A 100,193-nucleotide genomic window follows, 5' to 3' on the forward strand; every position below is an offset into this window, starting at 1 on the left:
ATCGGGCGCGGCGGCCAGTCCGGTGGTCAGCGCGTGCCACCATTGCGGGGTGCGCAGGGATTGGGGCGTGGCGTTCACCGCCAGTCGCAGGGTCGGGCGGCGACCCAGTTCCGCAAGGCCCAGTTGCAGGGCGCGCACATCCAGTTGGCGGCCCAGAGGGCGGTCTTCCACCGCCGGCATGAAAGCGCCCGCAGCCACAAGCCCGCCGTGCGGACGGCGCAGGCGCAGCAGGCCTTCGTGAAAGGCGACCCTTGCCGTGTCGGCCCCCTGGACCACTGGCTGAAACGCCAGCGTAATCCGGTTGTCTTCAAGGGCCGCGGAAACCTCGGCTTCGATCAGCGACGGGTGCGGACGGGGCGGCGGAGCGGATTGGGTTTGAAACATGGCAGCGTTTTCCTTAGCAGGCCCCCAAGGTCTTGCAGGGATTCGCTTAAATGTTCCTAAAATGTTCCGCATCTTGCCCGGCAAGCAGGCAAATCGCGACCATCTGTGCCGGGATTACACCGGTCCGGAGCCGAACAGGCGGGGGATCTCGATCATCGGGCAGCGATTCTGAACCACGTGAATCCCCTGCGCGCGCGCCTTGGCCGCTGCTGCATCATCCTGCACGCCCAGTTGGGTCCAGATAGTGTGCAGGGCCGGAAGATGGGCCAGCGCCGCCTCGACAACCCCGGCCACATGGGCCGAGTTTCGGAACACGTCGATCATGTCGACCTCTGCGGGCAGATCGGCAATCGTCGCGACCACGGTTTCGCCGAACAACTGCGCGCCAGCCTGGCCCGGATTGACCGGGATCACGCGATATCCGCGTTCGCGCAGGAACTGCGAGACATAGTGACTGGGCCGCGCCGGATTGGGCGAGGCGCCGATGCAGGCAATCACCTTGGTGTCGGTCCAGATCTGGCGCAGCTTGTCGTCGGTAAGGGTCATGGCAGATTCCCGCAGAAAAAAGCGCCCGGGACAAACCGGGCGCTGAAGTCGTGGAACGAGGGACAGTTTGAAAGGGCAAGAGTTCCAGCTTGCCGACGCAATATATGTAGGGTGCAAATCGCGATTTGGAAGAGTTGTTGCGCTCCCGGTGACAAACTTGTGAAGCGGTCAGTCGAAGATGTCGTCCAGAAGATCGAAGGCTTCGCCCATCAGCTTGCGCGACAGCGACTTCTTGCGCTTCTTCTTTTTCGGCTTCGAAGGCTTCATCCGCGTTTTCCCCGCTTTGGCCGGTGCCGGTTGCGTCTTCAGCGCCTTGAGATCGTGCAGCGGCGCCCCGCAAGAGGCGCAGGCCAGCTCATGGCCATCGCGCCCGGTCAGCACCAGCGCGGCGCGGGTGCCGCAATAGCAGCAGGTGGCAATCTTGGTTCCGTGCGGCAAGGGTCAGCTCCGGTGGACGTGCCTTGCAGCATATAGGGCAACGGCGGCCGCGTTGGAGACGTTGAGCGAGCCAAATTCACCCAATGCCGGGATATTGACCAGACTGTCGCAGGTGTCGCGGGTCTTTTCGCGCAGGCCGGGGCCCTCGGCGCCCAGCACCAGCGCTACCGGGCCGGGGGGCAGCGGTTGCAGGGTGTCCTCGATGCTGTGCTCGGCCTCGCCGGCCAGTCCCAGCAGCAGGTAGCCCATGTTGCGCAGCTCCTCCATCGTGGTGGCCAGGTTGCGCACCCGCAGATAGGGCTGCCGTTCCAGCGCCCCCGAAGCGGTCTTGGCCAGCGCGCCGGTTTCCGGCGCCGAATGACGTTGCGGGCCGATGACCGCCCGGGCGCCGAACACCTCGGCCGAGCGCAGGATGGCGCCCACGTTGTGCGGGTCGGTCACCCGGTCCAGCAGAACCACCAGCGCATTGGTGTCCTTGCGCGGTGCACAGCAGTCTGACAACCCGCCCCAGTCCAGCGGCTTGACCTCAAGGGCCGCCCCCTGATGCACCGAGCCGGGATCCAGCGGCACCGGAAAGCGGCGCGGATCGGCGATTTCCGGTTCCATCCCGGACAGGGCGATGGCCTCGGCCAGCTTGTCGGCGGCGTTCTTGGTGACCACCAGCCGCAGCCGGTCGCGGGCCGGGTTCTGCAGGGCATCGCGCACCGCATGCAGCCCGAACAGCCACACGGTTTCCTGCGCCGAGGCCCGGCGAGACTGTTCCTTTTCGATCACCCACTTCGGTTTTTTCACGGGTCCGCTTCCTCGCTGTGGCAAGGGCGGCACCATGCGCGAAACTTGTTCTTCGGGCAAGGCGCGGCGGTGTTATTTTCCGGTTGACGGCTTCTTGGCGGGCGGCTATCCAGCGGCCCACGTCAGACGGTGCAGCGCATCGCAGACGGGCGACGGGCTGCAAGGTGCGGCAGCGGACTGTAACTCCGCCGGGGAGACCCACGCCTGGTTCGATTCCAGGGTCGCCCACCACTTTCCCCCAAGTTTTCGACATTGGTTCCAAGGCGCTCTGGCATTGCGCGTCGAAACGTCGTTGGCCGTGGCCAAGGGGCGACAGGCAGGATGTCCCGCCTGTCGCGATCGGATTGATCAGCGGTAGGGGTAGCCCGCTTTTTCCATGGTTGCGGCGTAGGTCTTGAACGCTTCCACCACGCGCTGCGGACGGCCGCCCTTGTCGGCGACGCTGTCCCAGAACGTTTCGGAATCCGCCACGACCTGGGCCCATTCTTCCGGCGGAAGCGAGGTCAGTTCCATCTTCTCGCCTTCCACGCGCAGCTTGGCCTCGCCGCCCCAGTACCAGGTCGCGCGATAATAGTGCGACTGGTCGATGGTGATCCTGAACAGCTCCTGCAGGTGCGGCGGCACCTTGTCCCAGCTGGCGGTGTTGGCGAAATACGAGCCGAACCACGCGCCGGTGACCGAGTTGGTCAGGGCGTAGTTGCAGATGTCGGCCCAGCCAACCTCATAGGCTTCGGTGAAGCCGCACCAGGCCACGCCGTCCAGCTCGCCGGTTTGCAGGGCGACTTCCACATCGTCCCACGGCACCGTCACCGGGATCAGGCCGTATTGCGACAGGAAACGGCCCGCGGTCGGCACGCCGAAGACGCGCTTGCCGCGCATGTCGGCGAGCGAGCGGATCGGTTCCTTGGTGAAGATGTGCAGCGGATCCCAGGCCCCGGCCGACAGCCAGGTCACATTGTCGACCTCGTCATAGGCCTCTTTCCAGATCTCGTTCAGCCCATAGTAGTTGAACAGCGCCGGCACATCGAGCGAGTAGCGCGTGGCAAAGGGGAAATAGCCGCCGAAGACCGAGATATCGACGGGCGAGGCCATGGTGGCTTCGTCCGACTGCACCGCGTCCAGCGTGCCGTTCTGCAGGGCGCGGAACAGCTCGCCCGTGGGGACCAGCTGGTCGGCGTAGTACAGTTCGATCTCCATCTCGCCGTTGGCGGCGGTGTTGAAGGCCTCGATCTGCGGCTTGATCACATGCGCCCCCAGCGGTGCACCGGAGTAGGTTTGCAGCCGCCACTTGATCGGGCCCTGCTGGGCGATCACCGCCGGGGCGGCCAGGGTCGAGGCCGCGCCGATGGCCGAGCCTGCCAGGAACTTGCGACGGGTGGACAGGATCTTGCTGGACGGGGCCGGTTTGTTGTCTTTTGTCATGGTGACCTCTCTCTCTGTTGGTTCTGGTTTTTTCTTCAGGTGATCAGTTCCGCACAGCTTCGGGCAGCCAAAGCGCGATCTGCGGGAACAGCATTACCAGCACGATGGTGAACGTCATCATCAGGACGAACGGCCAGATCGACCGGTAAATGTCGGGCAGGGTGATGTCCTTTGGCGCCATGGAGCGCATCAGGAACAGGTTATAGCCGAAGGGTGGCGTGATATAGGCGATCTGGCAGGTCATCGTATACAGCACGCCGAACCAGATCAGCTGGTTGTCAAAGCCCAGGTCCAGGGTCTTGACCAGCGGCACGTACAGCGGCGCCACGATGACCAGCATCGCGGTGTCGTCCAGGAACATACCCATCACGATGAACGACAACTGCATCATGATGATGACCTGCCAGGGCGTCAGTTCCCACCGGGTGATGAACAGGCTTTCGATGGCCCGGACCGCGCCGATACCGTCGAACACCGCGCCGAAAGCCAGGGCAGCAAGGATCAGCCACAGGAACATGCAGGACACGCCCAGCGTCTTGCGCGCCGTGTCATGGATCATCCGCAACGAGAACCGCCCCTTGGCAATGGCCGCCAGCGTCGCCGCCGTGGCCCCCACCGCCGAACTTTCCACCAGCGAAGTGATGCCCATGATGAACAGGCCGGTCATGGCAAAGAAGATCAGGAAGGGGATGATGCCGGCGCGCAGCAGTTTCAGCTTTTCGCGCAGGGGCATGTTCAATTCCTCGTCCGATACCACGGGGGCGAGGTCAGGATTGATCCTGGTGCGGATTATCACGTAGATCACGAAGAAGGTGGCCATCAGCAGGCCGGGAAACACGCCTGCCAGCCAAAGCTGCGACACCGGCTGGCGCGCGATCATGCCGAACAGCACCATCACCACCGACGGCGGCACCAGGATGCCCAGCGACGAGCCGCCCTGAACCACGCCGGTGATCAGCACCTTGTCATAGCCGCGTCGCAGCATCTCGGGCAGGGCGATGGTGGCGCCGATGGCCATGCCTGCCACCGACAGCCCGTTCATGGCCGAGATGATGACCATCAGGAAGATCGTGCCGATGGCCAGCCCGCCGCCGACCCGCCCGAACCAGACGTGCAGCATCTTGTACAGGTCTTCGGCGATGCCGGCTTCGGACAGCACATAGCCCATGTAGATGAACAGGGGCAGCGTCAGCATCGGGAACCAGTTGAACAGCTTGAAGGCCGCCGAGAAGGGGATCTCGACCCCGCCGGTGCCGTACAGCATCAACACCATGCCCGCGCCAACGCAGCCGATGGCGCCGAACACCCGCTGGCCGGTCAGAAGCAGCACCATGGTGGTGCCGAACATCGTCAACGCGATGAGTTCAGGACTCATGAAAGAACCTCCCCGCGCAGGGCGGCGATGTGTTTGAAGAACTCGGAAACGGTTTGCAGGATCATCAGGGCAATACAGCCCACCATCAGCGTCTTGATCGGGATCATCGACGGGTTCCACATGGAGAACCGGCGTTCGTCGGTCTGGATGGCGTATTCCAGCGAGGAGATCGACCCGATGAACAGCACCACCAGATAGAACAGCAAGCAGGCAGCGGTGATCGCATCCAGCCGATGCTTGCCGCGCTCGGACAGGCGATCGTACAGCAGGTCCATGCGCACATGGTCGCCTTCCTTCATGGTCTTGGCCCCGCCCATGAAGTAATAGGCCGCCAGCGTGAACTGCGCCGCCTCGATGCCCCAGTGCACCGGTATTTCCAGAACATTGCGGGTGATCGCATCCATCAGCAGGATGCCGATCATGGCGAAGATCAGGTACATCGCCACAATGCCGACATAGTCGGAAATCCGATCAATGATCCTGACGTATAATTGCAGTGCTTTGGGCATGCTGTCCTTCGTTTCTTCCTGTCGTCTGCCTCAGGGGAGCGCCACGCCGGCGGTGCCCAGGGCCTTGAGATGCGTGTCGTCGGGTGGTCCCGCCGCAAGAACGGTCTGAATTTGGGTCAGCCCACAAACGTGAAAGGCGGCCTTGCGGCCAAATTTTGACGGAACGGTCAAGAATGTGACGCTTTGGGCGGAATTGATCATTGCTCGGGCAATTTCGGCCTCGTCCGCATTGGCGTCCGTGACACCGGCCTCGGCATCCACCCCGGTCGGGGTCAGCACCGCGTGATCGGCGCGGAACCGGCCGATCTGCTCCAGCACCATCGCGCCGACGGTCTGGCTGTTGCCTCGGGCATAGGCGCCGCCCAGCAGATAGACCTGGCCCTGGCCGCCCAGGGTCAGCTTGTCGGCGGCGGCCACGGAATTGGTGATGACGGTCAGCCCGCGCAGTTCGGCCAGCACCGAACAGGCCACCAGTGTGGTCGAGCCTGTGTCCAGAAACAGCGTGTCGCCGGGATGCACGATCTGGGTCAGCTTGGCGGCGATGGCCTGTTTGGCCGCGCGTTCTTCGTTCATGCGGGCCTCGAACGAGGCCTCCACGTGCAGCCTTTGCTGGGCTGGCACCGGGCGGGCGCCACCGTGAAACTTGCGCAGACGACCCTGATCCTCCAGCTTGGCCAGATCGCGGCGCACGGTTTCCACCGATACGTCAAAGCGCGCGGCAAGGGCGTCAACCGTGACCTCGCCCTCGCTGGCCACGAAGGCCGCCATCCGATCCTGGCGCTGTGTGCTCTTCATCGCCGACATTCGCGCATCAAACCCCCGTGCCGCCCATTTGCACAAGGCTTGAGCGCCGCTGTCAAATGATTTGTGACCGAACAGTCAAATTTTCTGCCTCGGATTGACTGGTCGGTCATCTGTGGTCAGAAAGGTGGCAGCGTGCGTTCAGGAATCGGAAACCCCTGCCCATGACCCAGCCGGTCCAGACCTATGACATCGCGGTGATCGGTGCCGGGGTCATCGGCTGCGCCATTGCCCGCCGTCTGACGCTGGACGGGGCGCGGGTGGTGGTACTGGAAAAGGCCGCCGACATTCTTGACGGCGCATCAAAGGCCAACAGCGCGATCCTGCACACCGGCTTCGATGCCCCCGAGGGCTCGCTGGAGCTGGCCTGCGTGCAAGAAGGCTACCGCGAGTACGAGGCGCTGCACGCGCAATTCAACCTGCCGCTGGATCGCTGCGGCGCGCTTGTGCTGGCCTGGAGCGCCGAGCAGGAGGCGCGCCTGCCGGCCCTGATGGAGCAGGCCCGCGCCAACGCGGTGAGCGACGTCGTGCCCCTGACCCGAACCGAAACCCTTGCGCTGGAGCCGAACCTGAACCCGGACGTGCGCGCCGCGTTCCGAGTGCCGCGCGAAAGCCTGATCGATCCGTGGTCGGCGCCCCATGCCTATCTGCTGCAAGCCTTGCTGAACGGCGGGACCCTGAAGCGGAATTGCGCCGTCTCTGGCGGTTCTTTTGACGGCGCGATCTGGACGCTGGACACCACGAAGGGGCCGCTGCGGGCACGCCATGTGGTCAATGCCGCGGGCCTTTACGGCGACCGGATCGACGCGGCCCTTCTGGGGCAGACGCAGTTCACCATCCGCCCGCGCAAGGGACAATTCGTGGTCTTCGACAAGATGGCCGCCGGGCTGGCGCGGCACATCCTGCTGCCGGTGCCCACCGCCACCACCAAGGGCATCGTTGTCTGCCGCACGGTCTGGGGCAACCTGCTGGTCGGTCCCACCGCCGAGGAACAGGATGATCGCGAAACCGCCGGTCTTGAGGCCGAGACCCTGCGAATGCTGCACGCCAAGGGGGCCGAGATTTTGCCCGCACTGGCGCAGGAGGAAGTGACCAGCATCTACGCCGGCCTGCGCCCTGCGTGCGAACACAAGGACTACCAGATCCGCGCCCATGCCGGACGCAACATGGTCACGGTCGGGGCGATCCGCTCGACCGGGTTGAGCTCGGCCCTGGGCACGGCGGCGCATGTGGCGCGGCTGTTACAGGGGCAGGGGCATGCGCCCGCACCGCTGTCTGCCCCGCAGGTGCCCCGCATGGCGATGCTGGCCGAAGAGGGTGCGCGTGACTGGCAGGCATCCGGCAACGACGGCATGTTGTGTCATTGCGAGCGGGTAACATGGCGCGAGGTGCGCGCCGCCTTGGATGATCCTTTGGCACCCAAAACGCTGGCCGGTCTGAAGCGTCGCACTCGCGCCACCATGGGCCGTTGTCAGGGCTTTTATTGCGGGCAGGCGGTGCAGGATCTTCTGGCCGAAAGTACCGACGCATGACCGCGCATCCAGAAACCGTTGATGCCCTGATCATCGGGGCCGGTCCGGCAGGCCTGTCGGCGGCGACCGAGTTGCGCCGTCAGGGGGGCGGCCAGGTTGTCGTGCTGGAGCGCGAAGCCACAGCCGGCGGCATCCCCCGCCACTGCCTGCATTCGCCCTATGGTCTGCGCGAGTGGAAACGGCTCATGTTCGGTCCTGCCTATGCCAAGCGGCTGGTGCAGGAGGCAAAAGGCGCGGGTGTCGAGATCCGATGTCAGACCACCGTCACCGCGCTGCATCCCGGTGGCGAGGTCGACGTCAGCGCCCCCGATGGCCCGCGCCGGATCCGGGGGCGAGTGGTTCTGCTGGCCCTTGGTGCCCGCGAAACCCCGCGCGCCGCGCGCCTGATCGGCGGCACCAAGCCCGGCGGTGTGATGAACACCGCCACCCTGCAAAGCTTCGCGGCCTTCTCGAAGCATCGCCCGTTCCACAGGCCTGTCATCCTCGGCACCGAACTGGTCGCTTTCTCGGCGCTGCTGACCTGCCGAACGCTGGGCGCGCGCCCGGTGGCGATGCTGGAGCCTGGTCCGGAAATCACCGCGCGCGGAGTGTTCGCCGCCGCCCCGCGTGCGCTGGGCGTACCGCTGTACCGCAATACCCGGATCACGGCGATCCACGGGCGCGCGCAAGTGGACGGCATCACCGTGGAGAGCAATGGTGTGCAGCGCGACATCGCTTGTGACGGGGTGGTGGTGACCGGCGGGTTCCGACCGGAAAACGCGCTGCTGCGGGCCGCCGGTCTGGCGCTGGACCCCGGCAGCCTCGGGCCGCGCATAGATCAATACGGACGCCTGACAGATCCCGCTTATTTCTCGGCAGGCAATGTGCTGCACCCCATAGAAACCGCTGGTTGGTGCTGGGAGGAGGGCCGCAGGGTGGCGCGTTGCATGGCGGCCGCACTGAACGGCGCGCTTCCGCCCCGAGATACCGCTGAGCCGCTGGCTGTCGATGGGGTGACGCAAGGCGACGCGCTTGCCTACGCCCTGCCGCAGGAGCTTTGTGCCCCGGCACCACAGGTTCCGCCCGCCTTCGACCGCGTGCAGATGCGGCTGCGTCAACCTTTTTCGGGACAGGTGCGGGTCGCGGGCCAGAGCCACTGGATCGCCTCGCGCCCCGAACGCCGCATCACCCTGCCACTGCACCCGACCCCGGAGGCAGAATGACCGTTCTTGCCATCGACCAGAGCACGACCTCGACCTCGGCCTTCCTGTACCGCCCCGATGGCACGTCCGAAAGGGTCTTTGCCCGCGACCACCGGCAACTCTATCCGCAACCGGGATGGGTGGAACATGATGCCGGCGAGATCGTCGGCAACATCCGCGCCGCCCTGCGCGCGGGCAAGGCCGCCGGGGCCACGATCTTTGGGCTGGGCAACCAGGGCGAAAGCTGTCTGGCGTGGGACGCGGACACCAGGGTACCGCTGGGCCCGATCATCGTCTGGCAGGACACCCGCACCACCGACACCTGTGCGGCGCTGAAAGCGGCGGGGCACGCGGCCTTGGTGCGCGATCGCGCCGGGCTGCAGCTGTCGCCCTATTTCTCTGCCGCCAAGCTGGCATGGTGCCTTGCCCATCTGCCCGATGCCCGCGCGCTGCTGGAGGCAGGGCGTCTGCGGCTGGGCACCAGCGACGCCTATTTCCGCGACGTTCTGACCGGACGGTTCGAAACCGATGTGGCCACGGCTTCGCGCACCTCGCTGATGAACCTGCACAGCGGAACGTGGGACGCGGACCTTTGTGCGCTGTTCGGGGTGCCGGAAAGCTGCCTGCCCGCGATCACCGATTGCAACGGCGATCTGGGGCAGGCCGAGGGGCTGGCCTGCCAAAGCGCCATCGTCGATCAGCAGGCGGCCCTGTTCGGCCATGGTGTCGAAAAGGCCGGGGATACCAAGGTCACCTTCGGCACCGGCGCCTTCGCGCTGACCCTTCTGGGTTCAACCCCGCCCGCCGGCAATACCGCTGCCCTGCCGACCGTGGCCTGGCGGGAGGCCGGGCAGATGCTGCACTACGCGCTGGACGGGGGGATTTTCACCGCCTCAAGCGCGCTGAACTGGGCGCGCGACCTGGGTCTGTTTCGCAATTTTTCGGATCTGGCCGCACCCGAAGGCCTGCCGATTCTGGCGCGTGGTCTGGCCTTCGTGCCATCGCTGTCCGGGCTGGGCTGCCCGCATTGGGACGAGGCGGCCAAGGGTGGCTGGCTGGGGCTGACGCTGGACACCCGCCCGCAGGACATGGTGCAGGCGGTGTTCGAAGGGGTTGCCCTGCGCATGGCCGAGATATTGCAGGAGTTCGAACGTCACGGTCCCATCGCCAGCCCCATCGGTGTCGATGGCGGCATGGCCCGCAATAGCGGCTTTTGCCAGTTTCTGGCCGACGTAACGGGGAAGTCCCTGCGTCTGTCGGAATATCCCGAACGCACGGCGCTTGGCGTGGCGCGGCTGGCGGCGCGGGCGTCCGGGGGGGATGTGGCCGTGACCGCGCCTGAGACCATCCTGACGCCGCAGGCCGATCACAGCAGGCTGCTGGCGCAATTCACCACGGCGCGGAAACTGGTGCAAAGCTGGGGGTCCGGGCGCGTCTGACGGGCGCCCGGCGGGATCGGGACCGGATCAGTGGGTCCAGGCGCCGCGACGGTCCGGCACGAAGTTTTCACCATAGCCGCGCGGGCGGATGTTGGGCTTGCGGGTCTTGGGTTCGCTGATCTCGGCGTCGATGCCGCGATCCTGAGCGTACTTCTTGGCGGCTTCCTTGGTGGCAAACCGCAGCCGCACCTGGCTTTGGGTGTCGCTGGAACTGGTCCAGCCCATCAGCGGATCGACCTCGCGCTGCGACGCCGCCGCGAATTCAAGCACCCAGTCGTGGGTCTTGGCGGTTCCCGATGACATTGCCGTCTTGGCAGGACGATAGATGCGTGCGCGCATGTCAGCCTCCGTGTTTTACGGTGCGATACCACGACCGGGGCGTGGGCGGGAAGCGGCAAAGCGGCGCTGTTGACGGGAAAGGGAAGAAAGCCGGTCGCCGCACGCGTAGGTGTCGGAGTAACAGAGAGGCGGCGACCAGCATTCGTCTTCAATCATGGGACACTATCGTGTTCAATTGATTCTCTCAAGAATCAAGCGTGCCTGATGGGAAATATCCTTGTCTGACGGGAAACAGGGGCGTGACCTCCTGACACCCTCCTGTCAGGAAGGGCCGACACGGGCACTGGCACAACCCGGTGCGGGGCCCTAAGTTTCCAAGGTTGCAGCCGTCAGCGAGTCTCGCCATGCCCTATGCCCATTCCGACAAGACGCCCACGGTGGACCGCACCGGCGGCCGCGAAAAGCTGGAAGGCGGGCGGCAGTTCATCCTGCATACCGACTTCTCGCCGGCCGGCGATCAGCCCACGGCCATCGCGGAACTGACCCAAGGCGTGCGCGAGGGGGAGCAGAACCAGGTGCTTCTGGGGGCCACCGGCACCGGCAAGACCTTCACAATGGCCAAGGTGATCGAGGAAACCCAGCGGCCCGCCATCATCCTGGCCCCCAACAAGACCCTGGCGGCGCAATTGTACGGCGAGTTCAAGGGCTTCTTCCCCGACAACGCGGTGGAATACTTCGTCAGCTACTATGACTACTACCAGCCCGAAGCCTATGTTCCGCGCAGCGATACCTACATCGAGAAGGAATCGCAGATCAACGAACAGATTGACCGGATGCGCCACTCGGCCACCCGGGCGCTGCTGGAACGCGATGACGTGATCATCGTGGCCTCGGTGTCGTGCATCTATGGCATCGGCTCGGTCGAGACCTATTCGGCGATGTCGGTCGATCTGCACACGGGCAATGACTACGACCAGCGCAAGGTGATGGCCGATCTGGTGGCCCAGCAGTACCGCCGCAATGACGCAGGCTTCCAGCGCGGCAGTTTCCGGGTGCGCGGTGATGTGGTGGAAATCTGGCCGGCGCACCTTGAGGACCGGGCCTGGCGGCTGTCCTTCTTCGGCGAGGAACTGGAAGCGATCACCGAGTTCGATCCGCTGACCGGCGAAAAGACCGACACGTTCGACAAGATCCGCATCTACGCCAATTCGCACTACGTCACGCCGAAGCCGACGATGAAACAGGCAATCATCGGCATCAAGGCCGAACTGCGCATCAGGCTGGATCAACTGGTCGCCGAGGGCAAGCTGCTGGAAGCCCAGCGGCTGGAGCAGCGCACCAATTTCGATCTGGAGATGCTGGAGGCCACCGGCGTCTGCAACGGGATCGAGAACTATTCGCGCTATCTGACCGGCCGCGCACCGGGAGAGCCGCCGCCCACGTTGTTCGAGTTCATTCCCGACAACGCCATCGTCTTTGCCGACGAAAGCCATGTGTCGGTGCCGCAGATCGGCGGCATGTACAAGGGCGACTACCGCCGCAAGTTCACATTGGCCGAACACGGATTCCGCCTGCCGTCCTGCATGGACAACCGCCCCCTGAAGTTCGAGGAATGGGATGCCATGCGCCCGCAATCGGTCTTCGTCTCGGCCACTCCGGCGGGCTGGGAGCTGGAGCAATCCGGCGGCGTCTTCACCGAACAGGTGATCCGCCCCACCGGCCTCCTGGACCCGCAGGTCGAGATCCGCCCGGTCAAGACCCAGGTCGATGATCTGCTGGACGAGATCCGGCGCGTGGCCGAGCGTGGCCAGCGGGTGCTGGCCACAGTTCTGACCAAGCGCATGGCCGAGGATCTGACCGAATACCTGCACGAACAGGGCATCCGGGTGCGTTACATGCATTCGGACATCGACACCATCGAACGTATCGAGATCCTGCGCGACCTGCGGTTGGGCGCCTTCGACGTGCTGGTGGGCATCAACCTGTTGCGCGAGGGGTTGGACATTCCCGAATGCGGGCTGGTGGCGATTCTGGACGCCGACAAGGAGGGCTTCCTGCGCTCCGAAACCTCGTTGATCCAGACCATCGGGCGGGCCGCGCGCAACGCCGACGGCAAGGTCATCATGTATGCCGACAGGGTCACCGGCTCGATGGAGCGGGCCATCGGCGAGACCGACCGCCGCCGCGCCAAGCAGATCGCCTATAACGAGGAACACGGGATCACCCCCGAGACGGTGAAGAAGAACGTCGAGGATGTTCTGGCCGGGCTCTACAAGGGCGACACCGACATGGCGCGGGTCACCGCCACGGTGGACAAGCCGCTGGTCGGCGCGAACCTGCAGGCCCATCTGGACGGGCTGCGCGACGAGATGCGCAAGGCCGCCGAGAACCTGGAATTCGAGGAAGCTGCCCGCCTGCGCGACGAGATCAAGCGGCTGGAAGCGGTCGATCTGGCCATCGCCGACGATCCGCTGGCCCGGCAAAGCGCCGTCGAGGCCGCCGCCGAAAGCGCGATGAAGCGCAAGGGCCGGTCCACCGCCGGTCGTCCGGGGCAGCGCGGCGGGGTGGTGAAGCGGCGGGGGCGGTAGGGGTACGGGCCGGACAGGCCCCTTCCTTCTGCCGTCGCCCACAAATCCGTTGACCCGGGCAGGATCGGTTCGCTATCAATCCAGCGGTCGGTTCTTACCCGTTTTCCACCGGCCGGGCATTCCCCTGATGAGACGGTCGCCAAGGAATGTACCCGAATGACCGAGATCCTTCTGAAAAATGCCGATACCGTCCTGACGCTGGACGACGACCGCCGCGAGCTTTCGCAGGCCGATCTGCGCCTGCGCGACGGCGTGATCGTCGAGATCGGCAGTGCGCTGACAACGACTGGCGAAACCCACGACCTGCGCGGCTGCGTGGTGACGCCCGGTCTGGTGAACACCCATCATCACCTCTACCAGTCGCTGACCAAGGCCGTGCCGGGGGGGCAGGATGCCCTGTTGTTCGGCTGGCTTCAGACGCTCTATCCGATCTGGGCGCGCTTCGGGCCGGAAGAGATGTTCGTGTCGGCGCAGGTGGGGCTGGCTGAACTGGCGCTGTCGGGCTGTACGCTGACCTCGGATCACCTGTATCTCTATCCCAACGGCGCGCGGCTGGACGACACCATCGCGGCGGCGGGTGAAGTCGGGCTGCGGTTTCATCCGACGCGCGGCGCGATGAGCATCGGCGAAAGCGACGGTGGCCTGCCCCCCGACAGCCTGGTCGAGCGCGAAGCGGCGATCCTTGAGGACTCCATCCGCGTGATCGACGCGTTCCACGATGCCTCGGAGGGCGCGATGGTGCGGGTTGGGCTGGCGCCCTGTTCGCCGTTCTCGGTCAGCCGAGACCTGATGCGCGACGCGGCGGTGCTGGCACGCGACAAGGGCGTGATGTTGCACACCCATCTGGCCGAGAATGACGAGGACATTGCCTATTCGCTGGAGAAATTCGGCTGCCGCCCGGGCCAATACGCCGAGGATCTGGGCTGGACCGGGTCCGACGTCTGGCACGCCCATTGCGTCAAGTTGGACGGGCAAGAGATCGACCTGTTCGCGCGCAGCCGCACCGGCATCGCCCATTGCCCCTGTTCCAACTGCCGGCTGGGCAGCGGCATCGCACCGGTGCGCAAGATGCGCGACGCCGGGGTGAAGGTCGGGCTGGGGGTCGATGGCTCGGCCAGCAATGACACCGGCAACCTGATCCTCGAGGCGCGCCAGTCCATGCTGTTGCAACGGGTGGCCAATGGCGCCGATGCGATGTCGGCCCGCGAGGCGCTGGAGATCGCGACGCGTGGCGGGGCCGAGGTGCTGAACCGGCCCGATTGCGGCCAGATCGCCGTGGGCAAACGCGCCGATATCGCGGTCTGGGATGTCTCGGGCATCGACAGCGCGGGCAGTTGGGATCCGGCGGCACTGTTGCTGGCCGGTCCGACGCGGGTCAAGCATTCCTTCGTGGATGGCCGCCAGATCGTCCGCGACGGTCAGATGGTCACCATCGACCTGCCGAATGTGATCGAACGGCAGAACCGTCTGGCGAAACGCCTGCACGGCTGATTGCCCCGGTCTTCAGGGTGTTGCAACCGTCAGGCGCGGTGGTCCATGCTGCGGAAACGCCCGTCGTGATTTTGTCACGCAATCTTCGCGGGCTAGTTCGACCAGTGTTCCATCGAAACGACGATTGCAGGATTTGGCCATGACTGCGCTAGAACAGATCACCGCCCTTCAGGACCGCATGGGGCAGTCCATCATCGGCCAGAAGGATGTGATCGAACGGCTGGTGATCGGGCTTCTGGCCAATGGCAACCTGTTGATCGAGGGCCTGCCCGGCCTTGCAAAAACCCGCGCGGTCAAGGCGATGGCCACGAACCTGGAGGCCGATTTCTCGCGCATCCAGTTCACGCCGGACCTGCTGCCGTCGGATGTCACTGGCACCGAGGTGTATCATCAGGGACCCGAAGGCAGCCAGTTCCGGTTCGAACAGGGGCCGATCTTCGCCAACATCGTGCTGGCGGACGAGATCAACCGCGCCCCGGCCAAGGTGCAGGCCGCCCTGCTGGAAGCGATGGAAGAGCGGCAGGTGACCGTTTCCGGCACGACCCACAAGATGCCGCCGCTGTTCATCGTGATGGCGACCCAGAACCCGATCGAACAGGAAGGCACCTATCCGCTGCCCGAGGCGCAGATGGACCGTTTCCTGATGCATGTGCAGGTGCTGTATCCGCCGGTCGAGGACGAGGTGGAGGTCATCCGCCTGGTGCGCGGCGAGGAACAGGCTGCATCTTCCGGAGACGCCACCACCCCGCCGGACGCCATCCCGCAGCAGGCGGTGTTCGACGCGCGGGCCGAGATCGGGCGCATCCATGTGTCCGATGCGATGGATCGCTACATGGCCGACCTGGTGCAGGCCAGCCGCACGCCCGCCGCCCTGTCCGAGGATCTGGCGCGCTGGATCGAGATCGGCGCCAGTCCGCGCGGCAGCCTCGCGCTGGACAAATGCGCCCGCGCCCATGCCTGGCTGAAGCAGCGCGACTATGTCGATCCGGCGGATGTGCGCGCCATCGTGCATGACGTCTTCCGCCACCGGATTGCGCTGTCTTTCGAGGCGCAGGGCGAAGGCAAGACCACCGACGATGTGGTCGATGAAATCGTGTCCCTCGTGGCGCTGCCCTGAGGCCGGATCATGCCCGAGGTGCCGCGCAAGACCGACCCGCGTATCCATACGGACCTGCAGCATTTGCGCCGGCTGGCAGGATCGGCGCGCGCGCTGTCGTTTCTGCCGCGCCAACCGGCCCGATCCGCGTTCAACGGCCGCCATGCCTCGCGCCTGCGGGGCCGGGGGCTGAACTTCGAGGAATTGCGCAACTACCAGGTGGGTGACGACCCGCGCACCATCGACTGGAAAGTCACCGCCCGCACCGGCGAGCCGCATGTGCGGGTCTACACCGAAGAGCGCGACCGCCCGGCGCTGTTGCTGGTCGATCAGCGCATGTCGATGTTCTATGGCACGCAACTCAACATGAAATCGGTGACAGCGGCAGAAGCGGCGGCGCTGGCGGCCTACCGGATCCGCGCGCAGGGCGACCGGGTCGGCGGCGTCATCTTCTCGGATGATGCGGTGGCCGAATTGCGGCCGCGGGCGTCGAACCTTGCGCTCAACCGCTTCATCGCGACCCTGTCCGAGGCGAATTGCCGGTTGCGGGCGGATCTGGATGTGCCGGTGTCGATGCCGCTGAACCGTCCGCTGGAGGCGGCGGCGCGCATTGCCACGACGGGCAACCTGATCCTCGTGTTCTCGGATTTTGGCGAGGTGGATGATCAGACCGAACGGCTTGTGCGGCGGCTGGCCCAGCACAACGACGTGATCCTGTTCCCGGTCACCGATCCCACCGGCACCCGGCTGCCCGACGATTTCCGCATCGTTGCCTCGGATGGCCAGTTGCAGGTGGAGCTGGACAGCGCGGACAGCAACATCAGGCACCGGGTGGAAGAGGCCTTCGGCGCGCGGGTCAACCGCGCGATCGGCTGGACCCGCACCTATGGCATCCCGGTGCTGCCGCTGAGCGCGGGGCGCGAAACCCTGCCGCAACTGCTGGATCTCATGGGGCTGCCGGGAGGGCGACGCTGATGGCAGAAACCCCCGACACCGAGGGCAAGAACCTTGTCGAGATGCTCGACATGCTCAAGCCGATCCCCGAACCCGAACCGATCTCGATGATCCCGGCGACACAGGGCTGGATCTGGCTGTCGCTTGCGGTGCTGGCCGCGCTTGTCTGGCTGAGTTGGCGGGCAGCGCGGCACTGGCAGGCCAATGCCTATCGTCGTGCTGCGCTGAACGAGCTGGAGGCTGCGGGCGATGACCCGGCAAAGGTGGCCGACATCCTGCGTCGCGCCGCGCTGGCCGCCTATCCCCGCCGCAAGGTGGTCGGGTTGCTGGGGCAGGACTGGCTGGCGTTCCTGTCCGAAACCTGTCCGGGGACCAGCTTTTCAGGAGATGCGGGCGCAATCCTGCTGCAGGCACCGTGGCGGGACACGCCGCCCGATCCGCGCGTGACCGGTCTGGCCCGGCACTGGGTGAAGGCGCATCGCCGGGAGGCCTCGGCATGAGCTACTCCTTCGCCTTCCCCTGGGCGGTTCTGTTGCTGCCGCTGCCCTGGCTGGTCTGGCGGTTCGCGCCCCGCTATCGCCACCAGACGACCGCGGTTCGGATCCCGTTCTTCCGGCAGATAACCGAGGCGGCGGGGCTGGATCCCAAGCCCGGTGCGTTGGTGCTGCGGCGCGCCCGGATCCAGATGATCACCGCGATCCTGTGCTGGGGGCTGTTGGTGCTCGGCCTCGCCCGCCCCGAACAGTTGGGCCAGAAGATCACCGTGGAAAAGGCAGCGCGCGACATGGTGCTGGCCGTGGACATTTCCGGGTCGATGGATGCCCGCGACATGGAAGGTCCGGACGGCACGCAGGCGCAGCGCCTGCAGGTGGTCAAGGATGTGGTCGGCGACTTCATCGAAGCCCGCGACGGAGATCGTATCGCGCTGATCGTCTTTGGCAGCCGCGCCTTCGTTCAGACGCCCTTCACCGAGGATCTCGTCTCGGTGCGCGAATTGCTTGACGGTACGACCGTGGGCATGGCCGGGCCGGACACGGCCATCGGCGATGCCATCGGCCTGTCGATCCGCACCTTCGAGACCTCGGAGGTTGAACAGCGCCTGCTTGTGCTGCTGTCCGACGGGGCCGATACCTCCAGCCGCATGTCGCCTGTGAACGCCGCCGAGATCGCGCAGCAGCAGGGGGTGCGGATCTTTACCATCGGCGTTGGCAATCCCGAGGGCGCGGGCGAGGACAAGGTCGATCTTCAGGCCCTGGAAGACATCGCGCAGCGTGCCGACGGGGCCTTCTACTATGCCACCGACGGGGCCGGATTGCAGGAGATCTATGCCGAGATCGACCGTCTGAACCCGCGTGTCACGGAAACCGTCAACTTCCAGCCCAAGCGACCCCTGGCCTGGATCGCCTTTGCCCTGGCGGTGGTCATTGCCACGCTGACCCTGCTTTGGCTGCAACTGTCCACATCGCGGAGGGCGGCGTGATGGCGGCGTTTCTCGATGCGCTTGCGGCGCTGCACCTGTTGCGCCCGCTGTGGCTTCTGGCCCTGCTGCCCATCGCCGCGCTGTGGTGGCGCGCCCGACGCGGGACGGCGACAACCACCACCGCCCCCTCGCGCGGGATTGCCCCGCATCTGGCCGAGGCGCTGACGGTGGGCGATACCGGACGACGGCGGGTGCAGCCCATCGACGGGGTCGCGGCCTGTCTGGTGCTGCTGACGCTGGCGGCCGCCGGCCCGACGTGGAGCCGGGTGCCGAACCCGCTGCTGGCCCAGACGGCGCCGATGGTGGTGGCCTTGGAGGTCAGCCGCTCGATGGAGGCGCCGGATCTGCCGCCCAACCGGCTGGACCGGGCCAAGTTCAAGATCCTCGATCTGGTGGAACGCCGCGCCGGGGCCCGCACCGCGCTGATTGCCTATTCCGGCACCGCCCATCGTGTCGCGCCGCTGACCGAGGACCCGAACATCCTGCGGTCGATGCTGGAGTCGCTCACGCCCGAAGTCATGCCCGAAGAAGGCGACAATGCCACCGCCGCGCTGACGCTGGCGGGGGCTGAACTGGCGAAATCCGAAACCCCCGGCGCCATTCTGTTCGTTCTGGACGAGTTGAGCGAGGCCGATGTGAGCGCCTTCCGCGACGCACAGGCCGAGGAAACGCCGATCCTGTTCCTGGTGGCCGCACCAGACGGCAGCCCGCGCGGCGCACTGGATCAACTGGACGGCGCGACGGTCGTGCAACTGACCGCTGATGACACGGACCTGAAGGCCATCGACAGCGCCGCGGCCTCGGCCTATCGCGCCGCCCTGCTGGGGGACGAGCGGTTGGACTGGGACGATCGCGGCTGGATTCTGGCATGGCTGGCGATGCCGCTTCTGCTGCTGTGGTTCCGGCGGGGCTGGACCATGCGGTGGGCGCTGGTTGTCGGGCTGGCCACTGGTCTGACCGCCCCCGGTCCGGCGCAGGCCGATGTGGTGGACTGGTTCTTCACCCCCGACCAGCAGGGGATGCAGGCCTATCGCGCCACACGGTTTTCCGACGCCGCCGCGCTGTTCCAAAATCCGATGTGGCGCGGCCTGTCACTGTTCCGCGCGGGCCAGTATCCGGAAGCCGCCGATCTCTATTCGCGGCTGGACACGCCCGAGGCGGCCTTTGCCGAGGGCATGGCGCGGACCCGCAACCGCGAATACCGGCCCGCCATCGCGGCCTATGAGAAAGCCTTGCAACTGCGCCCTGATTTTCCTCAGGCCGAATGGAACCTCGCGGTGACACGCGCCATTCTGGAGTTTGTCGAGACCGCCCGCGAGGAAAGCGATACGGGCGAGGACTCCGGCATCGGGGCGGACGACGTGGTCTTCGACAACGAGGCCAACCGGGGTGCCGACACCCAGACCGATTTTTCCGAGGAAGACGCCGCGCCGGAGTTCCAGACCACCGAGCAATGGATGCGGTCGGTCGATACAGACATGGGCGATTTCCTGCGAACCCGATTCCTGCAGGAAAACGCGGCGGGAGCGCGCGAATGATCCTTGTGCCGTCATTCCCCCGCCACCGGTCGCAGGGACGCCTGTTGTCCTTGATCGCCGTGGCGCTGGCTCTCGCGTCTCCAACCGCCCTGGTTGCGCAAGATGACACGGTCACCGCCCCGGCACCCGCCGAGGCCGTGCAACCGCAGGTCACTGCAGAGCTGACCCCGGACACTGCCGTCGTGGGACAGCCTCTGGTGCTGCGGATCAAGGTGCTGGTGCCGACATGGTTGCCCGATCCGCCTGCCTACCCGGCGCTGGATGTGCCCAATGTGATCGTGCGCCTGCCCGAGGGGGCTTCGGGGCCGATCAGCGAATCCGTGGGGGGCGAAACGTGGTCCGGCGTCAGCCGCGCCTATCGGCTCTATCCCATGGTGCCCGGCGAGGTCAGCCTGCCGGCCCAGACCATCACGGTGACCTACGCCGACCCGGACACCTCGGCCCCTGTGACGTTCGAGGCCAGCCTCGATCCGGTCCGTTTCACCGCGACCGTACCCGAGGGGGCCGTCGGGCTTGATCCCCTGATCCTTGCCAGCGGCCTGACGCTGGAACAGAACATCGAAGGCGCGGACGGCCCATTGGGCGAAGGCGATGCGGCCAGCCGCAGCGTGACGGCGAAAATCTCCGGCACCTCGGCGCTGTTCATCCCCTCGCTGATCCCGCCCGTCGAGTCCGAGGCGGTGCGGGCCTATCCCAAGGATCCCAGCATCGCGGAGGCCTCTGACCGGGGCGTGTTGTCGGGCAGCCGGACGGAAACCGTCAGCTATGTCGCGCAATACGGGGGCAGTGTCGAGTTGCCGCCAATCTCGATCGACTGGTTCAACACCGAAACCGGAACGGTGGAAACCGCGCAGCTTGAGGGCGTGACCCTGGAAGTGGACGCGCCGGGAGCGCCGGTGGCCGCGCGATTTTCGCCGCGCCAGATCGCCTTGCTGGTGGGCGGGGCGATCCTGCTGCTGCTGGCGGCGCAGGGGATCCGCCTGTACGCGCTGCCGCCGCTGCGCCGCCTTCGGGACAAGAGAAAGGCCGCGTGGGAAGCCAGCGAAGCCTATGCCGCACGGCAGGTCCGTCAGGCCATCGCGCAGAAGGATCTTGCCGCCACCCATCGTGCGCTTGCCACCTGGGCCGACCGATGTCCGGGACACGCCGCGCAGGATCTTGAGAACGCCTTGGCCGGGATCGGGGCGGGCCGCTATCGTGACGCGCCCGACACCGGCGGGGACTGGTTAGCGGTGTCGTCGGCCTTCCAGGCCGACCGCCAGCGACGCCTTGCCGGTGCCAGCCATCGTGTCGAGGCGCTGCCGCCGCTCAATCCGGGCTAGGGGCGGCAGGCCGCAAGCCGACTGTCCCGGCCCGCGCGCCGTCGATATCCGGGTTCCGGAATGCCCGCCCTGACCCGATGCTCCGGGCATGTTAACCTCTGTCAAAGGGCATCAAGGCGGGAGGGGCACCATGCAGATCGTCATTGGCTACGGCAGCGCGCTGCTTTGTGCGCTTGTGGTGATCTTCGGGGACACGTTGATCAAGCTGACTGCGGATCAGGGACAACCGTTGCACGCGCCGGCCGGACTGGCCGGGCTGTCGCTTTATGTCCTGTCGGGGATATTCTGGTTTCTGGCCGTGCAACAGATATCGCTGGGGCAGGCGGGGGTGGCTTTTGCCATGTTCAGCCTGCTGGCGCTTTGCGTCATCGGCGCAGTGGTCTTTGACGAGCCTGTGGCCTGGCGCGAAGTGGCGGGCATCGGCTGTGCGCTGGCCGCCCTGCTGCTGATGGTGCGCGTTGCCTGATTTCTGACCGCGACAGCCGGGCCGTGTGGCGCTAGACTGAAGGTGAAATTTCCAAGGGAGACGTCACATGGAAGCCATTCTCGGCCTTCTCATCCTCATTGCGGATGTTTACGCGATCGTGAAAATCCTCCAGTCCGGTGCCACCGGCCTGCAAAAGATCATCTGGGTGCTGGTGGTCGCGATCCTGCCTGTCATCGGCCTGATCATCTGGTATTTCGCCGGGCCGAAGTAGGGTCCTCAGACCACCAGATCGGCGGGCAGGCGGGACGCGAGTGTGCGGCGGGCGTTGGGCAGGTCGTTGGCCTCGGCCCGCGCCTCGGCGGCATCGGGGGCCAGACCGTGATCGCGCCAGCGCGTGATCAGCCGGGTGCGCAGGACGGCTTCGTCCGGGGCGGTCCAGACCGAAAAGTCCCACAGGTCCGTCAGCGCCCGCCAGGGGTCGGCGTCGAACAGCAGGTAGTTGCCTTCGACCACGGCAATCCGATGCTGCGGTTCCACCTCGATCGCCCCGGCGACCGACAGGTCACGGGACCGGTCAAAGCTGGGCAGGATGACCGAAGGCTCGGTTTTCAGGCGCCCGATGGCGTGGCAGAACCCCGCCGCGTCAAAGGTCTCGGGCGCGCCCTTGCGGGGCAGCAATCCGCGACGTTCCAGCACTCGGTTGTCCAGATGAAACCCGTCCATCGGCACCAGTATGGCCTCTGGCCCCAGATGGTCCACCAACGCCTCGGAGACCGTGGATTTTCCGGATGCGGGCGGGCCGGCGATGGCCACCAGCAACCGTTGCGCCCGGGCGGGCGTCGGCAGTCGGTTGGCAATGGTCTGGGCTAGGTCCCGGGGGGAGGGCGACATGGCATGCGATCTTTCCTGCGGCGCCTCACACGGTGGGCGTCGTTGTCATCCAGGGCCGCGCGGGCGAAGTCAGTCGGCGTCCGACGCGCAGAACATGTCGTAGAGAAGCCCGATCATCCGCTCGGCCCGTTCGTCGCCCAGCGAATAGTAGATGGTCTTGCCATCCCGGCGCGAGCGCACAAGCCCTTCCATCCGCAGGCGCGCCAATTGCTGGCTGACCGCCGCCTGACGTTGGCCCAGGAGCTTTTCAAGCTCGGTCACCGATCTCTCGCCCGAATTGAGATGGCACAGGATCAGCAGCCGGCCTTCATGGGCCAGCGCCTTGAGGAAAGCCGCAGCATGGGCGGAATGGGTCGCCATTTCCGGCGGCAACGGATCCCCGTTGCCAATATCGATTTCGACTGACGCGAGTTTGTTCATAACGCTCACGTGACCTTTCTGTTCCTGCACATACGCCACCACGCCGCCCGATCTGCCCCGTTTACGGTCTTCGCCAGAACGTCCGATCTGGACAGGCAGCCCTGCCGCAGGCATTCCTGACGGCACATTCTTTCGAAACTATGGGTCGCGGGAAAAACCTATCGGTGCAGCGGTATAAAACGCTCGAAGTGAATATAAACACTTCTTGACCACTTGACAATCACTGCGCCCAACGGGCTGGGCAGCGGCTGATCAGGGGATCGCCGCGACCGCATGGGCCAGGATCTCCGGATCGGCATTGCCGCCCGTGGCCACCGCAATCACCGGATCCGCGCCAAGATCTGCACCGCGATGCAGGGCGGCGGCCAATGCCACCGCGCCGCCGGGCTCCACCACGATCTTCAGGTGCCGCAGGGCGACCGCCATCGCGGTCAGGGCCTCGGCATCGCTGACCGTCAGGCCGGGTCCGCACAGACGTTGCAGGATCGGGAAGGTCAGGTCGCCGGGTTGGGGTGTGACGATGGCATCACAGATGCTGGTGCTGCCGGGGGCATTGCCAAGGATTTCACCAGCGGCCAGCGACCGGGTGACATCGTCGAAAGCCGCGGGTTCGACCGGGCGCACGCGCAGGCTGGGGGCCTGCTGTTCCAGCGCCAGCGCGATGCCCGAGGTCAGCCCGCCGCCGCCGCAACACACCAGAACCTGGCCGGTGGTGACGCCCGCCGCGCGCGCCTGTTCGGCCAGTTCCAGCCCGCAGGTGCCCTGTCCGGCGATTACCTCGGGCTCGTCATAAGGGCGCACCAGCCGCAGGTCGCGGGTTGCGGCCAGATGCGCGCCGATCTCTTCGCGGCTTTCGTTCCAGCGGTCGTAAAGCACGACCTCGGCCCCGTAGGCGCGGGTGCCCTCGACCTTGGCGCGCGGAGCATCCGAAGGCATCACGATCACCGCCGGCAGCCCGGCTTCCTGCGCGGCGCGGGCCACACCCTGGGCATGGTTGCCCGAGGAATAGGCGATAATGCCGGAACAGCCGCCTTCGGCAGCGATGGCAGTCACGGCGGATTTTGCGCCCCGATACTTGAACGAGCCAGTGTGTTGCAGGCATTCGGCCTTCACCAGCACCCGGCGACCGGCCAGGTCGTTGAGCTGCGGCGATTCCAGCAGCGGGGTGCGGCGCAGGAACGGGCGGATGCGGGCCTCGGCGGCGGCAATGGCGTCGGGGGTCATGACAACCTGTCGATGAACTGGGACAGGGCGCGCCGGGCTTCGGGTTCATCCAGAAACGGCACATGGCCGCGCCGGGGCACCTCGGCATGGATCATGTCGGGGCGGCGACGGCGCATTTCGGCGGCGGTTTTGGCGGGCAGAATGTCCGAATGCTCGCCCCGGATCAGGGCCAGCGGCAAATCGGCGAAGGCATCGAAGAACGGCCATAGATCTTGCACATCGCCGGTGGCCGATTGCTCGATCACCGCGTCGCGCAGCTTGGCGTCATAGCGGATGCGCAACCCGTCGTCGGTCTGGGTCCAGATCCGTTCGGCGTGCAGCCGCCAGCGGGCGCGCGGCACGCCGGGAAACCGGGCGGCGGTGGTCTTGACCAGCGCGTCGGCGGCCTCGTCATAGGTCTGGAACGTGGGTTCGATGCCGAGATAGCCGAAGATGAAAGCCAGCCCCTCGGGGTCGATCTCGGGGCCGATGTCGTTCAGGCAGACGCCGGTCAGGCGGTCCTTGTGGGTGACGGCCAGCGTCAGCGCGATCAGCCCCCCGCGCGAGGTGCCCAGGATCGCCGCCTTGTCGAGGCCAAGGTGATCCAGCAGGTCCAGCGCGTCCTGCCCTTCGCGGCCAAGATTGTAGTTCAGATAGGTCGGATCATGATCCGACTGGCCGCGCCCGCGGGTGTCCAGCCGGATGATCCGGGCGCGATCCGCGAAGTCGCGCGCGACAAAGTCAAAATCCGCCATGTTGCGGGTCAGCCCGCACAGGCACAACAGGGCCGGGCCGTCGCCCTCGTCCCGATAGGCCAGTTTCAGCCCGTCCGAGGCGGTGAAATATTGCGGTTCGGGATGCAGGTCGGGGCGGGTGAAGCGGCCCGAGGCCAGCAGGTCGGGAATGCGGCTCAGGTCGGGCTCGATGGCGGCGGGCGGCTCAGGGAGCCGATCCAGCGGCTGGCCCATGCGGTTGACCCAGAGGGTCTGGAACCCATAGGCCGTCGCACTGCACACATCCCAGCCGTTCGACGAGACGAACAGCACCTCGTCGGCGCGTGTGCCCAGTTGATCCCGCACAAGGTCATAGACCGCCGCGTCGGGCTTGAAGACGCCGCAGCTTTCCACCGACAGCACCCCGTCCAGCAAGCCTTCAAGGCTGGCGGAGCTCACCGCCCCCTCCAGCATCTCGGGGGAGCCGTTGGACAGGATCGCCGTGGTCAGCCCTTCGGCCTTGAGCCGTTGCAGCAGGTCCGGCACCTCGGGGTAGGCGTCCAATTCCCAATACAGGGCCAGCAGGCGGGCGCGCAGTTCCTCGCCTTGCAGCCCGTTGGCCTCCATCGCCCAGTCCAACCCGTCCTGCGTGACCTCCCAGAATGGGGTGTGATTGCCGGTGACGGCGCGCAGCCAGGAATACTCCAACTGCTTGGCGCGCCAGTCGCGGGCCAGCGCCTGCCAGACCGGGGCCAGTTGCGGGAACTCGGGCGACTGCGCGGCGGTGCGGGCGGCGGCGGTCACGTCGAACAGCGTGCCATAGGCGTCGAAGACGACAGTGGTGATGGGCATAAGATGTCCTTTCGCGGGCGCGGCGCGCTTTATTGCGGGTCGCGGGCGCGGCGCGCTTTATTGCGGGTCCGTTACGGGGGTGCTGTCGGGTGCGGCGTCGGGGGCAGGGGTGGCCTCAGGCGCAGGCTCCGGCGCGGGAAGGGTCTCGCCCTCGATCATCACGCCGTTGCGCCACAGGCCGGTCAGCACCTCGCCCGAGGCGTAGGTCAGCGTGCCCTGTCCCTCGCGCTTGCCGTCCACCAGTGCGCCCTCATAGACATCGCCCGAGGCATAGGTCACGCGGCCCTCGCCGGTGATCGCGCCATCCTGCCAGACCCCGTCATAGATCACGCCATCGGCGCTTTCCCAGCGGCCCGGACCGTGGAACTGATCGTTGCGGAAGGTGCCGGAATAGCGTGAGCCGTCGGGATACGTGACCTCGCCCGCGCCATCGCGCACGCCGGCGTCCCAGCCGCCGGCATAGCGATAGCCGTCGGGGCCGGTCAGGGTTCCCTGGCCCTGCGGCACACCGGCCTGGAAGCTGCCCTCGTAGACCACGCCGCTGGCATAGCGGCTGGCCCCCTGACCGTTGATCTCGCCTGCCCGCCAGTCGCCCTCGTAGACATCGCCATTGGCATAGGTGACGCGGCCCGCGCCGTGCGGCAGGTTGTTGTCGAACGTCCCTTCATAGACCGAGCCATCGGGATAGGTCAGCCGGCCCTGGCCATGATGGGTGCCCGCCACCCATTCGCCTTCGTAACGATAGCCATCGGTGCCGATGAAGGTGCCGGTGCCGTTGCGCTCGTCCGCGACGAAGGCGCCTTCGTAGATGTCGCTGTTGGCATAGGTCATCTTGCCATTGCCCGACCGCTGGCCCTGCACCAGCACGCCTTCGTAGACGTCGCCGTTGACATCGGTGACGCGGCCAAAGCCGTTCATCTGGTCATCGATCCAGGCGCCGTCATAGGTGAACCCGTCGGGCATGGTCAGCAGCCCGCTGCCATTGCGCTTGTCCGACCGCATCTCGCCCTCATAGCGGGCGCCGTCGGGGAAGGTGATGGTGGCGCTGCCGCTGCGCTTTCCCGCCTCCCAACCGCCGTCGTAGACATAGCCGTCGGGGCGGGTCCAGGTGCCGGTGCCGTGGCGCTGGTTGTTCTCGAAGGTGCCGATATAGACCGACCCGTCGGCGTAGGTGGCCGTGGCCTCGCCGCTGAGCGCGCCCTCGACCCATGTGCCGATAATGACCGATCCGTCCAGCAGCGCCACCTGGCCGGTGCCCTGCGGCAGGCCAGAGACGACCTCGCCCTCGTAGATGCTGCCATCGACGAATTTCGTGGTGCCGGTGCCGGTGCGCTCGCCATCGGCCCAGCTGCCGTCGTACTCATAGCCGTTGGGCAGGGTATAGCGGCCCTGTCCATGGGGCTTGCCGTTTTTCATGGTGCCTTCGTAGACGCCGCCGTTGGTATACTGCTGCGTCACCACCGGACCCAGATCCTGCGCCGCAACCGCGCTTGCGACCAGTGCCGCCAGTGCCGTTGCCGCAAATGCCCGTACCGCGCGTTTCCGCCCCATCATGACCTGCCTGCCTTCCCGGTTCTCGTGCTCAAGTGCTAGATCATCGCGCGGAGTGGAGCAACATGCCCGGATCAGGCGCTTCCCCTTACCGCGCCGGCAATTTAAGGAAGGAGCAAGAGCAGGAGACCGCCCATGCCGCAGACCTTTCGCCTGACCCTGGCCCAGATGAACCCCAGCCTTGGCGCGCTGGACGACAACGCCGCCCTTGCGCGGCAGGCGTGGGAGGCCGGCTGCGAGGCGGGGGCCGACATGGTGGCGCTGCCCGAGATGTTCCTGTCGGGCTATCAGACGCAGGACCTGGTGAAGAAACCGGCCTTCGTGGCCGATTGCATGGCCACGCTTGAAACGCTGGCACGCGATCTGACCGGCGGACCGGCGCTGGCCATCGGGGCACCCTGGATGGCCGAGGGCAAGTTGTATAACGGCTATCACGTTCTGAAGGACGGCCACGTTGTGGCGCGGGTGTTCAAGCACGAACTGCCCAATTCGGCCGTGTTCGACGAAATGCGGCTGTATTCCTCGGGCGCGATTTCCGGCCCCTACCGGATCGGACCGCTGCGCATCGGCTCGCCCATCTGCGAGGACGCCTGGCACCCGGATGTGGCCGAGGCCCAGGCCGAAAGCGGCGCCGAGATCCTGCTGGTGCCCAACGGCTCTCCCTATCATCGCGAAAAATATGACGAACGCCTGAACCACATGGTGGCCCGCACCATCGAGACCGGGCTGCCGATCATCTATCTGAACATGGTCGGCGGGCAGGATGACCAGGTCTTCGACGGCGGCAGCTTCGGGCTGAACCCCGGTGGTGTGCTGGCCTTCCAGATGCCGCTGTTCGACACTTCGATCACCCATGTGGATCTGGAAGAAACCCCCGCCGGCTGGCGCATCCTTGAAGGCGACCGCCCGACGCGGCCCGACAGCCTTGCGCAGGACTACCACGCCATGGTCATCGGCCTGCGGGACTATCTGGCCAAAAGCGGCTTTTCCAAGGTGCTGCTGGGGCTTTCGGGCGGCATCGATTCGGCGCTGGTCGCGGCCATCGCCGCCGATGCGCTTGGCCCCGAAAACGTGCGCTGCGTGATGCTGCCGTCGCGCTATACCTCGCAGACCTCGCTTCAGGATGCAGCGGGCGTGGCAACCCAGCTTGGCTGTCGTCTGGATGATCTGCCGATCTCGGGCCCGGTGGATGCCGCGACCGAAGCACTGGCGCCGCTGTTCGCGGGCACCAAGCCCGACCTGACCGAGGAAAACCTGCAATCGCGGATGCGCGGCCTGCTGCTGATGGCCCTGTCCAACAAGTTCGGCGAAATGCTGCTGACCACCGGCAACAAGTCCGAGGTCGCGGTGGGCTATGCCACGATCTATGGCGACATGGCGGGCGGCTACAACCCGATCAAGGATCTCTACAAGACTCGCGTTTTCGCCATGTGCCGCTGGCGCAACGCCAACCACGCGCCGTGGATGCTGGCCCCGGCGGGCGAGGTCATCCCGCCCCGCGTCATCGACAAGCCGCCCTCGGCCGAATTGCGCGACGACCAGCGCGACGACGACAGCCTGCCCCCCTATGAGGTGCTGGACCGTATCCTGGAAATGCTGGTGGACGAGGACGCCTCGGTCGCCGAGGTGGTGGCGGCAGGCTTTGACCGCGACACCGTCAAGCGGGTCGAGCATCTGCTCTACATCAGCGAATACAAGCGCCACCAGGCCGCCCCCGGCGTGCGCCTGTCAAAACGCGCCTTCTGGCTGGATCGCCGCTATCCCATCGTCAACCGGTGGCGCGACAAGGGCTGACGGGGCGCGCCGTGGCGCAATTGCGCATGAAGTTCACCCTTTGTTCACAGTTTCTCGTTGGAGACTCGCTGCCGATCCCCTAGGTTATGCGGATATCGTCGAGGTGGGTCATGGCCGAGCAGAAGAACATCGAGGTGCGCGGCGCGCGCGAGCACAACCTGAAGGGCATCGACGTGGATATTCCGCGCGATCAGCTGGTGGTCATCACCGGGCTTTCGGGGTCGGGAAAATCCTCGCTGGCTTTCGACACGGTCTATGCCGAGGGGCAGCGTCGCTATGTGGAAAGCCTGTCGGCCTATGCCCGGCAGTTCCTCGACATGATGGAAAAGCCCGACGTGGATCACATCTCGGGCCTCAGCCCGGCGATCTCCATCGAACAGAAGACCACTTCGAAGAACCCGCGCTCGACCGTTGGCACGGTGACCGAGATCTACGACTACATGCGGCTGCTGTTCGCGCGTGCCGGCACGCCCTATTCGCCCGCCACCGGCAAGCCGATCGAGGCGCAGCAGGTGCAGGATATGGTCGACCGGATCATGGAGATGGAAGAGGGCACGCGCGGCTTCCTGCTGGCCCCGATCATCCGCGACCGCAAGGGTGAATACCGCAAGGAAATGCTGGAGCTGCGCAAGCAGGGCTTCCAGCGCGTCAAGGTGGATGGCGAGTTCTACGAGTTGGACATGCCGCCGAAGCTGGACAAGAAGTTCCGCCATGACATCGACGTGGTCGTCGACCGGATCGTCGTGCGCGAAGGGCTGGAAACCCGACTGGCCGACAGCCTGCGCACCGCGCTGGATCTGGCCGATGGCATTGCCATTCTGGAAACCGCCCCGAAAGAAGGGGATCCCGAACGGATCACCTTTTCGGAACGTTTCGCCTGCCCGGTGTCGGGCTTCACCATCCCCGAAATCGAACCGCGCCTGTTTTCCTTCAACGCGCCATTCGGGGCCTGCCCGGATTGCGACGGGCTGGGGATGGAGTTGTTCTTCGACGAACGGCTGGTGGTGCCGGACCAGACCCTGCAATTGTATGACGGGGCCCTGGCGCCCTGGCGCAAGGGCAAGTCGCCCTATTTCCTGCAAACCATCGAGGCCATCGCCCGGCACTATGAATTCGACAAGGCGACGCCGTGGAAGGATCTGCCGGCGCATGTGCAGCAGGTGTTCCTGCACGGCTCGGGCGAGGAAGAGATCGAGTTCCGCTATGACGACGGCGGCCGGGTCTATCAGGTGTCCCGCGTGTTCGAAGGGGTCATCCCCAACATGGAGCGCCGCTATCGCGAAACCGACAGCAACTGGGTGCGCGAGGAATTCGAACGCTACCAGAACAACCGCCCCTGCCACACCTGCGAAGGCTACCGCCTGCGGGCCGAGGCGCTGGCGGTCAAGATCGCGGGCAAGCATGTGGGCGAGGTGGTGCAACTGTCGATCCGGCAGGCGCTGGACTGGGTCGAGGACGCACCGAACCACCTGAGCAAGCAGAAGAACGAGATCGCCCGCGCCATCCTGAAGGAAATCCGTGAACGGCTGGGCTTTCTGAACAACGTCGGCCTTGAATACCTGACACTGTCGCGCAATGCCGGCACCCTGTCGGGCGGCGAAAGCCAGCGGATCCGGCTGGCCAGCCAGATCGGTTCGGGCCTGACCGGGGTGCTCTATGTGCTGGATGAACCCTCCATCGGCCTGCACCAGCGCGACAACGACCGCCTGCTGACCACGCTGAAGAACCTGCGCGATCAGGGCAACACGGTGATCGTGGTGGAACATGACGAGGAAGCCATCCGCGAGGCCGACTATGTCTTCGACATCGGTCCCGGCGCCGGGGTGCATGGCGGCGAGGTGGTGGCCCAGGGCACGCCCGCGCAGATCATGGCGACCGAGACCAGCGTCACCGGCGACTACCTGGCCGGACGGCGCGAGATCGCGGTGCCCGCCGTGCGCCGAAAAGGCAACGGCAAGAAGGTCAAGGTGGTCAAGGCCATCGGCAACAACCTGAAAAACGTCACCGCCGAGTTTCCGCTGGGCCGTTTCGTCTGTGTCAGCGGCGTGTCGGGCGGCGGCAAGTCGACCCTGACCATCGAGACCCTGTTCAAGACCGCGTCGATGCGGCTGAACGGGGCCCGTCAAACGCCCGCCCCCTGCGAGACCATCAAGGGGCTGGAGCATCTGGACAAGGTCATCGACATCGACCAGCGGCCGATCGGGCGCACGCCGCGATCGAACCCGGCCACCTATACCGGGGCCTTCACCCCGATCCGCGACTGGTTCGCCGGGCTGCCCGAGGCCAAGACCCGCGGCTACAAGCCGGGCCGGTTCAGCTTCAACGTCAAGGGCGGTCGCTGTGAAGCGTGCCAGGGCGACGGAGTCATCAAGATCGAGATGCACTTCCTGCCGGACGTCTATGTGACCTGCGAAACCTGCCACGGCGCGCGCTACAACCGCGAAACGCTTGAGGTGCAGTTCAAGGGCAAGTCCATCGCCGACGTGCTGGACATGACCGTCGAGGACGCGCAGGCGTTCTTCAAGGCGGTGCCGTCGATCCGGGACAAGATGGATGCGCTGATGCGCGTCGGGCTGGGCTACATCAAAGTCGGCCAGCAGGCGACAACCCTGTCGGGCGGCGAGGCCCAGCGGGTCAAACTGGCCAAGGAACTGTCCAAACGCTCTACCGGGCGGACACTGTATATCCTTGACGAGCCGACCACCGGCCTGCACTTCGAAGACGTGCGCAAGCTGCTGGAAGTGCTGCACGAACTGGTGGAGCAGGGCAACACCGTGGTGGTGATCGAACACAACCTCGACGTCATCAAGACCGCCGACTGGATCATCGACATTGGCCCCGAAGGTGGCGACGGCGGCGGCGAGATCGTCGCCAAGGGCACGCCCGAGAAGATCGCGCAGGAAGCCCGCAGCCACACCGGGCGCTATCTGAAGGGCATGCTGGATCCCAAGCGCCGGCTGGCGGCGGAATAATCAGTCGCGGGCGCCAGCCCCGGCCAGTTCGGTGACCACCTTGGCGCCGGTTTCCAGCGTGCGGTGCACCGGGCATTTGTCGGCGATCTCCAGCAATTTGGCGCGTTGCGCGTCATCCAGATCGCCCTCCAGCCGGATCAGCCGGTGAAAGGTGTCAATGCGCGGGGTCACCCCGGCATTCGCATCCTGCGCGTGCATCTTGTCGTGCGAGACATCCACCGACACGTGGTCCAGATCCCAGCCCTTGCGCCGCGCGTACATGCGGATGGTCATCGAGGTGCAGGCACCCAGCCCGGCAGCCAGGAACCCGTAGGGCGACATGCCCCGGTCGGTGCCGCCATAGGCCAGCGGTTCATCCGCCAGCGCGTGATGCTTGGGGCCGCTCGACACATCCTGCAAGAAGCCGTCCGGGTCGGCCTCGGCCACCCGGATGATTCCCTCGGGCACGCCGGGCGGGGGCGCGGGCGGGCGCAGGTCCAGATAGCGCCCGGCCCAGGCTGCGATGACCTCGGCCGCGTATTCGGCATCCTGTGGTTGCGAGATCAGGTGATCGGCCTCGTCCAGCGTAACGAAGCTTTTGGGATGTCGTGCGGCCTGGAAGATCTGCGCGGCGTTTTCGATGCCCACAACGGCGTCGCGTGGGGCGTGCAGGATCAAAAGCGCCTTGCGCAGATGGCCGATGGCCTCGGTCAGCGAGGCGTGCGAGATGTCTTCGATAAAGCCCTTGCCGATGCGCACGGGGCGGCCGCCCAGCGAAACCTCGGCCACGCCTTCAGCGGTGATCCGATCCAGCGCGCCGCCGAAATTTTCGGTGACATGGCCGGGATCGAAGGGCGCGCCAAGGGTCACCACGGCCCGTGCTGACGGGATCTGTGCGGCGGCCCGCAACACGGCAGCCCCGCCCAGCGAATGGCCGATCAGCAGGTCCGGGGGCAAGCCGCGCGCGTTCAGCGCCCGCGATGCCGCCACCAGATCGGCAACGTTCGAGGAAAACGTGGTGTTCTCGAATTCCCCTTCGCTGTGGCCCAGCCCGGTGAAGTCGAATCGCAGCACCGCGATGCCCATCGCCGACAGGCGGCCGGCGATGCGGCGCGCTGCGGCGATGTCCTTGCCGCAGGTGAAGCAATGGGCAAACAACGCCGTGGCCAGCACCGGCCCATCCGGCAAATCCAGCCGTGCCGCCAGGTGCAAGCCGTCCTGCCCTTCGAAAGTGAAGCGTTCTGTCGCCATGACGACCCCGTCGTTTCAAGAATGTTTCAAAGATGCGGCAGGCTTGGGCCGTGGACAAGGGCGGTGTCCGTGCTGTCACGCAAGGGTGACAGTTCGCGAGGCCGAACGCAGAAATGTTGACATCTGCCCCCGGATGCCCCATTTGCCCATCAAGGCCACTGCCGCGTGAGCAGTAAGCCGCCCCGTGCATCGGGACGACGGCATAGGCCTGACATCGTTTTCTGGTTCCATTTCACGCAGGGGTCAGGGCCCCATTCGGCGCGAAACGCGTGCCGATCCGGGCGTCCACTGCAACCGCCGCTGCATCTGGCAGACGGCACAAGCAGGCGTTGTTGTGCCTGCCGAAAGGACGATCCTTCATGGATTTTGACATGCTGGGCCTTGCGCCCCGCCTTGTGGCCAAGCTGAAAGACCTTGGCATCACCGACCCGACACCCATTCAAACCCAGGCCATCCCGCACGCCATGAACGGCCGCGACGTGATGGGTCTGGCGCAGACCGGCACCGGCAAGACCGCCGCCTTCGGCCTGCCGCTGCTGCATGTGATCTCGGGCATGGGCTCGAAACCCGCGCCCAAAAGCGTGCGCGGCCTGGTTCTGGCGCCCACGCGGGAACTGGCCAAGCAGATCGCCGACAACCTGATGGCCTATTCCGCCGGCGGCCATGTCCGCATTGGTCTGGTGGTGGGGGGCGTGTCCATCAACGCCCAGATCAAGCGGCTTGAGCGCGGCACCGACATTCTGGTCGCCACGCCGGGGCGGCTTCTGGACCTGCTCGACCGCAAGGCCGTGTTCCTGGATCAGACCCGGTTCCTGGTGCTGGACGAGGCCGACCAGATGCTGGACCTGGGCTTCATCCACGCGCTGCGCAAGATCGCGCCTCTGCTGGCACCCGAACGGCAGACCATGTTGTTCTCGGCCACCATGCCCAAGCAGATGGCCGAACTGTCCAATGCCTATCTGACCGACGCCGTGCGCGTGGCCGTCAGCCCGCCGGGCAAGGCCGCCGACAAGGTGGACCAGTCGATCCATTTCGTCGCCAAGGCGGCCAAGACCGATCTGCTGATCGACCTGATGCGCAAGCACAACGAAGATCGCGCGCTGGTCTTCGTGCGCACCAAGCATGGCGCCGACCGTCTGGCCCGGCATCTGGAAAAAGCCGGGTTTGCGACCTCGGCCATTCATGGCAACCGCAGCCAGGGCCAGCGCGACCGCGCCATCACCGCCTTCAAGGCGGGGCAGATCAAGGTTCTGGTCGCCACCGATGTGGCGGCGCGCGGCATTGATATTCCGGATGTGCGCCACGTCTACAATTATGACCTGCCGAATGTGGCCGACAACTATGTCCACCGCATCGGCCGGACGGCCCGTGCAGGTGCCGACGGCTGGGCCGTGGCCTTCTGCGCGCCCGACGAGATGGGCGAATTGCGCGACATCGAGCGGACCATGAAGACCTCGATCCCGGTGGCCGGTGGCACGCCGTGGGAAGATGTCAGCCCGCCCGCCCGTGGCGGCGGCGGCAAGGGCCGTGGCGGCCCGCGTCCGGGGCGCGGCGGCGGCAAGCCGCAAGGCAGCGGCAAACCTGCCGGGGCACGCAGCCGCTCGCGCCGCAAGGGCCCGCGCAAGGCGGCCTGATCCGGATTGCAGACAAAACAAGGGGCGTCCTTCGGGGCGCCCCTTTGCTTTGTGCGGTTCGGCCGGGTCTTTCCGCCACATGCCCGGCCCGCAACGAAAAAGGGCGCCCCGAAGGACGCCCCCAATCTTGCGCATCGCAGAACTCAGCAGCTGTAGTACAGCTTGAATTCGACCGGGTGCGGGGTGTGCTCGTAGGCGTAGACCTCTTCCCACTTGAGATCCATGTAGCCTTCGATCTGGTCCTTGGTGAACACGTCGCCGGCCAGCAGGAAATCGTGATCGGCAGAAAGGCTGTCCAGGGCTTCGCGCAGCGAGGCACAGACGGTCGGGATCCCGGCCAGTTCTTCCGGCGGCAGATCGTACAGGTCCTTGTCCGAGGCTTCGCCCGGATGGATCTTGTTCTTGATGCCGTCGAGGCCCGCCATAAGCAGCGCCGCGAAGCACAGGTAGGGGTTGGCCGCGGGATCGGGGAAGCGGGCTTCCACGCGCTTGGCTTTCGGCGATTCCGCCCACGGAATACGGACACAGCCCGAACGGTTGCGTGCCGAATAGGCGCGCAAGACCGGCGCTTCAAAGCCCGGGATCAGGCGCTTGTAGCTGTTGGTCGACGGGTTGGTGAAGGCGTTCAGGGCCTTGGCGTGCTTCAGGATGCCGCCGATGTAGTACAACGCCTCTTCCGACAGGTCGGCGTATTGGTCGCCTGCGAACAGCGGTTTGCCGTCCTTGAAGATCGACATGTTGACGTGCATGCCGGTGCCGTTGTCGCCGGCGATGGGCTTGGGCATGAAGGTTGCCGACTTGCCATAGGCCTGCGCCACGTTGTGGATGACGTATTTGTACTTCTGCAGCTCGTCCGCCTGATGAACCAGGCTTCCGAAGATCAGGCCCAGTTCGTGCTGGCACGACGCCACTTCGTGGTGGTGCTTGTCGACCTTCATGCCCATGCGTTTCATCGTCGACAGCATTTCGCTGCGGATGTCCTGGGCATCGTCGATCGGGTTCACTGGGAAGTAACCGCCCTTGACGCCCGGACGGTGGCCCATGTTGCCCATCTCGTACTCGGTGTCGCTGTTCCACGACGCGTCCTGCGCGTCCACCTGGTAGGACACCTTGTTGATGTCGACCTGGAAGCGCACGTCGTCGAACAGGAAGAATTCGGCTTCGGGGCCCCAGTAGGACACGTCACCGATGCCACTGGACTTCAGGTAGGCTTCGGCCTTTTCGGCGGTGCCGCGCGGGTCGCGGGAATAGGGTTCGCCGGTGTCGGGTTCCACGACCGAATGGTGAATACACAGCGTTTTTTCTGCATAGAACGGATCCATGTAGACGCTGTCGGTGTCCGCCATCAGTTTCATGTCGGATTCTTCGATCGACTTCCAGCCGGCGATCGACGAGCCGTCGAACATGAAGCCTTCTTCAAGGAAGTCTTCATCCACCTGGTCGGCCATCACGGTGACGTGCTGCAGCTTGCCACGCGGGTCGGTAAAACGGATGTCGACGTACTCGACGCCTTCATCCTTGATCATCTTGAGAACTGCGTCCTTGCTCATGGACCGGATCTCCCCTCTGCTAGTTGAACGTGTGATCCCGTACGGGGCAGCCGTGCGGGGTGTCTTTGATGGAAAGGCTTACAGCGCCGCGTCCCCGTCTTCGCCGGTACGGATGCGGATCGCCTGTTCGATGGTCGATACGAAGATCTTGCCGTCCCCGATCTTGTCGGTCTTGGCGGCGTTCAGAATGGCCTCGATGGCGCCATCCAGCTGGTCGTCCGACAGGACGACCTCGATCTTCACCTTGGGCAGGAAGTCCACGACATATTCAGCGCCACGGTACAGTTCCGTATGGCCTTTTTGACGGCCGAAGCCCTTGACCTCGATGACCGACAGGCCCTGCACCCCGATCTCCTGCAGCGCTTCTTTCACTTCATCAAGTTTGAATGGCTTGATGATGGCTTCGATTTTTTTCATGCCTGAGTCCCCCGCGCCGGAATGTGTTTCGAGCGTGAGAACACTTTAAACGGGGGGCCACAATTGGCTAGGGTCGCCCTGTTTCCCCGCGTTGCGGGATTCCCCGTCGCGATGTCAAAAAATGAGCGGAATGCACAACAAGTGAGCATAATGAAAACTTCGACCGAAGGCGGAAACGACGAAATCCTGACCGCCGCGCAGATGCTGGCGCTGGAAAAACAGGCAATGGCCTCGGGATTGGTCACAGGGCTCGAACTGATGGAGCGCGCCGGCGAAGGCGTCCTGCAGGCCATCGCGCAACACTGGCCCGACCTGACGGCCGCCCCCGGTCGTGCCTGCATCTTGTGCGGTCCGGGCAACAACGGCGGGGACGGCTATGTCATCGCGCGCCTGTTGCTGGGGCAGGGATGGGCCGTGACCGCGACGGCGCTTGGCGCTACCGACAGGCTCCCCCCCGATGCGCAGGCCAACCATGATCGCTGGACGTCTTGCGGCGAGGTCCTGCCGTGGCAGGCCGCGGCTTCGGCCATGGACGGGGTGGATCTGGTGATCGACGCCTTGTTCGGGATCGGATTGACCCGCCCCCTGTCGCCCGAGGTGGCCCAGGTCATGGACCGGGTGCCGCGCACGGCCCGCCGGGTCTCGGTCGATGTGCCCAGCGGGGTGCTGGCCGATGGCCAGACCCTGACCACAGATGCCGCCTTTCCGGCGGAATTGGCCGTAACCTTCCATTGCCGCAAACCGGTGCATCAGGCGCTTGTCGAATCAGGGATGGCCATTGCCGTCGCGGATATCGGGCTTTGACCCGGATGCCGCGTACCGGATTGTCCCCCGCCCTGATTGCGCGCCTGTCGAAACGGGTCGATCATCACAAGTACGATCACGGCCACGCGTTGATCCTGTCTGGCGGGCCGGGCCGGGGCGGCGCGGCACGACTGGCCGCCCGCGCGGCGTTGCGTGTGGGGGCCGGGCTTGTGACGCTGGCTTGCCCGCCCGAGGCGCTGGCCGAGAATGCCGCCCAGCTGACCGCGATCATGCTGCGTCCGCTGGAGGGTTCGGCCGGGTTGGAAGAGGTGCTGGAAGATCCCCGCCTGAACGCCATCTGCATGGGGCCGGGGCTGGGCATTGCCACGGTCAGCCGCAACCATGTGCGCGTGGCTCTGGCCACCCGCCGCCCGGTGGTTCTGGACGCCGATGCACTGACATCCTTTGCCGATGACCCCCGCGCCTTTATTGCGCTGCTGCATCCGAACGCGGTGCTGACCCCGCACATGGGCGAATTCGCACGGGTTTTCCCGGATCTGGCCAGGGCGTTGGAGGCCGACCCCCGCGAATCCCGTCTGGAAGTGCGCCGCGCGGCGGTCACCCAGGCGGCGGCCCGCTGCGGGGCGACGGTGCTGCTGAAAGGCCAGGTGACGCTGATCGCCGATCCCACGGGCCACCTGGCCGAACTGCATCTGACCGGCAAGGCCGCCGCCCCCTGGCTGGCCACCGCCGGTTCGGGCGATGTTCTGGCCGGGCTGGTCACGGGGCTTCTGGCGCGCGGCTTTTCGCCGTTTCAGGCCGCCGAAACCGCCGCCTGGCTGCATGGCGCGGCGGGCCGTCATCTGGGGGCGGGGCTGATTGCCGAGGACCTGCCCGAAGCGCTGCCGGCGATCTTTGCGCAATTGGGGGTCTGACAAGGCGCCCACGCGCACGATTCCCCCTCGCATCCCTTTTCCGCCTTTGTTAGAAGGCCCGGAACTTGCGGGTCGCGCTCTGCGGCCCGTGCGGATTTTCGCGGGTGTGGCGAAATTGGTAGACGCACCAGATTTAGGTTCTGGCGCCGCAAGGCGTGGGGGTTCAAGTCCCTCCACCCGCACCATGAGACGAATGAAGGACAAAGCATCATGCAGGTCACCGAGACCCTGAAGGACGGCCTCAAGCGCGGCTACGAGATCACGCTGACGGCTGCCGAGCTGGACAGTAAGGTCAACGAGAAACTGGCCGAAGCGCAGCCCGAAATCGAAATGAAGGGCTTCCGCAAAGGCAAGGTGCCCATGGCGCTGCTGAAGAAACAGTTCGGCCCGCGGGTTCTGGGCGAAGCGATGCAGGAAAGCATTGATGGCGCCATGTCCTCGCATTTCGAGGAAACCGGCGATCGCCCGGCGCTGCAGCCCGAGGTCAAGATGACCAACGAGGACTGGAAAGAAGGCGACGACGTGATCGTGGCGCTGAACTACGAAGCGCTGCCCGAGATCCCGGAAGCCGACCTCAAGTCGATCTCGCTGGAAAAGCTGGTGGTCAAGGCCGCCGAAGCCGACGTGGAAGAAGCGCTGGCGAACCTGGCCTCCACCGCGCAGGATTTCGAAGATCGTGAAGAAGGCGCTGCGGCCGAGAAGGACGATCAGGTCGTGATCGACTTCCTTGGCAAGGTCGATGGCGAGGCTTTCGAAGGCGGTGCAGCCGAGGACTACCCGCTGGTTCTGGGGTCGAACTCGTTCATTCCGGGCTTCGAGGAGCAGCTGATCGGCGCCGTAGCCGGCACCGACGTGAATGTCGAGGTGGCCTTCCCCGAGGAGTACCAGGCCGAGCACCTGGCCGGCAAAGCCGCCGTGTTCGAATGCAAGATCAAGGCCGTCAAGGCCCCCAAGGCGGCCGAAATCGACGACGAGCTGGCCAAGAAGTTCGGCGCCGAGGATCTGGCCGCCCTGAAGACCCAGATCGGCGAGCGTCTTGAAGCCGAATACGCCGGCGCGGCCCGTGCCGTGATGAAGCGCGCCCTGCTGGACAAGCTGGACGGCGTGGTCAGCTTCGACCTGCCGCCGAGCCTGGTGGAAGCCGAAGCCAAGCAGATCGCGCACCAGCTGTGGCACGACGAAAACCCGGACGTGCAGGGCCACGACCACCCGGAAGTCGAGCCGACCGAAGAGCACACCAAACTGGGGGAGCGTCGCGTCCGTCTTGGCCTGTACCTGGCCGAGCTTGGCCAGAAGAACGAGGTCGAGGTTTCCGACGCCGAGATGACCCAGGCGATCATGAACCAGGCGCGTCAGTACCCGGGTCAGGAACGTCAGTTCTTCGAATTCGTGCAGCAGAATCAGCAGATGCAGCAGCAACTGCGCGCGCCGCTGTTTGAAGACAAGGTCGTCGACTACATCTTCGAATTGGCCGAGGTGACCGAAAAGGAAGTCTCGAAGGATGACCTGCAGGAAGCCGTGAAAGCGCTTGAAGACGAATAATCGTCATCTCTGCTAGCCTGTTTGGGCCGCCCCTCAAGGGGCGGCCTTTTTCATTTTTGGGGTAGGGGCCGTGTCCAATCGGATAGGTAAAAACCGGGCTGCGTTGCATTGGTATAGGGCGATGCATCTGCATTTGCGTGGAGGGCCGGACGCGGGTTAGGACCCCCGCAAACGAAAGATACATTCTGGATACCCTATGCGACTGTCTGCCCTCCTCATGGCCCTGGTCGCGTCGCTCGCAACGGCGGGGCTGGCGCGTGCCGAAATCACCACCCTCAATGCAACCCTTAGCAATGATTACTCCAACGCCCTGTGGATCGACATGGATCAGAACGGCGAGCAGGATATCAAGCTGGAACTGATCCGCCGGGAAAGCCGCAACATGTTCGGCTATCACGAGGTCGATATCTGGGTTCGTGCGACCAGCGCACTGCATGCCGCGGTTGCCGGTGGCGCGCCGCTGGAAGAGGCCGAACTGGTCTCGAACGTCCTGGAATTCGGCCGCAGCGCCTCGCTGATCCGCTTCAGCCGCCAGCAGAACATGGAACGCAGCGGCGGCGACTGGTTCCAGGGGCCCGAGCCGCGACGGGCCTACATGCCGGTGCGGTTGCGGGTGCCGGACGGCATCCGGTTGGGCTGGATCGAGATCGAGATTGATGGCTACGGCAAGGCAACGGTCCTGCGTTACGCGCTTGCGCCTGAGCCAGGCGCGCTGTGCGCCGCTGGCGGGCTTGCCGCGCCTGCGGGCGGGGACACAATCGCCCGGGACTGTGCCGGCGACTGCGGCGGCCATGCAGAGCGGTCAGAGCCGATGCGGCTGGCCATGAACTGACCCAGCCGCCCGAAGTCGGGTTCGACGCCCAGCCACAATCGCCCATGGCGAAACGAAAAAAGCCGCGCTGGAAAGCGCGGCTTTTCTTGTCTTGTCCGATCTGGTGATCAGGCTTTGTCGTCGTCGCCGGACAGGTCCGGTTGCGGCGTGCTGTCGCCGGATTCGTCGTCGTCCACAGCGGCCGAGCCGATGTCGTCGAACAGTTCGGCGATCTCGAATTCGGCGGCAGCTTCTTCTTCTGCGGCCAGATCCTGGATCGATTTGCCCGAGGCCTGAAGTTCGGCTTCTTCCGGCGAACGGGCCACGTTCAGCTGGATGGTCACGTCGACTTCCGGATGCAGGGTCACATGCACGTCGTGCAGGCCCAGTTCCTTGATCGGCTTGGCCAGAATGACCTGCTTGCGATCCACGGTGAAGCCAGCTTCGGTGGCCGCATCTGCGGCGTCACGCGTGCTGACCGACCCGTACAGAGCGCCGGCGTCGGAAGCAGAGCGAATCACGATGAACTGCTGGCCATCCAGCTTTTCACCCATGGCTTCGGCTTCTGCCTTGGTTTCCAGGTTGTGCGCTTCCAGCTGGGCTTTCTGCTCTTCGAAACGGGCTTTGTTCGCCTCGTTCGCGCGCAGGGCCTTGCCCTGGGGCAGCAGGAAGTTGCGGGCATAGCCTTCCTTGACGGAAACGACTTCACCCATCTGGCCCAGTTTGGCCACGCGTTGGAGAAGGATAACGTCCATTGGTCGGTCTCCTTATTTCACGGCGTAGGGCAGCAGGGCGAGGAAGCGGGCGCGTTTGATGGCACGGGCCAGTTCACGCTGCTTCTTGGCCGAGACGGCAGTAATGCGCGACGGTACGATCTTGCCGCGCTCGGAAATGTAGCGTTGCAGCAGGCGGGTGTCCTTGTAGTCGATCTTCGGCGCGTTATCGCCAGAGAACGGGCACACCTTGCGGCGACGGAAAAACGGTTTTGCAGCCATGACTTAGTGTCCTTTCTTTGAACCGATCAACGACGGCGATCGCCGCGGTCACCGCGTTCGTCGCGCTTCTGCATCTGGATGGACGGGCCTTCGGGATGTTCGTCGACCTTGATGGTCAGAACGCGCATCACGTCGTCATGCAGGCGCATCAGGCGTTCCATTTCCTGAATGGCCGGCGACGGAGCGTCGGTTTTCAGGAAGGCATAGTGCCCCTTGCGGTTCTTGTTGATCTTGTAGGCCATGGTCTTCACGCCCCAGTACTCGCTTTCGACGACCTTGCCGCCGTTGTCCGCGAGGACGGTGGAGAAGTGCTCGACCAGGCTTTCAGCCTGGCTGTTCGACAGATCCTGCCGAGAGATGAAGACATGCTCGTAAAGCGGCATATCAGCTCCTATGTCAGGGCGCATTTCATAGGACAGGCTCGCAAGGTTCCGCCCCTGTCCACGAGAGGCTGCGCCGAATAATGGTTTGCGGAACCGCGCCCTTATACAGTTCTTGACCATGGGGACAAGTCCCCGCGCCCCAAATGTCGCCCGGTCGTGCTAGGATGCACGCGGGGTTCGCATCGAGCCGGAGGGGGAAAGATGATCGAACGGGGCACCATCGCCATAAACAGGCTGACCGGCAGCCGATGGGAGGTTCTCGAAGGGGCGGCGGAAACCGGGTCTTGCGGGTTCAGCATCAAGATTACCTGCCAGCCGCGCGCCGCACCCGACGTGTCCGAACACGTCCATCTGGACTGGGACGAGACGTTCGAAATCCTGTCCGGGCACGCCACCTACAGCCTACAGGGCGAAGCCTATACCGCCGTTGCCGGTGACACGCTGGAAATGCCGCCCCGTCAAAGCCATGTGCATCCGTGGAACGACGGCGACGAACCATTGGTCTATATCCAGCGCGCGCGCTTTCCGGCGCCACAGCCGGGTGCTTTCGAAGAAACCTTCGGGGTGATCCTGACCCTGTTCGGCATGGCGGCCAAGCCGGGCCTTCTGAACCGGCGCGGGATGCCGCGCGACCTGCTGGCCTTTGCGGCGATGGGGCGGGCTTTCGGGCGGTATCGCAATTACGATGCCGCGGTGCCGATCCTGTTGCAACGGGCAGCCTCGGCCACGCTCGGGCGTCTGGCCGAGGCGCGGGGCATTCCAGCCATCAATCCGGCTTACATCGACCTGGCGCGCCCCGGCCCCGGCGAATAGGTCCCGCAGGGTCTGTTCATTCCCGAACGGGGCCTGTGAACTGGCGCGGAATTGCCGAAACCGGCATTCGACCCGATGTGTAGCGGGATGAGCACGTTGCTCGTTCCGAAATCACATCAAGGGATCGACCATGAAAACCACCGCCTTCGCCGCCGCTCTTGGCCTTGCCACTGCAACCCTAGCCGCGCCGGTTCTGGCCGATGCCGAGGCCTATGTTCTGGATGCCAGCCACAGCCAGATCCTGTTCAGCTACAACCACCTTGGCTTTTCGACCACCCATGGCCTGTTCTCGGGCTTTGAAGGCGAGATCCAGTTCGATGCGGAAAACCCGGCGGCGTCCTTCGTGTCGGTGTCGATGCCCGTGACCTCGATGTTCACCGGCTGGGAAGAGCGCGATGCGCACCTGATGTCGGGTGATTTCTTCGGGGCTGATGACGACGATCTGGTGACCTTCGTGTCGACCGGGATCGAGGTCACCGGCGAAGCCACCGCGTTGATCACCGGCGATCTGACCCTGAACGGTGTGACCCAGGCGGTCGTTCTGGACACCACCCTGAACCAGGCAGGCGCGCATCCCATGGCCCAGACGCCCTGGCTGGGGTTCGATGCCACGACGGTTCTGAAGCGGTCGGACTTCGGCGTCGACAAGTTCGCGCCTTTCGTGGGCGACGAGGTGGCCGTGCAGATCTCGATCGAGGCGATGAAAGCCGAATAAGCCTTCCTGACAGACGACTTCGGGCCGCCCTTGGGCGGCCCTTTTCGTTTCAGCATCGGCAAGACCGGGGCGCGGGTGAGGCCGCCTTGATGCCGACGACCAGACCCAGACGCGGACGTCTGGCCAGCGCGCCTTGCTGGGACCGGACCACAATCCGGTACAGACGCACGGCCAGCCTGGTCCCGCACCACGCAAGCCGGGTTCGGGACGGCGGCCTTCGCCGCCGTCCCCATTGCGCCTGGGGGTCAGTTGCGCTGTGCTGTCAGGCTGACCGAGACGGTAACCGGGAAACCCAGCGTGGCCTCATCCTTGTAGGTGGCTGTGCCGATGTCGAAGTCGCGGCGGTCCAGCGTCGTCTGGCCTGTCATTTCAGCAGTATCGCCGGTCAGGGTCAGATCGAAGGGCAGGGTGACCGGCACGTCGGCACCTTTCAGGCTGAGCGTGCCCTCGGCCAGATACCTGCCGTCGTCGCCGGCGCGCAGGGTGGCGGTAAACCGTGCGGTGGGGAATTGCGCGGCATCGAAGAACTCGGGCTTCACGGCTTCGGCCGTGACCGAGCCGAGGGTGACCGAGCCGATGGCGATATCGACCGCGACGGTGCCCAGATCCGGACCCGGCGCCTCGGGATCAAACGCGATGCTGGCCGACCAGTCGGAAAAACTGCCTTCCACATCGGCGCCGAATTGCACCACGCTCAGCCCCAAGGTGCCGCCTTGAACGGTCCAGCCGGTGGCGGCGGGCGCAACCGGTGCCGGGGCCAGTGCGATGGCGGGGGACTCGGTCTGCGCCGCGCGGGGCCAGCCCAGGGCGGTGCCGGCGGTCATGGCCACGGCCCAGATCATCAGTGCCATCCAGAACGGGCTGCGGCTGTGTTCGCCGCTGTCCCGCCCGGCCTCGACCCGCCCCGGCAGCATCCGTGCCAGCGTCAGATCGCGGTCGATGACCTGATGTTTCACCGCGCCGACAATGTGCAGCAGCACGGCGATGCCAAGGACTTTGGTGAAGACCAGATGCCAGCCCTCGAATACATGCGCGACGGCATCATCCTTGGGCACGAAGGGCAGCGACTGGCCGAACGGCCACCAGATCGGCGCGAAGCCGGTGGTTGCGGCATGGTGAATCCAGCCCGACAGCGGCACCAGAATCAGCCCGGCATACAGCAGCCAGTGCACAAGCTCGGCCATAAAATGCTCGATCCGGCGGTCAGGATGCAGCGGGTGCGGCTTGGTCTGGGTCAGCGCCCAGAGGATCCGTGCCAGCGCCACGAAGAAGACGGTCACGCCGACAGTCTTGTGCAGGCTGAACAGCACGCCCTTGACCAGCAGGGCTTGCGAGCTGTCGTAGGGCCAGCTGTTGGCGATCATGCCCAGGGGAAAGGCAGTCAGGATCAACAGCGCGGTGAGCCAGTGAAACATCTTGGTCACATTGCCATAGGCGTAGGCGGAATTGCCAAGGGGGGTGGCGTCGGACATGAACGATCTCCGTCAGGTAGCTTTCCGGGGAAGCTAGAGCATTTGTGTGCAGGCCAAAACCGCGCTGTCCGCACAGGACCCCTGCGGGGATGCGCGCGGGTCTGCCGGATTGCGCGCCCTGCATCGCTGGGCTATCCCGACGGGCAACCAGTGTTCACAGAACCGCGACGGAGGAGCCATGAGCCGCGCATTTGTATTCCCCGGACAGGGGGCCCAGGCGATCGGAATGGGACAGGCCCTGGCAGAGGCCTATCCGGCCGCCAAGGCGGTGTTCGACGAGGTCGACGAGGCTCTGGGCGAAAAGCTCTCCGAGTTGATCTGGACCGGCGATATCGAAACCCTGACCCTGACCCAGAACGCACAGCCGGCGCTGATGGCCTGTTCGCTGGCCGCCGTGCGGGCGCTGGAAGCCGAAGGTGTGGCCATTGCCGACGGGGCTTTCGTGGCCGGGCATTCGCTGGGCGAGTATTCGGCGCTGGCCGCCGCCGGGGCACTGAGCGTCACCGACACCGCGCGCCTGCTGCGCATCCGTGGCAAGGCGATGCAGGCTGCCGTACCGGTGGGCCAGGGCGCCATGGCCGCGATCCTGGGGCTGGACCTGGCCGCCGTCACCGAGGTGGCCGAGGCCGCCGCGCAAGGCGAGGTCTGCCAGGCCGCCAATGACAATGATCCCGCGCAGGTCGTGGTCTCGGGCCACAAGGCGGCCGTCGAGCGGGCCACGGTGCTGGCCAAGGAGAAGGGCGCCAAGCGGGCGTTGCTGCTGCCGGTTTCGGCCCCGTTCCACTGCGCCCTGATGCAGCCCGCCGCCGATGTGATGGCCGGGGCTCTGGCCGATGTGACCATCGCTGCCCCCGTGGCGCCGCTGGTGGCCAATGTGACCGCGCAGGCAACCTCGGACCCCGAAGCGATCCGGGCGCAGCTGATCACCCAGGTGACCGGGGCGGTGCGCTGGCGCGAAAGCGTGCAGTTCATGGCCGCCAATGGCGTGACCGAGGTTTGGGAAGTGGGCGCGGGCAAGGCCCTGTCCGGCATGATCCGCCGCATCGAACGGTCCATCGCCTGCACCGCCATTTCGACCCCCGACGACATCAAGGCCACGCTCGCCTGAGCCGAGCAAAAGAAGGAAGTCACATGTTTGATCTGACCGGAAAAACCGCGCTCGTCACCGGCGCCTCGGGCGGCATCGGGGCCGAGATCGCCCGCACCCTGCACGCCGCCGGCGCCACCGTCGGCCTGTCGGGCACCCGTGTTGAGCCGCTGGAGGCGCTGGCCGCGGACCTGGGCGAACGTGCCCATGTTCTGCCCTGCAACCTGAGCGACGCCGAGGCAGTCAACGCCCTGCCGAAACAGGCGGTCGAGGCCATGGGCGGCGTCGATATCCTTGTGAACAACGCCGGCATAACCCGCGACAACCTGTTCATGCGCATGTCCGAAGAGGAATGGGCATCGGTGCTGGAGGTCAATCTCACCTCGGCCTTCCGTCTGAGCAAGGGCGTGCTGCGCGGCATGATGAAGAAACGCTGGGGCCGCATCGTCAACATCAGCTCGGTGGTGGGTGCCACCGGCAATCCCGGTCAGGGCAACTACGCCGCGTCCAAGGCGGGGCTGGTGGGCATGTCGAAATCGCTGGCCTATGAGGTCGCCAGCCGCGGCATCACCGTCAACGCCGTGGCGCCGGGGTTCATCACCACCGCCATGACCGACAAGCTGAACGACGACCAGAAGGGCGCAATCCTGGGCCAGATCCCGGCCGGACGCATGGGCGAGGCCAGCGAAATCGCGGCAGCGGTTCTGTATCTGGCCAGTGCGGAGTCCGGCTACACCACGGGCGCCGTGCTGCATGTCAACGGTGGCATGGCGATGATCTGAGGATGAACGGGGACGGCGAAAGCGTTTGCCTTCCCCATTCCATATGCTATAGGCCTCGCAACTTGCCCGGGGGCAGGGACCCATTTCTGGGAAAAGTTGAAGGCCCAGTGGCCTGAAGTGGCTCTTTGGAGCTGTTGATCAAGAACGGGCAAGACCCCGAAAGACATAGAGGATATGACATGAGCGACATCGCAGATCGCGTGAAGAAGATCGTTGTCGAGCACCTGGGCGTGGAAGAAGGCAAGATCACCGAAGGTGCCTCTTTCATCGATGACCTGGGCGCCGACAGCCTGGACACCGTGGAACTGGTGATGGCTTTCGAAGAAGAGTTCGGCATCGAGATCCCGGACGACGCAGCCGAAACCATCCAGACCTTCGGCGACGCGGTGAAGTTCATCACCGAAGCCTCCTGAGGCACAAGCGCGATCATCGCGAAACGACGGGCGGTCCCACTGGGGCCGCTTTTTTCGTTTGGGGCGGTACTTTCGTTGGGGGCGCTGCCCCCGCGACCTGACGGTCGCTCCCCCGGAGTATTTAGGCCAAAAAGAAACTGTGGGCGTCTTTCCGGGCCGCCGCCGCCCGAAGCGTTGGAGGGGGCGGGATTAGCGGAAGTGCTTGGAGAGCTTCAGGCCCTGGCCCTGGTAGTTCGATTTGATCTCGGCGCCGTAGAGGCGGGCGGGCTGTTCGCTCATCCGTTCATAGACCAGCCGCCCGACCCTTTGCCCGTGTTCCAGCAGGAAGGGCGATTCGTGGCAGCGCACTTCGAGCACGCCGCGCGAGCCTTTGCCACCGGCGCTGGCATGACCGAAGCCCGGATCGAAGAACCCGGCGTAATGCACGCGGAACTCGCCCATCAGCGCCATGTAGGGGGCCATCTCGGCGGCGTAATCCGGCGGGATCGTGACCGCTTCCTGGCTGACGAGGATGTAGAAAGCGCCGGGATCGAGGATCAGACCGTCGCCGTCGCTGTGCAATTCGTCCCAGAAATCCGCGCGGTCATAGGCGCCGATCCGGTCCAGGTCGATGACCCCGGCATGGGGCTTGGCGCGGTAGCCCACAACGCCGTCTTCGCGCGGCCGCAAATCGACGGAGAACCCGAGACCCTGATCGATATGGGCCGGACCGTCCACCAGCGGTTCGGCGGCGTGCAGGGCGGTGAGGGCGGCGTCGTCCAGTTCGGCCTTGCCGGCGCGAAAGCGGATCTGGTTCAGGCGCATGCCGGCGCGCACCAGCACCGAGAAGCTGCGCGGGCAGATCTCGGCATAGAGCGGGCCGGAATAGCCTTCGGCGATGCGGTCGAACTCGCTGCCCTTGTCGGTGATGACGCGGGTCAGAAGGTCGAGCCGTCCGGTGGAGCTTTTGGCATTGGCGACGGCGGTGATGCCAACGGGCAGGGCCAGGGATTCCATCAGTGGCACCAGATAGACGCAGCCCTTTTCCAGCACCGCGCCGGCCTCCAGGTCCATGCGGTGCATTTCGAAGCGGCCCAGCCGGTCGGCAACGCAAGCCTGGCTGCCGGGCAGGAAGGAGGCGCGTACCCGGTAGGCGACACGGCCCAGCCGCAGGTCCAGCGAGGCCGGTTGGTACTGGTCTTCGAGAATCGCGGGATCGCCGGTGATCTCGCCCCGGTCCACCATGGTGCGGAGGGTCTGGATCGGCAGGACGCCCTGGCGGGCGGGGCTCGGGTCGGTCATGGGCGCGGCAGATCTCCTTCAGGCAAAAGGCCCGCACCCGGAACCGGGTACGGGCCTTTTTGATGGTCGGGCCAGCGAGATTCGAACTCACGACCTTCCGTCCCCCAGACGGACGCGCTAACCAGGCTGCGCCATGGCCCGACGTTCGCGCTGTTTATCATTTCTGGGCGGCAGGGCAAGGCGGAAGATCGCAAAAAATGCAGCCCCGAACCCGGCTCACCAAGGCCGGCTTTGCAGGGCCTGCAGGCGCGTGGCGGCGTCGCGCAGTACGGCGCGATGGGCGGCGGGCAGTTGGGCGGGCACAAGGGCGCGCAGGGCGTGGCTGGTGCCCGGCAGATAGGGGACCGGGGACAGGGGCGGAACCTCGAACGGCCGTGCGGTCTGGGGGGGCGTGGCCTCGGGATCGGCCGGGGCGTCTGCAGGCGCCTCGGCCGGGGATGCCGGGCTGCTGGCGAAGGTGCCACTTTGATCCTCGGCCGGGTCGGCGTCTTCGCTGTCGTCGAAGAAGAACCCGATGGGCGGGATATCGTCGTCCTGCGCCCCAGGGCGTGCGTCGGTCGGCGCGGGCTTTTTTGGAAGAAGTTCGGAGGGGGGCGGCGGCGTCCCGGCATCCGGGGCCTCTGCCGTGGGCGGCGGGGCCGCGCTTTCCGGCGTCGCGGCGGTGGGGGTCGCGGCGGTGGTGCCGCTGCCGGCCTTCAGATCCAGCGCCGGGCTGAAGGCCGCGATGGCAACCGTGCCTTCGGTTTGCAGGCGTTCCTGCACCGACTTGATGGTGTGGCCTTCGGTGTGCAGCAGATGCTTGATGCCGCCCAGAAGCCGCATGTCATCGGGGCGATAGTAACGCCGCCCGCCGGCCCGCTTGACCGGTGCAATCTCGGGGAAACGGCTTTCCCAGAACCGCAGGACATGGGCGGGGGTGTCCAGCCACTTGGCCACCTCGCTGATGGTGCGGAAGGCTTCGGCGGATTTGCGCATCGGTGTCGCGGATCAGCGCTTGTTGCCCTGGGCCACGCGTTCCTTCATCAGGTGCGAGGGCCGGAAGGTCAGAACGCGGCGCGGGTGGATCGGCACTTCTTCCCCGGTCTTGGGATTGCGGCCCACGCGGGCGGCCTTGTCGCGCACGTTGAAGGTGCCGAAAGACGATATCTTCACCGACTCGCCATCAACCAGCGCATCGCTGAGATGGTCGAGAACCGATTCCACAAGCTGTGCGGATTCGTTTCGGGACAGGCCGACCTCGCGAAAAACGGCTTCGCTCAGGTCCATGCGGGTCAGGGTCTTGCCAGTCATCACTCGTCTCCAGGTCCGAGAGCAGGATAGAGAGAGGCCCGAAAGCCTGTCAATGCCTTTGGTGTCAATGGCTTGAGTCGCGCGGCTTTTACCAGCGAAAGACCACCGAACCCCATGCCAGGCCGCCGCCGATGGCTTCGACGACCACAAGGTCGCCGGGTTTGATCTGGCCGCGGGCCTTGCCCACGGACAGGGCGAGGGGAATCGACGCCGCCGAAGTGTTGCCGTGGTCCTGCACCGTCACGACCACGCGCTCCATCGGAACCCCCATCTTCTGGGCGGTGGCCTTGATGATGCGCAGGTTGGCCTGATGCGGCACGATCCAGTCCACGTCAGCGCCGGTCATTCCCAGCTTTTCCAGCGCAGTATGGGCAGTGCTGGCCAGTTTCTCGACGGCATGGCGGAACACTTCCTTGCCCTGCATGCGCAGGTGGCCGGTGGTATGGGTCGAGACGCCGCCGTCGACGTAAAGGATATCGCGGTAGCGGCCGTCGGAATTCAGGTCGCTGGCAAGGATGCCGCGGTCGGCATTGCTTCCGTCACCTTCGACGCGTTCCAGAACCAGGGCCCCGGCGCCGTCGCCGAACAGCACGCAGGTGCCGCGGTCGGTCCAGTCCATGATCCGGCTGAAGGTTTCGGCGCCGATCACCAGAACGCGTTCGGCCTGTCCCGACAGGATCAGACCGTTGGCATTGGTCAGGGCGAAGACGAAACCGGCGCAGACTGCCTGTACGTCATAGGCGAACCCGCCGGTCATGCCGATCTTGTCCTGCACCATTGTGGCAGCGGAGGGAAAGGTCAGATCCGCGGTGGAGGTCGCCAGTACGATCGCGTCGATATCATCGGGCCCAAGCCCGGCATCCGCAAGGGCGGCTTCGGCGGCCTTGGCCGCCATGTCCGAAGTGGTTTCGCCTTCGGCTGCGAAATGCCGCCGCTCGATCCCGGATCGCGACCGGATCCATTCATCGGAGGAGTCCAGAGTTGCCGCGAACTCGCTGTTTTCGAATACTTTTTCGGGGAGGTAGTGGCCAACTCCCCGAATTGCGGCGCGTGTTGTCATTTCTGGGTTCCGTATACCTGTCCGGACGTCCCGCCACCTTGGCCCGTGTCGGACAGGGATGCAACCCGTGCCGCGATGCGCTCCGGGAAATCGGCCTGCCCCAGTTCGGCGGCCAGCTTGATCGCAGCGGCGATCCCGGTCGCATCGGCGGACCCGTGGGATTTCACCACAGTGCCGTTCAGGCCCAGGAACACCCCGCCGTTGACCTGGCGCGGATCGATCCGCTTGGCCAGACGCCGCAACGAGGTGATTGCCAGTAGCGCTGCAAACCGCGACAGGATGGTGTGGTTGAAAGCTTCGCGCAGAAGTTCGCGGATCAGCTTGGCGGTGCCCTCGCCGGTTTTCAGGGCGACGTTGCCGGTGAAGCCGTCGGTCACGATGACATCGACGCGATCGGACGGAATGTCGCCGCCTTCGACGTACCCCACGAAATCGAACTGCGCGGTTTCCGAAGCGGCGGCAATCATGTCATGGGCCAGCTTCAGCTCGGCCCGGCCCTTGTGCTCTTCGGTGCCGACGTTCAGCAGGCCGATACGCGGGCGCGGCAGGCCCAGTCCGACGCGGGCATAGGAGGTGCCCATCAGCGCATATTGCAGAAGGTCTTCGGCGTCGGCGCGAATGTCGGCGCCCACGTCCAGCATCACGTTGAACCCGCCGGGATTGCGCGACGGCCAGAGGCAGGCAATGGCGGGACGGTTGATGCCGGGGATCTTGCGCAGGCGCACCATGGACATGGCCATCAGCGCGCCGGTGTTGCCGCAAGATACGCAGACCTGCGCCTCGCCATCCCGCACGGTTTCGATGGCCGACCACATGGAGGTGCCCTTGCCGTTGCGCATGGCATGGCTGGGCTTGGCGTCCATGGTCACGACACCTTCGGCATCACGCACCTTGCAGCGGCCCGACAGGTCACGCCTTTTGGCGACCAGCGGTTCCAGCTTGGATGCGGCCCCATGGACCAGAAAATGGATATCGGGATTGTCGCGGGCCGCACGGCCCATACCGGCAATGATTGCGCCGGGGCCTCGGTCGCCGCCCATGGCGTCGACCGATATCGTAATCGGACCTGATTCGGCACGGACCGAGCCTTGCCGTGTCATCCGTGCCATCATGGTATCCCGGGTAAGGGGCGGCTTATGCCGCGTCGTCGTCCAGCTCGATTTCTTCCACCAGAGCAACGACTTCACGGTCGTTGTAGTGGCCGCAGGACGGGCACACGTGGTGCGGGCGCTTCAACTCGCCACAGTTGGTGCATTCGTTCGGGTTCCCGGCGACAAGGGCGTCGTGAGCGCGACGGTTGTTCCGGCGGGACCGCGTGACTTTGTTCTGCTGGACAGCCATGTCTCAACCTTCGGATAGGGGCGTGGCGGAACTGACCGGTGTCAGTGGCACGCATGGAAATGAAGTCGGTCTTCTAGCGGTTTTCCGGTGCCGCGCAAGCAGTTTTTTCGGAATCCCGTCAACCGCGTGTCAGTTTTCGTCGCCCTTCAGCTTGTCGCGCAGCCCGGCCAGACCGGCAAAGGGCTTGGTATCCTCGTCGGTCAGTGGCTTCACGCCGGGTTCGGCGAAACTCTGCTCGACGATCTCGGCCCCTTCGGCGCGCGGATAGGGCGGCAGGGCCAGCGACAGCGATTCCTCGAACAGCGACAGGAAGTCCAGCGCGGCGGGCAGGGGCTCCAGCGTGTCATCCTCGGGCATCTCGATCTCGGAGTCTTCCTCGATGTCAGGCTCGACGTAGTCTTCCCGGAAGCGGCGTGTCAGCGGCTCATCGATGCGGGTGCGGACCGGGGCCAGCGTGACCACGCAGGCCTGTGTGACCGTTGCGCCGATCTGGCCGTCCAGATCCCAGTCGTGCTGGCCGCTGGGCCGCAGGGTGCAGGTCAGCCGCGCCTTGTCGAGCGCGACCAGTCCCAGACGCCCGGCGGCGGTCTCCATTTCGTCGCGGGTCAGGATCACCGTGAAGTCATGCGCCCGGCGCTGACGCAGCGAATCGAGGCGAATCCGGCGATCTGACGCGGGCTGATCGTTCGAGGTTTCCTGTGTCATGCGGCATCCATTCTTGAACACTGGGGGAGGCTTCGCTAATCCGGGTGCCAGATGACGACTTCTCAGGCAAGGCGCAAGATGATGAACCGGCTTTTCCCACAGATCCGCCGCACCGGCCGATTGGCTGCCGTTGCGGGCGTGCTGCTGGCGGCGGCTTGCCAACCCATCGTGCGCAACCACGGCTATGTTCCTCCCGAGGATCAGCTCTCGGAAGTTTCGGTCGGCCGGGACACCCGCGACAGCGTGGCCGAGAAGATCGGCCTGCCGCTGAACAAGGGCATCGATGGCGACCGGGCGTGGTATTACGTGGCCAGCACCCGCGAGACCTTTGGCGCCCGCGCCCCCAAGGTGGTCGAGCGTGAGGTCGTGGCCATCCTGTTCAACGACAACGGCACCGTGCGCAACATCGTCCGCCTGGACGAGCAGGACGGCCAGGTCGTCACCCTTACCGCGCGCGTCACCAACCCGTCGGTTGCCGATCGCGGCCTGCTGCGCCAGATCTTCGGCAATGTCGGTACGCCCACCGCTGGCGACTTCCTAGAATAGGGTCAGTCGTCCTCGGGCGCAAAGGTCAGGGCCACCCCGTTGATGCAATAGCGCAGGCCGGTGGGCGCCGGCCCGTCCGGGAACACATGCCCCAGATGCGCCTCGCAGCGATTGCAGTGCACTTCGGTGCGGCGCATGAACAAGCGTCGATCCTCCCGCTCGCCGACAATCTCGGGATCGAGCGGTGCGTAGAAGCTGGGCCAGCCGGTGCCGCTGTCGAACTTGGTACTCTGGTCGAACAGGGGGGCGCCACAGCACAGGCAGCGAAATGTGCCGGGATCCTTGGGAAAGTCGTCGTGCGTGTGCGCGCGCTCGGTGCCATGCTTGCGAGTGACCTTGTAGGCCAGTGGCGACAGTTCGGCCTGCCATTCCGCCTCGGTCTTGGTGATCTTGTCCATTGCGGGCCTCCTGTTCGGGGTGTGGGTCCGGGGGCGGCATGGTCATAGGCCGCCGGTGTCTCTTGAAACCTAGGGCAGCAGGTGGACATCGCCAAGACGCAGGCGGGCAACCGGGGCGCCAACCACGCGGTTGTGACCGGGCACGCCGTCTGGCCCTTGATCTTGCGGCACCGCTCCTCTAGCCCGGCGCCATGGCAAACCCTCCCGCGCTCCAGCTCTCCGGCATCTCGCTGACTTTCGGCGGCGATCCGGTCTTCTCCGACCTCGGTCTGGTGGTTCAACCCGGCGACCGAGTGGCCCTTGTGGGCCGCAACGGGTCCGGCAAATCGACCCTGATGAAGGTCATGGCCGGCCTGGTCGAGCCTGACCAGGGCGAGCGCGTGGTCACGCCGGGCATCTCGGTCGGCTACATGGAGCAGGATCCCGACCTGTCGGGCTTCGCCACCCTGGGCGACTACGCCGCCAGCGCGCTGGACCCCGCCGAGGCCTACAAGATCGACATGGTGTCCGAAGGGCTGAAGTTCAGTCCGGAAACCGCCATCGAGGCCGCTTCGGGCGGCGAACGTCGCCGCGCCGCGCTGGCCAAGTTGCTGGCCGAAGATCCCGACCTGATGCTGCTGGACGAACCCACCAACCATCTGGATATCGAGGCCATCGGCTGGCTGGAACAGCGCCTGAAGGACACCCGCGCCGCCTTTGTCCTGATCTCGCACGACCGCGCCTTCCTGACCGCCCTGACGCGGGCCACGCTGTGGATCGACCGGGGCGCGGTGCGGCGGCGCGAGCAGGGGTTTGCCGCGTTCGAGGTCTGGCGCGACAAGACCTGGGAAGAAGAGGACGAGGCGCGCCACAAGCTGGATCGCAAGATCAAGGCCGAAGCCCGCTGGGCGGTCGAGGGTATCTCGGCCCGGCGCAAGCGCAACATGGGCCGGGTGCGGGCGCTGAAGGATCTGCGCGCTGACCGCGCCGCGCAAATCCGCCGCCAGGGGGCCGCCGACCTGCAACTGGCCGCGGGCCAGAAATCGGGCCGCAAGGTGATCGAGGCCAAGGGCATCTCCAAAGGCTTCGGCGACCGCACTATCCTGCGTCCCTTCGATCTGCGCGTGCTGCGCGGTGACCGGGTGGCCTTTGTCGGGCCGAACGGCGTCGGCAAGACCACCCTGCTGAAGATGCTGACCGGAGAGGTCGCGCCCGACAGCGGAACCGTCAGCCTTGGATCAAACCTTGAAATGGCGGTCTTTGATCAGAATCGCGCCCAACTGGATCCTGACCTGAGCCTGTGGGAAACTCTGGCCGGGGATCCGACCATGCGGGTTTCAGGGCGCGCCGATCAGATCATGGTGCGCGGTACCCCGCGCCATGTGGTCGGCTACCTGAAGGATTTCCTGTTTGACGAGCGTCAGGCCCGCGCGCCCGTGCGTTCGCTGTCGGGGGGCGAAAAGGCGCGTCTGCTGCTGTCCAAGATCATGGCGCGCGACAGCAACTTGCTGGTGCTGGACGAACCGACCAACGATCTGGATGTCGAAACGCTGGACCTGCTACAGGATGTGCTGGGCGACTACGACGGCACCGTTCTGCTGGTGTCCCACGACCGGGATTTTCTTGACCGGGTGGCCTCGACCACCATCGCCATGGAGGGCGATGGCCGGGCCGTGGTCTATGCCGGCGGCTGGAGCGACTACCGGGCGCAGCGCGCGGAGAACCCACCGATCGAAGCGCCCAGCCCCAAGGTACCCCCGCGAAAGCCCGCACCGGAGGCCCCGGCCCCCCAGAAGGTTGCGGACAAGGGTCTGAGCTATACCGAGCGGCATCGGCTGGACAAGTTGCCCGCCATAATCGAACGGCTGGAAGCCGAGATCGCCAAGCTGGAAGAGTTCCTGGCGGATCCGAACCTGTTCACCCAGGCGCCGGTGAAGTTCCAGAAAGCGACCGAGGCCCTGGTGGAACGCCAGACCGCCCTGGCCGCCGCCGAAGACGAATGGTTGACGCTGGAGGAAAAAGCCGCCGACGCCTGATCTGACCCGTTGGCGGTTTCAGGGTGTTGCCCCGCGCAGCGTGACGATCAAGCAGCGGGCGTCTCGATGTCGCGCGGGCCGGCATAGGCACGCTCCACCCGCGCCACATGTAACGAATAGGTGGCATACCAGTCGGTGTTTCCCAGCCGCTGCGCCGCCAGATGGCGGGTGTCGGCCTTCCACGCCGCGATGGCGGCTTCATCGGTCCAATAGCTGACGGTGATGCCCAGACCATCGGTGCCGCGCGCGCTGTCCATCCCCAGAAAACCGGGGGCGTTCCGGGCAAGCTCGACCATCCGTTGCGCCATGACTTCATAGGCGGGATCGGGGGTGCGCAGCAGCGAGGTAAACACCACGACATGGTAGGGCAGGGTCTGCGGAGGAACCGGGGCAATCATGGCGACAGGCCTTTGGCATCTTGGTGGATATCGCACATCATCCCGCGCACCTGTCGTCAGGGCAACAGGATCTGCGCAAGGCCGCATCCGGAACGCTGAAACTGGCCAGGGATCTGGCCGCCCGCTCAGTCCGCGGCGCTGCGGCGGGCGATGGGCATTTCGGGCTGATGGGTAATCCTGCGGGTGCCGGACATCAGGTGCTTGCGGGTCAGCCACAGCGAAATCAGGCTGGCGCGGTGATGCAGCACCTCATCGGTCAACGGCAGGGTCGAGCGGCAGTCGGCCCGGAAGCCTTCGACCAGCTGGTTCAACTCGGCCTGATCCTGCAACGTCGACAACCGCAGATGCAGCACCTCCTGCGGTACCGGAAGATCCTTTCGCCCGCCCATGAACAGGGCAGTGCCCTGCGTGCGCCCCAGGGCCTGGCAGGCATGCGAGGTGTTGGCGGGCAGGAAGATCGCGTTGTGCGCGGTATAGCCCCGCACCTCGCCCCCGATGGACAAGCGGCCCTGGCCGCAGGTGAACCACAGCAGCACCGGCACAAGATAGCTGCGCGGCGTGTCGATTTCCCATCGGCCCTGGCGGGCCAGTTGCGAGATCGGAACGGCCTTCAGGGGCCGTTGTGTTGAATCTGAGGACTGGCTGTCGAACATGGACTCTCCCTGTCTGGCGTCAGATTACTTACGGGGGAAAGATTCGTCCAAGCCGGGTTTAGAAATAGTATCCAGAACTTTCGACGAATCAGCGGTGTGTTGCCGCAATCACGCGTCGATTGCACAGGCATCCAGCAATCGCCAGCCCTTCATCCGTCGCCGGAACCATGTGCGCTGCCGCTTTGCGTATTGATGCGAGGAAATCTTGGCGCGGGCCACGGCGTCCGATTCGCTGATCTCGCCGCGCAGGTGGGCGACCAGTTCGGGTGCGCCGATGGCCTTGGCCGAGGGCCGCGCGGGATCCCAGACCGGCAGGATCGCGCGCACCTCGTCCAGCGCCCCCTGCGCCATCATCGCGTCGAACCGCCGGTCGATCCGGGCGTTCAGCCAGTCGGGATCGGCGGCAATCTGCCAGCAGGCGGCGCCATCGGCGGGCAACCGCGGAGGCGGCGTGTCCGCCTGCCAGTCTGCCAGTCCGCGCCCGGTTTGCTGCTGAACCTCCCAGGCGCGTTGCACCCGCATGGGGTTGTTGAGGTCGATTCGCGACCGAGTGTCGGGATCCAGCTCATTCGCCATCGCCGCCAGTCCGGCCTGCGCACGATGCGCCGAAGCGGCCTCGCGAACCTCGGGGCGGGTCGCCGGAATATCCGCCAGCCCTTCGGTCAACGCCATGAAATACAGGCCGGTCCCGCCGATGATGATCGGCGCCGGGTCGCGATCCAGGCAGGGGGCGACCTCGCGCAGCCAGTGCCCGGTGGAATAGGCCGCGTCATAGGCGACATGGCCGTACAGCGCATGTTCGGCGCGGGCCAGTTCGTCGGGCGAGGGCCGCGCGCTCAGCACCTGCCAGCAGTCATAGACCTGCAACGCATCGGCATTGACCACCACCCGGCCCTGGGCTTCGGCCACGGCCAGTGCCAGCGCCGACTTGCCAGAGGCCGTCGGACCGGCCAGAAGGACGGGGCGCGTGGGCGGCAGGGTATCGAGAAGGTCCTGGATCATGTAATCTGTCGCATGGCAAAGCACGGCCCCGGATGCAATCCCCGCTGCTGCTGCCGTTGTGCGAACGCATCAGATGCCGCGACGCAGCGAATGTGTGGACGAACGCAATTGAAAGCGCGGGCAACCTGCTTCATTGTGCGGGCGACGTGGAAGAAGGCAGGGCAGAATTCATGAGTGGCGACGTTTCCGACAGCGGCATCAAGTTCAAGCGGGTGCTCCTCAAGATCTCGGGCGAGGCCCTTATGGGGACACAGGGCTACGGCCTGCATCCGCCGACCGTGGAACGCATCGCGTCCGAAGTGAAGTCGGTCCACGAATTGGGTGTCGAAATCTGCATGGTCATCGGCGGCGGCAACATCTTTCGCGGGCTGTCCGGCTCGGCGCAGGGGATGGAGCGGACCACGGCCGACTACATGGGCATGCTGGCCACCGTGATGAACGCACTGGCCATGCAGGGCGCGCTGGAAAGCATGGGGGTCTATACCCGCGTGGTCAGCGCCATCCCGATGGATCAGGTCTGCGAGCCCTACATCCGCCGCCGCGCCGTGCGCCATCTTGAAAAGAAACGCGTCTGCATCTTCGCCGCCGGCACCGGCAACCCCTATTTCACCACTGACACCGCCGCGACGCTGCGCGCCAATGAAATGGCCTGCGAGGCGATCTTCAAGGGCACCAAGGTGGACGGTGTCTATGACAAGGATCCGGTCAAGCACGCCGACGCGAAACGCTATGACACGGTGACCTACGACGAGGTTCTGCAAAAGCACCTGGGCGTCATGGATGCCTCGGCGATCGCGCTGGCGCGGGACAACAACAAGCCGATCATCGTGTTCTCGCTCGATGAGCAGGGGGGCTTCCGCGGGATTCTCAGCGGTCAAGGCACCTATACAACCGTGCACGGTTAACCTTATAGGCATTTAAACCCGTCAATGGTCCCTGTAGAGTCCGGGTTTTGAAGGCGGTCGGAAGCGCACCGATTGAAAGGAAGAACAAATGGCCGAAGACGAGATTGAAATCGAAATCGATGATCTGACCCGCCGGATGGACGGGGCGATGGCTTCGCTGAAGCAGGAATTCCTGTCGCTGCGCACCGGGCGTGCTTCGGCCAGCATGCTCGATCCGATCATGGTGGAATCCTATGGCGCCATGTCGCCGCTCAACCAGATCGGCACCGTGAACGTTCCCGAGCCGCGGATGATCACCGTCAACATCTGGGACAAGTCGATGGTCCAGAAGGCCGAGAAAGCCATCCGCGACAGCGGTCTGGGCATCAACCCGGTGGTCGATGGCACCATCATCCGCCTGCCGATCCCCGAGCTGAACGAAGAACGTCGCCGTGAGTTGACCCGCGTCGCCGCGCAATATGCCGAACATGCCCGTGTCGCCGTGCGCAACGTGCGCCGCGACGGGATGGATCAGCTGAAGCGCGCCAAGGCCGCCGGGATGAGTGAAGACGACAACAAGGTCTGGTCCGACGAGATCCAGGAACTGACCGACAAATATGTTGCAATGGTGGATTCTGCGCTTGAGGCCAAACAGGCCGAAATCATGCAGGTTTAAGCAGGGCATATCAGGACAGGAGCCCCGCTTGATGCGTCCAGGGCAGACAAACTGATGGCGGCAAAGGACAACCGCCAGATCACACCGGAACACGTGGCCATCATCATGGATGGCAACGGCCGTTGGGCGACTCGTCGTGGCTTGCCGCGTCTGAAGGGGCATCATGCCGGCGCGACCCGCGTCCGCGAAATCGTGCGCGCCTGCCCAGACAACGGCGTGCGCTACCTGACCTTGTTTGCCTTCTCGACCGAAAACTGGCGCCGCTCCACGGCCGAGGTGTCGGGCCTGATGGCGCTGTTCCGCCGCTATCTGGTCAGCGAAGCGCAGGAGCTGATGGAATCCGGCGTCTGCGTGCGGTTCATCGGCGATCGCACACCGTTGAACGGCAAGCTGGTCCAGTTGATGGAACAGGTGGAACGGCAGACGGCGGACAACACCCGGCTGAACCTGACCGTGGCCCTGAATTATGGCGCACGGGACGAGATCACCATGGCGGCCACCCGTCTGGCCCGTGCCGTTGCCGCGGGTGAGGTCTGCGTCGACAGCATCACGCCAGAGCTTTTCGATACCTATCTCTACACCGCTGCGATCCCCGATCCCGACCTGGTGATCCGCACCTCGGGCGAAAGCCGGGTGTCGAATTTCCTGCTGTGGCAGTCGGCCTATGCCGAGTATGAATTCACCCCCACGCTGTGGCCGGATTTCTCGCCCCAGCATTTCGCGGACATCCTGCTGACCTTCGGCGGACGCGAGCGGCGTTTCGGAGCCGTTTTGCCGGGATGACCGGCAACCAACAGCCATCGGCCAAAACCGGCAAGGGACGTTGGGCAGATCTGGGGCCGCGGATCGCATCGTCGGTTGTGCTGGTGTCAGTGGCCATCGCAGCGATCTATCTGGGCGGCATCTGGTTCGTTGGCTTCGTGGCCGTGGCGGTCGCCCTGATCACTTGGGAACTGGCCACCATGACCGGGGTGTCGCGCAGCCTGCTGGTGGCGGTGGCGGCCGGCGTGGCCAGCCTTGTTTTGTCGCTGGTTCCGGATGGCTACGGCGTGCCGCTGCTGATGCTGCCCGCGCTGCTGGGTGTGGGGCAAGCCAGGCGTCAGCCGCTGGCCTTCGCGCTGTTCTCGGTGATGGTCCTGCTGGCGGGCTACGGTCTTGTGGACCTGCGCGAGAACATCTCGTGGAAATGGCTGGTCTGGCTGCTGGGAATCGTGATTGCCACCGATGTGGCGGGCTATTTCGCCGGCAAGACCTTCGGCGGGCCGAAATTCTGGCCGCGCGTCAGCCCCAAGAAAACCTGGTCCGGCACGGTGGCGGGCTGGGTGGCGGCAGGGCTGGTCGGCTTCGTCGCCTTCAAGACCTCGATGGCCGGTTCACAGGTCATCGGAATATCCATCGCGCTGTCGATGGCGTCGCAAATGGGCGACATCGCCGAAAGCGCGCTGAAACGGCAGGTCGGCGTCAAGGACAGTTCGAACCTGTTGCCCGGCCACGGCGGCTTTTTCGACCGGTTCGACGGGGTTCTGGGCGCAGCGGTGCTGTTCCTTCTGGTGGAACAGGTGGTCCCGTTTCCGCCGGGGGGCGGATGAGCCATGCGCCGGATCTCTATTTTCGGGGCGACCGGATCCATCGGATGTAGCACGCTTGACCTGATCCGCCGCCGGCGTTGCGAGTTTCAGGTCGTGGCCCTGACCGGGGGCCAGAACATCGACAAGCTGGCCGCGCAGGCGCGCGAGTTTCAGGTCGAACTGGCGGTGACCGCCGATCCTGCCCGCCACAATGATCTGAAGGCTGCCCTGTCCGGCAGCGGCATCGCCACGGCTGCGGGCCCCGAGGCGCTGATCGAGGCGGCGGACCGTCCGGCGGACTGGATCATGTCGGCCATCGTCGGCGCGGCGGGGCTGGCGCCCGGCCTGCGCGCCCTGCGCCACGGCACCACGCTGGCGCTGGCCAACAAGGAAAGCCTGGTCTGCGCCGGGCCGCTGCTTATGGCCGAGGCCCGCGCCCATGGCGCCCGTATCCTGCCGGTGGACAGTGAGCATTCAGCGGTGTTCCAGGCGCTGGTGGGCGAGGAAATGGAGGCGGTGGAGCGCATCGTCATCACCGCGTCCGGCGGCGCGTTCCGCGACTGGCCGTTGGAGCGGCTGGCGAAGGCCACGGTGGCCGAAGCCTCGAACCATCCCAACTGGGACATGGGCCAGCGCATCACCATCGACAGCGCGTCGATGTTCAACAAGGCGCTGGAGCTGATCGAAACCCATGAATTCTTCGACATCGCGCCCGAGAAGATCGAAACCGTGGTCCATCCCGAAAGCCTGATCCATGCGCTGGTTGGCTTTCGCGACGGCGCGCTGATGGCCCATGTGGGCGCGCCGGACATGCGCCACGCCATCGGCTATGCGCTGAACTGGCCCGAGCGGCGCGATCTGCCAGTGGCGCGGCTGGATCTGGCGCAGGTGGGCGCGTTGACGTTTCGCGCCCCCGACCCGGCCCGCTACCCCGCGCTGCGGCTGGCCCACGCTGTGATGGCGGCGGGCGGTCTGACCGGGGCGGCCTTCAACGGTGCCAAGGAGAGGGCGCTGGACCTGTTCATCGCCGGACGCATCGGATTTCTGGACATGGCGGCAGCGGTTGACGGGGTTTTGACCCGACTTGCGGGCGATCCGGCCCTGTCTGCGGCCCCGACCCTTGATAATGTCCTGCATGTGGACCAAATCGCCAGAGATGAGGTCGCACGCGTGACCGCGGCCTGACCGCTCAAGGCCGCACGTCGGCACACATTTGCAAGAAGGACGATTCCAGCCCTTGGAACTCATCGGATTGATCCCCAGCTTCGGCAGCCTGGCCTATACGATCGCAGCTTTCGTGGTGGCCCTGTCGGTCATCGTGGCGGTGCATGAATACGGCCATTACATCGTCGGACGCTGGAGCGGGATCCATGCCGAGGTGTTCTCGCTGGGCTTCGGCCCCGTCCTGGCCCGCTGGACGGACCGGCGCGGTACCGTCTGGCAGATCGCGGCGCTGCCTCTGGGCGGCTACGTCAAGTTCCTGGGCGACAGCGATGCGGCCTCGGGCAAGGATGCGCGGGCGCTGGAGCAAATGCACCCGGCGGAGCGTCGCCGCACCATGCATGACGCGCCCTTGTGGGCGCGCTCGGCCACGGTGGCGGCAGGGCCGGTGTTCAATTTCGTCCTGTCGATCATCGTCTTTGCCCTGATCGCGATGTTCCAGGGGCAGGCCAAGGCGCCGCTGACCATCGCGGAACTGCGGCCCATGCCCTTTGGCGCCCAGGCCTTGATGCCCGGCGACCAGATCGTCGAGATCCACGGCCGCGACGTGCCCGACTTCAGCGGCTTCGGCACTTTTGTGAACAACCTGCCGGTGGCACCCGAACTGGACTACACGGTGGAACGCGACGGGCGCGAACTGACCTTCCCCGGCCCCTATCCGTATCCGCCGCTGGTCACCTCGGTCACGCCGCAATCGGCGGCGATGGACGCCGGGCTGGAGACCGGCGACGTGATCCTGTCGGTGGGGGATACCCGGATATCCTCGTTCGAGGATCTGCGCAGCGCGGTCCTGATCTCGAACGGCGCTCCGCTGGACCTTGAGGTCTGGCGCGACGGCGACGCCTTCCCGATGACCCTGACCCCGCGCGAAGTGGATGTGCCCAGCGAGGATGGCGGCTTTGAGCAGCGCTATCTGATCGGCGTCACCGGCGGGCTGTTCTTCGTGCCCGAGACCGAGACGCTGGGGCCGATCACGGCGCTTGGCTTCGGTTTCAGCCAAGTTGGCAACATCGTCCAGCAGAGCCTGTCAGGCCTTTACCACATGATCACCGGCGCGATTTCCTCGTGCAACCTGAGCGGCCCCATCGGCATTGCCGAAACCTCGGGTGCGGCGGCCAGCCAGGGCGCGGTAAGCTTCATCTGGTTCATCGCGGTGCTGTCCACGGCGGTAGGGTTGATCAACCTGTTTCCGGTGCCGGTTCTTGATGGCGGGCATCTGGTGTTCCATGCATGGGAGGCGGTTACCGGCTCGGCACCCAGCGACCGCGCCTTGCGGGTGCTGATGGCCGGCGGATTGGCGCTGATCCTGTCGCTGATGATCTTTGCCGTCACAAACGATATTTTCTGCCCCTGAATACCGCGAAACTGTGGCGTGGCTGCGCGATATCCGCGCCATCGGTGCAGTGTGGTTTTGACATCTTGGCGGTCCCGCACTAACCCCTGATGCAAAGAAGCAGAAGGGCGAGGGCAGGCATATGGCAACGGGCGCGCTGCGTAGACAAGTGGTGTGGGTCGCCGTAATGGCGATCACGATGCTCTGCCTGATCGGCAACGGGGCGGTGCTGGCGCAATCTTCGTATGGCGCGATCCGGGTCGAAGGCAATCAGCGGATCGATGATTCGACAGTTCTGACCTATGCCGGGATCGAACAGGGCCAGCGGGTCACCACGGGCCAGATCAACGATGCGAAGCAGCGGATTCTCGGCTCGGGCCTGTTCGAGGCCGTCGAGATCGAGGCCGGGCGCAATACCCTGACCTTCATCGTCACCGAGTTCCCGACCATCAACCAGATCAGCATCGAGGGCAATCGCCGGCTGAACGACGACATCCTGCAGGCCCTGCTGTCGTCGCAACCACGCCGGGTCTACAGCCCGACGATCGCCGCTGCCGATGCCCGGGCCATCACCGACGCCTATTTCCAGGCCGGCCGTTTTGCCGCCACGGTGACCCCCAAGATCATCCCGCGCAGCCAGAACCGCGTCGATCTGGTCTTCGAAGTGACCGAGGGCGCCGTGGTCGAGGTCGAGCGCATCAGCTTTGTCGGCAACCGCAGCTATTCGGACCGCCGTTTGCGTCAGGCGCTGAGCACCAAGCAGGCCGGGCTGTTTCGCCAGCTTGTGCGCCGCGACACCTATATCGACGACCGCATCCAGTTCGACCGCCAGGTGCTGACCGATTTCTACCGGTCGCGCGGCTTCGTCGATTTCCGGGTGCTGTCCGTCACCCCCGAATTCTCGCGCGAGCGGGATGCGTTCTTCCTGACCTTTAACGTCGAGGAAGGCCAGAAGTTCAAGATCGGTACCGTGGATCTGTCTACCGACGTGCCGGGCCTGGATCTGGCGCTGTTCGACCGCGCGATCAAGATCCGCAAGGGCCAGACCTATTCGCCGGCGCGGCTGGACGACACCATCGCCCGGCTGGAGCGTCGCGCGATCGAGGAGGGCATCGATTTCATCCGTGCCGATCCGGTGATCGACCGCGATGATGCCAACCTGACCCTGAACCTGACCTTCAACCTGACCCGCGGCCCGCGCATCTTCGTGGAGCGCATCGACATCGAAGGCAACTCCACCACGCTGGACCGGGTGATCCGCAGCCAGTTCCGCATCGTCGAGGGCGACCCGTTCAACCCGCGCGAGATCCGCGAAAGCGCCGAGCGTATCCGGGCTCTGGGGTTCTTCACCTTGGCGGATGTCAACGCCCGCGAAGGCACCGCGCCGGACCGGGTGATCGTCGATGTGAACGTCGAGGAACAGCCGACCGGGTCGTTGCAACTGGGCGCAAATTTCTCGCTGGAGGACGGCGTCGGGCTGGTATTCGGCCTGAGCGAACGCAACTTCCTGGGGCGCGGCCAGCAGCTTGATTTCAGCATCGCGGGTGGGGTCGACAACGTGGATTCGCAACTGCGCTTTATCGAACCGGCCCTGCTGGGACGCAATGTCACCGGTGTCTTCGACATCTACTATCAGGCGACAGAGCAATACAGCGCCTTCTTCAACACCACCAGTCTTGGGTTCGAGCCGTCGATCAGCTTCCCGATCAGCGACAACGGTCGTCTTGAGCTGAACTATCGCCTGTCCGACGATGATGTTTCGCAGGTCAGCGACGAAAGTTCGATAATCATCCAGAACGAGGCGGGTGCCCTGACCACCAGTGCCCTTGGCTACGCGTATAACTTCAACTCGCGCCGGACCAGCCTGGACCCGAACACCCGCTACGGGTTCGAGTTCCGGCAGAATTTCGCCGGGCTGGGCGGGCAGACCAATTTCGTCGAAACCATCGTTACCGCCGACTATGGCACCAAGGTGTTCAACGAGGATATCGGACTGACCGCCAACTTCATCGGACAGGCGCTGAACTTCTTCGACGGCTCCAGTCGGGTTATTGATCGCTATCGTGGCGGCGGCACGGTGCGGGGCTTCAAGCGGAACGGTCTTGGTCCGCGTGACACCACGGCCATCAACGAGGATGCCCTGGGCGGCAACCTTGCCTTCGGGGTCAGCCTGGAAGCCGACTTCCCGCTGGGCCTGCCCGAAGAATACGGCATCCGCGGCGGCTTCTTCTACGACTTTGGCTCGATCTGGGGGCTGGACATCACCCAGGGAACAAACGGCACGGTGGACGATGCCTTCCATCTGCGCCAGGTGATCGGCGCGACAGTGTTCTGGGAAACGCCGATCGGCCCGCTGCGGTTCGACTTTACCCGCGCGATCGAGAAGGAAGACTATGACGAAGTGCGGAACTTCAACTTCACGGTCTCGACCCGTTTCTGATCTGTGGCGAGGACCTGCGGCCCTTCTGGCCCTGGCGCTGACGGCGGCTTGGCCGGCGGTGGCCCAGCAGGCCGTGGTGACGAATGCTCCGATCGCCAGCCTGCCGGTGGCAACGCTGGATCAGGATGCGATCTTCCTGCGCTCGCTTTTCGGGATTCGGGTGCAGCAGGAGTTGGGGGCCGAGCGCACCACGCTGGAGGCCGAGAATCGCCGGATCGAAGCCGAACTGATCGCCGAAGAACTGGCCCTGACCGAAGAGCGCAGCCTGCTGGATGCCGCGACCTTCGCGCAAAAGGCCGATGCCTTCGATGCGCGGGTTCAGAAGATCCGGCAGGAACAGGATCGCAAGGCGCTGGCGCTGCAGCGGAAGTTCGAACAGGAACGCCAGCGCTTCCTGTCGCTGATCGGCCCGGCCCTGATCGAGGTTCTGCGCGCCGCCGGGGCGTCGGTCCTGCTGGATCGCGATGCGGTGATCTTCGCCGTGGAGGGCGTGGACATTACCGAACGGGCCATCGCCACCATCGACGAACTGGTCGGGTCCGGGTCCGTGGCCGCGGCCGATCCCGAGGCGGACAACGATCCGGCCCCCGACGACCCCGCGACGGCCCCGGATGCTACCCCGACCACGGACCCGGACGCACAATAGCGCCCTGCGCTTGTTTCCGGCCCCGTCAGTTGCTACCCAAACGCAGGCAATGACTGCAAATCGGATGCGAGCATGAGCGACACGATCCCTACCACGGCTGATATCGACCTCATTCAACGGGCGATCCCGCATCGCTACCCCTTCGTTTTCCTGGACAAGGTCAAGGATATCGTCCCGTCGAAAAGCGCCGTGGGCGTCAAATGCGTGTCGATGAACGAACCGCAGTTCCAGGGCCATTTCCCGGGCCTTCCGGTGTTTCCCGGCGTGCTGATCATCGAGGCGCTGGCCCAGACCTCGGCGGTGATGGTCTCGCTCTCGCTGGAACTGGTGGACAGCGGCGCGGTCGTCTACTTCATGGGTGTCGACAAGTGCAAGTTCCGCCGCAAGGTGGTCCCGGGCGACATCCTTGAGCTGCGCGTCGATGCCCTGCGCGGCGGCGGCAAGGTGTGGAAATTCGCCGGGAAGGCGACGGTGGATGGCGAGGTTGCCGCGGAATGCGAATTCACCGCCATGATCGACCGGCGCGGAGCCTGAGCCGGTGAGCATCGCGCCCACGGCCAGTATTCACTCCTCCTCGGTGATCGAACCCGGTGCCATGATTGGCGACCGGGTCGAGATCGGCCCGTTCTGCGTGGTCGGCGCCGAGGTGTCGCTGGCAGCGGACGTGGTTCTGAAAAGCCATGTGGTGGTGACCGGGCGCACCGAGGTCGGCGAGGCCACGATCCTGTTTCCCGGCGCGGTGATCGGCGAGATCCCCCAGGATCTGAAGTTCAAGGGGGAAAGAACCCGGTTGGTGGTGGGCAAGCGCAACCGCATCCGCGAAGGCGCCACCATGAACACCGGCACCGAGGGCGGCGGCGGCATCACCAGCGTCGGCGACGACTGCCTGTTCATGACCGGTGCCCATGTGGGCCACGACGTGCAGGTGGGCAACCGGGTGATCCTGGCCAACCAGGCAGCCCTGGCCGGCCATTGCGTCATTGCCGACGATGTCATCATCGGCGGCCTGTCCGGCATCCATCAGTTCGTCCGCATCGGTCGGGGCGCCATCATCGGCGCGGTGACCATGGTGACCAACGACGTGATGCCCTACGGACTTGTGCAAGGCCCGCGTGGCGAGTTGGACGGGCTGAACCTCGTCGGCCTCAAGCGCAAGGGCGTGAACCGCTCGGACATCACCGCCCTGCGCGCCGCGTTCCAGATGCTGGCGCAGGGTGAGGGCGCTTTCATGGAGCGCGTGACGCGGCTGGGACAGGAAACCACCAGCCCCTATGTGCAGGAAATCGTGGCCTTCTTGCAGTCGGACTCCGACCGCCACTTCCTGACTCCGAAATAACCGATGGCCGGTCCCGTTGGAATGATCGCAGGACGCGGAGTGTTGCCGGTCCACCTGGCCCGCACCCTGCGCGCGCGCGGGCGCGAGGTGATTCTTGCCGAGATGGAAGGATTTCCCGCCGACAATCCCGACGGGCTGGACCTGATCCCGTTCCGGGTGGAAAAGCTGGGCGCGCTGTTCAAGGCGCTGCGCAAGGCCGGGGTGCAGGACCTGGTCTTCGCAGGCGTCGTGGGGCGTCCGCGGATCGATGCGCGCAAGTTCGACCTGAAAACCATGGCTCTGGCCCCGAAATTCGTTTCGGCCATCAAGGGCGGCGATGACGGGTTGCTGCGCACGGTGCTGGGTATCTTCGAAGGCGAGGGGTTCACGATTCGCGCGGCGCATGACCTCGCCCCGGACCTGCTGCCCGAACCCGGCGTCCTGACGGCGGCCCAACCGTCGGACCGCGACCGCAAGGATGCCGCCCGCGCGGCCCGTATCGTGTCGGTGATGGCGGCGGTGGACGTGGGGCAGGGGGCCGTGGTGGCCCAGGGTCAGGCCCTGGCGATCGAAGCCGCGCCCGGAACCGACCGGATGCTGGCCCATGTGGCCCAGATCGCCGACGCCTGCCGCCCCAGCCCCGACGGCGCGCGTGGCGTGTTGTTCAAGGGGCCGAAGCCGGGGCAGGATCGCCGCATCGATCTGCCGGTGATCGGCGTCGATACCGTCGCCCGCGTGGCCGAGGCGGGCCTGGCCGGGATCGTGGTCGAAGCCGAGGGCGTCATGGTTCTGGACCGCGACGAGGTGGTCCGCCGCGCCGATGCCGCGGGCCTGTTCCTGTGGGTGCGCCCGGCCGGAGACAGCAGGTGACGCGACTGTTCGTGATCGCGGGCGAAGCCTCTGGCGACAATCTCGGCGCATCCCTGCTGGCAGGTCTGAAGGAACTGGAGCCCGACATCTCGTTCCAGGGCATTGCTGGCCCGGCCATGCAGGCGCAAGGCATGGACAGCCTGTTTCCGATGCAGGAACTGTCGGTCATGGGGCTGGCCGAGATCCTGCCGAAGTACCGGCATCTGAAACGCCGCATCGCCCAGACCGCCGAAGCCGTGTTGGCGGCCAGACCCGATGCGCTGGTCACCATCGACAGTCCGGACTTCTGTCTGCGGGTGGCCAGGATCGTGCGCGCTGCTGACCCGGGTATCCGCATCGTCCATTATGTTGCACCCTCGGTCTGGGCCTGGCGGCCCAGGCGCGCGCAAAAAATGGCCGCCCATGTGGATCAGGTGCTGGCCCTTCTGCCCTTCGAGCCGCCCTATATGGAGGCCGTGGGCCTGCGTTGCGACTTCGTCGGGCACCCGGTTGTCACCCAGCCACAGGCCGGCCCGGCCGAGGTTGCAGCCCTGCGCCAACGCCTTGGCATTGCTGAATCCGCGCCGCTGGTACTGGCCCTGCCGGGGTCACGAAAGGGCGAGGTCACGCGCCTGATCCCGCGCTTCGGCGCCGCCCTGACATTGCTGAAGGACCGCCATCCCAACCTGCAGGTTCTGCTGCCCGCAGCCCCGCATGTGGCTGATCTGGTTCGGCAATTGACGGCCAACTGGCCACAGCCCCTGCATCTGCTGGACGGCGGGGACGGGCCGGAAAAGCGCGCCGCTTTCGCGGCCGCCGATGTCGCGCTGGCCGCCTCGGGCACGGTCTCTTTGGAATTGGCCGCCGCCGACACGCCCATGGTGATCGGCTACGACATGGCGTGGTTGACCATGAAGATCATGCAGCGCATGGCCCTGATCGACACGGTCACGCTGGTCAACATCATCACCGACAGCCGGGTGGTGCCCGAATTTCTGGGCGAAAACTGCCGGCCCGAACCGATGGCCCGTGCATTGGCCGACGTTATGGCCGATCCGACGGCCCAGCATCAGGCGGCCCGCCAGACCATGCAGGCCCTGGGCCGGGGCGGCGAGGCCCCCGGCCTGCGCGCCGCCCGCGCGGTTCTGGACGGCCTTGGCGCCGCGCGCTAGGGGCGTTGCCGCCCTGGAAGGATCCCGCGCTGCGTGAAAAACCGCCACGGCCTCCCCTGAAACGCAGGCCCGGACCGCTTGCGCAGCGCGCTCTTTCTTCTTGGAAAAATACTCCCGCCGGAGGCGTCCACCGCCCTCCAGACGAGGACCGTCCGATCACGCGCCGCGCCAGATCCAGCCGCCGCCCAGCACTCGTGTGGAGCCGCTGTCATAGAACACGCAAGCCTGTCCCGGACTGACCCCTTCTTCGGGCGTCAGCAGTTCCACCTCGGCGGTGGTGTCCCCGGTGGGCCGCAGGATCGCCTCGCGCGGCGGGCGGGTCGAGCGGATCTTGGTTGAGACATGCCATTCCGCCCGGCTGGTGAAGGGAGCGTCGCCCAGCCAGTTGATCTCGCGCACCGGCACGATGCGGGTGCTCAGCGCCTCTTTCGGGCCGACCACGACGCGGCGGCTGTCGGGATCCAGCCGCACGACATACAGCGGTTCGCTCAGACCGCCGATTCCCAGACCCCGGCGTTGACCGATGGTGTAGTGAATCACCCCCCGGTGCTGGGCCAGCACATTGCCGTCCATGTCGACGATTTCACCGGGATCGGCGGCCCCGGGCCGCAGTTTCTCGATCACGCTGGCGTAGTTGCCATCCGGCACGAAACAGATGTCCTGGCTGTCGGGCTTGTCCGCCACCGCCAGCCCGTATTTCGCCGCCAGCGCCCGTGTCGCATCCTTGGTTGGCAGGTGACCCAGCGGGAACCGCAGGTAGCTGAGCTGTTCCGGCGTGGTCGAGAACAGGAAATAGCTCTGATCCCGCGCCGCATCGACGGCCGCATGCAACTCGGGCCCATGTGGGCCAACCTTGCGCTGGATGTAATGGCCAGTGGCCATGCAATCGGCGTCCAGATCCTTGGCGGTTTCCAGAAGATCCTTGAACTTGACCCGCTCGTTGCAGCGGATGCAAGGCACCGGGGTCGCACCGCCCAGGTAGGCATCGGCGAATTCATCGATCACCGCTTCCTGGAAAATGTTCTCGTAATCAAGAACATAGTGCGGAAACCCCATTTCCTCGGCGACGCGGCGCGCATCGTGGATATCGCGCCCGGCGCAACAGGCACCCTTCTTGGCCAGGGCCGCGCCGTGATCGTAAAGCTGCAGCGTGACGCCCACCACGTCATACCCGTCCTCAGCCAGTTGCGCGGCCACGACAGAGCTGTCCACGCCGCCCGACATGGCCACGACCACGCGGGTCTCGGCCTCGGGTTTGGCAAAGCCAAGGGAATTCAGGGTCTGGGTCATATGTCCGACATCTCGATTTCACGGGAACAGGCGCCAAAATATAGGAAAAGTGTAAGGACAAACAAGAGGGCGATTTCAGAGCCCATTAATATGCCCCGCGCACCATCTCTCACGTGGTTAGTGAGGGAAAAAGTTATGTATCTCAAGAAAGTAGACGGTCCCCGTCTGGTCAAGCTGCCGGACGGATCTACCCTGTCGCGCGCCGATCTGCCGTCGGCCAGAACCCAGCGTTGGGTGGCGAGTCGCAAGGCAACGGTTGTCAAGGCGGTCAAATTCGGCCTTCTTACTCGGGACGAGGCCAAGTCTCGATACCATCTGTCCGACGACGAACTTGAAAGTTGGGCGATGGCCGTGGACCGGTTCGGCGAAGATGCTCTGAAGACCACAAGCTTGCAGAAATACAGACAAGTTTAGGGGTATCCGTCGGCAGGTCGGCGAAAGTAACGCGCAGTTAACGATACTTGGTCACGTTAACCGTATTACGGTAGCTGTTGCGGAGGGCTCAAAATGCGTGTGCTGCTGGTCGAGGATGACCCGACGATCTCGAAAAGCATCGAACTGATGCTGACCCATGCCAATCTGAACGTGTATTCCACGGATTTGGGGGAGGAAGGGGTCGATCTCGCGAAGCTGTACGATTACGACCTGATCCTTCTTGATCTGAACCTGCCGGACATGAACGGGCACGAGGTCTTGCGCCAGTTGCGCATGGCCAAGGTTGAAACGCCGATCCTGATCCTGTCGGGGGCCGACGATACCGAGAACAAGATCAAGGGGTTCGGCTTTGGTGCGGATGACTATCTGACCAAACCGTTCCACCGCGAGGAACTGATTGCCCGCATCCATGCCATCGTGCGCCGGTCCAAGGGGCATTCCCATTCGCTGATCCGGACCGGGAAGATCACGGTCAATCTGGATGCCAAGACCGTTGCGGCGGGCGAAACCCCGGTGCATCTGACCGGCAAGGAATACCAGATGCTGGAGTTGCTTTCGCTGCGCAAGGGCACCACCCTGACCAAGGAGATGTTCCTCAACCATCTTTATGGCGGCATGGACGAGCCCGAGTTGAAGATCATCGACGTGTTTATCTGCAAGCTGCGCAAGAAGCTCAGCCAGGCCACCGGCGGCGACAACTACATCGAAACCGTCTGGGGCCGGGGCTATGTGCTGCGCGACCCCGAAACCGACGCGGCGACGCTTGCGCTTCAGGCGTAGGCCACGGTGACGGAGAGACTGGACCTCGGCTGATGAGGTGCCTATCACCTTGCCTGTAGCGCGGGGGGGCAGCATGGCCGAGATCGACATCGACAAGCTGGATGAGGCAGCCGCCCGCGAAGAACTGGCGCGGCTGGCCGATGAACTGGCCCGCGCCAACGCCGCTTACCATACCCATGACGCGCCCGAGATTTCGGATGCCGACTATGACCGGCTCAAACGGCGCAACGCGGATATTGAAGAGAAGTTTCCGCATCTCAAGCGTACCGACAGCCCTTCCGATCAGGTGGGGGCGCCGGTGGCGGAGGGCTTTGGCAAGACCGCCCATGCCCAGCGGATGCTGTCGCTGGGCAATGCGTTCGAGGACGAGGATGTTGCCGAATTCGTCAAATCCGTGCGCAAGTACCTTGGGCTGGGTGACGAAGCACAGCTGGCGTTGACGGCAGAACCCAAGATCGACGGGCTGTCGTTGTCCCTGCGCTATGAAGACGGGCGGCTGATCCATGCGCTCACGCGCGGCGACGGGACCGTGGGTGAAAACGTGACCGCGAATGCCCGCACGATCGCCGACATTCCCATCGAAATCTCCGGTGCCCCCGAAGTGCTGGAGGTGCGCGGCGAAGTCTACATGAGCCATCAGGATTTCGCGGCCCTGAACCAGCGCCAGGCCGAGGCCGGAGACAAGACCTTCGCCAATCCGCGCAACGCCGCCGCCGGGTCGCTGCGCCAGCTGGATGCCCGCATCACCGCGGCCCGCCCGCTGCGTTTCTTCGCATACGGTTGGGGAGAACTCTCTGCCCCCTTGGCCGAGACCCAGTTCGAGGCGCTGGCGCAACTCCGCTCGCTCGGGTTCCAGATCAACCCGTTGACCCGCGTTTGCACCGACGTTGGCGCACTTCTGGAGCACTACCGACAGATCGAACACCAGCGCGCCGATCTGGGCTATGATATCGACGGGGTGGTCTACAAGGTGGACAGCCTTGCCTATCAGGGCCGGCTTGGCGTGCGCTCGACCACGCCGCGGTGGGCCATTGCCCACAAGTTTCCCGCCGAACTGGCCTGGACCCATCTGGAAAGGATCGAAATCCAGGTCGGCCGCACCGGGGCACTCAGCCCGGTGGCCCGGCTGACACCCGTCACAGTCGGCGGGGTCGTGGTCTCCAACGCCACACTGCACAACGAGGATTACATCGCCGGGCGGGGCGGGGATGGCCTGCCCATCCGCGACGGCAAGGACATTCGCGAAGGCGACTGGGTGCAGGTCTACCGCGCCGGGGACGTGATCCCCAAGGTCGCCGATGTGGATCTGTCGCGCCGCCCCAAGGATGCCGCGCCCTATGTCTTCCCGACCACCTGCCCGCGCTGCGGATCGGACGCGGTGCGCGAGGAGGGCGATGCCGTGCGCCGATGCACCGGCGGCCTGATCTGCCCCGCGCAGGCGGTCGAAAAGCTGAAACACTTCGTCTCCCGCGCGGCTTTCGACATCGAGGGTCTGGGCGCCAAGCAGGTCGAACAGTTTCACGCCGATGGCTGGATCGCCGAACCCGCCGACATATTCGCGCTGCAGGAACGCTATGGCAGCGGCCTGCAACAGGTGAAGAACCGCGAGGGTTGGGGCGAAAAATCGGCCACCAACCTTTTTGCGGCGATCGAGGAGAAACGCGAAATCCCGCTCGATCGCCTGATCTTCTCGCTTGGCATCCGCCACATCGGCGAGGCCGCCGCCAAGCTTCTGGCCCGCCACTTCGGCACCTGGGAGGCGCTGGCAGAAACCGCCGAGGCGGCGGCCGAGAACGCCGAGGCGATGGAGGACTTCCTGTCTATCGACGGCATCGGCGCGGTCATGGCCGACAGCCTGGTCACGACGCTGGGACAAGAGGCCGAGCGCGCCTCGATCAACCGGCTGATCGCACATCTGCGCATCCAGCCCGTGGCGGCACCGCAGACCGAAGGCTCGCCGCTGGCCGGCAAGACGGTGGTCTTCACCGGCAACCTGGAAACCATGACAAGGGCCGAAGCCAAGGCGCGGGCCGAGGCCATGGGCGCCAAGGTATCGGGGTCGGTGTCGAAGAAAACCGATCTGGTGGTCGCGGGACCGGGGGCCGGGTCGAAGGCGAAGAAAGCCGTGGATCTTGGCGTCGAGACCATCGACGAAGACGCCTGGCGCGCACTGATCGACGGCGCATGAGCGGACGGCCCCAAGCCCTGTTTCCGCTCTTTGCGGCGCTGACAACCCTGCCGGGGATCGGCCCAAAAACCGCGCAAGCGCTGGAGCAGGTGCAGATCACCAAACCGCGTGATCTGCTGTTCACCCTGCCCACCAGTGGTGTGGACCGTCGCCCGCGTGCCAGCGCCCAGGGCGTGCCGCAAGGTGCGGTGGTCACGGTCAGCGCCAAGGTGCTGGCGCACTATCCGCCCGCTCGCAAGGGCCGCCCCTATCGCGTGCTGGTCGAGGACGCGCAAACCACGATCACGCTGGTGTGGTTCCGGCCCAATCCGCGCTACCTGCAAGAGTTGCTGCCTGTGGGCGAGGCGCGGACGATCTCGGGCAAGCTGGAATTTTTCGACGGCCAGGCGCAGATCGCCCACCCGGATTATGTCCTGCCCGAGGCGGACGCGGCCAAGCTGCCAGAGTTTGAACCGGTTTACCCGTTGACCGCCGGGATCACCCAGAAAACCATGACCAAGGCCGCGCAAGGGGCGTTGGCGCTGTTGCCCGAGATGTCCGAATGGATCGACGGTCCGCTGCTGTCGTCCCGGAACTGGCCGGACTTCGCGGCAGCCCTGCACGCGGCACATCACCCTAAAAGCGGCGCCGATCTGGCTCCCTCGGCGCCAGCCCGCACCCGTCTGGCCTATGATGAACTCTTCGCGCATCAGTTGACCCTGGCGCTGGCCCGCGCGCACGCCCGCAAGCAGGCTGGACGAGAAAACCGCGCCACCGGCCAGTTGCAGGACAGGGTTCTGGCAAGCCTGCCCTACGCCCCCACCGGGGCCCAGACCCGTGCCATTGCCGAAATTCAGTCGGACATGGCTGCCCCGCACCGGATGAACCGGTTGCTTCAGGGCGATGTGGGCGCGGGCAAGACCCTTGTCGCTCTGATGGCCCTTCTGGCCGCGGTCGAGGCCGGCGGGCAGGGGGTGATGATGGCCCCGACCGAGATCCTTGCCCGTCAGCATGCCGCGGGCCTCGCCCCGCTGGTCGCGGCCGCCGGCGTGCGGATGGAGGTGCTGACCGGCCGCGACACCGGCACTGCCCGGGCCGCGAAACTGGCGGCGCTGGCCGCGGGGGACATCCAGATCCTTTGCGGCACCCATGCGGTGTTCCAATCCGACGTGGGCTTCGCCGATCTGCGCCTGGTGGTGATCGACGAACAACACCGTTTCGGTGTCCGCCAGCGTCTGGAACTCACCCGCAAGGGGTTGCGTCCGGATGTGCTGGTGATGACGGCGACGCCGATCCCCCGCTCGCTGGCGCTGACTCAATACGGCGATATGGATCTGTCGATCCTGAACGAGAAACCACCGGGCCGCACCCCGATCAAGACCGCGCTGATGGCGGCGGAGAAACTGGATTCAGTGGTCGATCACCTGCGCCAGGCCATCGCCGATGGCCGACAGGCCTATTGGGTCTGCCCGCTGGTCGAGGAAAGCGAAACCCATCACGCCACCGCCGCCGAGGAACGCTTCAAGGCGCTGCGCGCGTGCCTGGGTGACGGCAATGTCGGTCTTGTCCACGGCCAGATGCCGCCCGAGCGCAAGGATGCGGCCATGGCGGATTTCATCGCCGGCACCACGCGCGTTCTGGTGGCGACGACCGCGATCGAGGTCGGCGTGGATGTGCCCAACGCCTCGATCATGGTCATCGAAGGGGCCGAGCACTTCGGCCTCGCCCAGTTGCACCAGTTGCGCGGCCGGGTCGGGCGCGGCACCGAGAAATCCACCTGCCTGCTGCTTTACGACACCCCGCTGACCGACAGCGCCCGCCGCCGACTCACCCTGCTGCGTGATAGCGAAGACGGCTTTCGGCTGGCCGAGGAAGATCTTGCCATGCGCGGGGCCGGCGACATGATCGGCGTCGCGCAATCGGGCCTGCCCCGGTTCCGCGTGGCCGATCTGGACAGCCAGTCCGGCCTGATGGAAACCGCCCGCGACGATGCCCGCGCGCTGCTGGCCATTGATTCTACCCTCTCCTCGCCACGTGGCGCCGCCGCGCGTCACCTTCTGTGGCTGCTGGAACAGGATCAGGCGCTGGCGCTTTTGCGCGCGGGCTAACCCTTTCTTCTTGGACCAAATACTCCCGCCGGAGGCATGAAATCTGCCCGGTCCGATCTTCGTGTTCCGTTAAATGTTCCTAAAAAGTTCTTTACACGACTCGGAATGGAACATACCAAGAACATATCAGATGTGACCGGAGGGAACCCCGATGATCCAGGATGTCAGAACCGCGCTGAACCGCTCGTCTCAGACGCTTTGGAAAGATCTCGTCGGTGTTGCCGCTCTCGGTGTGACCTTTGTGTCGCTCCTCCACCTGCCGGCATTGCTTGCCACGTTCTGATCTGCCTGCGAGACCGGAAAATTCCATCCCCAATGGTCCGCCCGGTTCGGTCCTGCCCGTCCGAACCCGGCTCCGGTACCGCCCTTACTTACGCCGCCTCCCAGAGCCCGGGAGTGCGGCGTTTTCTTTTTTGGAACAGTCTGTTGCGGTGAAAAGTGTCAGGCGCTGACGGTCTTGCCGCTGGCTTCGATGGCTTGCAGCGTCGCATCAAGGCTCAGCAGGATCGAGGCATGGCGGTTGGTATAATCCCGCGCGGCCATCAGCACCTCAAGCCCGTCGAAAGGCGCATCCGGGGCCGGGGCGTTCTGCTTCAGCATGGCGGCCAGTTGCGCACGGGCCCTGGCGACCTGTGCGGGCGTTGTGCCCAGAATGCCCGCCCCCACAACCGAAGCCGCAGCCTGCCCCAGGGCGCAGGCCTTCACGTCCTGCGCGAAGCGGCTGATCCGCCCGTCGTCCAGATCCAGATCGACCGTCACCACCGACCCGCACAGCGGCGCGCGCACCCTGGCCGTGCCCATGGGGGCCTCCAGCCGGCCCAGATGCGGAATGTCGGCGGCCAGCGCCAGAATGCGCTTGGAATAGAGATTGATCAGGTCGCTTTCGGCCATCGCGGCTTTTCTCCTCTGGGCGTCCCGGATACATAGCCCCCCAGATCGCCCGCGCAAAGGACCCGTGATGAAATTCGACCCCGCAAGCCTGCGCTTCGATGCGCAGGGCCTGATCCCCGCCATTGCCCAGGACATCGACACGCGCGAAGTTCTGATGATGGCCTGGATGAATGAGGCCAGCATCCGGCGCACCCTTGAGGGCGGGCATGTCACCTATTGGTCGCGCTCGCGGCAGGCGTTCTGGGCCAAGGGCGAAAGTTCGGGCCATGTGCAGACCCTGGTCGAGATGCGCTTCGATTGCGACCGCGATTGCCTGCTGATGCTGGTCCGGCAGGAAGGCCCGGCCTGTCACACCAACCGCCGGACGTGTTTCTACACCGCCGTCCGGGACGGGGCGGAAGTCGAACTGATGGGGCGGCTCGGCTAGAGCCCGACCATCCGCCGGATATCGGCGGGCGTCCGGCCCTCGGCGCGAAACAGCGCAATGGCACGGGCGTCGTCGCGCTTGGCCAGCCGTTTCCCGGCGGCGTCGCGGATCAGACGGTGATGGTGATAGACCGGGCGGGGCAGGCCCAGCAGGTCTTGCAGCACAAGATGAATCGCCGTGGCCTCGGCCAGATCCACGCCGCGCACCACATGGGTGATGCCCTGATCGGCGTCATCCACCACCACCGACAGGTGATAGGAGGTGCCCATGCCGCGCCGTGCCAGCACCACGTCGCCGACCTGGGTTGTCAGATGTTCGGCGGTAAAGCGGGTCGGACCTGCGTCGATGCCGGTCTCGCTAAAGCTCCAGTCCGACGCCCCCAGATACGCCAGTGCCGCGGCCATGTTCAGGCGCAGCACGGCGTCCTGCGGGCGTGGTCCCCGTGGCGGGTGCGCCGGGCGGCAGGTGCCGGGATAGACCGGGCCGTCGGGACCATAGGCGGGTGCGCCTTCCTGCGGGGCCGACAGCGCCTCGACGATGTCACGCCGGGTGCAGGTGCAGGGGTACAGCAGCCCGGCGTTCCACAGGCGGTCCAATGCCAGCGCATAGGCATCCATCCGGTCTGACTGCCGCATCACCGGCTCGGGCCAGTCCAGCTCCAGCCAGCGTAGATCGTCGTAGATCTGCGCCTCCCATTCAGGACGGGCGCGGCTTTGGTCGATGTCCTCGATCCGCAGCAGAAAGGTGCCGCCCACGGTCCGCGCCAGATTATCGGCGACCAGCGCCGAAAACGCATGGCCCAGATGCAGAGGGCCGGTCGGAGAAGGGGCAAAACGCGTGCGCATGGGGCCTGACTACGCCGCCCCGCGCCACTTGGCCAGACGGTCGGAACCCTGTTGCCGCGACCGCCGGTCAGCGGCCTTCGCGCATGATTTTCGCGGTGCCCGACTGGTGGATCAGGAACCACGCCAGGATGATGAACATCGGATGGGTCAGCCCGCCCGAGAAGATCAGCGCCGGAATCCAGATCAGGAAGGTGACGATGGCAACGAAGGGCCGCCCGGCGATCAGGATCGACAGCGGCGGCAGCAGAATGGCAAGGATATAGTTCATCGGACGTCCTGTTGAGTGAAGTTAATCAGCGTTACATTCAAGCTTAGGCACCGCGGTCCCGATCTTCAAGCCAGCCTATGCCGCATCCTGATCCGCCGTTGTCTTGCGCCGTCTGGACCTGACCAGAGCCAGCCCGCCAAAACCGGTCAAAAGCGCAGGCAAGGCGGCGGGAAGCGGGGTTTCCGTGATTTCCTTGGAAGATGTTGTTGGCTTGTACCGGTAGTACACCGTATCGGCCCCGTTTCCTTCGGCATTGTTGACGAGCAAGGTGATCGTCAAAAAGTCGCTTCCCGTGAAGGTTCCCCCCCACAAATTATACAATCGGTTTCTGTCGGTATACGATACGTTCTCGAACGGTGGGACCTTGTTGGTCACCGGAACAAACACGTGCTGTGGGAAGTGGCGTGACTTGCGAAGCTGGATGTGGAAGTCCGATACTTCAGTTTGATCGTAATTGCTCAGCACGATCTTGAAGATGCCCGGTCGCTTCTCCGGCGTTTGATAGGTCATCCATTCCGACCACATGTCCGGGTGGTCGATGTCAATCGTCGTTGTGGCAAGTACCGGCGCGCCGAAGCAAATCATCGCGCCGGTCAGCGCGGCTTTCAGTATTGAAGAATGCACTTTCAGGTCTCCTGGTCAGTGCCGCTGGATAGCACAATACATCCTCTGATTGTATGCCGACCCTGACAACCGCTTTTCAGGAACAGCAATCTGCCTTGCGCGCTAGTCTGTTGTTCCCAGCCACTTTAGCCAAAGCTCTTTTGCCCGATCTGTATAGGCCTTGTAGCGCGCGGGGCGGTTCTTGCGGCCGCCTTTCAGATCAACCGGCGGGAACAGGCCAAAATTCACGTTCATCGGCTGGAAGGTCTTGGCCTCGGCCCCGCCTGAAATATGGGTGATCAGCGCGCCTGTGGCAGTTTCGGGGGGCGGAGTGTCCACGGTTTCCCCCTTGATTTCGGCAGCCGCCAGACGACCCGCCAAAAGGCCCATGGCGGCGCTTTCGACATAGCCCTCGACGCCGGTGATCTGTCCGGCAAAGCGGATGTTCGGCTTGGATTTCAACCGCATCTGCCCGTCCAGCAGCGTCGGAGAGTTGATGAAGGTGTTGCGGTGAATGCCGCCCAGACGGGCAAAGCGCGCCTCTTCCAGTCCGGGGATCATCCGCAGCACCTCGGTCTGGGCGCCGTATTTCATCTTGGTCTGGAAGCCGACGATGTTGAACAGCGTGCCAAGCGCATTGTCGCGGCGCAACTGCACGATGGCATGGGCCTTGATGTCCGGCTGGTGCGGATTGGTCAGGCCCACCGGTTTCATCGGGCCGTGGCGCAGGGTTTCGCGGCCGCGTTCGGCCATCACCTCGATCGGCAGGCAGCCGTCGAAATACTTGGCGGTTTCGCCGTCGTGAAACTCGGTCTTCTCGGCGGCCAGAAGGGCGTCGATGAAAGCTTCATAGGTGTCGCGGTCCATCGGGCAGTTCAGATAGGCGGTGCGCTCGGCCTCGGTCTCGCCCTTGTCATAGCGGCTTTGGAACCACGCCTTGGACATGTCGATGCTGTCGGCGTGGATGATCGGGGCGATGGCGTCGAAAAAGGCCAGCGCATCGGCGCCGGTCTCGGCCTGAATCGCTGCGGCCAGCCCGCCCGAGGTCAGCGGGCCGGTGGCAATGATCCAATGGCCGTCGTCGGGCAGGGCGGTGATCTCGCCATATTCGACCGAGATCAGCGGATGCGCCTTCAGCTTGGCGGTGACCGTTTCGGCAAAGGGCTCGCGATCCACGGCCAGCGCGCCGCCCGCCGGGATCCGGTGCGTATCGGCGGTGGCCATGATCAGCCCGCCCGCCTGACGCATTTCCCAGTGCAGCAGCCCCACGGCGTTCTGTTCGCTGTCGTCCGAGCGGAAGGAGTTCGAGCAGACCATTTCGCCCAGATTGCCGGTCTGATGGGCAAAGGTGCCGACCTTGGGCCGCATTTCGTGAAGGGTGACGGGCACGCCAAGATTGGCGGCCTGCCACGCGGCCTCGGAGCCGGCCATGCCGCCGCCGATGATGTGAAGTGTCTCTGTCATGGCGCCGACATAGGGGGAAAGTGCCGTTTAGCCAAGACTTGCCAGCAGGGCCTTTGACGGTTCCCCGGTCACCGGCAGACCCCGGTTCTGCTGATAGTCCCGGATCGCCTGAATGGAGTTCGGGCCGATCACGCCATCGCTGCCGCCGGTGTCAAAGCCGCGGGCTGTGAGGCCCTCCTGCAGGGCAATGCGATCGTCCTTGGTCAGCCCGTATTCATCGGGTGGAAAGCTGCCGCGCAGGGGGCCGGCGCCGCCGATCCGGTCCGACAGAAGCCCGACGCCAAGCGCGTAGGCGTCCGAGTTGTTGTAGCGTTTGATCACGTTGAAATTGCGGGTGACGACGAATTTCGGTCCGCCGGCCTGCGGCTGGATCGTGCGCCCCGACGGCGTGCCCGGCACCCCGGCCTCGCCGCCCCATTTCAGGCCCTTGGTCCAGCCGTTGCGCGCCAGATAAGCGGCGGTCGAAGCCAGCGCGTCGCTGGGATCGTCAGACCAGATATCGCGGCGGCCATCGCCGGTGTAGTCCACGGCAAAGGCCTGGTACGAGGTCGGGATGAACTGGGTATGTCCCATGGCCCCGGCCCAGCTTCCGGTCATGTTGTTGGCAGCGATATCGCCGTTCTGGATGATCTTCAGCGCCGCGATCAACTGTTTCTCGAAGAAGGCACCGCGCCGCCCGTCATAGGCCAGCGTCGAGGTGGCCGAGATCACCGGCACATCGCCGCGCCGCTCGCCATAATAGCTTTCCAGCCCCCAGATCGCCGTGATGATGGTGGCATCGACGCCATAGGTGCTGGCAATGGCATTCAACGTGCTGCGATGGCGGGCATAGGCCGCGCGGCCTTTCGAGACCCGCTCGTCCGAGACGGCGATGGACAGGTAGTCTTCAAGGCTGCGCTTGAATTCGGTCTGGTTGCGATCCCGTTTGACGACCCCCGGCAAGTAACCCGCGCCCCGGAACCCGGCATCAAGGGTCGCGGTCGTGATCCCCTGCGCCCGTGCCCGACCACGAAACCCCGAAACCCAGGCGTCATAGGCGGCATTGGGGACCGGTTTCAGATCGGCGGAAAGCCCGCTGGAGGCGCGCGATTGCGGGATGGAGGAACTGCATCCGGCAAGGCCGAGAGCAGCCAGCCCAAGGCCAAAGGAACGACGGGATATGTGCATGGGTCTGCTCGGACGATTGTTTGCGTTCCGGCTCACACTAATGCTTCGCGGCGGGCTGGCAATGGCCGTGGGCCGTTTACTTTTCCGCCAGCGGGTGATGGGTCAGAACCAACTCGCGCAGGCGGGTTTCGACCACATGGGTATAGATCTCGGTGGTGGACAGATCGGCGTGGCCCAGCAAGGTCTGGATCGCCCGCAGATCGGCACCGTGTTCCAGCAGATGGGTGGCGAAGGCGTGGCGCAGGGTGTGCGGCGTGACCTTGGTGGGGTCGATGCCCGCTGAAACCGCCAGCGCCTTGAGCATCAGAAAGAAGCTCTGCCGGGTCAGATGCCCGGCGGCGGCGCGGCTGGGAAACAGGTAGGCCGAGGGTTTGGCGCCTTCGGCCACGGCGGCCTCCTCGGTCGCATCGCGCGATTCCAGCCAACGGGTCAGCGCCGCGCGGGCAGGGCGCGACAGCGGCACCAGCCGTTCCTTGTCGCCCTTGCCGCGCACCAGAAGCACTTGCGGGTCGCCCCGGGCAGCGGACACCGGCAGGGTCACCAACTCGCTGACCCGCAGGCCGGTGGCATACAGGATTTCCAGAAGGGCTGTGTTGCGCAATCGGTCGGCGTCGGTGCGGCCCTGCGCGGGGACGGCCTCCAGCATCGCCGAAACCTCGGCCTCGCTCAGCGTCTTCGGCAGGGCGCGGGTCTTGCCCGGCCCCTTGATCTGGATCGCGGGATTGTCGCCGCGCAAGCCTTCCTCGAAGGTGAATCGATACAATTGCCGGATCGCCGCTAGCCTGCGGGCGCGGGTGGCCCGTGACAAGCCCTGATCGGTGCAGAAACCCAGGTAGGCCTCGATGTCGCCGCGTTGTGCGGAGTCAAAATCCAGCCCCCGGCGCGTGCACCAGGTCAGGAAGTCCTTCAGGTCGCGCCCGTAAGCCAGAAGTGTGTTGCGCGCAGCCCCCAGTTCAGCGGCCTGGGCCTCTAGAAACCGGCTGATGAGCGCCTCGCTCATCCCCGCGGGTCCAGCAGCAGGATTTGGGCCGCTGCATGGCGGGCGGTGTTGCCCAGCCCCAGCGCCGTGAGCAGTTGCACGGCCTCGCCCGCGTCGGTGGGATCGCCGCCGTGGCCTTCCGACAGATCGCGCAAGGCCAGCAACAGCGCCTCGCCGGTGCGGTTCTGCGCGACCAGATCGGCATAGCTTGCGGGCAGGGTGTCGGCCTCCAGCCCGGCGGCAAGGGCGGCGGCCAGGGGCACGTCGGCGCGTACTTTCGTGTCCTGTCCGACAACCGCCGCCGCATCCTGCAGGGCCGATGGCAGGGTGTCGGGCGGCACCGGTGGTGCGCTCAACCGGGCGCGACCGTTGGACAGCAGCGCCATCTCGTAGACAAGCGGACCAAGGCTTGCAGGCAGGCGCAGCCGCTCAAGCCGGGGCTGCACGAGGGCGGCCAGAACCGCGTCCAGCGTGACCTGATGCATGGCCTCCCGGACCCTTGGCAGCAGATTGGCGACGTCATTGGCATTGCCGGCGGTCAGTGCCACATCCAGCCGCTGGATCAGGTCAACCCGGTCCCAGACCCCGCCCGAGGCGGCGGCGCGCCGCGCCGTATAGATCGCCAGCAGGTCCTGCACCGGCAGGGCACCAGCGCGGGCCAGACGTTCGGCAGCCTCGATCTGTGCCTTCCAGCCGATGATGTGGCGCAGGTCGGTCTGGGCGAAGGCCAGTGGCAGGTCACGGGTCGGAATGGGCTCGCCTACGGCCTCCAGCAACCGGAAATCCAGCGGTGTGATCGGATCCGGCAGCGGCGGCGACGGTTCGCCCTCGAACAGTTCGGGATCAAGGAAGCGGGCCATCCGGTCGCGCGCCTCGGGCGTGATCCGGTCCAGGGCAAGGGCGGTTTCCAGGGTCAGCGCGGCGGTGGGCCAGCGGCCCGATCGGGCCAGGCAGAAGACCTTGGTTTCGATGTTGGGCACCAGATCGGGCTTGGCCGCCAGCGTGGCGCAGCCGCGATCCTCGGTACCCAGCAGCAGCGAGATGTCGAACCAGCGGCGAAACAGCTCGGGCGTGTCAGGACCGGAGCGCTCCAGCAGCGACTGGGCTGCCACAAGATCGCCCCGGGTCAACAGGGCATCGACACGGGCCAGCAGAAACGCCTCGCCCGAACCGGTGGGCGGGATCGCCTCGGCCAGAACCAGATTGCGGAACAGCGTCTGTAGGGCCGGATGCAGCAGACCGGGCATGGCGCGCATCAGCCGGGTCACGGTGTCGGTATCGGACGCGGCCCAAAGATCCCCCGTCAGCCCGACACTGACCGGCGAGATCAGCCCGGTCGTGCCCAGTTCGGGCGGCTCCAGCGGCGCCACGTCGATGGGGGCGGGATCGTCCAGCGGGGTGGCCGGTGGTTCGTAGCGTTCGGTCGGGGCTTCCAACGTGTCCGACAGCCACGGAATGGCCGACAGGGGCGCATCGTCACCGGCCGCGACCGAGGCGGTCACGCCCAGACAAGCGCCCAGCAGGGCCCCGGCAATGCGTCTATTGCGCATTCAGATCCACGGGGATCCGGGTTTCGGTCTGCGCCGGGCTGAGATCGCCCAGATAGGCGAAACCCACCAGACCGAGCACGGCCAGTAGAAGAAGGACGGAGATGATCTTGACTAGTCGCACGATGCCTTAGCCTCTGTTCTGTCAGCGTTGTGACCGCTTTCGTCACATTCTATATGGGAATTGCCGCAAGATCACGTCATAGAGATGTATTAAATAAGATGAGGGAAAGGGCAGGCCTTTTGGCGCAAGAGCTGAAAAAAACTGTCGTTCTGGTGGGGATGATGGGCGCGGGGAAAACCGCCGTGGGGACAGCCGTGGCCCGCAAGCTGGGGGTGCCGTTCATTGATCAGGACGACGAGATCCAGGCGGCGGCGAATTCCACGATTTCCGAGATTTTTCAGACCTATGGCGAGGCTTTCTTCCGCGAGAAGGAGACCCAGGTGCTGGCGCGACTGCTGTCCGGGCCGCCCTGCATCCTGTCCACCGGCGGTGGTGCCTTCCTGTCCGAGCGCAACCGCGCGTTGATCGAAGCCTCGGGCGTGTCGGTCTGGCTGAATGCCGAGTTGAACCTGCTGTGGGCGCGGGTGCGGTATCGCGACACGCGGCCCCTGCTGCGCACCGAGAATCCCTATGAAACGCTCAAGACGCTGTTCGAGGCACGCACCCCGATCTACGCGCAGGCGGCGATTCATGTCTCGTCGTTTTCCAATTATTCCATTGATGACATGGCCAGCGCGGTGATCGCGGCGCTGGCCGAACATCCCGACATCCTGAAAGTGACCAACCATGCCTGCCGTTGAAACCGTTCATGTGCCGCTGGGCGACCGGGCCTATGATGTGAGGATCGGGCCGGGGCTGCTGGCGGATGCGGGGCGTCACATCGCGCCGCTGCTGAAACGCCCACGGGTGGCCATCGTTACCGACGACAACGTGGCCGCGCGGCATCTGGCGGCGCTGGAAGCGGCGCTGAAGGCTCAAGGCATCGACAGCAGCGCGCTGGTGCTGCCGGCGGGTGAAAGCACCAAGGGCTGGCCGCAGTTCACCCGCACCGTCGAATGGCTGCTGGCGGAAAAGATCGAGCGGCGCGATGTGGTCATCGCCCTGGGCGGCGGCGTGATCGGCGATCTGGTTGGGTTTGCAGCGGCAGTGCTGCGCCGGGGCGTCCGCTTCGTGCAGATCCCCACCAGCCTGCTGGCGCAGGTCGACAGTTCGGTCGGCGGCAAGACCGGGATCAACGCGCCGCAGGGCAAGAACCTGATCGGCGCTTTCCATCAACCCAGCCTGGTGCTGGCCGACAGCGGCGTGCTGGCCACCCTGCCGGATCGCGATTTCCTGGCCGGTTATGGCGAGGTGGTGAAATACGGGTTGCTGGGCGACGCCGATTTTTTCCAGTGGCTGGAAGAACATGGCCCGGCGTTGCGGGCGGGGGACGAGACCGCGCGGATCAAGGCGGTGCGCCGCTCGGTGGAAATGAAGGCCGAGATCGTGGTGGCCGACGAGACCGAGCAGGGCGAGCGCGCGCTGCTGAACCTCGGGCACACCTTTTGCCACGCGCTGGAGGCGGCGACGGGCTATTCCGACCGGTTGCTTCACGGCGAAGGCGTGGCCATCGGCTGTGCGCTGGCGTTTGAACTGTCATCGCGGCTGGGGCTTTGTGCGCAGGAAGATCCCAGCCGCGTGCGGGCGCATCTTCAAGAGATGGGCATGATGCGCGATCTTGCTGATATTCCGGGAGAATTGCCGGGTCCCGAGGCGCTGATTTCGCTGATGGGGCAGGACAAGAAGGTCGTGGATGGCACGTTGCGGTTCATCCTGGCGCGGGGCATCGGCGCGGCCTTCGTGACAGATGATGTTCCGGCAGAGATCCTGCGCACGGTGCTGGACGATGCCTTCGCGCAACGGCCCGCAGCCTGAGGGACGGCTCCCGCCCCGCCTTGCCCCTTGGGGGCGTGTCTGGTTGGGCCGGGCGCCGCTGCGCGGCGCAGTGAGTATTTCTGACAAGAAAAACCGGGGATTAGCCTTCGGGCTGCCAGCGGGATTCTAGCGCCTCGATGGCGGCGATGCGGGCGTCGGTCTTGGGATGGCTGAGCAGCCAGGCGGGCATGGTGGCGCCATGAGCGCCGGTCAGGCCGTCGAGTTTGCGGAACAGGGATTTCTGTGGTGCGGTGCCGATGCCGGCCTTGACCAGCAGGGCAGAGGCATAGGCGTCGGCTTCGAATTCATCGCTGCGCGACAGATGTGCGGCCAGCAGGGTGGCCAGACCGTTGGCGATCCAGACGCCGATGCCCGGCAGGAACCGCGACAGCACCACCGCAAGGGCGCTGCGCAGCGCATTTTGTCCTGAAAAATCAATGAGTCGCTTGCGGGCGTGGCCCAGGGCGACATGGCCCAGCTCGTGGGCGATGACGCTGGTCATCTCGGTGGCTGTGACCTCGCCCGCGCGGTACTTGTTGTAGAACCCGCGGGTGATGAACACCCGTCCGTCGGGGGCCGCAAGCCCGTTCACCGGGTCGATGTTGTAGAGGTTCACCTTGATGCGCGGCAGGTCGAGAGCGGCGGCCAGCTTGTTGAATTCACGCGACAATCCTGGATCCACCAGTTCGGTGGACTTGGCGTCGAGCTCGCGCCGGGTGCGGAAGGCCGAGACCATGTACATGGCCAGGCCGTAGAACACCGCCAGCAGGATCGGGGTCAGTTTCAACATGTTCTAGAGATGGGGGCGCAGGGCGGTTCCGGCAAGCAAAAAAACGGGGCTGGAACGCGTATGGAAAACGTATGGCTGGTGTATGGCTGGCGCACCGCTCAGCTTTCGTAGAATTCCAGCGGCAACCCGTCGGGATCGGGAAAGAAGGTGAAGCGGGCGCCGGTGTAGGGGTCGGTCCGGATCGGCTCGACCGCGATGCCGGCGGCTTTCAGCGGCGCGATCGCCGCGTCGAGGTCGGTGACCGCGAAGGCGAGATGGCGCAACCCCTGTGCCTCGGGGCTGGTGGGGCGCGGCGGCGCATCGGGAAAGGTGAAAAGCTCGATCCCGATGCCCGAGGGATGGCGCAGATCCACTTTCCACGAGTTGCGCGGGGCGCGGAAGTTGCGATCCACAACCTCGAACCCCAGAAGATCGCCGTAAAAGGCAAGGCTGGCGTCGAGATCGGAGGCGATGAGGGCGACGTGGTGCAGGGCTTTCAGGGTCATGACCCCGGCAAAGCAGACCGGGCCGGGGCATGCCAGCAAAAAGCGCACCCACTGCACCATGTCGTATTTTCGGGCCGACCCGGCGCTGTGGGGACATTGCCGGGGCCGGGCTGTCTTACGTTGGGTCAGCAATCATCCATGAGATAATCACCAGAACTCCGCTATAGTCCGGGGACGGATGAGACGTGCCCGGCCGAACCCGCCGGGCGGACAGGAAGGGAGACGGCATGTTCAAACGCATCATGATGCCCATCGACTTGAGGCATCTCGACAGCCAGGCCCGGGCGCTGACCTGCGCCCATGATCTGGCCAAGCTTTACGGCGCCACGGTGATCTACGTCGGTGTCAGCGCCGCCACGCCGACCGAGGTTGCCCATACCCCGGCCGAATACAAGGCCAAGCTGGCGGGCTTTGCCACCGGGCAGGCCGGGCAGGGGATCGCCACCGAATCCCATGCGATCATCGACCATGATCCCGCCGTTGATCTGGACGGGGCGTTGCTGCACGCGGTGAAGGACACCGGTGCCGATCTGGTGGTGATGGCCAGCCACGATCCCGGCATCCTGAATTACATCTGGCCCACCAATGGCGGCAAGATCGCGGGGCACGCACATGTGAGCGTGCTGGTGGTGCGGTGATCACCACGGGCCGGCAACAAGAAATGACAGGGAGGTCTTCATGACCGACGAGACCGAGACCAGTATTCCGGCGCCGGAAGGCGACGCGGAGATCATCGACACCGATTACACCATCGGGCAAGACAATTTCGAAACCCAGGTCGGCCCTTTCGGGGTGGATATCCACAACCCGGTGTTCCTGATTTCCGGGATGAGCATCATTGCCTTTGTCTTCTACGCCCTGGCCCTGCCCGAGCAGGCGGCGGGCTTCTTCGGCTGGTTGCGCCCGGCGCTGACCGCCAATTTCGACTGGTTCTTCATGGGCGCGGCCAACATCTTTGTGCTGTTCTGCCTGTTCCTGATTGTCTCGCCGCTGGGAAAGGTGCGGTTGGGCGGTTCGGATGCGACACCGGACTACAGCTATATCGGCTGGTTCGCGATGCTGTTCGCCGCCGGCATGGGCATCGGGCTGATGTTCTATGGTGTCAGCGAACCGATGAGCCATTTCGGCACTTCGCTGGGCGGTACCACGGTTGAGAACGGCGTGCGCACCGACTGGGCACCGCTGGGCGGGGCTGCGGGCGATGAGGCCGAGTCAATCCGGCTGGGCATGGCTGCCACCATCTATCACTGGGGGCTGCATCCCTGGGCGATCTACGCGGTTGTGGCGCTGGCGCTGGCGCTGTTCAGCTATAACAAGGGGCTGCCGCTGACGATCCGCTCGGCCTTCTATCCGCTGCTGGGTGAACGTGTCTGGGGCTGGTGGGGCCATGTGATCGACACTTTGGCGGTGTTTGCCACGCTGTTCGGGCTGGCGACCTCGCTGGGGTTCGGCGCGACGCAGGCCAATGCCGGTCTGAACGAGTTGTTCGGGGTGCCTGTCAGTTCGACCACCGAGGTCATCCTGATCACCGCGATCACCGCTGTGGCGCTGATTTCGGTGGTGCGCGGGCTGGACGGCGGCGTGAAGGTGCTGTCCGAGATCAACATGGGGCTGGCTTTCCTGTTGCTGCTCTTCGTACTGATCGTGGGGCCGACGGTGGCGATCCTGACCGGATTTGCCGACAGCCTGCTGGCCTATGTGGAATACCTGCCGGCGCTGGCGATGCCGCTGGGCCGCGAGGATGTGAACTTCAGCCAGGGCTGGACCGCCTTCTACTGGGCGTGGTGGGTCAGCTGGTCGCCCTTCGTGGGGATGTTCATTGCCCGCGTCAGCCGGGGCCGCACGGTGCGCGAGTTCATCATCTGCGTGCTGCTGATCCCGTCGCTGGTCTGCGTGCTGTGGATGAGCGTCTTCGGCGGCACCGCGATCCAGCAGGTCGTGCAGGATGGCGTCACCGCCGTCAGCGAGGCGCCGCTGGAGCTGAAGCTGTTCAAGATGCTGGGTGAACTGCCGCTGAGCAGCATCACCTCGTTCATCGGCATCATCCTTGTGGTGGTTTTCTTCGTGACCTCGTCGGACAGCGGATCGCTGGTGATCGACACGATCACGGCGGGCGGCAAGATCGACGCGCCGGTGCCCCAGCGGGTGTTCTGGTGCATCTTCGAAGGGGCTGTGGCCATCGTGCTGCTGATCGGCGGCGGGCTGGCGGCCTTGCAGGCCATGGTGATCTCGACCGGGTTGCCGTTCACGGTCATCCTGCTGCTGATGTGCTGGGCGATCTACAAGGGGCTGAAGTCCGAACGGGGCTAGGCGCCCTACGTCTCTCCCGGTTCCGGCGCTTTGCCGGGGCCGGGCACGCCTATGGGGGCGTCATCCCATGCGAGTCCAGCACCTGCCCGATCCGTGCGGCCAGCATGTTGGCACCCAGATCCGAGACATGGTTGTCGGACGCGAAATAGATCAACTCTCCCTTCGCGGCATAGCAGCGTCCGCTGTCGTCCGAGCAGAACAGGCGTTCGGGATAGACCCGCACCACATTCGGGTCTGTCACCCGGTCAAGCGCCGCATAGCTGCTGGCCGTGCGTTCGTGAAACCGGTCCAGGCTGGTCGACAGGTCCGGCAGGTCTTCGGCGGACCTGGGAAGCGGGCGCAATTCGGTCAGCTTGCGGTGGACATGAAACCCCTGTTCGGGAACCGGGTAGACCAGCACCAGCCCGCGGGCGGTCTTGGCCCAGTCCGACAGGGTCGAAACCACCAGATCGGACCGCCATCCCGCCTCGGCGGCCCGGCGCGCGGTATCGGGCGGTGTATAGCGCACCTCGCGGTCGCCTTCGCCATTGTCGAACAGTTCAAGCTCCAGCATCACCGGAATGCGTGCGCTGAAGACGACGATGGGCTCGTGCATCTCGGCCAGATAGGTCCGGAACTGCGCGGCGCGCTCGGCGCAGCGGGCGTTCGGATCAAGGCCGAAGTATCCGCCATCGATGTGGGAACACCCCGCGAACGTCACCTGCACGAAGGGCATCGACAGGTCGTCGGCCAGCGCCTTCATGCTGTGGGCGAGGGCGCCGGCGTGGCTGTCGCCCACCAGCACCAGTGGCGAGGTTTGGCTGGGGTCGCCGAAGACGCAGCTTTCCTCGACATCCAGATTTGGGAAGTGGGACCCGGTGTGCGAGCGATGGCAGAAGCGGCCGTCCTGGCTGTTGCGCTTGACCTGGACGCTGTCCAGCACATCCATCAGCGCCTGCATCCGGAACGGCGCGCCCTTGGTGGCCAGGGACACGGTGGACAGCGCGATGACGCAGGCCGTACCGGCGGCCAGGATTGTTCCGGACAAGGCCAGGGACCGACCATGGCGCAGCGGGGATTCCACCAGCCGATACGAGGCCAGGGACAGGACATAGACCAGCACCAGCCAGATCGAGAAGTCGATCCAGCCGGGTTGGGTGTTCATGATCCGGCCAAAGGCGAACACCGGATAGTGCCAGATATAGAGCGAGTAGGAGAGCAGCCCGATGTGCACCATGGGCGCCGTAGAGAGAAACCGGCGTGCCCGCGTCTGGTCGGTGCCCGCCAGGATGCTCAGGCTGCCAAGAACGGCCGGTAGGGTGGCCACGCCGGGGTGATAGGGCCCGAAGGCCAAAAACAGGCCCGACAGAAGGATCAGGGCCAGTCCGATGCCGGCCAGCGGCCAGCGCGACAGGAACGGCGCGGGTGCCTTGTCGCGCGCCAGGTACAGCGCCAGAGCCGCGCCGGACGACAACTCCCAGATGCGGGAGGGCAGCAGGTAGAAGGACAGCATCTGGTCGGTGGCCGTGAGCGCGCAGGCCAGGGCAAAGCCCAGAACCGTGACGGCCACGAAAAGCGCCAGGATCCGCCCGGGCATGAACCTGAAGGCCAGGATCAGCGTGATCGGTGCGATCAGGTAATACTGTTCCTCGACGGCCAGCGACCAGGTGTGCAGCAATGGCATCAGCAGGCCGGAATCCGCGCCGTATTGCTGAAGTCCGTTCCACCAGAAGAAATTGGATGCAAACAGCAGCGACCACAGGGCCGAAGCCGAGAATTGCGACAGATCCTCGGGCAACAGATAGGCCCATGCGACCCCGTAGGCTACCAGCATCATGGTCAACAGGGCCGGCAGCAGGCGCCGGGCGCGGCGGATGTAGAACCGCCGAAAACTGATGCGGCCCGTGGTGGCAAGCTCTCGAACAAGGATCGAGGTGATCAGGTATCCCGAGATGACGAAGAAGACATCGACCCCAACGAAGCCGCCCATGGCCAGCTTGTGGCCAAAAAGCTCGGTGCTCAGATGGTACACCAGCACCAGAAGGATCGAGACCGCCCGCAAGCCGTCGATGTCACGGCGATAGCTGGGGACGGCGGTTTTACCGAAATCGGCCATGATTGTACGTCTGTCCTGTGTTGGAACGCCTAGCCCAGCACCCGCATCCCGCGGTCCAGCCCTTCCAGCGTCATCGGCACCATGCGGTTTTCGAAGACCTGCCGGATCAGCCCGATGGACTGGGTATAGCCCCAGTGCTTTTCCGGCACCGGGTTGATCCACAGGTGATCGGGCCATTGCGTGGCGGCGCGGCGCAGCCAGGTTTCGCCCGCTTCCTGGTTCCAGTGTTCATTGGCGCCGCCGGGATACATCACCTCGTAGGGGCTCATCGAGGCGTCGCCCACGAAGATGCATTTGTAGTCCGGCCCATAGGTGTGCAGCACGTCCCAGGTCGGGGTCTGCTCGGTCCAGCGGCGGGAGTTGTCGCGCCAGACACCTTCGTACAGGCAGTTGTGAAAGTAGTAGTGTTCGAGATGCTTGAATTCGGCCTTGGCGGCCGAGAACAGCTCTTCCACCAGCCCGATGTGATCGTCCATCGAACCGCCCACGTCGAGAAACAGCAGCACCTTGACGGCGTTGCGCCGTTCGGGCCGAGTTTTTACATCAAGATAGCCGTGTTCGGCGGTGGCGCGGATGGTGCCGTCGAGGTCCAGCTCGTCATGGGCGCCGTCGCGGGCCCAGCGGCGCAGGCGTTTCAGCGCCACCTTGATGTTGCGGGTGCCCAGTTCGACGGTGTCGTCAAGGTTGCGGAACTCGCGCTTGTCCCAGACCTTCACGGCGCGGCGGTGGCGGCTTTCGTGCTGGCCGATGCGCACCCCTTCGGGATTATAGCCGTAGGCGCCGAAGGGCGAAGTGCCGGCGGTGCCGATCCACTTGCTGCCGCCCTGGTGGCGGCCTTGCTGCTCCTTGAGACGCTCCTTGAGGGTCTCCATCAGCTTTTCGAAGCCGCCCAGGGCCTCGATCTCGGCCTTTTCTTCGGGCGAGAGGGTCTTTTCGGCCAGCTTCTTCAGCCATTCCTCGGGCAGATCGACCTGGCTGACCAGTTCCGACAGGTCGACGTGTTCCAGCCCCTTGAAGGTTTCGGCAAAGGCCAGGTCGAAGCGGTCGAGGTGGCGTTCGTCCTTCACCATGGCGGTGCGGGCGAGGTAGTAAAACCCGTCCACGTCATAGGTCACCAACCCGGCGGCCATGCCGTCGAGAAACGACAGGTATTCGCGCAGGCTGACGGGGATCTTGGCGCTGCGCAGGTTTTCGAAGAAGCGCAGGAACATCCGCTAGACGATCCGGTTCAGAAGGATTGTGACGAACAGGCCCAGCAGCGCGAAGGCGATGCCATAGCCCGCGCCATACTGAAGGATGTCGGCAAGGTTGCCCTTGCGTTTGCGGGCGATGTGGCTGCCCCAGAGTGCGCCGGCGAATGCGGCAATCAAGATGATCATGTTCCCTCCAGTGCGCGCGGCACCAATGCGTCGATTTCAGCGGCCCGCCGCAACACGTCGGCGTCCGAGCGCAGCCCGTAGCGCGCCCAACCATAGCCGTCGCGGCGCGTGGCGCTGGCTTCGCCTGTCCGGCCGAGCGCGTCAAGCGCTGCCGCCTTCACCAGCAGGAAGTCGGCCAGCAACGCCGCGTTCTCGGCCTGTCGGGCGGCCGGGATGTGCTTGTCGGCCAGCCGCAGGACGGTGTCCATCTCGCCGGTGGCCAGCGCGAAGGCCGAAATCTGGATGCCGACATTGGCGCCATGGATCGCGGTGGCGTCGCGCTGCTGGTAGACATAGCCCGCCTGAAAGAAGTCCTCCAGCGCCTGCGGGCCATTGCCACCGGCGGCAAGCCGTCCGCTGGTCAGGAAGGACAGGCCAAGCCTTGTGTCGTCCCAGCCTGCGTCAAGCGCCAGTTCCAGCGCACGGGTGGCGGAGTTGCGGCGCGCACCCATGGAGCGGTCGGGCGTCAGCGCCCCGTCGATGGCGCGCAGCCAGGGCTTGGTCGATGGTGCGTAGGGACGGGTGGCATAGCGGCGCCCGGCGGGGTTGATCCGGTCGAGGACGCCGGGCAGCACGGCAGCCAGTTGGCCCGCTGACATGCCGTTGCGCACCGCCGGATCATAGGTGGCCTTCAGGATCAGCATGTCGAAGCCGGTCAGCACCGAATGCATGTTGTCGTCGTTGAAGATCGAGTCTTCCAGCCGGTAGAGATCGTTGACCGGGCCAAGCGCCTGGGCGGTTTCCTCGTGCAGGCAGTCGCGGATTTCCTGCGGGCTGACATCGGCGGGAATGAAGATCGTGGCGGCGGTGCGTTCGGTCAGCCCGGACCAGTTCAACCCGCTGATGCGGCGGCGGCTGCTGAATTCGGCCCAGGTGATGTGGCGCGGCAGCACGAAACAGGCGGCTGCGGGGACTTCGCTTTGCAGATCGGCGCGGGCGATGGCCTCGATCACGATGGCGGCGGTGTTGGGGGTCTTGACCTGCCGCAGGTCGACGCCGGCCTCGCGGCGGATGCGGGTAACCAGCCGCGACAGTTCGGTGCGGAAGATCGGGGTAACATCGCCGGTCAGGGCAATGGTGACCGGTTCGGAGAAGCGGGTGAAGACCGGCAGGCTCTCGCCGTTTTCCAGCTTCATGGTCAGGTCGATGAAATCGCGCGCCAGTTCGGTGTTCGACCGCCGGGGCGGCTCGGGCCGCGCGGCGCCGAAGGTTTTCATCGGCGGCAGGGCACGGGTTGCGGCGATCATCTCGGGACTGGGCTGGGCCGGTGGGGTGTCGAACGGCTGGGCACAGGCCGACAGCAGCAGGGCCACGGCAAGGGCGGCCAGCAGACGCGCGCGCAGGATCATCGTCAGGCCCGCCTGTAGACCATGAAAGGCGTGGCGGTGCCGATCCGGTCGTAAAGCTGCCGCGCGGGGGTGTTGAAGGTCTGGGTCAGCCAGTAGACATCCGGCGCGCCACGGGCGTCGGCGGCGACATAGACCGCTTTGATCAGCGCCCGGCCAATGCCGGTGCCGCGCTGCGCGGGCACGGTATAGAGGTCTTGCAGGTAGCAGACGTCACGGGCCTTCCAGCCGTGAGCATGGAACAGGAAATGCACCAGCCCCAGCAGTTCGCCATCCTGTTCGGCCACCAGCCCGTGGATCGACGGGTCGGGCGCGGTCAGCCGTGCGAACTGAAGCTCGAACTGTTCGGCGGGCAGGGAGGTTTCATAGTAGTCCAGATAGCCGGTCCAGAGGTCTTGCCACCGGGTGCGATCCTCGGGCCGCACCGGGCGGATGGTCGGGCTCATCTGCGCTGGCTCCGCGCCATGAAGGCGAGACGTTCGAACAGATGCACGTCCTGTTCGTTCTTCAGCAGCGCGCCATGAAGCTTGGGCAGGGCTGACCCGGCATCGGCCTTCAGGTCTGCGGGATCCAGATCTTCGGCCAACAGCAGCTTGAGCCAGTCCAGAACCTCGGAGGTGGAGGGCTTCTTCTTCAGCCCGCCGGTGTCGCGAATTTCATAGAACTGCTCCAGCGCGGCGGTCAGAAGCGCGGGCTTGATGCCGGGATGATGCACCTCGACGATGCGCTTCATGGTCTCGGCATCGGGGAAGCGGATGTAGTGGAAGAAACAGCGGCGCAGGAAGGCGTCGGGCAGTTCCTTTTCGTTGTTCGAGGTGATGATGACGATGGGCCGGTGGGCGGCGCGCACGGTCTGGCCGGTCTCGTAGACAAAGAACTCCATCTTGTCGAGTTCCTGCAGCAGGTCGTTGGGAAACTCGATATCCGCCTTGTCGATCTCGTCGATCAGCAGCACGACCTTGCCCGGTGCCTCGAAGGCCTGCCACAGCTTGCCCTTGCGGATGTAGTTCGCCACGTCGTGCACGCGTTCGTCGCCCAGCTGGCTGTCGCGCAGGCGCGAGACGGCGTCATATTCGTACAGGCCCTGCTGCGCCTTGGTGGTGGATTTGATCGACCATTCCAGCATCGGCAGGTCCAGCGCCTCGGCCACCTGCATGGCCAGTTCGGTCTTGCCGGTGCCTGGTTCGCCCTTGACCAGCAAAGGGCGCTCCAGCGTCACGGCGGCGTTGACCGCGACGGTCAGGTCGTCGGTGGCGACATAGGTGTCGGTGCCTGTGAACTTCATGCTACTCGTCCTGCCCAGAAACATTGTCGGCGCGACCCTAGCACAGCGCGCGGGTGCTGCAAGCGGACGTTAAAGAAGCGTGGAATCAGCGTGACAAGCTGTTGGGGTTCTTGTATTCGGGCGCTGTAGGACCAGACCCGCATGTTTACCAAGGATTTCGGTCATGTATGGCCGCGAGACCCGAGGTCCCTGACGGGAGAAAAAGGGGAGCAGAGATGAAGGCCGAGGTGTTTTTGCCCGATGACTATCGTCCCGCCGAGGACGAGCCCTTCATGAACGATCGACAGCTGGAATATTTCCGACGCAAGCTGACGGCCTGGAAGAACGATATCCTGGTGGAAAGCCGCGATACGATCGAAGGCCTTCAGGACAGTTCACGGAACTTTCCGGATGTGACGGACCGGGCGTCTGAGGAGACCGACCGGGCACTGGAGTTGCGCACGCGCGACCGTCAACGCAAGCTGGTGTCGAAGATCGACGCCGCGCTGCGCCGGATCGACGAGGGCGAATACGGATACTGTGAGGCGACCGGAGAGCCGATTTCGCTGAAGCGTCTGGATGCGCGTCCCATCGCCACCATGACGCTGGAAGCGCAGGAACGTCACGAGCGACGCGAAAAAGTGCATCGCGACGATTGAATTTCGGCGCAAGCTGATTTTTGTCAAGGCACCCGGGTCTCGCCCGGGTGTTTTTCGTTTCCCAAGGGAGGGCGTCTCATGCTGATCGGACAGGACATCACCGTCATCGGCGCTGGCATCGGCGGGCTGACCGCGGCGCTGGCGCTGGCCAAGCGCGGCGCAAGGGTCGAGGTGCTGGAGCAGGCGTCGGAAGTCACCGAGGTGGGCGCGGGTATTCAGGTCAGTCCCAACGGCATGGCGGTTCTGGACGCCCTTGGGGTGGCCGAAGCGCTGATCGCGCGCTCGGTGCGCGGCCAGAAAGTCACCCTGCGGGACGGGCTGACCGGCAAGGCCGTGGTGGAGATGGATCTTGCCGGGCTGAAAGCGCCGCACCCCTGGCTGTTCGTGCATCGGGCCGATCTGGTCGATGTGCTGCACGAAGCCTGCAATGCCATCGGTGTGGATATTCGCCTGAACGCGGGCGTGGACGCCCTGTTGCCGGTGGATGACGGAGTGCGGTTGGATCTGGCCTCGGGCGAGACCCTGACCCGGCCCTTGGTGATTGCCGCCGATGGCGTGCGGTCGAAGGCGCGCGCGGTGGTGGCCGGCGAGGAAGAGCCGGCGTTCACCGGCCAGACCGCTTGGCGCGTGCTGGTGCCGCAACCCGAAGCGGTGGCCCCGGAAGTGCAGGTCTTTCTCGGGCCCGGACGGCACATGGTGGCCTATCCTCTGCGCGATGGCCGGACCATGAACGTGGTGGCGGTGCAGGAGCGCGATCACTGGGTCGGCGAGGGCTGGACCCAGCAGGATTATCCCGAAACCCTGCAAGCGGCCTTTGCCGATTTCGCCCCCGAGGCGCGGGCCCTGCTGGCCGATATCGAGGAGGTCTATCTTTGGGGCCTGTTCAAGCGGCCGGTGGCGCAGGTGTGGTCGCTGGGACGGCTGGCCCTGCTGGGCGATGCCGCCCATGCCACCCTGCCGTTCCTGGCGCAGGGGGCCTGCATGGCCATCGAGGATGCCTGGGTTCTGGCCGATGCGCTGTCCAACGCCGCTTCTCCTGAAACCGGGCTGGCGGCTTATGAAACCCGGCGTATTGATCGTTGCCGCCGGATCGTGGCCGGGGCGGACAGCAACGCCCGCGCCTATCACCTTGGGACGCCGCTGCGGTCCGGGGCGCTGGCCGCGCTGAAACTGGGCGGCAAGCTGGCACCCAAGGCCGCGTTGAACCGGTTCGACTGGTTGCACGGGCACGACGTCACCAAAGACTAGGTCCCCGGTTGCCCCCGTCGCCGGGGGGCTCCCGCCCGTCGTTGCCCCTTTGCGGGGCGCCTCCCGTTGGGCCGGGCGCCGCTGCGCGGCGCAAGGTGAGTATTTTGGCCAAGAAGAATTGTGCGGCGCGGTAGAACAGAGCGCCCGCCGTATTGTGCTCAGGCCGCGAGGTCGATCCAGACCGGCACGTGATCGGAGGGTTTATCGCGGCCGCGGATGGCGCTGTCGATCTGGCAGTCGTTCAGCAGATCTGCGGCTTGCGGCGACAGCAGCAGGTGATCAATACGGATCCCGTCATTCCGGTTCCATGCCCCGGCCTGGTAGTCCCAGAAGCTGTAGTGTTCCGGTCCGGGATGCGGGGGCATATGCGGATGGCAGGCGCGGAAGGCGTCGGTCAGGCCGAGGTTCACGATCCGGCGCCAGGCGGCGCGGCTTTCGGGGCGGAACAGCGCGTCGTCGCGCCAGGCCGCGGGCCGGGCCGCGTCCTCGGCCTGCGGAATGATGTTGTAGTCGCCGCAAATCACCATCGGCTCTTCCCGGGGCAGGAGGGTGGCGAGATGCGCCTCCAGCCGTTGCATCCACGCCAGCTTGTAGTCGAACTTGGGCCCCGGCGCCGGATTGCCGTTGGGCAAGTAAAGACCGCAGATGCGCACCGGCACCTCCCCCATCACCGTGGCTTCGATATAACGGGCCTGTTCGTCGGTATCATCCCCGGGAAGGCCGCGGCTGATGTCTTCCAGCGGCAGCTTCGACAGGATCGCCACGCCGTTGAAGGACTTCTGGCCGTGGGTTTCGACCTGATAGCCGAGATCCTCGAAATGGGGCGCTGGGAAATTGGCATCCACCGACTTGATCTCTTGCAGGACGGCCACGTCGGGTCGTGCTTCCTGCAGCCAATCCGTGAGGGCGCCGATGCGGGCCTTGATGCCATTGATATTGAACGTCGCGATTTTCATGGGGTGTCCTACAGCTGTCCCCACTGGCCTAGGCCAAAGGGCATGCATCGTCCAGACCGGTGCGGCGGTCTCAATCGCCGAAGGCTGGTTGAACCGGTAGGGCATCGGGGTTGTGGAGTGCCTGAACCAGCGGTCGATCTGCCATGGCCATCCGGGCTACCGCAAAAGTCAGGCGGTGCTGTCCGACCAGTTCCCGATCTGTGGGGTCATCCCTATACGGCGTGTTTACAGGTCGTCTCACCCTGCAGGCATTGGCCTGGGCCGCGCTGGGTCGGGATGACGCCGGGTCGCCTCGGTTTTTCCGCAGAAACCTTCATTTTCTTCAAAAAAGGGGTTGCGACTCTGTTTGAGTGGCTCTAGACACCCCTTCACCGACGGGGCGGCGACGCGCTGTTGGGGGGCTGGACGGGGTTGAGAGGCTTCGGAA

The 100,193-nt window shown here is 65.3% G+C and carries 102 protein-coding genes and 3 tRNA genes (1 of these 105 cut by a window edge); 53 read left to right on the forward strand and 52 right to left on the reverse strand.

Annotation, left to right across the window (positions count from 1 at the left end; genetic code table 11):
* The 4 genes from H8B03_RS05150 to rlmB form a co-directional block, all read right to left on the reverse strand.
* On the reverse strand, positions 1-384 hold the start of the coding sequence (locus tag H8B03_RS05150; RefSeq protein ID WP_193140653.1) for an EAL domain-containing protein. Its footprint begins 432 nt before the window's first position; only the first 384 of its 816 coding nucleotides appear in the window; its start codon is at positions 382-384; the stop codon falls past the left edge of the window.
* 114 nt (positions 385-498) lie between these two features.
* On the reverse strand, positions 499-930 hold the full coding sequence (locus H8B03_RS05155) for a CoA-binding protein (RefSeq protein ID WP_193140654.1): 432 nt from the start codon (positions 928-930) through the stop codon (positions 499-501).
* A 168-nt stretch (positions 931-1,098) separates the two neighbouring features.
* Entirely contained in the window at positions 1,099-1,368 is a 270-nt protein-coding gene (locus H8B03_RS05160) for a hypothetical protein (RefSeq protein WP_193140655.1), read from the reverse strand.
* Positions 1,369-1,371: 3 nt separating this feature from the next.
* Positions 1,372-2,196: a 23S rRNA (guanosine(2251)-2'-O)-methyltransferase RlmB gene (gene rlmB, locus H8B03_RS05165; protein ID WP_193140656.1), complete on the reverse strand. Its 825-nt coding sequence runs from the start codon at positions 2,194-2,196 to the stop codon at positions 1,372-1,374.
* 111 nt (positions 2,197-2,307) lie between these two features.
* Here rlmB and H8B03_RS05170 point away from each other — a divergent pair.
* Positions 2,308-2,391: transfer RNA gene (locus H8B03_RS05170), tRNA-Tyr, on the forward strand.
* A gap of 117 nt (positions 2,392-2,508) precedes the next feature.
* On the opposite strand, the gene dctP is transcribed toward H8B03_RS05170, so the two are convergent.
* The 4 genes from dctP to H8B03_RS05190 all read right to left on the reverse strand — a co-directional run bounded on the left by dctP (position 2,509) and on the right by H8B03_RS05190 (position 6,261).
* Positions 2,509-3,543, reverse strand: coding sequence for a TRAP transporter substrate-binding protein DctP (gene dctP / locus H8B03_RS05175; protein WP_226925732.1), 1,035 nt, complete (start codon positions 3,541-3,543; stop codon positions 2,509-2,511).
* Between the two features lie 82 nt (positions 3,544-3,625).
* Entirely contained in the window at positions 3,626-4,957 is a 1,332-nt protein-coding gene (locus tag H8B03_RS05180) for a TRAP transporter large permease subunit (RefSeq protein WP_193140658.1), read from the reverse strand.
* A complete protein-coding gene (locus H8B03_RS05185) occupies positions 4,954-5,466 on the reverse strand; it encodes a TRAP transporter small permease subunit (protein ID WP_193140659.1) in 513 nt (170 codons plus the stop codon). The genes H8B03_RS05180 and H8B03_RS05185 overlap by 4 nt, the downstream gene beginning before the upstream one ends.
* 30 nt (positions 5,467-5,496) lie before the next feature.
* On the reverse strand, positions 5,497-6,261 hold the full coding sequence (locus H8B03_RS05190) for a DeoR/GlpR family DNA-binding transcription regulator (RefSeq protein ID WP_193140660.1): 765 nt from the start codon (positions 6,259-6,261) through the stop codon (positions 5,497-5,499).
* Between the two features lie 170 nt (positions 6,262-6,431).
* On the opposite strand from H8B03_RS05190, the gene H8B03_RS05195 reads away from it, so the two are divergent.
* Genes H8B03_RS05195 through H8B03_RS05205 form a run of 3 tightly spaced genes read left to right on the forward strand, consistent with a single transcriptional unit; the run spans position 6,432 to position 10,419 of the window.
* A complete protein-coding gene (locus tag H8B03_RS05195; RefSeq protein WP_193140661.1) occupies positions 6,432-7,799 on the forward strand; it encodes an NAD(P)/FAD-dependent oxidoreductase in 1,368 nt (455 codons plus the stop codon).
* Positions 7,796-9,001: an NAD(P)/FAD-dependent oxidoreductase gene (locus H8B03_RS05200; RefSeq protein WP_193140662.1), complete on the forward strand. Its 1,206-nt coding sequence runs from the start codon at positions 7,796-7,798 to the stop codon at positions 8,999-9,001. The genes H8B03_RS05195 and H8B03_RS05200 overlap by 4 nt, the downstream gene beginning before the upstream one ends.
* Positions 8,998-10,419 (forward strand): FGGY family carbohydrate kinase, encoded by a 1,422-nt coding sequence (locus tag H8B03_RS05205; protein ID WP_193140663.1) that lies wholly within the window; start codon positions 8,998-9,000, stop codon positions 10,417-10,419. Before H8B03_RS05200 ends, H8B03_RS05205 begins: the two co-directional genes overlap by 4 nt.
* 27 nt (positions 10,420-10,446) lie before the next feature.
* On the opposite strand, the gene H8B03_RS05210 is transcribed toward H8B03_RS05205, so the two are convergent.
* The gene (locus H8B03_RS05210) at positions 10,447-10,758 is read right to left on the reverse strand and encodes an ETC complex I subunit (RefSeq protein WP_193140664.1); all 312 of its coding nucleotides are present in this window, start codon (positions 10,756-10,758) and stop codon (positions 10,447-10,449) included.
* Between the two features lie 344 nt (positions 10,759-11,102).
* On the opposite strand from H8B03_RS05210, the gene uvrB reads away from it, so the two are divergent.
* The 10 genes from uvrB to H8B03_RS05260 all read left to right on the forward strand — a co-directional run bounded on the left by uvrB (position 11,103) and on the right by H8B03_RS05260 (position 21,865).
* Positions 11,103-13,286 (forward strand): excinuclease ABC subunit UvrB, encoded by a 2,184-nt coding sequence (uvrB, locus tag H8B03_RS05215; protein ID WP_193140665.1) that lies wholly within the window; start codon positions 11,103-11,105, stop codon positions 13,284-13,286.
* Between the two features lie 156 nt (positions 13,287-13,442).
* Positions 13,443-14,777, forward strand: a complete 1,335-nt coding sequence (locus tag H8B03_RS05220) for an 8-oxoguanine deaminase (RefSeq protein ID WP_193140666.1) — start codon at positions 13,443-13,445, stop codon at positions 14,775-14,777.
* Positions 14,778-14,916: 139 nt separating this feature from the next.
* Complete coding sequence (locus tag H8B03_RS05225; protein ID WP_193140667.1) at positions 14,917-15,894, forward strand: MoxR family ATPase; 978 nt, start codon at positions 14,917-14,919, stop codon at positions 15,892-15,894.
* 9 nt (positions 15,895-15,903) lie between these two features.
* Complete coding sequence (locus H8B03_RS05230; RefSeq protein WP_193140668.1) at positions 15,904-16,848, forward strand: DUF58 domain-containing protein; 945 nt, start codon at positions 15,904-15,906, stop codon at positions 16,846-16,848.
* The gene (locus H8B03_RS05235; protein WP_193140669.1) at positions 16,848-17,327 is read left to right on the forward strand and encodes a DUF4381 domain-containing protein; all 480 of its coding nucleotides are present in this window, start codon (positions 16,848-16,850) and stop codon (positions 17,325-17,327) included. The genes H8B03_RS05230 and H8B03_RS05235 overlap by 1 nt, the downstream gene beginning before the upstream one ends.
* Positions 17,324-18,307, forward strand: a complete 984-nt coding sequence (locus H8B03_RS05240) for a VWA domain-containing protein (protein WP_193140670.1) — start codon at positions 17,324-17,326, stop codon at positions 18,305-18,307. The genes H8B03_RS05235 and H8B03_RS05240 overlap by 4 nt, the downstream gene beginning before the upstream one ends.
* A complete protein-coding gene (locus H8B03_RS05245) occupies positions 18,307-19,845 on the forward strand; it encodes a VWA domain-containing protein (RefSeq protein ID WP_193140671.1) in 1,539 nt (512 codons plus the stop codon). Before H8B03_RS05240 ends, H8B03_RS05245 begins: the two co-directional genes overlap by 1 nt.
* A gap of 44 nt (positions 19,846-19,889) precedes the next feature.
* Positions 19,890-21,167, forward strand: a complete 1,278-nt coding sequence (locus H8B03_RS05250; protein ID WP_193140672.1) for a BatD family protein — start codon at positions 19,890-19,892, stop codon at positions 21,165-21,167.
* A gap of 130 nt (positions 21,168-21,297) precedes the next feature.
* The gene (locus H8B03_RS05255; RefSeq protein ID WP_193140673.1) at positions 21,298-21,633 is read left to right on the forward strand and encodes a hypothetical protein; all 336 of its coding nucleotides are present in this window, start codon (positions 21,298-21,300) and stop codon (positions 21,631-21,633) included.
* 67 nt (positions 21,634-21,700) lie between these two features.
* The gene (locus H8B03_RS05260) at positions 21,701-21,865 is read left to right on the forward strand and encodes a PLDc N-terminal domain-containing protein (protein WP_193140674.1); all 165 of its coding nucleotides are present in this window, start codon (positions 21,701-21,703) and stop codon (positions 21,863-21,865) included.
* A gap of 5 nt (positions 21,866-21,870) precedes the next feature.
* Here the strand turns inward: H8B03_RS05260 and H8B03_RS05265 are convergent, their stop codons facing one another.
* The 5 genes from H8B03_RS05265 to H8B03_RS05285 all read right to left on the reverse strand — a co-directional run bounded on the left by H8B03_RS05265 (position 21,871) and on the right by H8B03_RS05285 (position 27,227).
* Entirely contained in the window at positions 21,871-22,485 is a 615-nt protein-coding gene (locus H8B03_RS05265) for a nucleoside triphosphate hydrolase (RefSeq protein WP_193140675.1), read from the reverse strand.
* 69 nt (positions 22,486-22,554) lie between these two features.
* A complete protein-coding gene (locus H8B03_RS05270) occupies positions 22,555-22,905 on the reverse strand; it encodes a metalloregulator ArsR/SmtB family transcription factor (RefSeq protein ID WP_193140768.1) in 351 nt (116 codons plus the stop codon).
* Positions 22,906-23,157: 252 nt separating this feature from the next.
* Entirely contained in the window at positions 23,158-24,129 is a 972-nt protein-coding gene (locus H8B03_RS05275) for a threonine/serine dehydratase (RefSeq protein ID WP_193140676.1), read from the reverse strand.
* Positions 24,126-25,673, reverse strand: coding sequence for a haloacid dehalogenase type II (locus H8B03_RS19160; protein ID WP_319022435.1), 1,548 nt, complete (start codon positions 25,671-25,673; stop codon positions 24,126-24,128). The genes H8B03_RS05275 and H8B03_RS19160 overlap by 4 nt, the downstream gene beginning before the upstream one ends.
* A gap of 57 nt (positions 25,674-25,730) precedes the next feature.
* Complete coding sequence (locus H8B03_RS05285) at positions 25,731-27,227, reverse strand: MORN repeat-containing protein (RefSeq protein ID WP_226925697.1); 1,497 nt, start codon at positions 27,225-27,227, stop codon at positions 25,731-25,733.
* 132 nt (positions 27,228-27,359) lie between these two features.
* Here H8B03_RS05285 and H8B03_RS05290 point away from each other — a divergent pair, with 132 nt between their 5' ends.
* Together H8B03_RS05290 and uvrA are read left to right on the forward strand one after the other, a co-directional pair.
* Positions 27,360-29,018 (forward strand): NAD+ synthase, encoded by a 1,659-nt coding sequence (locus tag H8B03_RS05290; protein WP_193140677.1) that lies wholly within the window; start codon positions 27,360-27,362, stop codon positions 29,016-29,018.
* Between the two features lie 110 nt (positions 29,019-29,128).
* Positions 29,129-31,990, forward strand: a complete 2,862-nt coding sequence (uvrA, locus tag H8B03_RS05295) for an excinuclease ABC subunit UvrA (RefSeq protein WP_193140678.1) — start codon at positions 29,129-29,131, stop codon at positions 31,988-31,990.
* Here the strand turns inward: uvrA and H8B03_RS05300 are convergent, their stop codons facing one another.
* Positions 31,991-33,220: a bifunctional alpha/beta hydrolase/OsmC family protein gene (locus tag H8B03_RS05300; RefSeq protein WP_193140679.1), complete on the reverse strand. Its 1,230-nt coding sequence runs from the start codon at positions 33,218-33,220 to the stop codon at positions 31,991-31,993.
* 359 nt (positions 33,221-33,579) lie between these two features.
* On the opposite strand from H8B03_RS05300, the gene H8B03_RS05305 reads away from it, so the two are divergent.
* The gene (locus tag H8B03_RS05305) at positions 33,580-34,854 is read left to right on the forward strand and encodes a DEAD/DEAH box helicase (RefSeq protein WP_193140680.1); all 1,275 of its coding nucleotides are present in this window, start codon (positions 33,580-33,582) and stop codon (positions 34,852-34,854) included.
* 143 nt (positions 34,855-34,997) lie between these two features.
* Here H8B03_RS05305 and glnA read toward each other — a convergent pair whose 3' ends face one another.
* Both glnA and H8B03_RS05315 read right to left on the reverse strand, forming a co-directional pair.
* A complete protein-coding gene (gene glnA / locus H8B03_RS05310; protein ID WP_193140681.1) occupies positions 34,998-36,404 on the reverse strand; it encodes a type I glutamate--ammonia ligase in 1,407 nt (468 codons plus the stop codon).
* Between the two features lie 78 nt (positions 36,405-36,482).
* A complete protein-coding gene (locus H8B03_RS05315; protein WP_193140682.1) occupies positions 36,483-36,821 on the reverse strand; it encodes a P-II family nitrogen regulator in 339 nt (112 codons plus the stop codon).
* A 150-nt stretch (positions 36,822-36,971) separates the two neighbouring features.
* On the opposite strand from H8B03_RS05315, the gene H8B03_RS19165 reads away from it, so the two are divergent.
* The 5 genes from H8B03_RS19165 (at position 36,972) to H8B03_RS05340 (ending at position 40,874) form a co-directional block, all read left to right on the forward strand.
* Positions 36,972-37,625, forward strand: a complete 654-nt coding sequence (locus H8B03_RS19165; RefSeq protein ID WP_193140683.1) for an NAD(P)H-hydrate epimerase — start codon at positions 36,972-36,974, stop codon at positions 37,623-37,625.
* A 5-nt stretch (positions 37,626-37,630) separates the two neighbouring features.
* On the forward strand, positions 37,631-38,500 hold the full coding sequence (locus H8B03_RS19170; RefSeq protein ID WP_193140771.1) for an NAD(P)H-hydrate dehydratase: 870 nt from the start codon (positions 37,631-37,633) through the stop codon (positions 38,498-38,500).
* Positions 38,501-38,600: 100 nt separating this feature from the next.
* Positions 38,601-38,685: transfer RNA gene (locus H8B03_RS05330), tRNA-Leu, on the forward strand.
* Between the two features lie 25 nt (positions 38,686-38,710).
* Positions 38,711-40,042 carry a trigger factor gene (gene tig / locus H8B03_RS05335; RefSeq protein WP_193140684.1) on the forward strand — a complete coding sequence of 444 codons (1,332 nt, stop codon included), beginning with the start codon at positions 38,711-38,713 and terminating at the stop codon, positions 40,040-40,042.
* Positions 40,043-40,238: 196 nt separating this feature from the next.
* The gene (locus H8B03_RS05340) at positions 40,239-40,874 is read left to right on the forward strand and encodes a hypothetical protein (RefSeq protein WP_193140685.1); all 636 of its coding nucleotides are present in this window, start codon (positions 40,239-40,241) and stop codon (positions 40,872-40,874) included.
* 107 nt (positions 40,875-40,981) lie between these two features.
* Here H8B03_RS05340 and rplI read toward each other — a convergent pair whose 3' ends face one another.
* The 3 genes from rplI to rpsF are packed head-to-tail and all read right to left on the reverse strand — an operon-like array spanning position 40,982 to position 42,231.
* Positions 40,982-41,608, reverse strand: coding sequence for a 50S ribosomal protein L9 (gene rplI, locus H8B03_RS05345; protein ID WP_193140686.1), 627 nt, complete (start codon positions 41,606-41,608; stop codon positions 40,982-40,984).
* Positions 41,609-41,620: 12 nt separating this feature from the next.
* Positions 41,621-41,848 (reverse strand): 30S ribosomal protein S18, encoded by a 228-nt coding sequence (gene rpsR, locus H8B03_RS05350; protein ID WP_005982441.1) that lies wholly within the window; start codon positions 41,846-41,848, stop codon positions 41,621-41,623.
* Between the two features lie 26 nt (positions 41,849-41,874).
* Entirely contained in the window at positions 41,875-42,231 is a 357-nt protein-coding gene (rpsF, locus tag H8B03_RS05355) for a 30S ribosomal protein S6 (RefSeq protein ID WP_193140687.1), read from the reverse strand.
* A gap of 201 nt (positions 42,232-42,432) precedes the next feature.
* On the opposite strand from rpsF, the gene H8B03_RS05360 reads away from it, so the two are divergent.
* Positions 42,433-43,044 carry a cupin domain-containing protein gene (locus H8B03_RS05360; protein WP_193140688.1) on the forward strand — a complete coding sequence of 204 codons (612 nt, stop codon included), beginning with the start codon at positions 42,433-42,435 and terminating at the stop codon, positions 43,042-43,044.
* Between the two features lie 130 nt (positions 43,045-43,174).
* Entirely contained in the window at positions 43,175-43,759 is a 585-nt protein-coding gene (locus H8B03_RS05365) for a YceI family protein (RefSeq protein ID WP_193140689.1), read from the forward strand.
* Between the two features lie 245 nt (positions 43,760-44,004).
* Here the strand turns inward: H8B03_RS05365 and H8B03_RS05370 are convergent, their stop codons facing one another.
* The gene (locus H8B03_RS05370; protein ID WP_193140690.1) at positions 44,005-45,231 is read right to left on the reverse strand and encodes a cytochrome b/b6 domain-containing protein; all 1,227 of its coding nucleotides are present in this window, start codon (positions 45,229-45,231) and stop codon (positions 44,005-44,007) included.
* A gap of 178 nt (positions 45,232-45,409) precedes the next feature.
* Between H8B03_RS05370 and fabD the strand changes: the two genes are divergently transcribed.
* The 3 genes from fabD to H8B03_RS05385 all read left to right on the forward strand — a co-directional run bounded on the left by fabD (position 45,410) and on the right by H8B03_RS05385 (position 47,513).
* Positions 45,410-46,339 carry an ACP S-malonyltransferase gene (gene fabD / locus H8B03_RS05375; RefSeq protein ID WP_193140691.1) on the forward strand — a complete coding sequence of 310 codons (930 nt, stop codon included), beginning with the start codon at positions 45,410-45,412 and terminating at the stop codon, positions 46,337-46,339.
* 23 nt (positions 46,340-46,362) lie between these two features.
* Entirely contained in the window at positions 46,363-47,100 is a 738-nt protein-coding gene (fabG, locus tag H8B03_RS05380) for a 3-oxoacyl-[acyl-carrier-protein] reductase (RefSeq protein ID WP_193140692.1), read from the forward strand.
* Positions 47,101-47,279: 179 nt separating this feature from the next.
* A complete protein-coding gene (locus H8B03_RS05385; RefSeq protein ID WP_193140693.1) occupies positions 47,280-47,513 on the forward strand; it encodes an acyl carrier protein in 234 nt (77 codons plus the stop codon).
* A 189-nt stretch (positions 47,514-47,702) separates the two neighbouring features.
* On the opposite strand, the gene H8B03_RS05390 is transcribed toward H8B03_RS05385, so the two are convergent.
* The 8 genes from H8B03_RS05390 to H8B03_RS05425 form a co-directional block, all read right to left on the reverse strand.
* Positions 47,703-48,794 (reverse strand): 2'-deoxycytidine 5'-triphosphate deaminase, encoded by a 1,092-nt coding sequence (locus tag H8B03_RS05390; protein ID WP_193140694.1) that lies wholly within the window; start codon positions 48,792-48,794, stop codon positions 47,703-47,705.
* Between the two features lie 63 nt (positions 48,795-48,857).
* Positions 48,858-48,935, reverse strand: a tRNA-Pro gene (locus tag H8B03_RS05395).
* A gap of 75 nt (positions 48,936-49,010) precedes the next feature.
* Entirely contained in the window at positions 49,011-49,769 is a 759-nt protein-coding gene (locus H8B03_RS05400; RefSeq protein ID WP_193140695.1) for a MerR family transcriptional regulator, read from the reverse strand.
* A 12-nt stretch (positions 49,770-49,781) separates the two neighbouring features.
* Positions 49,782-50,084 (reverse strand): integration host factor subunit alpha, encoded by a 303-nt coding sequence (gene ihfA / locus H8B03_RS05405; RefSeq protein ID WP_193140696.1) that lies wholly within the window; start codon positions 50,082-50,084, stop codon positions 49,782-49,784.
* A gap of 88 nt (positions 50,085-50,172) precedes the next feature.
* The gene (locus tag H8B03_RS05410; protein WP_193140697.1) at positions 50,173-51,144 is read right to left on the reverse strand and encodes a beta-ketoacyl-ACP synthase III; all 972 of its coding nucleotides are present in this window, start codon (positions 51,142-51,144) and stop codon (positions 50,173-50,175) included.
* The gene (plsX, locus tag H8B03_RS05415) at positions 51,141-52,244 is read right to left on the reverse strand and encodes a phosphate acyltransferase PlsX (RefSeq protein WP_193140772.1); all 1,104 of its coding nucleotides are present in this window, start codon (positions 52,242-52,244) and stop codon (positions 51,141-51,143) included. Before plsX ends, H8B03_RS05410 begins: the two co-directional genes overlap by 4 nt.
* A gap of 34 nt (positions 52,245-52,278) precedes the next feature.
* The gene (rpmF, locus tag H8B03_RS05420) at positions 52,279-52,485 is read right to left on the reverse strand and encodes a 50S ribosomal protein L32 (protein WP_193140698.1); all 207 of its coding nucleotides are present in this window, start codon (positions 52,483-52,485) and stop codon (positions 52,279-52,281) included.
* A gap of 129 nt (positions 52,486-52,614) precedes the next feature.
* Positions 52,615-53,190: a DUF177 domain-containing protein gene (locus tag H8B03_RS05425; protein ID WP_226925698.1), complete on the reverse strand. Its 576-nt coding sequence runs from the start codon at positions 53,188-53,190 to the stop codon at positions 52,615-52,617.
* A 51-nt stretch (positions 53,191-53,241) separates the two neighbouring features.
* On the opposite strand from H8B03_RS05425, the gene H8B03_RS05430 reads away from it, so the two are divergent.
* Positions 53,242-53,736, forward strand: a complete 495-nt coding sequence (locus tag H8B03_RS05430; RefSeq protein ID WP_226925699.1) for an outer membrane protein assembly factor BamE — start codon at positions 53,242-53,244, stop codon at positions 53,734-53,736.
* 2 nt (positions 53,737-53,738) lie between these two features.
* On the opposite strand, the gene msrB is transcribed toward H8B03_RS05430, so the two are convergent.
* Entirely contained in the window at positions 53,739-54,134 is a 396-nt protein-coding gene (gene msrB / locus H8B03_RS05435; protein WP_193140699.1) for a peptide-methionine (R)-S-oxide reductase MsrB, read from the reverse strand.
* 191 nt (positions 54,135-54,325) lie between these two features.
* On the opposite strand from msrB, the gene H8B03_RS05440 reads away from it, so the two are divergent.
* Complete coding sequence (locus tag H8B03_RS05440) at positions 54,326-56,149, forward strand: ABC-F family ATP-binding cassette domain-containing protein (RefSeq protein ID WP_193140700.1); 1,824 nt, start codon at positions 54,326-54,328, stop codon at positions 56,147-56,149.
* A 47-nt stretch (positions 56,150-56,196) separates the two neighbouring features.
* Here the strand turns inward: H8B03_RS05440 and H8B03_RS05445 are convergent, their stop codons facing one another.
* The 3 genes from H8B03_RS05445 to miaA form a co-directional block, all read right to left on the reverse strand.
* Positions 56,197-56,547 (reverse strand): antibiotic biosynthesis monooxygenase, encoded by a 351-nt coding sequence (locus H8B03_RS05445; protein WP_193140701.1) that lies wholly within the window; start codon positions 56,545-56,547, stop codon positions 56,197-56,199.
* A 125-nt stretch (positions 56,548-56,672) separates the two neighbouring features.
* A complete protein-coding gene (locus H8B03_RS05450; protein ID WP_193140702.1) occupies positions 56,673-57,200 on the reverse strand; it encodes a hypothetical protein in 528 nt (175 codons plus the stop codon).
* Between the two features lie 108 nt (positions 57,201-57,308).
* A complete protein-coding gene (miaA, locus tag H8B03_RS05455; RefSeq protein ID WP_193140703.1) occupies positions 57,309-58,202 on the reverse strand; it encodes a tRNA (adenosine(37)-N6)-dimethylallyltransferase MiaA in 894 nt (297 codons plus the stop codon).
* Positions 58,203-58,372: 170 nt separating this feature from the next.
* On the opposite strand from miaA, the gene pyrH reads away from it, so the two are divergent.
* From pyrH to lpxB, 12 genes are all read left to right on the forward strand, one after another.
* On the forward strand, positions 58,373-59,107 hold the full coding sequence (pyrH, locus tag H8B03_RS05460) for a UMP kinase (RefSeq protein ID WP_193140704.1): 735 nt from the start codon (positions 58,373-58,375) through the stop codon (positions 59,105-59,107).
* Between the two features lie 88 nt (positions 59,108-59,195).
* The gene (gene frr, locus H8B03_RS05465; RefSeq protein WP_193140705.1) at positions 59,196-59,762 is read left to right on the forward strand and encodes a ribosome recycling factor; all 567 of its coding nucleotides are present in this window, start codon (positions 59,196-59,198) and stop codon (positions 59,760-59,762) included.
* A gap of 54 nt (positions 59,763-59,816) precedes the next feature.
* Positions 59,817-60,545 carry a polyprenyl diphosphate synthase gene (gene uppS, locus H8B03_RS05470; protein ID WP_193140706.1) on the forward strand — a complete coding sequence of 243 codons (729 nt, stop codon included), beginning with the start codon at positions 59,817-59,819 and terminating at the stop codon, positions 60,543-60,545.
* Positions 60,542-61,351, forward strand: a complete 810-nt coding sequence (locus H8B03_RS05475) for a phosphatidate cytidylyltransferase (RefSeq protein ID WP_193140707.1) — start codon at positions 60,542-60,544, stop codon at positions 61,349-61,351. The genes uppS and H8B03_RS05475 overlap by 4 nt, the downstream gene beginning before the upstream one ends.
* A 3-nt stretch (positions 61,352-61,354) precedes the next feature.
* Positions 61,355-62,515 (forward strand): 1-deoxy-D-xylulose-5-phosphate reductoisomerase, encoded by a 1,161-nt coding sequence (gene dxr, locus H8B03_RS05480; RefSeq protein ID WP_193140708.1) that lies wholly within the window; start codon positions 61,355-61,357, stop codon positions 62,513-62,515.
* A 52-nt stretch (positions 62,516-62,567) separates the two neighbouring features.
* A complete protein-coding gene (rseP, locus tag H8B03_RS05485; RefSeq protein ID WP_193140709.1) occupies positions 62,568-63,905 on the forward strand; it encodes an RIP metalloprotease RseP in 1,338 nt (445 codons plus the stop codon).
* A 166-nt stretch (positions 63,906-64,071) separates the two neighbouring features.
* The gene (gene bamA, locus H8B03_RS05490; RefSeq protein WP_226925700.1) at positions 64,072-66,324 is read left to right on the forward strand and encodes an outer membrane protein assembly factor BamA; all 2,253 of its coding nucleotides are present in this window, start codon (positions 64,072-64,074) and stop codon (positions 66,322-66,324) included.
* A 76-nt stretch (positions 66,325-66,400) separates the two neighbouring features.
* Entirely contained in the window at positions 66,401-66,970 is a 570-nt protein-coding gene (locus tag H8B03_RS05495) for an OmpH family outer membrane protein (RefSeq protein ID WP_193140711.1), read from the forward strand.
* A gap of 72 nt (positions 66,971-67,042) precedes the next feature.
* Positions 67,043-67,504 (forward strand): 3-hydroxyacyl-ACP dehydratase FabZ, encoded by a 462-nt coding sequence (fabZ, locus tag H8B03_RS05500; protein WP_193140712.1) that lies wholly within the window; start codon positions 67,043-67,045, stop codon positions 67,502-67,504.
* A 4-nt stretch (positions 67,505-67,508) separates the two neighbouring features.
* Complete coding sequence (gene lpxA / locus H8B03_RS05505; RefSeq protein ID WP_193140713.1) at positions 67,509-68,306, forward strand: acyl-ACP--UDP-N-acetylglucosamine O-acyltransferase; 798 nt, start codon at positions 67,509-67,511, stop codon at positions 68,304-68,306.
* A gap of 21 nt (positions 68,307-68,327) precedes the next feature.
* On the forward strand, positions 68,328-69,155 hold the full coding sequence (locus H8B03_RS05510) for a UDP-2,3-diacylglucosamine diphosphatase LpxI domain-containing protein (RefSeq protein ID WP_319022436.1): 828 nt from the start codon (positions 68,328-68,330) through the stop codon (positions 69,153-69,155).
* Positions 69,152-70,306: a lipid-A-disaccharide synthase gene (gene lpxB, locus H8B03_RS05515; protein WP_319022437.1), complete on the forward strand. Its 1,155-nt coding sequence runs from the start codon at positions 69,152-69,154 to the stop codon at positions 70,304-70,306. Before H8B03_RS05510 ends, lpxB begins: the two co-directional genes overlap by 4 nt.
* A 156-nt stretch (positions 70,307-70,462) precedes the next feature.
* Here the strand turns inward: lpxB and mnmA are convergent, their stop codons facing one another.
* Positions 70,463-71,596 (reverse strand): tRNA 2-thiouridine(34) synthase MnmA, encoded by a 1,134-nt coding sequence (gene mnmA, locus H8B03_RS05520; protein ID WP_193140715.1) that lies wholly within the window; start codon positions 71,594-71,596, stop codon positions 70,463-70,465.
* A gap of 135 nt (positions 71,597-71,731) precedes the next feature.
* Between mnmA and H8B03_RS05525 the strand changes: the two genes are divergently transcribed.
* The 5 genes from H8B03_RS05525 (at position 71,732) to H8B03_RS19090 (ending at position 77,369) form a co-directional block, all read left to right on the forward strand.
* A complete protein-coding gene (locus H8B03_RS05525; RefSeq protein ID WP_193140716.1) occupies positions 71,732-72,010 on the forward strand; it encodes a DUF1153 domain-containing protein in 279 nt (92 codons plus the stop codon).
* A 93-nt stretch (positions 72,011-72,103) separates the two neighbouring features.
* Positions 72,104-72,811: a response regulator transcription factor CtrA gene (ctrA, locus tag H8B03_RS05530; RefSeq protein WP_193140717.1), complete on the forward strand. Its 708-nt coding sequence runs from the start codon at positions 72,104-72,106 to the stop codon at positions 72,809-72,811.
* A 73-nt stretch (positions 72,812-72,884) separates the two neighbouring features.
* The gene (gene ligA / locus H8B03_RS05535) at positions 72,885-74,999 is read left to right on the forward strand and encodes an NAD-dependent DNA ligase LigA (RefSeq protein ID WP_193140718.1); all 2,115 of its coding nucleotides are present in this window, start codon (positions 72,885-72,887) and stop codon (positions 74,997-74,999) included.
* On the forward strand, positions 74,996-77,086 hold the full coding sequence (gene recG, locus H8B03_RS05540; protein WP_193140719.1) for an ATP-dependent DNA helicase RecG: 2,091 nt from the start codon (positions 74,996-74,998) through the stop codon (positions 77,084-77,086). The genes ligA and recG overlap by 4 nt, the downstream gene beginning before the upstream one ends.
* Before the next feature lie 151 nt (positions 77,087-77,237).
* Positions 77,238-77,369 carry a hypothetical protein gene (locus H8B03_RS19090; RefSeq protein ID WP_264299174.1) on the forward strand — a complete coding sequence of 44 codons (132 nt, stop codon included), beginning with the start codon at positions 77,238-77,240 and terminating at the stop codon, positions 77,367-77,369.
* 158 nt (positions 77,370-77,527) lie between these two features.
* Here the strand turns inward: H8B03_RS19090 and H8B03_RS05545 are convergent, their stop codons facing one another.
* Positions 77,528-77,977, reverse strand: a complete 450-nt coding sequence (locus H8B03_RS05545; RefSeq protein ID WP_193140720.1) for an iron-sulfur cluster assembly scaffold protein — start codon at positions 77,975-77,977, stop codon at positions 77,528-77,530.
* A 67-nt stretch (positions 77,978-78,044) separates the two neighbouring features.
* Between H8B03_RS05545 and hisI the strand changes: the two genes are divergently transcribed.
* On the forward strand, positions 78,045-78,404 hold the full coding sequence (gene hisI / locus H8B03_RS05550) for a phosphoribosyl-AMP cyclohydrolase (protein WP_193140721.1): 360 nt from the start codon (positions 78,045-78,047) through the stop codon (positions 78,402-78,404).
* On the opposite strand, the gene gluQRS is transcribed toward hisI, so the two are convergent.
* From gluQRS to H8B03_RS19095, 8 genes are all read right to left on the reverse strand, one after another.
* Positions 78,401-79,249: a tRNA glutamyl-Q(34) synthetase GluQRS gene (gluQRS, locus tag H8B03_RS05555; protein WP_193140722.1), complete on the reverse strand. Its 849-nt coding sequence runs from the start codon at positions 79,247-79,249 to the stop codon at positions 78,401-78,403. The two genes, hisI and gluQRS, sit on opposite strands and share 4 nt — an antisense overlap.
* A 67-nt stretch (positions 79,250-79,316) precedes the next feature.
* Positions 79,317-79,517 (reverse strand): hypothetical protein, encoded by a 201-nt coding sequence (locus H8B03_RS05560; protein WP_193140723.1) that lies wholly within the window; start codon positions 79,515-79,517, stop codon positions 79,317-79,319.
* Positions 79,518-79,592: 75 nt separating this feature from the next.
* The gene (locus tag H8B03_RS05565; RefSeq protein ID WP_193140724.1) at positions 79,593-80,141 is read right to left on the reverse strand and encodes a hypothetical protein; all 549 of its coding nucleotides are present in this window, start codon (positions 80,139-80,141) and stop codon (positions 79,593-79,595) included.
* Positions 80,142-80,243: 102 nt separating this feature from the next.
* Positions 80,244-81,584: a methylenetetrahydrofolate--tRNA-(uracil(54)-C(5))-methyltransferase (FADH(2)-oxidizing) TrmFO gene (trmFO, locus tag H8B03_RS05570; protein WP_193140725.1), complete on the reverse strand. Its 1,341-nt coding sequence runs from the start codon at positions 81,582-81,584 to the stop codon at positions 80,244-80,246.
* A gap of 27 nt (positions 81,585-81,611) precedes the next feature.
* Positions 81,612-82,751, reverse strand: a complete 1,140-nt coding sequence (locus tag H8B03_RS05575) for a lytic murein transglycosylase (RefSeq protein ID WP_193140726.1) — start codon at positions 82,749-82,751, stop codon at positions 81,612-81,614.
* A gap of 76 nt (positions 82,752-82,827) precedes the next feature.
* Complete coding sequence (locus H8B03_RS05580) at positions 82,828-83,751, reverse strand: site-specific tyrosine recombinase XerD (RefSeq protein WP_193140727.1); 924 nt, start codon at positions 83,749-83,751, stop codon at positions 82,828-82,830.
* On the reverse strand, positions 83,748-85,280 hold the full coding sequence (locus H8B03_RS05585) for a hypothetical protein (RefSeq protein ID WP_193140728.1): 1,533 nt from the start codon (positions 85,278-85,280) through the stop codon (positions 83,748-83,750). Before H8B03_RS05585 ends, H8B03_RS05580 begins: the two co-directional genes overlap by 4 nt.
* Positions 85,270-85,401: a hypothetical protein gene (locus tag H8B03_RS19095; protein WP_264299175.1), complete on the reverse strand. Its 132-nt coding sequence runs from the start codon at positions 85,399-85,401 to the stop codon at positions 85,270-85,272. The genes H8B03_RS05585 and H8B03_RS19095 overlap by 11 nt, the downstream gene beginning before the upstream one ends.
* Positions 85,402-85,499: 98 nt before the next feature.
* On the opposite strand from H8B03_RS19095, the gene H8B03_RS05590 reads away from it, so the two are divergent.
* Both H8B03_RS05590 and aroB read left to right on the forward strand, forming a co-directional pair.
* Complete coding sequence (locus H8B03_RS05590) at positions 85,500-86,081, forward strand: shikimate kinase (RefSeq protein WP_193140729.1); 582 nt, start codon at positions 85,500-85,502, stop codon at positions 86,079-86,081.
* The gene (gene aroB, locus H8B03_RS05595; protein ID WP_193140730.1) at positions 86,068-87,195 is read left to right on the forward strand and encodes a 3-dehydroquinate synthase; all 1,128 of its coding nucleotides are present in this window, start codon (positions 86,068-86,070) and stop codon (positions 87,193-87,195) included. Before H8B03_RS05590 ends, aroB begins: the two co-directional genes overlap by 14 nt.
* A gap of 100 nt (positions 87,196-87,295) precedes the next feature.
* Here the strand turns inward: aroB and H8B03_RS05600 are convergent, their stop codons facing one another.
* Positions 87,296-87,985, reverse strand: coding sequence for a M48 family metallopeptidase (locus H8B03_RS05600; protein ID WP_193140731.1), 690 nt, complete (start codon positions 87,983-87,985; stop codon positions 87,296-87,298).
* A gap of 98 nt (positions 87,986-88,083) precedes the next feature.
* Positions 88,084-88,530 carry a VOC family protein gene (locus H8B03_RS05605; RefSeq protein WP_226925702.1) on the reverse strand — a complete coding sequence of 149 codons (447 nt, stop codon included), beginning with the start codon at positions 88,528-88,530 and terminating at the stop codon, positions 88,084-88,086.
* 167 nt (positions 88,531-88,697) lie between these two features.
* Between H8B03_RS05605 and H8B03_RS05610 the strand changes: the two genes are divergently transcribed.
* Together H8B03_RS05610 and H8B03_RS05615 are read left to right on the forward strand one after the other, a co-directional pair.
* Positions 88,698-89,108 (forward strand): universal stress protein, encoded by a 411-nt coding sequence (locus H8B03_RS05610; protein WP_193140732.1) that lies wholly within the window; start codon positions 88,698-88,700, stop codon positions 89,106-89,108.
* Between the two features lie 40 nt (positions 89,109-89,148).
* Positions 89,149-90,780 (forward strand): BCCT family transporter, encoded by a 1,632-nt coding sequence (locus H8B03_RS05615; RefSeq protein WP_193140733.1) that lies wholly within the window; start codon positions 89,149-89,151, stop codon positions 90,778-90,780.
* A 49-nt stretch (positions 90,781-90,829) separates the two neighbouring features.
* Here H8B03_RS05615 and H8B03_RS05620 read toward each other — a convergent pair whose 3' ends face one another.
* Genes H8B03_RS05620 through H8B03_RS05645 form a run of 6 tightly spaced genes read right to left on the reverse strand, consistent with a single transcriptional unit; the run spans position 90,830 to position 96,924 of the window.
* On the reverse strand, positions 90,830-92,875 hold the full coding sequence (locus H8B03_RS05620) for an acyltransferase family protein (RefSeq protein WP_193140734.1): 2,046 nt from the start codon (positions 92,873-92,875) through the stop codon (positions 90,830-90,832).
* 29 nt (positions 92,876-92,904) lie between these two features.
* Positions 92,905-94,086 (reverse strand): VWA domain-containing protein, encoded by a 1,182-nt coding sequence (locus tag H8B03_RS05625; protein ID WP_193140735.1) that lies wholly within the window; start codon positions 94,084-94,086, stop codon positions 92,905-92,907.
* 3 nt (positions 94,087-94,089) lie between these two features.
* Complete coding sequence (locus H8B03_RS05630) at positions 94,090-94,254, reverse strand: hypothetical protein (RefSeq protein ID WP_193140736.1); 165 nt, start codon at positions 94,252-94,254, stop codon at positions 94,090-94,092.
* Positions 94,251-95,642, reverse strand: a complete 1,392-nt coding sequence (locus H8B03_RS05635; protein WP_193140737.1) for a DUF2927 domain-containing protein — start codon at positions 95,640-95,642, stop codon at positions 94,251-94,253. Before H8B03_RS05635 ends, H8B03_RS05630 begins: the two co-directional genes overlap by 4 nt.
* 2 nt (positions 95,643-95,644) lie before the next feature.
* The gene (locus H8B03_RS05640; protein WP_193140738.1) at positions 95,645-96,085 is read right to left on the reverse strand and encodes a GNAT family N-acetyltransferase; all 441 of its coding nucleotides are present in this window, start codon (positions 96,083-96,085) and stop codon (positions 95,645-95,647) included.
* Positions 96,082-96,924: a MoxR family ATPase gene (locus H8B03_RS05645; RefSeq protein ID WP_193140739.1), complete on the reverse strand. Its 843-nt coding sequence runs from the start codon at positions 96,922-96,924 to the stop codon at positions 96,082-96,084. The genes H8B03_RS05640 and H8B03_RS05645 overlap by 4 nt, the downstream gene beginning before the upstream one ends.
* Positions 96,925-97,139: 215 nt before the next feature.
* Here H8B03_RS05645 and dksA point away from each other — a divergent pair, with 215 nt between their 5' ends.
* Complete coding sequence (dksA, locus tag H8B03_RS05650; RefSeq protein WP_193140740.1) at positions 97,140-97,562, forward strand: RNA polymerase-binding protein DksA; 423 nt, start codon at positions 97,140-97,142, stop codon at positions 97,560-97,562.
* Positions 97,563-97,640: 78 nt separating this feature from the next.
* Positions 97,641-98,810, forward strand: coding sequence for an FAD-dependent monooxygenase (locus H8B03_RS05655; protein ID WP_193140741.1), 1,170 nt, complete (start codon positions 97,641-97,643; stop codon positions 98,808-98,810).
* Between the two features lie 158 nt (positions 98,811-98,968).
* On the opposite strand, the gene xth is transcribed toward H8B03_RS05655, so the two are convergent.
* The gene (xth, locus tag H8B03_RS05660) at positions 98,969-99,766 is read right to left on the reverse strand and encodes an exodeoxyribonuclease III (protein ID WP_193140742.1); all 798 of its coding nucleotides are present in this window, start codon (positions 99,764-99,766) and stop codon (positions 98,969-98,971) included.
* Positions 99,767-100,193 lie beyond the last annotated feature (427 nt).

This window comes from Meridianimarinicoccus sp. MJW13, from assembly GCF_014901205.1.
Lineage (GTDB): Bacteria > Pseudomonadota > Alphaproteobacteria > Rhodobacterales > Rhodobacteraceae > Meridianimarinicoccus.

Coding starts and splice junctions, on each gene's coding strand:
- H8B03_RS05155 (WP_193140654.1), bottom strand. CDS start 930: ATGACCCTTACCGACGACAAGCTGCGCCAGATCTGGACCGACACCAAG.
- rlmB (WP_193140656.1), bottom strand. CDS start 2,196: ATGGTGCCGCCCTTGCCACAGCGAGGAAGCGGACCCGTGAAAAAACCG.
- H8B03_RS05180 (WP_193140658.1), bottom strand. CDS start 4,957: ATGAGTCCTGAACTCATCGCGTTGACGATGTTCGGCACCACCATGGTG.
- H8B03_RS05185 (WP_193140659.1), bottom strand. CDS start 5,466: ATGCCCAAAGCACTGCAATTATACGTCAGGATCATTGATCGGATTTCC.
- H8B03_RS05190 (WP_193140660.1), bottom strand. CDS start 6,261: ATGAAGAGCACACAGCGCCAGGATCGGATGGCGGCCTTCGTGGCCAGC.
- H8B03_RS05195 (WP_193140661.1), top strand. CDS start 6,432: ATGACCCAGCCGGTCCAGACCTATGACATCGCGGTGATCGGTGCCGGG.
- H8B03_RS05200 (WP_193140662.1), top strand. CDS start 7,796: ATGACCGCGCATCCAGAAACCGTTGATGCCCTGATCATCGGGGCCGGT.
- H8B03_RS05205 (WP_193140663.1), top strand. CDS start 8,998: ATGACCGTTCTTGCCATCGACCAGAGCACGACCTCGACCTCGGCCTTC.
- H8B03_RS05210 (WP_193140664.1), bottom strand. CDS start 10,758: ATGCGCGCACGCATCTATCGTCCTGCCAAGACGGCAATGTCATCGGGA.
- uvrB (WP_193140665.1), top strand. CDS start 11,103: ATGCCCTATGCCCATTCCGACAAGACGCCCACGGTGGACCGCACCGGC.
- H8B03_RS05220 (WP_193140666.1), top strand. CDS start 13,443: ATGACCGAGATCCTTCTGAAAAATGCCGATACCGTCCTGACGCTGGAC.
- H8B03_RS05225 (WP_193140667.1), top strand. CDS start 14,917: ATGACTGCGCTAGAACAGATCACCGCCCTTCAGGACCGCATGGGGCAG.
- H8B03_RS05230 (WP_193140668.1), top strand. CDS start 15,904: ATGCCCGAGGTGCCGCGCAAGACCGACCCGCGTATCCATACGGACCTG.
- H8B03_RS05235 (WP_193140669.1), top strand. CDS start 16,848: ATGGCAGAAACCCCCGACACCGAGGGCAAGAACCTTGTCGAGATGCTC.
- H8B03_RS05240 (WP_193140670.1), top strand. CDS start 17,324: ATGAGCTACTCCTTCGCCTTCCCCTGGGCGGTTCTGTTGCTGCCGCTG.
- H8B03_RS05245 (WP_193140671.1), top strand. CDS start 18,307: ATGGCGGCGTTTCTCGATGCGCTTGCGGCGCTGCACCTGTTGCGCCCG.
- H8B03_RS05255 (WP_193140673.1), top strand. CDS start 21,298: ATGCAGATCGTCATTGGCTACGGCAGCGCGCTGCTTTGTGCGCTTGTG.
- H8B03_RS05260 (WP_193140674.1), top strand. CDS start 21,701: ATGGAAGCCATTCTCGGCCTTCTCATCCTCATTGCGGATGTTTACGCG.
- H8B03_RS05265 (WP_193140675.1), bottom strand. CDS start 22,485: ATGTCGCCCTCCCCCCGGGACCTAGCCCAGACCATTGCCAACCGACTG.
- H8B03_RS05270 (WP_193140768.1), bottom strand. CDS start 22,905: ATGAACAAACTCGCGTCAGTCGAAATCGATATTGGCAACGGGGATCCG.
- H8B03_RS05275 (WP_193140676.1), bottom strand. CDS start 24,129: ATGACCCCCGACGCCATTGCCGCCGCCGAGGCCCGCATCCGCCCGTTC.
- H8B03_RS19160 (WP_319022435.1), bottom strand. CDS start 25,673: ATGCCCATCACCACTGTCGTCTTCGACGCCTATGGCACGCTGTTCGAC.
- H8B03_RS05285 (WP_226925697.1), bottom strand. CDS start 27,227: ATGATGGGGCGGAAACGCGCGGTACGGGCATTTGCGGCAACGGCACTG.
- H8B03_RS05290 (WP_193140677.1), top strand. CDS start 27,360: ATGCCGCAGACCTTTCGCCTGACCCTGGCCCAGATGAACCCCAGCCTT.
- uvrA (WP_193140678.1), top strand. CDS start 29,129: ATGGCCGAGCAGAAGAACATCGAGGTGCGCGGCGCGCGCGAGCACAAC.
- H8B03_RS05300 (WP_193140679.1), bottom strand. CDS start 33,220: ATGGCGACAGAACGCTTCACTTTCGAAGGGCAGGACGGCTTGCACCTG.
- H8B03_RS05305 (WP_193140680.1), top strand. CDS start 33,580: ATGGATTTTGACATGCTGGGCCTTGCGCCCCGCCTTGTGGCCAAGCTG.
- glnA (WP_193140681.1), bottom strand. CDS start 36,404: ATGAGCAAGGACGCAGTTCTCAAGATGATCAAGGATGAAGGCGTCGAG.
- H8B03_RS05315 (WP_193140682.1), bottom strand. CDS start 36,821: ATGAAAAAAATCGAAGCCATCATCAAGCCATTCAAACTTGATGAAGTG.
- H8B03_RS19165 (WP_193140683.1), top strand. CDS start 36,972: ATGAAAACTTCGACCGAAGGCGGAAACGACGAAATCCTGACCGCCGCG.
- H8B03_RS19170 (WP_193140771.1), top strand. CDS start 37,631: ATGCCGCGTACCGGATTGTCCCCCGCCCTGATTGCGCGCCTGTCGAAA.
- tig (WP_193140684.1), top strand. CDS start 38,711: ATGCAGGTCACCGAGACCCTGAAGGACGGCCTCAAGCGCGGCTACGAG.
- H8B03_RS05340 (WP_193140685.1), top strand. CDS start 40,239: ATGCGACTGTCTGCCCTCCTCATGGCCCTGGTCGCGTCGCTCGCAACG.
- rplI (WP_193140686.1), bottom strand. CDS start 41,608: ATGGACGTTATCCTTCTCCAACGCGTGGCCAAACTGGGCCAGATGGGT.
- rpsR (WP_005982441.1), bottom strand. CDS start 41,848: ATGGCTGCAAAACCGTTTTTCCGTCGCCGCAAGGTGTGCCCGTTCTCT.
- rpsF (WP_193140687.1), bottom strand. CDS start 42,231: ATGCCGCTTTACGAGCATGTCTTCATCTCTCGGCAGGATCTGTCGAAC.
- H8B03_RS05360 (WP_193140688.1), top strand. CDS start 42,433: ATGATCGAACGGGGCACCATCGCCATAAACAGGCTGACCGGCAGCCGA.
- H8B03_RS05365 (WP_193140689.1), top strand. CDS start 43,175: ATGAAAACCACCGCCTTCGCCGCCGCTCTTGGCCTTGCCACTGCAACC.
- H8B03_RS05370 (WP_193140690.1), bottom strand. CDS start 45,231: ATGTCCGACGCCACCCCCCTTGGCAATTCCGCCTACGCCTATGGCAAT.
- fabD (WP_193140691.1), top strand. CDS start 45,410: ATGAGCCGCGCATTTGTATTCCCCGGACAGGGGGCCCAGGCGATCGGA.
- fabG (WP_193140692.1), top strand. CDS start 46,363: ATGTTTGATCTGACCGGAAAAACCGCGCTCGTCACCGGCGCCTCGGGC.
- H8B03_RS05385 (WP_193140693.1), top strand. CDS start 47,280: ATGAGCGACATCGCAGATCGCGTGAAGAAGATCGTTGTCGAGCACCTG.
- H8B03_RS05390 (WP_193140694.1), bottom strand. CDS start 48,794: ATGACCGACCCGAGCCCCGCCCGCCAGGGCGTCCTGCCGATCCAGACC.
- H8B03_RS05400 (WP_193140695.1), bottom strand. CDS start 49,769: ATGCGCAAATCCGCCGAAGCCTTCCGCACCATCAGCGAGGTGGCCAAG.
- ihfA (WP_193140696.1), bottom strand. CDS start 50,084: ATGACTGGCAAGACCCTGACCCGCATGGACCTGAGCGAAGCCGTTTTT.
- H8B03_RS05410 (WP_193140697.1), bottom strand. CDS start 51,144: ATGACAACACGCGCCGCAATTCGGGGAGTTGGCCACTACCTCCCCGAA.
- plsX (WP_193140772.1), bottom strand. CDS start 52,244: ATGACACGGCAAGGCTCGGTCCGTGCCGAATCAGGTCCGATTACGATA.
- rpmF (WP_193140698.1), bottom strand. CDS start 52,485: ATGGCTGTCCAGCAGAACAAAGTCACGCGGTCCCGCCGGAACAACCGT.
- H8B03_RS05425 (WP_226925698.1), bottom strand. CDS start 53,190: ATGACACAGGAAACCTCGAACGATCAGCCCGCGTCAGATCGCCGGATT.
- H8B03_RS05430 (WP_226925699.1), top strand. CDS start 53,242: ATGACGACTTCTCAGGCAAGGCGCAAGATGATGAACCGGCTTTTCCCA.
- msrB (WP_193140699.1), bottom strand. CDS start 54,134: ATGGACAAGATCACCAAGACCGAGGCGGAATGGCAGGCCGAACTGTCG.
- H8B03_RS05440 (WP_193140700.1), top strand. CDS start 54,326: ATGGCAAACCCTCCCGCGCTCCAGCTCTCCGGCATCTCGCTGACTTTC.
- H8B03_RS05445 (WP_193140701.1), bottom strand. CDS start 56,547: ATGATTGCCCCGGTTCCTCCGCAGACCCTGCCCTACCATGTCGTGGTG.
- H8B03_RS05450 (WP_193140702.1), bottom strand. CDS start 57,200: ATGTTCGACAGCCAGTCCTCAGATTCAACACAACGGCCCCTGAAGGCC.
- miaA (WP_193140703.1), bottom strand. CDS start 58,202: ATGATCCAGGACCTTCTCGATACCCTGCCGCCCACGCGCCCCGTCCTT.
- pyrH (WP_193140704.1), top strand. CDS start 58,373: ATGAGTGGCGACGTTTCCGACAGCGGCATCAAGTTCAAGCGGGTGCTC.
- frr (WP_193140705.1), top strand. CDS start 59,196: ATGGCCGAAGACGAGATTGAAATCGAAATCGATGATCTGACCCGCCGG.
- uppS (WP_193140706.1), top strand. CDS start 59,817: ATGGCGGCAAAGGACAACCGCCAGATCACACCGGAACACGTGGCCATC.
- H8B03_RS05475 (WP_193140707.1), top strand. CDS start 60,542: ATGACCGGCAACCAACAGCCATCGGCCAAAACCGGCAAGGGACGTTGG.
- dxr (WP_193140708.1), top strand. CDS start 61,355: ATGCGCCGGATCTCTATTTTCGGGGCGACCGGATCCATCGGATGTAGC.
- bamA (WP_226925700.1), top strand. CDS start 64,072: ATGGCGATCACGATGCTCTGCCTGATCGGCAACGGGGCGGTGCTGGCG.
- fabZ (WP_193140712.1), top strand. CDS start 67,043: ATGAGCGACACGATCCCTACCACGGCTGATATCGACCTCATTCAACGG.
- H8B03_RS05510 (WP_319022436.1), top strand. CDS start 68,328: ATGATCGCAGGACGCGGAGTGTTGCCGGTCCACCTGGCCCGCACCCTG.
- mnmA (WP_193140715.1), bottom strand. CDS start 71,596: ATGACCCAGACCCTGAATTCCCTTGGCTTTGCCAAACCCGAGGCCGAG.
- H8B03_RS05525 (WP_193140716.1), top strand. CDS start 71,732: ATGTATCTCAAGAAAGTAGACGGTCCCCGTCTGGTCAAGCTGCCGGAC.
- ctrA (WP_193140717.1), top strand. CDS start 72,104: ATGCGTGTGCTGCTGGTCGAGGATGACCCGACGATCTCGAAAAGCATC.
- ligA (WP_193140718.1), top strand. CDS start 72,885: ATGGCCGAGATCGACATCGACAAGCTGGATGAGGCAGCCGCCCGCGAA.
- recG (WP_193140719.1), top strand. CDS start 74,996: ATGAGCGGACGGCCCCAAGCCCTGTTTCCGCTCTTTGCGGCGCTGACA.
- H8B03_RS19090 (WP_264299174.1), top strand. CDS start 77,238: ATGATCCAGGATGTCAGAACCGCGCTGAACCGCTCGTCTCAGACGCTT.
- H8B03_RS05545 (WP_193140720.1), bottom strand. CDS start 77,977: ATGGCCGAAAGCGACCTGATCAATCTCTATTCCAAGCGCATTCTGGCG.
- hisI (WP_193140721.1), top strand. CDS start 78,045: ATGAAATTCGACCCCGCAAGCCTGCGCTTCGATGCGCAGGGCCTGATC.
- gluQRS (WP_193140722.1), bottom strand. CDS start 79,249: ATGCGCACGCGTTTTGCCCCTTCTCCGACCGGCCCTCTGCATCTGGGC.
- H8B03_RS05560 (WP_193140723.1), bottom strand. CDS start 79,517: ATGAACTATATCCTTGCCATTCTGCTGCCGCCGCTGTCGATCCTGATC.
- trmFO (WP_193140725.1), bottom strand. CDS start 81,584: ATGACAGAGACACTTCACATCATCGGCGGCGGCATGGCCGGCTCCGAG.
- H8B03_RS05575 (WP_193140726.1), bottom strand. CDS start 82,751: ATGCACATATCCCGTCGTTCCTTTGGCCTTGGGCTGGCTGCTCTCGGC.
- H8B03_RS05580 (WP_193140727.1), bottom strand. CDS start 83,751: ATGAGCGAGGCGCTCATCAGCCGGTTTCTAGAGGCCCAGGCCGCTGAA.
- H8B03_RS05585 (WP_193140728.1), bottom strand. CDS start 85,280: ATGCGCAATAGACGCATTGCCGGGGCCCTGCTGGGCGCTTGTCTGGGC.
- H8B03_RS05590 (WP_193140729.1), top strand. CDS start 85,500: ATGAGGGAAAGGGCAGGCCTTTTGGCGCAAGAGCTGAAAAAAACTGTC.
- aroB (WP_193140730.1), top strand. CDS start 86,068: ATGCCTGCCGTTGAAACCGTTCATGTGCCGCTGGGCGACCGGGCCTAT.
- H8B03_RS05600 (WP_193140731.1), bottom strand. CDS start 87,985: ATGTTGAAACTGACCCCGATCCTGCTGGCGGTGTTCTACGGCCTGGCC.
- H8B03_RS05605 (WP_226925702.1), bottom strand. CDS start 88,530: ATGGTGCAGTGGGTGCGCTTTTTGCTGGCATGCCCCGGCCCGGTCTGC.
- H8B03_RS05610 (WP_193140732.1), top strand. CDS start 88,698: ATGTTCAAACGCATCATGATGCCCATCGACTTGAGGCATCTCGACAGC.
- H8B03_RS05615 (WP_193140733.1), top strand. CDS start 89,149: ATGACCGACGAGACCGAGACCAGTATTCCGGCGCCGGAAGGCGACGCG.
- H8B03_RS05620 (WP_193140734.1), bottom strand. CDS start 92,875: ATGGCCGATTTCGGTAAAACCGCCGTCCCCAGCTATCGCCGTGACATC.
- H8B03_RS05625 (WP_193140735.1), bottom strand. CDS start 94,086: ATGTTCCTGCGCTTCTTCGAAAACCTGCGCAGCGCCAAGATCCCCGTC.
- H8B03_RS05630 (WP_193140736.1), bottom strand. CDS start 94,254: ATGATCATCTTGATTGCCGCATTCGCCGGCGCACTCTGGGGCAGCCAC.
- H8B03_RS05635 (WP_193140737.1), bottom strand. CDS start 95,642: ATGATCCTGCGCGCGCGTCTGCTGGCCGCCCTTGCCGTGGCCCTGCTG.
- H8B03_RS05640 (WP_193140738.1), bottom strand. CDS start 96,085: ATGAGCCCGACCATCCGCCCGGTGCGGCCCGAGGATCGCACCCGGTGG.
- H8B03_RS05645 (WP_193140739.1), bottom strand. CDS start 96,924: ATGAAGTTCACAGGCACCGACACCTATGTCGCCACCGACGACCTGACC.
- dksA (WP_193140740.1), top strand. CDS start 97,140: ATGAAGGCCGAGGTGTTTTTGCCCGATGACTATCGTCCCGCCGAGGAC.
- H8B03_RS05655 (WP_193140741.1), top strand. CDS start 97,641: ATGCTGATCGGACAGGACATCACCGTCATCGGCGCTGGCATCGGCGGG.
- xth (WP_193140742.1), bottom strand. CDS start 99,766: ATGAAAATCGCGACGTTCAATATCAATGGCATCAAGGCCCGCATCGGC.